This is a genomic window from Pseudomonas sp. B20 (genome assembly GCF_020515755.1).
Lineage (GTDB): Bacteria > Pseudomonadota > Gammaproteobacteria > Pseudomonadales > Pseudomonadaceae > Aquipseudomonas > Aquipseudomonas syringae.
On sequence record NZ_JAHPJG010000001.1, the window covers coordinates 513,176 to 622,712 of the forward strand.

Sequence of the window (109,537 nt, forward strand, 5' to 3'; positions counted from 1 at the left end):
CGTCAGGATTGCGCTTCGGTGCTGCAACTGGGCGGTCGCGAGCCCGAGCGGATCATTCAGGTCAGCTGGGGACCGGTGCCGGTGCTCACTTATCCGGTGGACATCATCATCCGTGCCTACGACCGTTCCGGCTTGCTGCGGGATGTCACGCAGGTGCTGCTCAACGAGCGGATCAACGTGCTGGCGGTCAATACCCGTTCGAACAAGGAAGACAACACAGCGCTTATGTCCCTGACCATCGAGATTCCGGGTCTGGACGCGCTGGGGCGGTTGCTGGGGCGTATTTCCCAGTTGCCGAATATCATTGAAACGCGCAGGAACAGGACGCCCTAGGGGCAGCTATAAGCTGCAAGTTCCAAGCTGCAAGCTAAAGCGGATTGCGGTGGCTTGCAGCTTGCAGCTTGAAGCTTGAAGCTAAACCGCTGCGACCGAAGGAGGCCCATGTATACAGTTCAAGACCTGCTCAACCTCATGGCCCGGCTGCGTGATCCGCAGTTCGGCTGCCCGTGGGACCTGAAGCAGACCTACGCCAGCATCGTGCCGCACACGCTGGAAGAAGCCTATGAAGTGGCCGATGCCATCGAGCAGGGTGACCTTGACCATCTGAAAGGCGAGCTGGGAGACCTGCTGTTTCAGGTGGTCTTCTATGCGCAGTTGGCCAAAGAGGAAGGCCGGTTTGAGTTCGACGATGTGATCGACGGTATTACCCGAAAGTTGCTGCGTCGCCATCCGCACGTGTTTCCGACCGGCGAGCTGTACGCGCCGGCAGAAACGCCGCGCCTGACCGACGAGCAGGTCAACCTTCGCTGGGACGAAATCAAGGCCGAGGAGCGTGCCGAAAAGGCCGGCGTTCCCGAGCAGTTGTCGCTGCTCGACGACGTGCCCCGGGCCTTGCCGGCGTTGAGTCGTGCGGCCAAACTGCAGAAGCGTGCGGCGCAGGTGGGTTTCGACTGGCCTGCGGCCTTGCCGGTGGTCGACAAGGTGCGTGAAGAACTCGATGAAATTCTCGAGGCCATGGTCGACAATGACGCCGAGGGCATTGCCGAGGAAGTCGGCGACCTGCTGTTCAGCGTCGTCAACCTGGCCCGACACCTCAAGGTCGACCCGGAAACTGCGCTACGCTCGGCCAATAGCAAGTTCGACAGACGCTTCCGATTCATTGAACAGGCTTTGCGCCACCTGCAGCGTCCTATCGAAGCGTGCTCGCTCGAAGAAATGGACGCTTTGTGGGGCGAAGCCAAACGTCAGGAAAAGAGCACACCCGGCTGCGGCTGAGTGTGCGGTAACGGTATAAGTGAGTAGACAATGAGCCTTTCCCTTCGCGATCAGTTGCTCAAGGCAGGTCTGGTCAACCAAAAGCAGGCCAAGCAGGTCGGCAAAGAAAAGCAGAAAGAGCAGCGTCTGGTGCACAAGGGTCAGGCGCAGGCCGATGACTCGCAAAAGCGTGCGGCCCAGGAGGCCATGGCCGAGAAGGCCAGGCGTGATCAGGAGCTGAACCGTCAGCAGCAGGAGAAGGTCGAGCAGAAGGCCCGCACCGCTCAGGTCAAGCAACTGATCGAAGTGTCGCGCCTGCCCAAGCTGATCACCGAGGATTACTACAACTTCGTTGACGACAAGAAGGTCAAGCGCATTCCGGTCAACGCCATGGTGCGCAACAAGCTCAGCAGCGGTTCACTGGCCATCGTTCACCATGGTGGCGGTTACGAGATCATTCCGCGCGAGGCTGCGCTGAAGATTCAGGAGCGTGACCCGCGTCGTATCGTATTGCTCAACACCCCGACCGAAGCGCCGGATGCAGACGACCCGTACGCGGCGTATCAGGTGCCTGACGATCTGATGTGGTAAGCCCACGGCGCTGTCATTGAGGTGTCAAAACAAAACCCGCATTCAGCGGGTTTTGTCTTTTCCTGTTCTTGGAATTGTTCAGTGGTTGCCCTGGCTTTCCAGCGCTTCCAGCTCTTCCTTATAGCGAAGGGCATCGGACTCAACGTGGAACATGCCGACAAGTTGGTCCTGTTGGTGTACATCCCAGATCTGGATGCCGTCGGCAACGGCTTCGTGAGAGAGGTGGGCGTCGTCGCGTTCAGTAACTCTGACAGTCATAGTAGTAAGCTCCTGACTTTGATGGCCTTGATGGTTAGGCCTCTGGATACTGCGGCGATGTGTCGCAGGACTCTTTTATAGGATTTGTTAGCTGCCTAAGTAAATAGCCTGTTCAGGTTCCCCGGTGGTCAGAAACTGATCGATCCTCTGCAGCCCTTGCATGACGAGGCTTACAGCGCAGTGGTGGCAAAATGAAGGATGTTTCATGTGCTTCAAGCCTGTCCGAACGCACGTAAAAACGCCGTTCCAGACGCTCCGCGTCCTCTTGACGACGCAGAGCGTCGCGAACTGCGTTCCCACGCTGGAGCGTGAGGAACGATAACCTCAACTATCGTGCCCGATGCTCTGCGCTTCTGCCCGAAGGGCGTGGGAGTGAGCTTGCTCACGAAGGTGCCGGTGCAGGCGCAACTATCGTGCGGCGCTCTGCGTCGCATGCCTTCAGCCAATAAAAAGCCCCGCTAAAAAGCGGGGCTCTGTGGTGCGGGCGGTCAGGGCTATCAGCTGCCTTTGACGGCCTTGCCGTTGACGGTGCCGTCCAGCAATACGATGTTGTATTCCTTGCCGTCGGTTTCGACCTGTTGCAGGCGGACCAGCAGGTAATCCCAATCCTTGGCGAACCACAGCACGGTGGTGCGCTTGCTTTGCGTCGGGTCGCGCACGCGCTCGACCTTGATCGCATCGACCTGGCCTGTCTTGGTGGTGACTTTTTCCGAACCCAGCACGCGGAAGTCGTAGGTGTCCACTTCATCACCGTCGACAACCTGATAGCTCATGCTCTTCTTGCCCTCAGCGATGTCATGTTGCAACGCCAACTGATAGGTGGACTTGTCGAGGATGCCACGGTTGAGCGGCAGCTTGATCGCATCGCCACGGTCGGTGCCGGTGACGAACTTGGTGTTCCAGTCGAACGCCAGATCGACCTTCTTGGATTTGCCCAGACCACTGCGCTCGAAGCTGTAGGTCTGCGGCAGCAGGGTGTCCTTGTCGACCTTCAGTGTGCTGACTTCAGTCAGGCTGGCGATCATCATCGAGGCCTTGAAGCTCAGGGTCCAGGTGCCGTTTGCGCCGGCTTCCAGGCTGCGTTCAGCCGTGCCGCTCATGGGCAGCTGTTTCCAGTCGGCGGTGTAGCTGGCGGAGAAAGGTTGAAGGTCTGCGGCCTGTACAGCAGGCAATGCGAGCAGGGCGAAAGCGAAGAGCAGAGCGCGACGCATAGTATCTCCTAATGTCGAATCAGATGGCCGCTGGCCGGGAGTAACTGGCTATCGAGTAACGCACCTTGTTCACCAAGGCTCAGTCGGCCTTCGGCAAACCAGCGAATGGCCAGTGGGTAAATACGGTGCTCTTGAACATGGACCCGTTGCGCGAGCGTTGCGGGCGTGTCGTGCAACTGTACCGAAATAACTGCCTGTACGACCAGTGGGCCGCCATCGAGTTCCTCGGTAACGAAATGCACGCTGCAGCCATGCTCGGCGTCGCCGGCCTCCAACGCACGCTTGTGCGTGTGCAAGCCTTTATAACGTGGCAGCAGGGAAGGGTGAATATTCAGCAGACGGCCGTGATAGTGGCGAACGAATCCTGCGCTGAGAATGCGCATGAACCCGGCCAGTACGACCAACTGTGGCTGGAAGGCGTCGATCCGTTCGATCAGCGCTGCATCGAAAGCCTCACGGCCTTCGTACGCGGTGTGATCCAGTACGCAGGTTTCGATGCCTGCGTCCCGGGCGCGTTGCAGGCCAAACGCATCTGCACGGTTGGAAATCACCGCGCGGATGCGGACGGGGCTGGCCTCGTCCTTGAAGCTGTCGATCATCGCTTGCAGGTTGCCGCCGGTGCCGGACAGCAGCACCACGACGTCGCAGATGGCTGGCATCAATGCGCCTTGAGGTTTTTCAGCTCGACCTGTGCTGCGCCTTCGGCAGCGGTGGCGATCTGGCCGATCACCCAAGGCTGCTCGCCGGCTTCACGCAGCACCTTGAGTGCCGCTTCAACGTGCTCCTGAGCGACGCAGATCACCATGCCCACGCCGCAGTTCAGCACGCGGTGCATCTCGTTTTCCGCAACGTTGCCTTGCTGCTGCAGCCAGTCGAACACGGCCGGACGCTGCCAGCTGGCGACGTCGACGACGGCCTGAGCGCCTTCAGGCAGTACGCGTGGAATGTTGTCGAGCAGGCCGCCACCGGTGATGTGGGCCATGGCCTTGACTGCGCCGGTTTCCTTGATCAGCTTGAGCAACGGCTTCACGTAGATGCGGGTCGGCGCCATCAGCAGTTCGGTCAGCGGTTTGCCGTCCAGCTGGATGTTCTCGATGTCCGCGCCTGCCACTTCGATGATCTTGCGGATCAGCGAGTAACCGTTGGAGTGCGGGCCGGACGATGGCAGGGCGAGCAGGGCGTCACCGGCAGCAACTTTCGAGCCGTCGATGATCTCGGCCTTTTCCACCACGCCGACGCAGAAGCCTGCGAGGTCGTAGTCTTCGCCTTCGTACATGCCCGGCATTTCAGCGGTTTCGCCACCCACCAGCGAGCAACCGGCCAGTTCGCAGCCGGCGCCGATGCCGGTGACGACCTGAGCGGCGGTGTCGACGTTCAGTTTGCCGGTGGCGTAGTAATCGAGGAAGAACAGCGGCTCTGCACCGCAGACCACCAGGTCATTGACGCACATGGCGACCAGGTCGATGCCGATGGTGTCGTGCTTGTTCAGGTTCAGCGCCAGACGCAGTTTGGTGCCCACGCCGTCGGTGCCGGAAACCAGAACCGGTTGCTTGTAGCCGGCCGGGATTTCGCAGAGGGCGCCGAAGCCTCCCAGGCCGCCCATGACTTCCGGACGCTTGGTGCGCTTGGCGACGCTCTTGATGCGTTCGACCAATGCTTCACCGGCGTCGATGTCTACACCGGCGTCTTTATAGCTCAGGGAGGGTTGCTTGCTCATAGAAAATCCAGGCCTTTAGGGGGGATTCGGAGGTATCGACCGCTGCGTTAGGGCCCGTTCAGCACCGCGCTGTCATGCGGTGGTAATGTTGGGGCCATGGCGATTGCCGGTCTGCGAAGGCGCGCGATTTTATCAGGCTTGCTCATCAGGGGCCATCCTTGCGCCGACAACAGGGCGGTGTTGCACCAAATAAACCTCAACCAGGTGGCCTGTCAGTGCGAGCCTGGACGTTTAGGGTGTACTTTATGCGCGAACTGAATGATAGGTGGCTCACGTCTGTCCCAGACCTGTACACCTGCTGAAACAGCTTCTTTTTACTTTTTTCCGTTCGGGAACTGTCCATGCGTTTTTCCAGAATTCTTCTAATCGGCTGTCTGTCCCTGATCAGCCTTCCCAGCCTTGCCGAAACGGTCAGCAACCTTTATCAGGTTCGCGAGCCGGTCAATGGCCAGTCGCCCGATGAACGCACGCGGGCCACGCAGGCCGCCGTCGAAACCCTGGTGCTGCGCCTGACCGGCGACGCCAAGGCCGTGCAGGGTTCGGCCATCGCCGCGCTGCGCAAAGACCCGCAGCAGATCATTAGCCAGTTCGGCTACGAGGCCGGACCGCCGGAAACCCTGCTGGTCGACTTCGATCCGGCAACCACCGACCGTGCGCTGCACGATGCGGGTCTGTCGATCTGGGGCAGTAATCGCCCATCGATTCTCGGCTGGTGGCTGAATGACTCGGTGGAAGGCTCGAATCTGGTCGGCGACGGTCAGGCCGCCGCCGAACCCTTGCGCCAGGCCGCTCAGCACCGCGGACTGCCACTGCGCCTGCCGCTGGCTGATTTGAGCGAGCAGGGTATCGGTAACGCGAAAACCCTGGAGGGCGCTGACCCTGCGCCGCTCAAGGAAGCCTCGGAGCGCTATGGCGCTGACGCGATACTGGCCGTGCACGCCAGGGAAGATGGCGGTCAGTGGCAGGGCAAATGGCGCTTGTGGCTGGGTGATCAGCGCGAACAGGGCAACGCAACCGGTGCCACCTCCGAGGCGTTGGCTGATGCGGTGCTGCTCTCGGTCAGCGAGCGTCTGGCGCCGCGCTTCGTTGCCAAGCCAGGTGCGTCGACCGGCATGCTGATCCAGGTTCAGGGCATGACGCTGGAGCGCTATGCGCAACTGCTTCAGTTACTCGAACCGTTCGGCGTGCGTCTGAGTTCTGTCGAAGGCGATAAAGTGGTGTTTGAGGTCAGTGGCAGCACCGATCAGCTACGCTCGCAGTTGTCGCTGGCCAAATTGCAGGAAGTGCCTGCAGCCGAGGCAGCCGCTACCGCAACGGCGCCTGCTGCGCCTGTCGATGCAACTGCGCCGATGGCGCCAGCCAATGGAGCTGCTCCTGTTGCGGCACCTGCGCCCGCACCGATGATTGTTCCGGCGTCCGCGCCACAGCTTTATTTCCGCTGGTAACCCGGCAAGAACGCTTTTCTATTGGCTTGAGGGATATTGATGACTGATATGCGGCGTTGGTTCTGGATCGGCGGCCTGGCCTTGCTGGTCGCATTCGTGGTGCTGTTGCACCCAATCCTCACTCCCTTTCTGGTGGCATTGCTACTGGCCTATATGGGCGATCCGCTGGTGGATCGACTGGAGCGCGCCGGACTGTCCAGAACCCTGAGCGTGGTGGTCGTTTTCGGGCTGTTCACGCTGGTGCTGATGGCGTTGCTGCTGATTCTGGTACCGATGCTGGCCAAGCAGTTGTTCCGCCTCTACGAACTGGCGCCGCAGATTCTCGACTGGCTGCAACACGCTGCGTTGCCGTGGGTTCAGGCCAAGTTCGGGCTGGCAGACGGGTTCTGGAAGTTCGACAAGATCAAGGCAGCCATCTCCGAGCATATGGGCCAGGCCGGGGACATCGTCTCTATCGTGCTGTCCCAGGCTACTGCGTCCAGCCTTGCGCTGATCGGCTGGCTGACCAACCTGGTGCTGATTCCCGTGGTGTGTTTCTACCTGCTGCGCGACTGGGACATCATGACCGGCAAGATTCGTGGCCTGCTGCCTCGTCAGCGTGAAGCGCAAATCGTCAAGCTGGCGGGCGAGTGCCATGAAGTCTTGGGCGCGTTCATACGCGGTCAGTTGCTGGTGATGGTCGGCCTTGGCGTGATCTACGCGGCCGGTCTGATGCTGGTCGGGCTGGAACTGGGCCTGCTGATCGGCGTCATTGCCGGTCTGGCGGCCATCGTGCCTTACATGGGTTTCGTGATCGGTATCGGTTCGGCGCTGGTGGCCGGGCTGTTCCAGTTTGGCGGTGACCTGTACCCGATGATGGGGATTGTGGCGGTGTTCATGATCGGTCAGGCCCTGGAGGGGATGGTGCTGACGCCATTGCTGGTCGGTGATCGCATAGGCCTGCACCCGGTCGCGGTCATCTTCGCGATTCTCGCAGGTGGCGAGCTGTTCGGCTTTACCGGCATTCTGCTCGCCCTGCCGGTGGCGGCGGTGATCATGGTGCTGGTGCGCCACATGCATGATCTGTACAAGGACTCGGAAATCTACGCAGGCGCGGAAGATCCGGAGCTGTAAGGTCGACGCAAGCCTCTTCGCCGACCGGTGAAGAGGCTGATGCCTTGAGGGCATGCCCCCCTTCAAACGCCCCGTACTGGGCGGCGCTTTACTCACCCTGACGCAAACCTTTGATTTTGCTTGAGGTCTGTCGCATTGTGCGACCAGCGTCACGGGTATAAACTTTGCGCTCTTTACACAGAGGCCCTTGACGGTTTGCATGAGCCGTTAGTCAGCATGAAACCGATTCAGCTGCCCCTGAGTGTGCGTCTGCGTGATGACGCCACTTTCGTCAATTACTATCCAGGCGCCAACGCCGCTGCACTCGGCTATGTCGAGCGGCTGTGCGAAGCCGACGCTGGCTGGACCGAAAGCCTCATCTATCTGTGGGGCAAGGACGGGGTAGGGCGCACGCACCTGCTGCAGGCTGCCTGCCTGCGTTTTGAACAGCTTGGCGAGCCTGCGGTGTATCTGCCGCTGGCCGAAGTGATAGATGAAGGCATCGAGCTGTTCGATCATCTGGAGCAATATGAGCTGGTGTGTCTGGACGACCTGCAGGCGATCGTCGGTAAGCCGGACTGGGAAGAAGCGCTGTTTCATCTGTTCAATCGTCTGCGTGACAGCGGGCGTCGCCTGCTGATTGCCGCGTCCAAGTCGCCCCGCGAACTGCCGGTAAAGCTTCCCGACCTGAAATCGCGCCTGACCATGGCATTGGTGTTCCAGATGCGCGGGCTGTCCGACGAGGACAAGCTGCGTGCCCTGCAACTGCGTGCTTCACGGCGCGGCCTGCACCTGACCGACGATGTCGGGCATTTCATCCTGACGCGCGGTACACGCAGCATGAGCGCGTTGTTCGAATTGCTCGAGCGCCTCGATCAGGCGTCACTCCAGGAAAAGCGCAAGCTGACCATTCCCTTCCTTAAAGAGACCCTCGGGTGGTAGATCAGGCGCTGTTGATGCAGACGGCTGCTGCCTTGCGCCATGCAAAACGGATTCTGGTGATCACCGGGGCGGGGCTGTCTGCCGATTCGGGGCTGCCGACCTACCGTGGCGTGGGCGGGCTCTACAATGGCAAGACCGACGATGGCCTGCCTATCGAAATGGCCCTGTCCGGGCCCATGCTGCGCCGTGACCCTGAGCTGTGCTGGAAATACATCGCCGAACTGGGCAAGGCGTGCCTGGGTGGCGAGCCGAATGTCGCGCATTACGCCATCGCCCAGTTGCAGCGCATCAAACCCGAGTGTTGGGTGCTGACCCAGAATGTCGACGGTTACCATCGCGCGGCGGGCAGTCCGCCGGAGCGCCTGATCGAAATTCACGGGCAACTCTCGCCACTGTTTTGCCAGTCCTGCGGTGCTGAGGATTCTCAATTGAGCGAGCACTTGCAGCGCCCTTTGCCCCCCTTATGCCCGGCATGTAGTGGCATTTTGCGACCGTCCGTCGTTCTTTTTCAGGAAATGCTCCCCGAAAAAGCGCTGGAAACACTGCATGAAGAGCTGGCTAAAGGCTATGACGCGGTCCTGAGTATCGGCACCACCGCAAGCTTCCCCTACATTCACGAACCTGTCATTCGCACCAGGGTTTCCGGGGGTTTTACCGCAGAAATCAATCCGCAGCCGACGGATCACAGCGCGCAGATGGACGTCTTTTTACCGTACCGCGCGGCACATGTCATGGCCGAACTCATAAGTCACATCTAGTTCGATTGAATTTGCAAATCACCTTCATAAAAGGCATAGTCTCGCCATCTTAACTAGTCAGCCACGGTTGTGCCCATGCAAGTTGTTCGCTTCGCACCCCTCGTGCCTCTCGCACTCGTTACATTTCTCTTCGGTTGCTCGGCCAATATGCCGGTCGCACAGCAGGAACAGGCCCAGCCAGTTCCACGCTATCAGAGCGCAATCAATGCCAACGCCCAGTCCGCAGCCCGTCGCGCCGACGCGGCAGTCCTGCAGGACGAGCTCGCTACCGAAGACGAACTGTCCCAGTTCGCTGATAACAAGTCTTACCAACTGCCGGCCCTGGCCGACAGCATCCTGGAGCGTGGCAAGTCGCTGATCGGCACACGCTACAAGTTCGGCGGCACGTCGACTTCTTCGGGTTTCGATTGCAGCGGCTTCATCGGTTATCTGTTTCGCGAAGAGGCCGGCATGAGCCTGCCACGTTCCACGCGTGAAATGATCAACGTCAACGCACCTCTGGTGGCGCGCAACAAGCTTCAGCCGGGCGATGTGCTGTTCTTCAGTACTCGCGGTCGCGGTCAGGTCAGCCACGCAGCGATCTACGCCGGTAATCGGCAGTTCATCCACTCCAGCAGTCGCCGTAGCGGCGGTGTGCGCATCGACAGTCTCGATGACGCCTACTGGAGCAAGACCTTCATCGAGGCCAAGCGGCCTCTGGCGATGGCCCCGGGTACTGTTGCAGTAAAATCGACACCTGAAGTCACGCAGACAACAGCGATGACTTCGACTACAGTCAAGACCGCGCCCAAGCGGCGTAAATAAATAGAACGCGCAGTACAAGACCTTCGGGTCTTTCTGCGTTTTTGAGCTTCTCGGCAGCGTAAGCCGCATCCGGATGGGTTGTTGTGGTTATGTCGATTGCGTTGCGGCTGTTAGTCATCTCTGTTGCTGCGTTGCTCGGTGCCTGCGCAAGTGCGCCGCCTCCGCCCAAAGCGCCCCGGATCGTTCAGCGTCCGGTGGTCACTGCACCTCCCCAGATTCTCTCTCCGGCTGCCGAAGACGTGCTGTTTCGTGCGTTGGGGCTGGTTGGCACGCCTTATCGCTGGGGCGGCAATACGCCTGACTCCGGTTTCGATTGCAGCGGTCTTATAGGTTATGTCTATCGTGATGCGGCGGGTATTTCCCTGCCGCGTTCCACACGCGAGATGATCGTGATGGGCGCACCGAATATTCGTCGCGAGCAATTGCAGTCAGGTGATCTGGTGTTTTTCGCCACATCGGGCGGATCTCAGGTGTCCCACGCCGGGATCTATGTTGGCGAAGGCCGCTTCGTGCATGCACCTGCCACCGGTGGCACGGTCAAGCTCGACAGCCTCGACAAGCCTTACTGGCAAAGAGCCTACCTCAACGCCAAGCGCGTAATTCAGCCCGCCAGCCTGGCGCAGAATCGGCCTTAAGCGCTTCGCGCCGATTGCTCTGCGCGCGCTCAAGAGCGTCCAGAACTGCATGCCCACGCCCACGCGGAGCGCTCAACGTTACACCTAAGTCTGCTTTTGATTCTGGCCGTAGGCCGTAGGAACTTGTTCGCGAAAGGGCCGGTGTGATCGCCGAAAATGCATCTTCTGAAACACCGCCTGCGCGAACAAGTTCGCTCCTGCGCCCTTCGGGCAGAACCCTGAAAGGCACGTATTCCGGGCTCTCCAGGACTTGTGTGTAACGCCGAGTGCTGTAGCGTAGGGAACGATGATCTCAACTATCGTGCAACGCTCTGTGTCAAACCTCTACGCTCGGCGTTACTGAGCAGCCTTGGCGGATGTCACGCGCCAGATCTTGTTGCCGACATCGTCGGCCACCAGCAATCCGCCACGCTGGTCATTGACCACGCCAACCGGGCGACCCATGGCTTTTTCATCCTTGTTGAGGAAGCCGGTCAACACATCGACCGGTGTGCCGTTGGGTTTGCCGCCACTGAATGGGATGAACACCACCTTGTAGCCGCTGTGCGGTTTGCGGTTCCACGAGCCGTGCTGGCCAATGAACAGACCTTCGTTGAACGGTGCCGCCAGTGTCTTGCCGTCGGCGAACACCAGGCCCAGCGAGGCGGTGTGCGGACCGACTGCGTAATCCGGGGCAATCGCCTTGGCGACCAGTGCCGGGTTCTGCGGCTTGACGCGCTCGTCGACGTGCTGGCCGTAGTAGCTGTAAGGCCAGCCGTAGAATGCGCCGTCCTGCACCGAGGTCACGTAGTCAGGTACCAGGTCGCTGCCGATCTCGTCGCGCTCGTTGACCGCCGTCCACAGTTTGCCGGTCTTCGGTTCCCAATCCATGCCGTTGGGGTTGCGCAGGCCGGACGCGAAGATCCGGTGGTTACCGGTAGCCGCGTCCACTTCCCAGATCGCCGCACGACCTTCTTCCTTGTCCATGCCGTTCTCGGCCACGTTGCTGTTGGAGCCCACGGTCACGTACAGCTTGCTGCCATCCTTGCTGGCGATGACGTTCTTGGTCCAGTGGTGATTGAGCGTACCGCCCGGCAGGTCGACGACCTTGGTCGCTTGCGCGCTGATCGAGGTCTGCCCGGATTCATACGGGAAGCTGATCAGGCGGTCGGTGTCGGCGACATACAGCTTGTTGCCCACCAAGGTCATGCCGAACGGCGAATTGAGGTTTTGCAGGAAAACCGTGCGGGTCTCTGCCACACCGTCCTTGTCCACGTCACGCAGCAAGGTAATGCGGTTGGCGCTGGGCACACCGGCGCCGGCGCGGCCCATGACTTTTTCCATCACCCAGCCGCGAATGCCTTTGGAGTCATCCGGTTTGGCGGGCGAATTGGTTTCTGCCACCAGCACGTCACCGTTGGGCAATACATACAGCCAGCGCGGGTGATCAAGGTTTTCCGCGAACGCAGCCACTTGTGTGCCCGGCGCGGCGACCGGCTTGGCGCCTTTTTCCCAGCCTACGGCGGGTGCGATGTTGACGGTCGGAATCAGCGTCTTGTTGGGCTCCGGCAGCTTGGGCGAGGGGCCTGTTCCATCCGAGACTTGCAGGCTCGACGACTCGCCGCAGGCAGCGAGGCCGCCGGCGACCAGCAGCAACACTGCGTGGTGGGGTCTGAGTTTGAACATGATCGATCTCCATTAACAAAGGCGTGGTCCAGTAACTGATAGAGGCACCGCCAACCCGCTAGGTTCAATCACGTTCCGCGGCGACGGTGTCGATTGACGCTCCCGGTCCAACCCTCTACCCTTCGCGGTTTGTTTCAGGTGCTCTGCAATCCTCGATTGGCAGAGTGAAACAGGGAAGCCGGTGTGGGTCGACAGATCCGATCCCGGCGCTGCCCCCGCAACGGTAAATGAGTCAAGGCTGTGCCTGACGCCACTGTGTTTCGACATGGGAAGGCGCGCAGCCGGGGTGACCCGCTCATGAGCCCGGAGACCGGCCTGAATCACTCAATGACATCACGGAGGGTGATGTTCTGTGCAGGGCGTTGCCGTGCTGTCCAGTGCTGTCCTTCCGTCTGTTGTCGCCTGCCCCGAGCGGAGAACCCAGATGAACGAATCCCCCGAACGCGACGAACGCCATCTGGCGCGCATGCAGCGCAAGAAAGCCTTCATGGACCAGCGTATTGCCAGCTCGCCCAATGAGTGCGGCCTGCTGCTGGTATTGACCGGCAATGGCAAGGGCAAGAGCAGCTCGGCGTTCGGCATGCTCGCCCGGGCCATGGGCCACGACATGCAGTGTGGCGTGGTGCAGTTCATCAAGGGCCGCAACAGCACGGGCGAAGAAATGTTTTTCCGTCGTTTCCCCGAGCAGGTGCGCTATCACGTGATGGGTGAGGGCTTCACCTGGGAAACCCAGGATCGCCAGCGCGACATCGCCGCCGCCGAAGCCGCCTGGGCCGTGTCTCAGGAAATGCTTCGCGATCCGGCCATTGGCCTGGTGGTGCTCGACGAACTGAACATCGCCCTCAAACATGGCTACCTCGACCTTGAACAGGTACTGAGCGATCTGCAGGCACGTCCGCCGATGCAGCACGTATTGGTGACTGGCCGCGGTGCCAAAGCCGAATTGATCGACCTGGCCGATACCGTTTCCGAGATCGGCGTGGTCAAGCACGCGTTTCAGGCCGGTATTCGTGCGCAGAAAGGTATCGAGCTGTGAACCCTCCATCATTGAGCGCATTGCAATGAGAGCCCCGCGTGATTGCCCGGCGGTACTGATCGCTGCGCCTGCCTCCGGGCAAGGCAAAACCACGGTGACCGCTGCACTGGCACGCCTGCACCGCAATCAGGGGCGCAAGGTCCGGGTGTTCAAGTGCGGCCCGGACTTTCTCGACCCGATGATTCTCGAGCGGGCCAGTGGCGCGCCGGTCTATCAACTGGACATGTGGATGGTAGGTGCCGATGAAAGCCGTCGCCTGTTGTGGGAAGCGGCTGATGAGGCGGACCTGATTCTGATCGAGGGGGTCATGGGCCTGTTCGATGGCACGCCGTCGAGCGCCGACCTGGCCCGGCATTTTGGCGTGCCGGTACTCGGTGTGATCGACGGCACGGCCATGGCGCAGACGTTTGGCGCACTGGCGCTGGGCCTGGCGCGATATCAGCCTGATCTGCCGTTCGCCGGCGTGCTGGCCAATCGCGTCGGCACGGTACGCCACGCGCAGTTGCTGGAGAACAGCCTGACCGAAGGCCTGCGCTGGTACGGCGCACTGTCCCGGGAAGTTGGCTTCGAACTGCCCAGCCGCCATCTGGGGCTGGTCCAGGCCAGTGAGCTCAACGATCTGGACGTGCGTCTGGACATGGCGGCTGCGGCGCTTGCCAGCACCTGTGAAGTGGCCTTGCCGCCGGCCGTGACCTTCACTGCGCCTGACCCGGTTCAGGTCGAGCCGCTGCTGCGCGGCGTACGCATCGCTATCGCGCGCGACGAGGCCTTTGCCTTTCTGTATGGCGCGAGTCTGGACCTGCTGAGGAACATGGGTGCCGAGCTGAGTTTCTTCTCGCCGATCCATGATCGCGAGTTGCCCGACGCCGACAGCCTGTACCTGCCAGGTGGTTACCCGGAGCTGCACCACGTCGCGCTGGCCGCCAATGGCGCGATGCAGGCTTCGATCAGGGCTCACCATATTGCCGGCAAGCCGATTCTGGCCGAGTGCGGCGGCATGCTCTATTTGCTCGAAGCCTTGACCGATGTCGAGGGCGTGCGTGCCGAACTGGTCGGTTTGCTGTCCGGTGAAGCCGTCATGCAGAAGCGTCTGGCTGCGCTGGCCTTGCAAGCCGTCGAGTTACCCGAGGGCACGCTGCACGGTCACACTTATCATCATTCGCTGACCAGCACCGAGCTGCAGCCGATCGCCCGTGGCGTCAGCCCCAATGGCGGACGCGGCGCAGAAGCGGTTTATCGCCTGGGTCGCCTGACCGCGTCCTACGTGCATTTCTATTTTCCTTCCTGCCCTCAGGCGATTGCAGCGCTGTTCAAACCATGACCGAGCAAGCGTTCAGCCCCGAAGAGCGAGCTGCGGTGTACCGCGCCATCGCCGAACGTCGCGACATGCGCCACTTCATCGGCGGCACGGTCGCGCCCGAGCTGCTGGCACGCGTGCTGGAGGCCGCGCATCAGGCTCCCAGCGTCGGGCTGATGCAGCCGTGGCGCTTCATCCGCATCAGCGACCCGTTATTGCGTGGCAGGATGCAGGCGCAGGTAGAGGAAGAGCGTATTCGTACCGCCGAGGCGCTGGGTGAGCGAACCGACGAGTTCATGAAGCTCAAGGTCGAAGGCATCAACGACTGCGCAGAAGTACTGGTCGCCGCGCTGATGGAAGGGCGAGAGCAGCACATTTTCGGCCGTCGCACCTTGCCGGAAATGGACATGGCCTCGCTGTCCTGCGCGATCCAGAACCTGTGGCTGGCCTCGCGTGCAGAAGGCCTGGGCATGGGCTGGGTGTCGCTGTTCGACCCCGAGGCGCTGGCCGAACTGCTGGGCATGCCTGACGGCGCCAAGCCGCTGGCGATCATATGTCTGGGCCCGGTCAAGGAATTTTATCCTGCGCCAATGCTGGTGATGGAAGGCTGGGCGCAGGCGCGTCCGCTGCATGAGCTGCTGTACGAGAATCAATGGGGAGTGAGTCAATGAGTGTGGCGCTGTTGAGCGTCGCCGGGGTCGCGCTTGATGCGCTGCTCGGTGAGCCAAAACGATGGCATCCGCTGGTGGCGTTCGGCAACTTCGCCAGTCGGGTCGAGCAGCGCTTCAACAGTGGCGGCCGTGGCTGGCGCAGTCATGGCGTTACTGCCTGGGTCATCACCGTTGTACCGCTGACGCTGCTGGCCACGCTGCTGAGCTGGTTGCCTGGCGTGGGCTGGCTGTTCGATATTCTGGCGCTGTATTGCGCGCTGGGCATGCGCAGCCTGGGTGAGCACGTTCAGCCGGTGGCGCAAGCGCTGCGCAGTGATGATCTGGTTGAAGCACGTCAGCGGGTCGGTTATCTGGTCAGTCGCCAGACCACTGAGCTGGACGCTACCGAAGTCGCCCGCGCAGCCACCGAGTCGGTGCTGGAGAACGGCAGCGATGCGGTGTTCGCGGCGCTGTTCTGGTTTGTCGTGGCCGGTGCGCCCGGCGTGGTGCTGTATCGGCTGAGCAATACGCTGGACGCCATGTGGGGTTACCGCAACGAGCGCTTTGAGCGTTTTGGCTGGGCTGCGGCGAAGATCGACGATCTGCTCAACTATATTCCCGCACGTCTTGTGGCATTGACCTACGCCTTGCTGGGCAAGACCCGACTGGCGCTGCGTTGCTGGCGTACGCAAGCCCCGGCCTGGGACAGTCCGAATGCCGGCCCGGTGATGGCCGCTGGCGCAGGCGCGCTGGGTGTCGAGCTGGGCGGCGCGGCGATCTACCACGGCGAGTTGCATCAGCGTCCGCAACTGGGTGAGGGGGCGCCTGCCGATGCGGACTCGATCGATCGCGGCTGGCAACTGGTGCAGCGCGGCGTCTGGTTATGGCTGCTGGTCATCTGCGTGGCGGCTGAATTTTATGCTTGAGCACGGCGGGCGGTTGCGCGCGGCGGCGCAGCATTACGGTATCCCTCTGGCCGACTGGCTGGACCTGTCCACCGGGATCGCGCCCTGGTCGTGGCCCATCCCGGAGATTCCGACGCGTGCCTGGGCGCGGTTGCCCGAGACTGACGATGGTCTGGAAGCGGCGGCCTGCACTTATTACGGCGTGTCCCGGTTATTGCCGGTGTCCGGTTCGCAGGCCGCGATTCAGGCATTGCCGCGGGTGCGCAGCGGAGGGCGGGTCGGCGTTCTGTCGCCCTGCTACGCAGAGCACGCACATGCCTGGCGCAAGAACGGTTTCGTGGTTCGTGAGGTGGGGGAGCAGGAGGTCGACTACTTTCTCGACAGCCTGGACGTGCTGGTGGTGGTCAACCCCAACAACCCGACCGGTCTGCACCTGAGCGCCGAGCGCCTGCTGGAGTGGCATGCGCGACTGGCCGAGCGCGGTGGCTGGCTGGTCGTCGATGAAGCCTTCATGGATAACACGCCGGGCATGAGCCTGGCGGCCGAGACGTGGCGCAACGGGCTGATCGTCCTGCGTTCGTTTGGCAAGTTTTTCGGCCTGGCCGGTGTCCGGCTTGGTTTTGTCATGGCCGAGCCGGTGCTGTTGAGGATGCTGGCGCAGGAAATCGGCCCCTGGTCGGTCAGTGGGCCAACCCGGATCATCGGTCAGGTGTGCCTCAGCGATCAGCCGGGGCAAGCGCGTCAGCGTGAGCGCTGTGAGCTGGCCCGCGACCGGCTGGTGGCGTTGCTCGACCGCTACGCCCTGAGCCCGCAAGGCGGCTGTGCGCTGTTCCAATGGCTGGTGACCCCTGAAGCGCAGACGCTCTATGAGTTTTGTGCGCAGCGCGGCGTGCTGCTGCGCCTGTTCAAGGGTGACAGCTCCGAGTCGTCCAGCCTGCGTTTCGGTCTGCCCTGCGACGAGGCCGACTGGCTGCGGCTGCACGATGTTCTGCTTGAATACCGCAAGGAATACCCATGAGCACGCTGATGGTACAAGGCACCACTTCCGATGCCGGCAAGAGCACCCTGGTGACGGCCCTGTGCCGCTGGCTGACTCGTCAGGGCGTCAAGGTTGTGCCGTTCAAGCCGCAGAACATGGCGCTCAACAGCGCGGTGACGGCAGACGGCGGCGAGATCGGTCGCGCACAGGCCGTGCAGGCCCAGGCGTGCTACCTCGAACCGCACACCGACATGAACCCGGTGCTGCTCAAGCCCAACAGTGACACCGGCGCGCAGGTGATCATTCACGGCCGCGCCGTGACCACCATGAACGCGGTGGCGTATCACGGCTACAAAGAGATCGCCATGCAGGCAGTGCTGGAATCGCATCGGCGCCTGGGTGAGAGCTATCCGGTGATTGTGGTCGAGGGCGCGGGTTCTCCGGCCGAGATCAACCTGCGCGCCAACGATATCGCCAACATGGGCTTTGCCGAGGCGGTCGACTGCCCGGTGCTGCTGATTGCCGACATCAATCGTGGCGGGGTGTTTGCCCATCTGGTCGGCACGCTCGAGTTGCTGTCGCCCAGCGAGCAGGCGCGGGTCAAGGGTTTCATCATCAACCGTTTTCGCGGCGACATCGCCTTGTTGCAGCCGGGCCTGGACTGGCTGGAAGCGCGCACCGGCAAGCCGGTGGTTGGCGTGCTGCCCTACGTGATGGATCTGCACCTGGAGGCCGAAGACGGCCTGGACCAGCGTCAGACCGACAAGGTCGAGCATGTGCTGAACGTGGTGGTCCCGGTGCTGCCTCGCATCAGTAATCACACCGATTTCGATCCGTTGCGCCTGCACCCTCAGGTCAATCTGCAGTTCATCGGTCCCGGCCAGGCGATTCCTCCTGCGGACCTGATCATTCTGCCCGGCTCGAAAAGCGTGCGCAGCGATCTGAACTACCTGCGCAACAATGGCTGGGACACCGCCATCGAGCGGCATTTGCGTTACGGCGGCAAGCTGATGGGGATCTGCGGCGGCCTGCAAATGCTTGGTGAGCAGGTGCACGATCCACTCGGGCTGGAAGGCGCCGCCGGGTCCAGCGCCGGGTTCGGCTTGCTGGCCATGAGCACGGTGCTGGAAGCGGAAAAGCAACTGCGCAATGTGCGCGGTCGTCTGACCCTGGAAGACGCCGAGGTCAGCGGTTACGAAATTCATGCCGGCGTAACGACAGGGCCGGCGCTGGAGCAGGCTGCCGTGCAACTGGACGACGGGCGTTGCGATGGCGCGCAGAGTGCCGACGGCCAGGTGCTGGGGACTTACCTGCACGGCCTGTTCGAATCACCTGCGGCCTGTAGCGCGTTGCTGCGCTGGGCGGGGTTGACGAACGTGCAGTCCGTCGATTATCACGCCTTGCGCGAGCGCGACATCGAACGTCTGGCGGACCTGGTGGAAAAGCACCTGGACGGCCCATTGCTTCGCGAACTGTGTGGCCTGGAGGCGAACTGAATGCTGCAATTGATCCTCGGCGGCGCGCGTTCCGGCAAGAGTCGCCTGGCAGAAAAACTGGCCGCCGACAGCGCGCTGAGGGTGACGTACATCGCCACCAGTCAGCCTCTGGACGGCGAAATGAATCAGCGTGTTGCCAGTCATCGCGCGCGCCGTCCCGAGCACTGGGGGTTGGTCGAAGAGCCGATCGAACTGGTGCGGGTACTGCGCGAAAATGCGGCGCCCGATTGCTGCCTGCTGGTCGATTGCCTGACCCTTTGGTTGACCAATCTACTGATGCTCGACAACCCCGAGCGCCTGCTTCAAGAGCGTGAATCCCTGCTCGATAGCCTTGCCGGGCTGCCGGGTGAAATCATTTTTGTCAGCAACGAAACCGGGCTTGGCGTCGTGCCGCTCGGCGAACTGACCCGTCGCTATGTCGATGAAGCCGGCCTGTTGCATCAGGCGCTGGCCGAGCGTTGCCAGCGTGTCGTGTTGACCGTTGCCGGCTTGCCCCTGACGTTGAAAGGAACCGCGCTATGAGTAATTCCTGGTGGCTCAAGCCCGCACAGGCCATTGATGTGCCCATGCGCGAGGCGGCACTGGGCCGTCAGCAGCAACTGACCAAGCCCGCCGGTTCGCTGGCGCAACTGGAGCGCCTGGCGGTACAGCTGGCTGGTCTGCAGGGGCGTGAGCGTCCGGCCGCGGATCAACTGTGGATCGCGATTTTCGCCGCTGATCATGGCGTCGTCGCCGAAGGTGTGTCGGCGTACCCACAGGAAGTCACCGGCCAGATGCTGCACAACTTCGTCAACGGCGGCGCCGCGATCAGCGTGCTGGCGCGTCAGCTCTCCGCGCAACTGGACGTGGTCGACTTGGGCACCGTGTCGCCAATGGATTTGCCTGGCGTGCGCCATCTGCGCATTGGCGCGGGCACCGCCAATTTTGTACAGGGGCCGGCCATGAGTGTCGAGCAGGGACTCGCCGCCCTGCAGGCCGGGCGTGACAGCGTATTGCGCGCCAAGGCTGTCGGCACCGAACTGTTCATCGGTGGCGAGATGGGCATCGGTAACACCACAGCCGCCAGCGCAGTCGCCTGCTCACTGTTGGAGTGCGCCGCGCCATTGCTGGTCGGACCGGGTACCGGGCTGAACGCCGAGGGTATTCAGCACAAGACCCTCGTCATCGAGCGCGCGCTGGCATTGCACGCCGAGCAGGCCGGTGACCCGTTGAGCAGCCTGTTCTGTCTGGGCGGCTTCGAAATCGCCGCACTGACTGGTGCGTACCTGGCCTGCGCGCAGGAAGGAATCGCGGTACTGGTCGACGGTTTCATTTGCAGCGTGGCCGCGCTGGTGGCGGTACGCCTGAACCCTTCCTGCCGTAACTGGCTGCTGTTCGGTCATCGGGGCGCCGAACCGGGCCATCGGTATCTGCTGGAAACGCTGCAGGCCGAACCGTTGCTGGACCTCGGTTTGCGTCTGGGCGAGGGCAGCGGTGCCGCACTGGCGGTGCCGCTGGTGCGCCTGGCGTGCGAGCTGCACAACGGCATGGCCACGTTTGCCGAAGCGGCTGTGGCGGATCGTCCCGCATGACCTTGCACCTGGACTTGTTGCGTCACGGCGAAACCGAACTGGGCGGCGGCCTGCGCGGCAGCATCGACGACGCGCTGACCGAGCCTGGCTGGCAGCAGATGCGTGCGGCAGTGGTCGGTGGCGGCCCCTGGACGCGGATCGTCAGCTCGCCGCTGCAACGTTGCGCACATTTCTCCGAAGAGCTGGCGCAGCGCTTGTCGTTGCCTCTGCACCTGGAGCCAGGTCTGCAGGAGCTGCATTTCGGCGACTGGGAAGGGCACAGCCCTGCGCAACTCATGGAGACCGATCCCGAGGGCCTGGGGCTGTTCTGGGCGGATCCCTACGCCTTCACACCTCCCAACGGCGAGCCGGTGCTGGATTTCTCGAGCCGCGTATTGAGTGCCGTTGAGCGTCTGCATCGGGCTTATGCCGGTGAGCGCGTGTTGCTGGTCAGTCATGGTGGTGTCATGCGCCTGCTGGTGGCGCAGGCGCGTGGTTTGCCGCGTGAGCAACTGTTGCAGGTGGTGGTCGGGCATGGCGCGCTGTTGTCGATTCAGGTCGCTGCTGATCGCGTAATTACGGAGATCTGAGATGCTGCCGTTCTGGATCGCCCTGCAATTTCTCGGCAGCCTGCCGATCAGACTGCCCGGTATGCCGCGTCCCGAAGAGCTGGGGCGCTCCTTGCTGTACTACCCGTTGGTGGGGGCGGTATTCGGCACGCTGCTGCTGGGCTTCAACACCTTGCTCAGTGGTACGCCGCTCATGCTGCACGCCGCGCTGGTACTCACTGCCTGGGTATTGCTCAGCGGCGGCTTGCATCTGGACGGTCTGGCCGACAGTGCTGACGCCTGGCTGGGCGGCTTCGGTGACCGTGAACGCACCTTGACGATCATGAAAGACCCACGCAGCGGGCCTATCGCCGTGGTCACGCTGGTCCTGGTGCTGCTGCTCAAGTTTGCCGCGATTCTGGCGCTGATTGAGAGCCATGCCAGTGTCTGGCTGCTGTTGGCGCCGGTGATCGGACGCGCGGCCATGCTTGGGCTGTTTCTGGGGACGCCGTATGTGCGTTCCGGCGGGCTGGGGCAGGCGCTGGCCGATCACCTGCCGCGCGGCCCTGGACGCAAGGTTTTGCTCGCCACCGCCATTGCGTGCGTGCTGCTCGCCGGCTGGTCAGGGGGAATGGTATTGCTGGTCTGCGCCGCATGCTTCTTCTGGTTGCGGCAGCTGATGATGCGCCGTCTGGGCGGATGCACCGGCGATACAGCCGGGGCATTGCTTGAGCTGCTGGAGTTGGCGGTGCTGCTGACGCTGGCGCTGCTTTGAGACCCTGCGCATCGCTTTGTTGACAGCTTTTACCGGCAGCGCGTAGCTTCGCAAATCGCGGGTAAAACCATGTAACACAAAGCGCAGGGAGCTCAACCATGACATCGATCTGGCGTACCAGTGGCTGGGTTCTGCTGGGGAGCGCGCTGATTCTTGCGCTTTCGCTGGGGACGCGGCACGGCTTCGGTCTGTTTCTGGCGCCCATGAGCGCCGAGTTTGGCTGGGGGCGTGAAGTCTTTGCCTTTGCCATCGCCCTGCAGAATCTGATGTGGGGCCTGGCACAGCCCTTCGCCGGGGCGCTGGCAGATCGATTCGGGGCGGCGAAAGTCGTCTTCGTCGGCGGTGTGCTGTATGCCGCAGGTCTGTTGTGCATGAGCACCGCCGATTCTTCACTCAGCCTTTCATTGAGCGCCGGTCTGCTGATCGGTATCGGCCTGTCCGGCACATCGTTTTCGGTCATCCTGGGTGTCGTGGGGCGTGCGCTGCCTGCGGAAAAACGCAGTATGGGCATGGGGATCGCCAGCGCAGCCGGCTCATTCGGTCAGTTCGCCATGCTGCCCGGCACATTGGGCTTGATCAGCTGGCTGGGCTGGTCCGGCGCCTTGCTGGTGCTGGGCGTAATGGTGGCGTTGATCCTGCCTCTGGTGGGCATGCTCAAGGATACGCCGAGCGTATCCGCCGGCGTCGAACTGACCCTCGGCGAGGCGCTGCGTGAGGCGTGCTCGCATTCGGGGTTCTGGCTGCTGGCGCTGGGGTTCTTTGTCTGCGGCTTTCAAGTGGTATTCATTGGCGTGCACTTACCGGCCTATCTGGTGGATCAGCACTTGCCCGCCAAGGTCGGCACTACAGTGCTGGCCCTGATCGGCCTGTTCAATATCTTCGGCACCTACACAGCAGGCTGGCTGGGCGGGCGCATGTCCAAGCCCCGACTGTTGACCGTGCTTTACCTGTTGCGCGCGGTGGTGATCGTGCTGTTTCTCTGGATACCCTTGAGCCAGACCACAGCGTATCTGTTCGGCGTGGCGATGGGCTTGCTGTGGTTGTCGACCGTGCCGCTGACCAACGGTACGGTCGCGACACTGTTCGGTGTGCGCAACCTGTCGATGCTGGGCGGCATCGTCTTCCTGTTTCACCAACTGGGCGCCTTTCTCGGTGGCTGGCTGGGCGGGCTGGTGTATGACCGCACCGGCAGCTACGACCTGATCTGGCAAGTCTCGATACTGCTGAGTCTGCTCGCCGCAGCGCTCAACTGGCCGGTGCGCGAGCGCCCGGTGGCGCGGTTGCAGGCGCAGGGCGGTCTGGCATGAGTCGGCGCTGGCCTCTGCTGGCGGCGCTGCTGGTGGGCGCGGTGGTGCTGGGATTGCTCTGGTGGGCCTGGCAGCATGTCGGGCTGGGCGCATTGCAACTGGGAATGGGCGCTTGCTAGGCAGACGCTCCGGCATGGGGTAGCGTGTCGGCAGACGACAACAATATTCAGGGCCGCCATGATGAACATTCGCTTTTTTTCGATCCCTCTTTTGCTGCTGGCCATGAGCGGTGCTGCAATGGCCGCCGACTGTCCGCCGTTGCTGCAAGGCGAGCTGCCCAAGCTGCGCGCCAAGGAAAACATCGACCTGTGCAAGCGCTTCGCCGGCAAGCCGCTGGTGGTGGTCAATACTGCCAGTTTCTGCGGCTTCGCCCCGCAGTTCAAAGGCCTTGAAGCGCTGAGTCAGCGCTACAAGGGGCAGGGGCTCGAAGTGTTGGGTGTACCGTCCAATGACTTCAAACAGGAAGCCAAGGATGGTGAGGAGACCGCCAAGGTCTGCTACGTCAATTATGGCGTGACCTTCACCATGACCGAGCCGCAAGCCGTGCGCGGTGATGATGCGACCCATCTGTTCAAGGTACTGGCCGAGCAAAGCAGTGCGCCGCGCTGGAACTTTTACAAGTACGTGGTCGATCGCCAGGGCAAGGTCATCGCCAACTTCTCCAGCATGACCAAGCCGGATGATCCTGAGCTGATCGCAGCCATTGAGAAGGCGATTGCGTCTAAGCCTTAGGGGGCAAAAAAAGGGGTGGCTTGAGTCTTGTCTGAATCGACCTGGCATCGCAGAACCCTTGTGTGACGCGGAGCGCCACATAGAGGACGCAGAGCGTCCAGAACTGCATGCCGACGCGGAGCATCGGCACGATAGTCAGTCAATGACGTGGAGTATCTGTACGGTAGTCAGTCAATGACATGGAGCGTCGGCACGATAGTCAGTCAATGACGCGGAGTATCTGTGCGGTAGTCAGTCAATGACGTGGAGCATCGGCACGATAGTTAGTCAATGACGCGGAGTATCTGTACGGTATTCAGTCAATAACGTGGAGTATCTGTACGATAGTCAGTCAATGGCGCGGAGTATCTGCACGCTGGTCAATCAATGCAGATCTGAGCGCACCAGGCGCGCACTAAAAAGCCCGCAACCATTACGGGTTGCGGGCTTTTTTCAGCCTGGCAGTTGCTTATCAGAAGCGATAGGTAACCGAAGTGCCCAGGCCGTGAGCGGTGTTGCGGTAGTCGGCGCTGTACGAACCTTTGGTCGCGCTGGAATCGCGGATCTTGGTTTCGTCTTCACGCAGGTACGAGTACGCCACGTCGATGGTCAGGTCGTCGGTCGGGCTCCAGCCGGCACCGAAGCTGATGATCTTGCGATCGCCCGTCGGGATGCGTGGGGAGCGGTTGACGTTGTTGGTCGGCGACTGATCAACGGAGAAACCGGTACGCAGCGTCCACTCTTTATTGACCTTGTACGAAGCACCGATGGCGTGCGCCCAGGTGTCGTGCCAGTTCTGTTCTTCGGTGATGGTGCCGATCGGGCCGGCAGAGCCGCCCAGCAGGGCAGGGACGCCATCGTTGTTGACGGTGATGTCTTGCAGGCGGCTCCAGCGAGTCCAGGTACTGCCGGCATAGACCGTCCAGTTTTCGTCGATCTGCTGGGTGATGGAGAAGTCCACGGACTCAGGCGTGGAGATGTCCAGAGAAGCGTCATACTTCTGACCGCCGAAAGGACCGAAACCCGAACCTTCGATCTTGGTCTTGCCCTTGAGCTTGTAATCGACCTTGGAGTGGTAAGTCAGGCCCAGGCGAGTGGTGTCGGTAGCCTGCACCAGGATACCGGCATTGAAGCCGATTGCGGTGTCATCGCCTTCGATCTTCACCTTGCCGTCGTTACGGCCCGGTGTTGCAGAGTTCAATGTTGCCGAGGTCAGTTCACCGTCGATGCGGTTGAGCGTCGGGCCGAAACCGATGGAGACCTTGTCGTTGAATGCATAGCTGACGGTCGGCTGAAAGGTCACGACCTGGACGTGACTCTTGTCACCCCAGTAGCGGCCGGCGAAGCCTTTTTCGTAATCGGTGACCAGGCCGAACGGTACGTACACGCCCAGACCAAATGCCCAGTGATCATCGATTGGTTTGACGTAGTAGCCCATGGGTACGCCGACCACCGGAACCATGTCGCCGTCGTTGCTGCCGCCAAATGTGCCGCGACCATTCTTGATATCGGTCTTGGCGATCACGGCAGCTGCACCGACGCTGATTTCTTCACGTTTAAGGCGGGACATACCGGCAGGGTTGCCGAATACGGTACTTGCGTCATCGGCTGACGAGGAGCGACCTGCAAAGCCGGTGCCCATGCCGCTGATGCTTTGTTCGTTGAGGGCAAAGCCGGCAGCGAGCAGTTGAGAAGAGGCCAGACCCAGTGCGAGTCCAAGCGTTGTCCGGTTCAGTGCTTTTGTCATTATTTTCATTATTAGAACTCCTTGTTGTTCACCGGTCGAAAATTACCAACATTTTCGATGGCGCGCTATAGGCTGAGGAGCCCGATTTAGAGCTATTCTTGTAGGACAATCCCCTCAAGGGAGTAGGAATTGCAATTTAGAGCAAGTTCCAGTGCTGCAGGCATTGTGTAATGCAGAGGATACAAAGCGCGCATAAAAAAAGCCCCGCCTTTGCAGTGCGGGGCTTTTGGCTTGCGGTGCAGCGTTTTCGTCAGGCGATGAGGGCCTGACGGGTACGCTCGATCACGGCCTGCAGCGGTTCGGCGCTGGCGTACTGATCGGGGTACAGGCGTTCGCTGTGGCGGGCGATGCCGTGTTCATTGACGATGGTGAAGCTGAAGCAGCCTTTGCGAGCGGCCATGATCAGGCAGTTCATCGGGGCAAAAGCGTTGGTCAATGTGTGAATTGCATGTTGAGTCTGAGTATTCATATTCAAGGTGTTTCCTGAAGCAACACGGAACAATACCGTGCAAAAATAAAGATTCCAGTAAACGCGGGCCGACATTTGATACAAAAGCCTGGCTGGGCGGAGAACCTGACTGGAACAAAGACAGGCAGTTGAAGCGCGCTTTATCGTATGGCGCTCTGGCTGACCGGTAGGTACTTAGGAGGGCAGGCAACACAACAGGAGCAAAGGTTCTACGCTCCGGGTGAAGATCCTGATCAATTGCAGGCTGGTTGAAGCAGACCATGAGAGCCGTGTCGGCACTGTCACCCACAAATGGTGCATCAGCGCGAAAGGTTCATGTCTGGAAACCATCGAGGTGGTCGATCCCTTGTTGCCAACATTCTCGTCGCATGGAGGAGTGTCTGTCGGGGGACTTGTCGACCGGAATTGATTTTCAGCTTGGTACTAACGGCGGCGATGATACCCGCCTGATCGGGGCATTGCAAGTGGCAGTGTATAAATCTTCACCAGTGCCCGGCCAATCGATAGATCAGTACGGTGATTGACGCAACCATCGAGCAGCCCAGCAAGTAGGCGGTGATGGTAAGCCGCAGCGACCTGCGGCTTTCGATGGCGCGCATGATGTCGCCTGTCGCGTTGATACGCCCGCTGCTCAGGTCACTGCAGATGATCAGCATCAGGGCGATCGCTGACAGCAGCACGCTGTAGGCAAACACGCCGCCGTCCGGGGCTGGCAGTACGATACTGACTGCCAGGGCGACGAGGCAGACAGCCAACAACAGCAGGAAGAACTTGGCTATCTCCTTCATGGATCCCTTCACTGAATCGTTCGTAAATTAGGGTGAGCTGCATTTTTGCCAGTGCTTGGACCGCAATATGTGCAATTTGTCGCCCGAATCGCTTTGATTGCCCAGAGTAATGCGCGAAATGCGCCGTCGCCCGTGTCGAGCCAGAAACCGAAAAACTGCTGAAAGCCTTGTATTCATTGAGAATGCGATGCGTTCGGGCACGCAAAATATGATGCATGAAATGACCAAAAACGGCCTTGATGAGGAGTTGTGCACATTAGCGGCACAAGCTGCTACATCACTGTCACAAGCGAAGCTAAGGGTTTGATTTATGATGGTGAATTATTAAGTCAATGAAAAACATCGTTTTTTTTTAGCTGGTGAAAAAATCGTCAGTTTGAGCGCAGGCCCCATGCTGCTTGCGTTTGCGGAAGTTAAAGGGGGGTTGTCCACTGAGTTATCCACAGCTTCTGTGGATTGTCCCGCGCAAAATGTCCCCCTAATAGGGGCTGTGTGCCGTGTTGAAAACGCGTACAATCCGTTCCCCCGATTTGCCCCCGCCTGTTGATCCCGTCTCACCCGAGATGATGTTTCTGCTGCACTATCACGCTCTACCCAATCTGCCGCTGGCCTTTATTATTCAGCCCGCATGGAGTCTTTATGGCACTGGACCTGAACAGCCTGTTACTGGGGCTTGGCGCAGCAGCGTTGCCCTTGCTGGGCCTGCTCTGGCATCTACAGCGCCGGCTGGCCGCTCGTCAGGCCGAGAGCGCGTTGCTCGATGAGCGTCTGAGCATGGCGCAAATGGCGCAGGAAGGTCTCAATGCCCAGTTGGATGCGTGCCGTGACGAGGTTAGCGACCTCAGTCAGGCCAATGCCGCCAAGCAGGCTGATCTTGCGGCGTTGCGCCGCGAGGTCGAGTTGCTGCGCCAGGAAAGCGATAACGCGCGCGAAACGGCGCAGGACTGGAATCATGAGCGTGCCGCCAGAGAGGCTGAGTTGCGTCGCCTTGATGCGCAGTGTGCAGCGCTTAACGCTGAGCTGCGCGAACAGCAGGATGGCCATCAGCAGCGCCTGAACGATCTGCAGGGTTCCCGGGATGAGCTGCGCGCGCAGTTCGCTGAACTGGCGGGCAAGATTTTCGATGAGCGCGAGCAGCGTTTCGCCGAGACCAGCCAGCAGCAGCTGGGCCAATTGCTCACGCCGCTCAAGGAACGTATCCAGTCGTTCGAAAAGCGTGTCGAGGAAAGTTACCAGAACGAAGCGCGTGAACGCTTTTCCCTTGCCAAGGAGCTGGAACGTCTGCAGCAGTTGAATCAGCGTTTGAGTGATGAGGCGACCAACCTGACACGCGCCTTGAAGGGGCAGAAGACCCAGGGCAACTGGGGCGAGCTGATCCTGGAGCGCGTGCTGGAGCATGCCGGGCTTGAAAAGGGCCGTGAGTACCAGACGCAAATCAGCCTCAAGGGGCCGGACGGCGAACGCTTTCAGCCTGATGTGTTGATCATGTTGCCGGGCGACAAGCAGGTGGTGGTCGACGCCAAGGTCAGCCTGACGGCCTACCAGCAATATGTGTCTGCCGATGACGAGGTCATTGGTCAGGCTGCGCTGAAGCAGCACGTACTGTCGTTGCGTAACCATGTCAAAGGCTTGTCAGGCAAGGATTACAAGCGTCTCGAAGGGCTGCACAGTCTGGATTTCGTTCTGCTCTTCGTGCCTATCGAGGCCGCCTTTTCTGCCGCCTTGCAGGCCGAGCCGAACCTCTTCCAGGAAGCCTTCGACCGCAACATCGTGATTGTCAGCCCTACGACCCTGCTGGCCACCTTGCGAGTGATTGACAGCCTGTGGAAGCAGGAGCGTCAGAGCCAGAACGCCCGTGAGATCGCCGAGCGGGCAGGTTGGCTGTACGACAAGTTCGTGTTGTTCATCCAGGATCTGGATGAGGTAGGCAACCGCTTGCAACAACTGGACAAGGCTTATTCGGCAGCACGCAACAAGCTGACCGAAGGGCGCGGCAACCTGATCAGCCGCAGCGAGCAACTCAAACTGCTGGGGGCGCGCGCCAGCAAGAGTCTGCCCGCCGATTTGCTGGAGCGGGCGATGACCGACGGCGATGGCCTGATCAGTCCGCCAGACTGAGCCGGTCGACTCGTCGACGTAATGTTCAGTAACAGGCCGTCCGTCGCAAAGACTAGAAGCGATCCTGCACAAATGTCACATTGGCTCCATCGGGAAAATTGTTTCTCGTCGCACTCGGCTAACAGTTCATTTGCTTCTATGATCTCTAGTGAGTGATGAGTACGCATCGACTGCCGAGTATTTCCCTCAAGGGGGCTCTATGAATAGCAAACTGCAAGAATGGCTCCACGATGTAGGCGTTGCATTGGGTCTGATAGAACGCCCAAAACTGCAACCCATTCCGGTTCGTGCCGACGATGATCGTCGCCGCCAACGCCGGTAAGCCTCTCGCCTGACCCTGGCCACAGGGTAATGCGCATGTTGAGTTTCATCGGGGCGCACAGGGCGTCCCGATACAAGGGCCGGCTTTCAATGCTGATGCCCGGGCTTTTCCTCAGACTTTCCCGGTTCCTTTTTCACCTCATGCAAAATCAGCTTGATGATCTTGTTCAGCGCAAACTGATCTGGTCTGGCGATTGCTTTTTCCCTGATGGCTTCAGGGTGGGTGAAATCGAAGGCTTCCTCCAGCGCGCGGAAAAAGCGCTCGATATCATCTTCATCAAGGGCCAGATCGGCGAGCGTTGCGTTATCCTGAATGGCGCTCTTGTCCACTAGGATGATGCCCAGGGCGTCGAATACCTTTTGCCCGATCTCTTTGCGATTCATGAAAGCCCCTGATGTGGATCTTGTCAGATACAGCAGGCGTACTTCATTTCTCCAGCCCAGACCCATGAGGCTAGCTCAAATCGCCGTTGCGGCTGTGGATTGACCCGCGTTTGCGACGCTGATTTGTTTAAAATGCCTGGCTGTTCGACAGGCGGTTTGCAGCAACGCTGATTCGTCGCGCAGCGCAGCCTTTTTAACCTTGTGAGATTGACCGAGTGCCCATCGATGTCCCGCGCCCGTTGTGAACGCTGTCTGCGTCCTGCCACGCATTGTCTGTGCGCCCTGATTCCACAGCTGGACAGCCGCACGCGGGTGTTGATCCTGCAGCATCCCGATGAAGTCGGCCATGCCTTGAACACCGCCCGACTGGCCGCGCTCGGTCTGCTCAATGCGCAGTTGCTGGTGGGCGAGGTATTCGACGATCTGCAAGCGCTTCTGAATCCGCCAGGCTATCAACCGCGATTGCTGTTTCCGGGTTACGCTGCGCAGACGCTGACGCCTTATGCGCAGGATTCGCTGCCCATGCTGCTGGTCGTGCCGGATGGCACCTGGCGCAAGGCGCGCAAATTGCTGCACCTCAACCCCTTGCTCGCCGAGCTGCCAAGGGTGACGCCGGGCGCCGCACCTGCTTCGCGTTATCGCTTGCGCAAGGCGCCGGGCCCTGAGGCCTTGTCGACGCTCGAGGCCATCGTGCATACCTTGCAGACGCTGGAAGCACCTGACTCGTTCGAGGCCTTGCTGAAGCCGTTCGATGCGTTGATCGAAGGTCAGATTCAGGCCATGGGCAGTGAGACCTACCAGCGCAATCACGGCGGCCAGGGATAAGGAACACAATTCGCGCCGTTAACTGCACCCAGCTGTAACTGTTGCTTTGCCGATCAGCGCCTAGAATGGATGTTCTGTTCTATCTCTTGCGGAAGTTGCAATGCACATCTCGTCTGGTCGCTGGGTCTATGGCCTCTGTCTGTCACTGTTGACCGCGCTGCTGTGGGGCATTTTGCCGATCAAGCTCAAGCAGGTGCTGCAGGTGATGGATCCGGTGACCGTGACCTGGTTCCGCCTGGCTGTGTCCGGGGCGCTGTTGTTCATCTGGCTGGCCTCGGTCAAGCGCCTGCCCAGCTTCAAGGTGCTGGGGCGCAAGGGCAGGGTGCTGGTCGGGCTGGCCGTGTTCGGTCTGGTCGGCAACTATGTGCTGTACCTTATCGGCTTGCGCCTGCTGAGCCCGGGCACCACGCAATTGCTGGTTCAGGTCGGTCCGATTTTTCTGCTGATCAGCAGCATCTTTCTGTTCAAGGAGCGTTTCAGTCTGGGGCAGGGCATCGGCCTGATGGTACTGCTGGTGGGCTTCGGGTTCTTTTTCAATCAGCGTCTGGTGGAGCTTTTCACCTCGTTGGGCGACTACACCCTGGGCGTGCTGGTGGTGCTCCTGGCCTCGACCATATGGACGTTCTACGGGCTGAGTCAGAAGCAGCTTCTGACGGTATGGAATTCGCTGCAGGTGATGATGGTGATCTACCTGTTTTGCGCCCTGTTGCTCACGCCATGGGCGCACCCTGCCGAGGCATTGCTGTTGAGCCCGTTGCAGGGCTGGCTGCTGTTGGCCTGCTGTCTTAACACGCTGGTGGCCTACGGCGCCTTTGCCGAAGCGCTGGCGCATTGGGAGGCCTCGCGGGTCAGTGCGACGCTTGCGCTGACGCCATTGGTGACGCTGACCGCCGTGGCGGTTGCCGCCTGGCTGTGGCCGGATTACGTGCAGGCTGAAGAGTTGAACATGCTGGGTTACGGCGGTGCGTTGCTGGTGGTGGCCGGGTCGGCGCTGACTGCGCTGGGCCCTTCACTGGTCGCCGGCCTCAGGGCACGCAAGGCCCGGCTGGCGCAGGCCTGAGGTGCGGGTGGCGGGGCAGATCAGCGTCTGCCCAGCCCCTGAGCCTGAATAATCCACTCCTGACGCTGCTGTTCGCTGGCGCTGTGTACCGGGGCGAACTCAGTCAGGCGTTTGGTCTTTATCCCGCAAAAGCCGAGGATGGTCCGCACCATCTGCCGGTGCGCCGGCGCGCCGTAAATCCACTGAAAGTAACGCGGCGGCGTGTCCATGGCGACCAGCAGTTCCGCCGTCCGGCCGCGAAGCAGTTCATTGGATGAGTGCTTGCGGCCGTGGACCTTGAACGCAAAACCGGGTGTCAGCACCCGGTCGAAAAAGCCGGTCAGCAACGCAGGCAAGCCGCCCCACCAGACCGGATAGACGAAGACCAGATGCTCGGCCCAGTGGATCTGACGCTGGGCTTCAAGCAGGTCGGGCTCAAGGGTTTGAGTTTGATCGTAGCCGTTGTGCAGAATCGGATCGAAGTCCAGTTCGCCCAGCTTGATGACCCGCACCACATGCCCTTCGCTACGCGCCGTTTGCGCATAGGCGTCGCCCAGGGCGTGGCAGAAACTGATGGCCTTCGGCGTGCCGTAGACCATCAGGATTCGTTTGCCATTGCCTTCCAGTGGCGTTGCGCCGCTTCTGGCATCAGCCATTACTGCCTGCCTCGAGCATTTTGTCCGGCCGCACCCAGGCATCGAACTCTTCATCGGTCAGGTAACCCAGCGCCAATGCCGCTTCGCGCAACGTCAGACCTTCGGTGTAGGCTTTCTTGGCAATCTGCGCCGACTTGTCGTAGCCGATATGCGGATTGAGGGCGGTGACCAGCATCAGGCCGCGCTCCAGGTGCTCGGCCATTTTTTCGCCATCCGGCTCCATGCCCGCGATGCAGTGCTCGTTGAAATTGCTGCAGCCATCGGCCAGCAGGCGAATCGACTGCAGAACGTTATGAATGATCACTGGCTTGTAGACGTTGAGTTGCAGGTGACCCTGACTGGCGGCAAAACCGATGGTCACGTCGTTGCCCATGACCTGGCAGGCCAGCATCGACAGGGCCTCGCACTGGGTCGGGTTGACCTTGCCGGGCATGATCGAGCTGCCGGGCTCATTGGCGGGCAGTCTGACTTCTGCCAGCCCGGCACGCGGGCCTGAGCCTAGCAGGCGCAGGTCGTTGGCAATTTTCATCAGCGTGCCGGCCAGCGTCTTCAATGCGCCGGACAGCGCTGCAAGTGGCTCGTGACCGGCCAGCGCGGCGAACTTGTTGGGCGCCGTAACGAATGGCAGGCCTGAGAGAGCGGCCAGTTCTGCGGCAATGGCTTCGGCAAAGCCTTTGGGCGCATTGAGCCCGGTGCCGACTGCCGTACCGCCCTGAGCCAGCTCGTAGACGGCGGGGAGGGCTGCGCGAATGGCTTTTTCCGCGTAATCGAGTTGCGCGACAAACCCCGACAGCTCCTGGCCGAAGGTGATCGGCGTCGCATCCATCATGTGCGTGCGCCCGGTCTTGACCAGCTTCATGTGCCGCGCGGCCTGTTCGGCCAGACCGCTGGACAATTCGGCGATGGCGGGCAGCAACTGCTCCTTGACCGCCTGGGCGGTGGCGATGTGCATGGCCGTCGGGAAGCAGTCGTTGGAGCTTTGCGAGCGATTGACATGATCGTTGGGATGGACTGGCGACTTGCCGCCACGGCCCTGGCCAGCCAGTTCGTTGGCGCGGCCTGCAATCACCTCGTTGACGTTCATGTTGCTCTGCGTGCCACTGCCGGTCTGCCAGACCACCAGCGGAAATTGCGCGTCATGCTGACCGTCGAGCACTTCGTCGGCAGCCTGCTCGATCAGGCGGGCGATGTCGGCAGGCAAGTCGCCATTTCGATCGTTGACTCGTGCGGCGGCTTTCTTGATCAGAGTCAGCGCGTGCAGGACGGGCAGCGGCATTCGCTGGTCGCCAATCGCAAAATTGATCAGTGAGCGTTGGGTCTGCGCGCCCCAGTAGGCATCTTCGGGGACTTCGATCGGGCCAATGCTGTCGGTTTCGGTGCGGCTCACTGGTCTTACTCCTTTAAGTACGTTGCAGGGTTAGGTGTCCATATGCCCACAGGGTTCCCGCGCAGTGCTTTTTAACCGCTGGGTGAACCGGGGGTTGAGCCAAAAGCCCAGATAAGCGCAGAATGGTCGGCCCTGGGGTAATGCCTCGTTTGCTAGATAAGGAAACTCGATGACCCGTCTTCGTGCCATTTGTACCGCGGTAGCCCTGGTCTGTGCCAGCGGCCAGGTCTTCGCCGACACCGCCAGTCACAACGCGAGCGCCGAAACGTTCCTGAAGCTTGCCAACGCCGATCGCCTGGGCGCTCCGGTCTACGCTCAGGTTCAGCAGATGTTCGCTCAGCGTTTTGCTGAAACCAAGGCACCTGCGTCGAAAAAAGCCCTGCTTGAAACCTATCAGGCCAAGGCCAACACCGCTCTGGACCAAGCCATTGGCTGGAACAAGCTCAAGCCTGAGATGGTCAAGCTGTACACCGCCAACTTCACCGAAAGCGAGCTGAAGGATCTGGTTGCGTTCTACCAGTCGCCACTGGGCAAGAAAGTGATGACCAAGATGCCTGAGCTGGCTCAGCAGTCGGCCCAGCTGACCCAGAGCAAGCTGGAAAGCGCTGTTCCGGTCGTCAACAAGCTGCTGGCTGACATGACTGCCGAACTGGAACCTGCCAAGGCAGCTGCTCCGGCTCCGGCTAAAAAGCCCTGACAGGCGATTTCCATCATGACCATGCAACAACGAATCGAGTCGGCGCTTGCGCTGCTGCAACCGCATCACCTGCAAGTGCTCGACGAGAGTCATATGCACAGTCGTGGTCAGCAGACCCATTACAAGGCTGTTCTGGTCAGTGATCAGTTTCAGGGCCTGAACTCGGTCAAGCGGCACCAGAAGGTTTACGCCACGCTGGGCCCGCTCATGGGCGAGTTTCATGCGCTGGCGCTGCACACTTACACGCCTGAAGAATGGTCGAAGATCGGTGCAGCGCCTGCTTCGCCGACCTGTGCCGGCGGGCATTGATCAGGGTTTTTTACTGATCCGCTCCGCTTGCCGGGTCGATTGACCCGCCGAGCTGTCTGCTGTACTCCGGTTTTTGCTAGAATCCGCACCGCGCCGCCTGGCCGGTGCGTTTTTTTGGTCCGCAATTTTTTACCCGGTAGGCCCTTTGCGAGGGTCGCCACTGGAGAGATACATGACTCAAGAGCCGATGACTCAGCCGATCGTCGTGGCTGCGCTGTACAAGTTCGTTACCCTCAGCGATTACGTGGAACTGCGCGAGCCGCTGTTGCAGGCGATGATCGACAACGGCATCAAGGGCACGCTGTTGATCGCCGACGAGGGCATCAACGGCACGGTGTCCGGCAGTCGCGAAGGCATCAATGGCCTGATGGCGTGGTTGAAGAACGACCCGCGCCTGATCGACATCGACCACAAGGAGTCCTACTGCGACGAGCAGCCGTTCTATCGCACCAAGGTCAAGCTCAAGAAAGAGATCGTGACCCTGGGCGTCGAAGGCGTCGACCCGAACAAGAGCGTCGGTACGTACGTTGAGCCTAAGGACTGGAACGACCTGATCAGCGATCCGGAAGTGCTGCTGATCGATACCCGCAACGATTATGAAGTGTCGATCGGCACCTTCGAGGGCGCCATCGACCCGAAGACCACGTCGTTTCGAGAGTTTCCGGAATACATCAAGGCGCATTTCGACCCGGCAGTGCACAAGAAGGTCGCCATGTTCTGCACCGGTGGCATCCGCTGCGAAAAAGCGTCGAGTTACATGCTCGGCGAGGGCTTCGAAGAGGTCTATCACCTCAAGGGCGGCATTCTCAAGTACCTGGAAGAGGTCCCCGAGCAGGAAAGCCACTGGCGCGGCGAGTGTTTCGTGTTCGACAATCGGGTCACGGTGCGACACGACCTGACCGAAGGCGATTATGATCAGTGCCACGCCTGCCGTACGCCTATCAGTGCCGAAGACCGCGCCAGCGAGCATTACTCGCCGGGCGTCAGCTGCCCGCATTGCTGGGATTCGCTGAGCGAGAAGACGCGTCGCAGCGCCATCGACCGGCAAAAGCAGATCGAACTGGCCAAGGCACGTAACCAGCCTCATCCGATCGGTCGCAACTATCGTTTACCTTCCGAGGCCTGAGCCATGTCTGCCCGCCTGATCTATGTCATGGACCCGATGTGCTCCTGGTGCTGGGGCTTCGCTCCGGTTGCCGACGCGTTGGTGCAACAGGCTCGGGCGGCGGGCGTGCCGCTGCATCTGGTCATGGGCGGTCTGCGCTCCGAAGGTGCGGCGCTGGAGCCGGCCAAGCGTCGTTACATTCTTGAGCACTGGCAGGCGGTCGAAGAGGCCACCGGCCAGCCGTTTCGTCGCGAAGGTGCGCTGCCGGAAGGGTTTGTCTACGACACCACGCCTGCCTGCCTGGCCGTGACTGCGGCACGGCAGCTGGACCCGGATCGCGCCTGGCAACTGGTCGGACTCATCCAGCGGGCGTTCTACAGCGAAGCCCGGGACGTAACGCGTCCGTCATTGCTGGCTGAGCTCGCGGAGCAGACGGGGCTGTCGCGTCAGGCATTTGCCGATGAGTTCGAAAGTCCGCAACGGCAGGCGGCCACCGCCGCCGATTTCGCCTGGGCACAGGATCTGGGCATTGCCGGCTTCCCGACCCTGCTGGCCGAGCGTAACGGTCAGCTGGCGTTGCTGACCAACGGTTATCAGCCGCTGAGCAGCCTTGCGCCCTTGCTGGGTCGATGGCTGGAGCGTGCAGCCAGTGCATGATGAAGTGCCTGAGGCTGCCCGACAGCCGCACGCCACGCGCAGCGATGCATTGAGCTGGGCCGAGATCCGTCGTCTCGCCTTACGGCATAAAAAGTCCCTGTGGCTGGCCAACGGTGTCGCGGTGCTGGCCACACTGTGCAGTGTGCCTATCCCGTTGCTGCTGCCGTTGCTGGTCGACGAGGTGTTGCTGGGCCGTGGCGATGCTGCGCTCAAGGTCATGGATCACCTGCTGCCTGGCAACTGGCAAAAGGCGGCGGGCTACATTGGCCTGATGCTGTCGTTAACGCTGGTGCTGCGGGTCGGAGCGCTGGTGTTCAATGTGTTGCAGGCGCGGCTGTTCGCCGGGCTGGCCAAGGACATCGTCTATCGTATCCGGCTGCGGCTGATCGAGCGGCTAAAGCGCATTTCCCTGCGTGAATACGAAAGCCTGGGCAGCGGCACGGTGACCACGCACCTGGTCACCGATCTGGATACGCTGGACAAGTTCGTCGGTGAAACCCTCAGTCGCCTGTTGGTGGCCACGCTGACCCTGGCAGGCACTGCGGGCATTCTGATGTGGATGCACTGGAAGCTGGCGCTGCTGATCATGCTGTTCAACCCGCTGGTCATTCTGCTCACGGTGAAACTGGGCAAGCGCGTCAAGCACCTCAAGAAGCTGGAGAACGACAGCACGTCGCGGTTTACCCAGGCGCTGAGCGAGACGCTGGATGCGATTCAGGAAGTCAGGGCAGGGAACCGGCAAGGCTTCTTTCTGGGGCGCCTGGGCTTACGCGCGCAGGAAGTGCGTGACTACGCGATCAATTCACAGTGGAAAAGCGACGCCTCGGGCCGTGCCAGCGGGCTGCTGTTCCAGTTCGGTATCGATATCTTTCGCGCCGCGGCAATGCTTACGGTGTTGTTCTCGGACCTGTCCATCGGGCAGATGCTCGCGGTGTTCAGCTACCTGTGGTTCATGATGACGCCGGTCGAGCAACTGCTGAACCTGCAATACGCCTACTACGCGGCGGGCGGGGCGCTGACGCGCATCAACGAGTTGCTGGCGCGTGCCGACGAGCCGCAATATGCCGGTGGCACCGACCCGTTCGGAGGCAAGGAAACCGTAGGGGTCGAGGTGCGTGGCCTGACCTTCGGCTATGGCGAAGACCTGGTGCTGGACCAGTTGAACCTGAACATCGCGCCGGGAGAAAAGGTCGCCATTGTCGGTGCCAGCGGCGGCGGCAAGAGCACCTTGGTGCAGTTGCTGCTGGGTCTCTATACGGCGCGTACCGGGGTGATCCGTTTTGGCGGCGTCAGCCAGCAGGATATCGGCCTGGAGACTGTGCGCGAGAACGTCGCCGTGGTGCTGCAGCATCCGGCCCTGTTCAATGACACCGTGCGCGCCAACCTGACCATGGGCCGTGACTGCAGCGATGAAGACTGCTGGCGCGCGCTGGAGGTTGCGCAACTCGACCCTGCTATACGCGATCTGCCACAGGGCCTGGACAGCGTGGTCGGACGCTCCGGAGTCAGAATGTCGGGCGGCCAGCGCCAGCGCATGGCCATCGCCCGCATGGTGCTGTCCGACCCCAAGGTGGTGATCCTCGATGAGGCCACCTCGGCGCTGGACGCGGCCACCGAGTACAACCTGCATCAGGCGCTCGCACGTTTTCTGCGCAGCCGTACGACGCTGATCATTGCCCATCGCCTGTCGGCCGTGAAGCAGGCCGACCGTGTACTGGTGTTCGACGGCGGGCGTATCGTGGAAGACGGTGACCATCAGCAACTGATTGCCGATGGAGGTCTGTACGCCAAACTGTACGGACATTTGCAACAAATCTGATGCGCGAAGCCTCGATCAGCGCACAGGTTGGCCCGATTGCGGGAGAATCACCTGCCCTCAAGGGCGAATTTAGCCTAGTCTCTGCGCTAGACGTTTATTCAGGCATGTGGTGACGTGAAACCCATGAAGCAACCATGGATCTTCTCCAAGCCCCGTCTGTTGGGCATTGTGTGGCCTTTCATTGCTGTCGCGCTGTTTCAGGCGTTGCTGGGATGCGTCAGTCTCTACACCATGTCTGCCGTGCGCAGCTATGTGGCGGGGGAAAGTCTCTGGTCCAAGGGGCAGAAGGACGCTATCCACTACCTGAGCCTGTACGCCAACCGGCATGATGAGCGTGACTACCTCAAGTATCAAAAAGCCTTTTCCGTACCTCAGGGCGGCCACGCGCTACGCAAGGCCCTCGATCAGCCCAATCCGTCCCTGGCCGATGCCAGAAGTGGAATCATTCAGGGCGGCAATCACCCCGATGACGTAAACGGCATCATCTGGATGTACCTGAATTTCCACAGCTTCAGCTTCATGAAGCAGGTTATTCACTTCTGGGAAGTGGGTGACGGCTATCTCATGCAGCTCGATGAGCTTGCGCGGCATATTCATGAGCGGGTCGGGCAGGGCGCTGTGAGCGCCGCCGAGGTCGATCAATGGCGCGAGCAGATCAATGTGATCGATGAAGGCGTCACGCCTGCTGCGCGCGCGTTCAGTGATGCGCTGGGCGAAGGCTCCAGGCTGATCCTCAACCTGTTGATAGCGGTCAATCTGGTCACCGCCGTGATATTGATTCTTCTGGCGCTGCTGCGGGTGCGTCGTCTGATCGTCCAGCGCCGCGTGTTTGCCGACGCCCTGCAACTGGAGAAGGAGCGGGCGCAGATCACCCTGGAGTCCATCGGCGACGGGGTGATCACCATCGATGTGGCCGGTGCCATCGTCTACATGAACCCGGCCGCCGAGGGCCTCACCCACTGGAAAGCCAATCAGGCCAGCGGGCTTCCGCTGGCTGCGCTGTTCAATCTGCTGGATGAAAACGATCAGAAGGACCAGTCAACGCTGGTCGAGCAGATCATCGCCGGCAAGCTCAAGGGTGGCAGCGCCAACAGCAAGCTGATCCAGCGCCTTGATGGCAGCACGGTGTCCGTTGCGCTGGTCGGCACGCCGATCTACACCGAAGGCGTGATCAGTGGCGCGGTGCTGGTGCTGCATGACATGACCCAGGAGCAGCAGTACATCGCCGATCTGTCCTGGCAGGCTGCCCACGATCCGCTGACCGGCCTGGTCAACCGCAGCGAATTCGAGCGCCGTTTGCAGCGCGTGCTCGACGAAGACTGCGGTCAGGGCCGGAGCCATTGCCTGATGTTTCTCGATCTGGACCAGTTCAAGCTGGTCAATGATACCGGTGGTCATGCGGCGGGCGATGAACTGCTGCGCCAGCTGTGTCGGGCCTTGCCGGAGGGCTTGCGCGAGGGGGATACGCTGGCCCGGTTGGGAGGTGACGAGTTCGGCGTGCTGCTGGTCGATTGTCCTGACGAAACGGCGCTCGATATTGCCGAGGCGTTGCGCGAGGCGGTGCAGCGTTTGCATTTCATGTGGAAAGGTCGGCCATTCATGACTACCGTCAGTATTGGCCTGGTGCACCTCGGCGACACACCTGCGTCTCTGGAAGGGTCATTGTCTGCCGCCGACATGGCCTGTTATATGGCCAAGGAAAGAGGTCGCAACCGGGTCCAGGCCTACAGTGTGGATGACCTGACGCTGTCGATGCGTTTTGGTGAGATGGCCTGGATACAGCGGCTGCACATGGCCATGGACGAAAATCGCTTTTGCCTTTATGCGCAGGAAATCGCCTCGATAAAGGGTGAAGCGGGCGAAGTACGACACATTGAAATCCTCCTGCGCCTGCGCGACGAGTCTGGACGAATGGTCGTGCCGGACAATTTCATTCCGGCCGCCGAGCGCTATGGGCTCATGACTACGCTGGATAGGTGGGTGGTGCACAATGTGTTCAAAGTCATAGCCCAGTGCCAGAGTGATGATCGGCATCAGGTGCCTCAGGCGCTATGTGCTATAAATTTGTCTGGATCGAGTATCGGCGATGATACGTTTCTCGAATACCTGAAACAGCAATTCAAGACGTTTGCCGTATCGCCCGGGATGATCTGCTTCGAGATCACCGAGACCAGTGCGATTGCCGACCTGCAAAGTGCGATCAGATTCATCAATGAGTTGAAGGGCCTGGGTTGTCAGTTTTCCCTTGATGATTTCTGCTCGGGCATGTCGTCTTTTGCCTATCTCAAGCATTTGCCGGTGGATTTCCTCAAGATCGATGGCAGTTTTGTAAAGGACATGCTCGACAATCCGATCAATAAGGCTATGGTCGAGGTGATCAATAATATCGGTCATGTCATGGGCAAACGCACCATTGCAGAGTACGTTGAAACGCCGCAGATCGAATCTGCGTTGCAGGAAATGGGCGTGGATTTTGCACAGGGCTATCTGATTTCCCGCCCTGAATTGTTCACTTGCGAGAGTCTTTATATTCAGCCCGTACGGCCTGACCCCCTGATGTTCGGCGCGCCAGGAACGCTACGTTAATCAGTTGAAACCCTCATAAGGAGATACCCCAGTGATCGACGCTTTCGAAAGAACCGGTCCGCTCATGGAAGCCAGCAGTTATCCGGCCTGGGCGCAGCAGTTGATCAAGGATTGCAGCGCTGCAAAAGCACGGGTGGTCGAGCACGAGCTGTACCAGCAGATGCGTGACGCAAAGTTGAGTCCGCAGATCATGCGCCACTACCTGATCGGCGGGTGGCCAGTCGTCGAGCAATTTGCCGTGTACATGGCCAAGAACCTCACCAAGACCCGTTTCGGTCGTCACCCGGGTGAAGACATGGCGCGCCGCTGGCTGATGCGCAATATCCGCGTCGAACTCAATCATGCCGACTACTGGGTGAACTGGTGTGCGGCCCATGGGGTGACGCTTGAAGACTTGCACGATCAGCGGGTAGCGCCCGAGTTGCACGCGCTGAGCCACTGGTGCTGGCAGACCAGCTCATCGGATTCGCTGGCCGTGGCGATGGCGGCTACCAACTACGCCATTGAGGGGGCGACCGGCGAATGGTCGGCCGTGGTCTGCTCCAGCGGTGTGTACGCCGAAGCGTTTCCTGAAGAGACTCGCAAGAAAGCCATGAAGTGGCTCAAGATGCATGCACAGTACGACGACGCGCACCCTTGGGAGGCGCTCGAGATCATTTGTACGCTGGTGGGTAACAAGCCGAGTGTGCAATTGCAGGCCGAGCTGCGTCAGGCCGTTACTAAAAGCTACGACTACATGCACCTGTTTCTTGAGCGTTGCATGCAGCTGGACAGGGTCAAGCCGCGAGGACGTGTTGCCGCGCTGGAGGCGTAGGGGCGGGCGAGAAGGCGGGAGAGAGAGCTAGCTGGCCATGGCGATACGATTGCGGCCTTCGCGCTTGGCGACGTACAGCGCATTATCGGCACGGCGCAGCAGGCTGTCGGCTGTTTCAGTCGGCAGCAGTGTCGAGCAACCCAGGCTGACAGTCATGGTCAATGCCGGGCTAAGCTCGCGAAACTCGAGATTACGCACGGCCTGGCACAGCCGCTTGCCAATCAGTTCGGCAGAATCGGCGCCGGTGTTGGACAGAATCACCACGAACTCTTCACCGCCATAGCGGAACACCCGATCGATATTGCGCAGTTGCGCTTTCAGGCTCTGCGCGACGGTTTTCAGCACATCGTCACCGGTGTGATGACCGTATTCATCATTCACTTTCTTGAAGTGGTCGATATCCAGCATCAGCAGGGACAGGGGTTGCTTGTGGCGACGTGAAATTTCGATTTCACGGGCCAGGCCCTGATCCATGGCGATGCGGTTGCCGGTGCTGGTCAGCGGGTCACGCAGGGCAGTTTGTGTGGCAATGCGGTACAGCAGCGCATTCAGCAGCGGATACACCAGGCAGACCAGCAGGGATTCGAGGTCGCTCAGTTGCCGCGTGTCGAATGGCCTGGCGCCCTGGAACTCCAGTTCGCCGATACATTTGCCTTCGTGACGCAGGTGAAAACTGGCGCTGTCGGATGACATCTCGCCCAGACGCAGCTGCAAGTCGCTTTCGATATGTCGATACATCAGACCGCTCAATGGCAGGAACCGTTGTACGCCTTGAAAGAACAGGGTCAGTATCCGCTCGGCTTCAAGACTGGTCTGCAATTGTCGTCCAAGCTGGTAGATCAGCTCGGGCAGTGACGGGGGTGGAAGCGCGGCGTCAGGTCGATTTCTAAAACCCAGGCGCTGCAGTTCAGCCGTATCGAAGTCGATTGCATGGGTCTGGGTAGGAAAATTCATCTCTTCGCTCCTCAGCACATATTGCTGGCTTGGCTGGGTTAGAGGGGACGTGGTGCCATTCGGTTCATTTTTGGCCAGACTTATTAAAATCAGTGGTTTAGCTGACGCCATCTCTCTGACAGTGGCCCCGGATCGGCAATTCCTTGACTTGAAAAGCCGCTCGAAACAGCCTTTTTGACGGTTTTCCGTCACGACGGCCTTCCCCCTTCACTGGGCATTCAATGCCTGCCCATTGATGCCTTTGCTGTCCGGCCCCATCAGGTACAGATAGACCGGCATGATCTCGTCAGGTGCCGGATTGTTCTGCGGGTTTTCGTCCGGGTAGGCCTGCGCGCGCATGCCGGTACGGGTCGCGCCTGGGTTGATGCTGTTGGCGCGGACCGTGCTGACGCCTTCCAGCTCGTCAGCGAGGGTTTGCATCAGGCCTTCGGTGGCAAACTTCGATACGCCGTAAGCGCCCCATTGCGCGCGCCCCTTGCGGCCCACGCTGCTGGAGGTGAAGGCGATCGACGCATCCTCCGAACGCTGAAGCAGCGACAGCAGTGCCTGGGTGAGCATGAAGGTGGCATTGACGTTGACGTGCATGACCTGCATGAAGTCTTCGCCGGGCAGGTGTTCCACCGAGGTGCGCGGGCCGATGATCGAGGCGTTGTGCAGCAGCCCGTCAAGACGGCCGACTGTGCGCTCGATCATGGTCGCCAGCGCGTGGTACTGCGCAGGGTCGGCGCTTTGCAGATCGAAGGGTATGACCAGCGGCTGCGGCTGGCCTGCTGCATTTATCTCGTCATGGACCTGCGCCAGGCTGGCTTCGGTCCTGCCCAGCAGCAGGACGGTGGCGCCATGTGCTGCGTAGGCTTTGGCGGCTGCGGCACCGATGCCGCGAGCGGCGCCGGTAACCAGAATGATCCGGCCCTTGAGCAGTTCCGGGTGCGCGGAGTAATCAAACATGTAGAGCCTCGTTCAGCAACTGCACAGTGCGTTATCCAGCACCTTGCGCAATTCCAGCGGATGATCGACCACCACGTCGGCGCCCCAGTGGTCGGGGTTGTCGTCGGGGTGGATGTAGCCGTAGCGCACGGCGGCGGTCTTTGTGCCAGCGTCGCGCCCGGACTCGATGTCGCGCAGATCGTCGCCTACGAACAGAACGCTGGCCGGGTCCAGGTCAAGCATCCGGCAGGCCAGAATCATCGGTTCCGGGTGTGGCTTGCTGTGTGTGACATGGTCCGGGCAGATCAGCAGCGCCGAGCGTTCCGCCAGGCCGAGGCGCTCCATGATGGGCTGGGCGAAGCGCACCGGTTTGTTGGTTACCACGCCCCAGATCAGACCCGCCTTCTCGATGTCGGCCAGCAGTTCGTCCATGCCGTCGAACAGTTTGCTGTGGACGGCGCAGTCACGCTGATAGCGTTCCAGAAACTCCAGACGCAATGCCTCGAATTGTGGGTCTTCGGGGGGCATCGCAAAGCTGGCCGCGACCATGGCTCTGGCGCCGCCGGAAACTTCATCGCGGATCAGTTTGTCCGGTACCGCAGGCAGGTTGCGATCGGCGAGCATCGCCTGGGCAATGGCGATGAAGTCCGGTGCGGTGTCGAGCAAGGTGCCGTCCATGTCGAATAAAACCGCTCTCAGGCGCATCTGTCATGCCTCCCGCAGGGTCTGGATCATGTAGTTGACGCCGACGTCGGAGGTCAGCTTGTAATGCTTGGTCAGCGGGTTGTAGGTCAGGCCGATGACGTCCTTGACCTGCAGGCCGGCGTCACGGCTCCAGGCGCCCAGTTCGGAAGGGCGGATGAATTTCTTGAAGTCGTGGGTGCCGCGTGGCAGCAGGTTGAGGATGTATTCGGCGCCGACCACCGCGAACAGATAGGCTTTCGGGTTGCGGTTGATGGTCGAGAAGAACACCTGGCCGCCAGGCTTGACCATGCGATAGCAGGCGCGGATCACCGAGGAGGGGTCCGGCACGTGCTCGAGCATTTCCAGGCAGGTCACCACATCGTATTGCTCGGGCATTTCTTCGGCCATGTCCTCGGCGGTGATCTGTCGATACTCGACGCTGACACCCGATTCGAGCTGATGCAGCTGCGCGACGGCCAGCGGCGCTTCGCCCATGTCGATGCCGGTCACCGTGGCGCCGCGCAGGGCCATCGCCTCGCTGAGGATGCCGCCGCCGCAGCCGACGTCCAGCACCTTCTTGCCCGCCAGGCCGACACGCTCGTCGATCCAGTTGACGCGCAGCGGGTTGATGTCATGCAGCGGCTTGAATTCGCTTTCGCGGTCCCACCAGCGATGGGCCAGGGCCTCGAATTTGGCGATTTCTGCGCGGTCGACGTTGCTCATGGGTGTCCCTCTTGAACTCAAAATTCTTTTCATCAGTCAGGCTTATAGATAAGCCTGACAGGCATGTGTTCGGTCCGAATCGAATTATTCGGCTTTACCGGAAATACGCTGGCCCCACGCAATCGCGGTGTCGCGCAGAGCGTGTTCATCCATACGAGTCAGCTGGCGAGCGTCGAGCAATTGCTTGCCGGCCACCCAGACATGGCTGACGCAATCGCGGCCAGTGGCATATATAAGCTGCGATACCGGGTCGTAGATCGGTTGCTGGGCCAGACCCGACAGGTCGAAAGCGACCATGTCCGCCGCCTTGCCGATCTCCAGCGAGCCGGTCTCGGCCTGAATACCCAGGGCGCGAGCGCCGTTCAGCGTCGCCATGCGCAACGCGCGGTGTGCATCCAGCGCCGTGGCCGAACCGGCAACAGCCTTGGCCAGCAAGGCGGCGGTGCGGGTTTCGCCGAGCAGGTCCAGGTCATTGTTGCTGGCGGCGCCGTCGGTGCCCACTGCAACGTTCACACCGGCCTGCCACAGTCGTTCGACCGGGCAGAAACCGCTGGCCAGCTTGAGATTGGATTCGGGGCAATGAATGACGTTGGTATTGCTTTCCACCAGCAGGGCCAGATCGTCGTCGCTGATCTGCGTCATGTGCACGGCCTGAAAGCGCGGCCCGAGCATGCCCAGCCGGTTGAGGCGGGCGAGGGGTCGTTCCTGGCGCTGTTCGACAGCCTGTTCGACTTCAAATGCGGTCTCGTGGACGTGCATCTGGATAGTGGCGTCCAGCTCGTCGGCGATCACCCGGACCTTCTCCAGGTTCTCATCGCTAACGGTATAGGGCGCATGCGGGCCGAAGGCGATCTTGATGCGTGGATGGTGAGCGAGGTCGTTGAACAGTTCGATGCCGTTGTGCAGGGCTTCAGCCGTGGTGTGGGCACCTGGAATCGGAAAGTCCAGCACCGGGACGGTGATCTGCGCACGCATGCCGCTGGCGTGCACGCGTTCGGCGGCCACCTTGGGGTAGAAATACATATCGGAGAAACAGGTGATGCCGCCTTTGAGCTGCTCGGCGATGGCCAGGTCTGTGCCGTCACGCACGAAGTCTTCATCCACCCACTTGCCTTCGGCAGGCCAGATGTGGTCTTGCAGCCAGGTCATCAGTGGCAGGTCATCGGCCAGCCCGCGAAACAGGGTCATCGCCGCATGGCCGTGGGCGTTGATCAGACCGGGGCTGAGCAGCATGCCGGGCAGTTCCTGCACCTGCATGGCGTTTTGCCGCAGCGCTTCGGCACGTGGACCGATATAGACGATACAGCCATCGCGGATGCCGATGCCGTGGTCCTTGAGCACGACGCCTGCGGGCTCGACCGGCACCAGCCAGGCGGGCAGGAGCAAAAGGTCGAGCGGTGCTGTAGCGTTCGGCATGAGAAGGTTTCCATCGTTTATTACGTTGATGACGAAGTATACCCGAGCGTCTTCGCAGGCGGCTCGCTATAATCAGCTGCTTTTGATGCTGGGTTTCGGATGTTCAAGATGGAGTTGGCGATGCGCGATCGAATGTTGGCTGCAGAGAAAGTTAAGGCCATCGATTGGCGAGACGACGCTCTGTACCTGCTGGACCAGCGGGTACTGCCGTTCGAGGAAGTCTGGCACCGCTATACCACCGCCGAGGGAGTCGCCGAAGCGATTCGCACGATGGTCGTGCGCGGCGCGCCCGCTATCGGCATCAGCGCTGCCTATGGTGCGGTGCTGGCCGCACGTGCGCGTATCGCGCAAGGTGCAGACTGGTATCCGGCGCTGGAAGAGGACATGCAGTTGCTGGCCGATTCGCGCCCGACGGCAGTGAACCTGTTCTGGGCGCTGAACCGGATGCGTGATCGTCTGATGCGCGTCAAGGACGGCGATGACCCGCTGGCGGCCCTTGAGGCCGAAGCCGTGGCGATTCACCTGAGCGACCGCGAGGCCAATCTGACTATGGCGCAGCTGGGCGCCGACCTGATCCGCAAGCATCAGGGCAATCTGCAGACGGTGCTCACCCACTGCAATACCGGGGCGCTGGCCACTGGGGGCTTTGGCACGGCGCTGGGCGTGATCCGTGCGGCGCATCTGGAAGGCATGATCGAGCGGGTCTACGCCGACGAAACCCGGCCTTGGCTGCAGGGCTCGCGTCTGACCGCATGGGAGCTGGCCAATGAAGGCATCCCGGTGACCCTGAACGCAGATTCCGCCGCCGCGCACCTGATGCGCACCAAGGGCATCACCTGGGTCATCGTTGGCGCCGACCGCATCACCGCCAACGGCGACGTGGCGAACAAGATCGGTACCTATCAGCTCGCTGTTGCCGCCATGCACCACGGGGTGCGCTTCATGGTGGTCGCACCGAGCTCGACCATCGACATGGAAATGGCCAGTGGCGACGACATCATCATCGAAGAGCGCGACGGCCGCGAACTGCTTGAAGTGGGCGGTCAGCGGGTAGGCGCCGAAGTCGAGGCTTTCAACCCGGTGTTCGATGTGACGCCGGCAGACCTGATCGACGCCATCGTGACCGAAAAGGGCATTGTCGAACGTCCCGATACCGCGCGCATGGCTCAATTGATGAGCCGTAAACACCTCCACTGAGGTCTACAGGCCCGACCCGTCGCCGCTGTGCAATGCGGCTGGACGGGCCTGTAAGCGTTTCTCAGGCGTGTTATGTGTCTGTGGCTTGCTTTCAGCGCCTGCAAAGGATGTGAGCGCCTCGGCGATTGTGGTAATATCCGGCGGTTATCGGGGACACTGATTGTGGTCGCCCACGCTGCGTAGATTCATGGCATAACTCGTTGATTTGTCGTAAGTCGCTGCCCTGCAAATGCTGGCAGCGGCGAGCTTCGTATACCCCGAATGGGTTTGCGAGGTTTCACCAGAAAAAGGAATCAGGCTTCTCATGGGCGAACTGGCCAAAGAAATCCTCCCGGTCAATATCGAAGACGAGCTGAAGCAGTCCTACCTCGACTACGCAATGAGCGTAATCGTCGGTCGCGCACTGCCCGATGCACGCGATGGCTTGAAGCCCGTGCACCGGCGCGTGTTGTTCGCAATGAGCGAGCTGGGTAACGACTGGAACAAGCCGTACAAGAAATCCGCCCGTGTGGTTGGTGACGTGATCGGTAAGTATCACCCGCACGGCGACACCGCCGTGTACGACACCATCGTTCGTATGGCTCAGCCATTCTCGCTGCGCTACCTGCTGGTAGACGGTCAGGGCAACTTCGGTTCGGTTGACGGCGACAACGCTGCCGCCATGCGATACACCGAAGTGCGCATGACCAAGCTGGCGCACGAGCTGCTGGCCGACCTGCACAAGGAAACCGTGGACTGGGTGCCGAACTACGACGGCACCGAGATGATCCCGGCGGTCATGCCGACCCGTATTCCCAACCTGCTGGTCAACGGTTCCAGCGGTATCGCTGTGGGCATGGCGACCAACATTCCGCCGCACAACCTCGGTGAAGTCATCGACGGTTGCCTGGCACTGATCGACAACCCCGAGTTGACGATCGACGAGTTGATGCAATACATCCCCGGTCCGGATTTCCCGACTGCGGCGATCATCAACGGTCGCGCCGGCATCATCGAAGCCTATCGCACGGGCCGTGGACGCATTTACATGCGTGCCCGCTCCATCGTCGAAGACATCGACAAGGTGGGCGGTCGCCAGCAGATCGTCATCACCGAGCTGCCTTACCAGCTGAACAAGGCACGTCTGATCGAGAAGATCGCCGAGCTGGTCAAGGAAAAGAAACTCGAAGGCATCACCGAACTGCGCGACGAGTCCGACAAGGACGGTATGCGCGTGGTCATCGAGCTGCGTCGCGGCGAAGTGCCTGAGGTTATCCTCAACAACCTCTACGCCCAGACCCAGCTGCAAAGCGTTTTCGGTATCAACATCGTTGCCCTGATCGACGGTCGTCCGCGCATCCTGAACCTCAAGGATCTGCTGGAAGCCTTCGTTCGTCACCGCCGCGAAGTGGTGACCCGCCGTACCGTGTTCGAACTGCGCAAGGCGCGCGAGCGTGGCCACATCCTTGAAGGTCAGGCCGTTGCGCTGTCCAACATCGATCCGGTCATCGCCCTCATCAAGGCCTCTCCGACACCTGCCGAAGCTAAAGAAGCGTTGATCAAGACGCCTTGGGAATCGAGCGCAGTGGTCGAGATGGTCGAGCGTGCCGGTGCCGATTCGTGCCGCCCCGAGAACCTCGATCCGCAATACGGTCTGCGTGAAGGCAAGTATTTCCTGTCGCCGGAACAGGCTCAGGCCATTCTGGAACTGCGTCTGCACCGCCTGACCGGTCTCGAGCACGAGAAGCTGCTGGGCGAGTACCAGGAAATTCTCAACCAGATCGGCGAGCTGATCCGCATCCTGAACAGCGCAACGCGCCTGATGGAAGTGATCCGCGAAGAGCTGGAACTGATCCGCTCCGAATACGGCGATGCCCGTCGCACCGAAATCCTCGATGCGCGTCTGGACCTGACGCTGGGTGACCTGATCACCGAAGAAGAGCGTGTCGTCACCATTTCCCACGGCGGCTATGCCAAGACTCAGCCATTGGCGGTCTATCAGGCTCAGCGTCGCGGCGGCAAGGGCAAGTCGGCCACCGGCATCAAGGATGAGGACTACATCGCTCACCTGCTGGTCGCCAACAGCCACACCACGCTGCTGATGTTCTCCAGCAAGGGCAAGGTCTACTGGCTCAAGACCTACGAGATTCCGGAAGCGTCCCGCGCTGCCCGTGGTCGTCCGCTGGTCAACCTGTTGCCGTTGAGCGACGGCGAATACATCACCACCATGCTGCCGGTCGACCTCGAAGCCATGCGCAAGCGTGCCGATGAAGAAGGCGAGGCGCTGGAAGGCGAGCTGGACGACGCGGAAAACAGCAGCGAGACCGAAGAAGAGCGCAAGGCCCGTATCAAGGCTGCCGACAAGAAGAAGGCGCCATTCATCTTCATGTCCACCGCCAACGGTACCGTCAAGAAGACCCAGCTGGTTGCATTCAGCCGTCAGCGCAGCTCGGGCCTCATCGCCCTTGAGCTGGACGAGGGCGACATCCTGATCTCTGCGGCCATTACCGATGGCGAGCAGGAAATCATGCTGTTCTCCGACGGTGGCAAGGTGACCCGCTTCAAGGAATCCGACGTGCGCGCCATGGGCCGTACCGCCCGCGGTGTTCGTGGTATGCGTCTGCCAGAAGGGCAAAAGCTGATTTCGATGCTGATCCCGGAAGAAGGCAGCCAGATTCTGACCGCTTCCGAGCGCGGCTACGGCAAGCGTACGGCCATTTCCGAGTTCCCTGAGTACAAGCGCGGCGGTCAGGGCGTCATCGCCATGGTCAGCAACGAGCGTAACGGCCGTCTGGTCGGCGCGGTTCAGGTGCTCGATGGCGAAGAAATCATGCTGATTTCCGACCAGGGCACGCTGGTTCGTACCCGCGTCGGCGAAGTCTCCAGTCTGGGTCGTAACACCCAGGGCGTTACCCTGATCAAGCTGGCCAGCGACGAGAAGCTGGTTGGTCTGGAGCGTGTTCAGGAGCCGTCGGAAGTCGAAGGCGAAGAGCTTGAAGGTGAGCTTGTCGACGGCGTGATCGTCGATGCCGCTGAAGTGGACGATGCCGGTGAAGACCTGCAGGCGGATGCTGCGTCAGATGAAGACGAACCACAGAACTAAGCGGTAACGTAAATCAGGTAAGGGCTGGCTCGTCTGTGCATGCATCTGCATTCCAGGCAAGTCCAGCCCTTGCAGCATTCGGCCAGCCCGGCGGCCGGATCAAGATTCCCGCAAGGAGCTGCCAGTCGCTGCGGCGTCTGTCTGCTCGTGGCAAGCAACCAGAAACAAGCGCGTACAGACCCAACGTATTTGACGAGAGTGGATATGAGCAAGCGAGCCTTTAACTTCTGCGCAGGTCCTGCTGCGCTTCCTGAAGCTGTTCTGCTGCGTGCCCAGGCGGAACTCCTCGACTGGCATGGCAAAGGCCTTTCCGTCATGGAAATGAGCCACCGCAGTGATGAGTTCGTCTCCATTGCCACCAAGGCCGAGCAGGATCTGCGTGACCTGCTGTCCATTCCTTCGAATTACAAAGTGTTGTTCCTGCAAGGCGGTGCCAGCCAGCAGTTCGCCCAGATCGCGCTGAACCTGCTGCCTGAAAACGGCAAGGCCGATTACATCGACACCGGCATCTGGTCGCAGAAGGCTATCGACGAGGCGTCGCGTTACGGCGCAATCAACGTCGCGGCCAGCGCCAAGGCCTACGATTACTTTGCGATTCCCGGCCAGAACGAGTGGAAGCTGTCCAAGGACGCGGCTTACGTCCACTACGCGCCAAACGAAACCATTGGCGGCCTGGAATTCAACTGGATTCCGGAAACCGGCGACGTGCCGCTGGTGGCCGACATGTCTTCGGACATCCTCTCGCGTCCGCTGGACATTTCGCGTTTCGGCATGATCTACGCCGGTGCCCAGAAGAACATCGGCCCTAGCGGTATCGTGGTGGTGATCATTCGCGAAGACCTGCTGGGCCGCGCGCGCTCGCTGTGCCCGACCATGCTCGACTACAAGGTCGCGGCCGACAATGGCTCGATGTACAACACGCCGCCGACCCTGGCCTGGTACCTGTCCGGGCTGGTCTTCGAATGGCTGAAAGAGCAGGGCGGTGTCGAAGCGATCGGCAAGCGCAACGAAATCAAGCAGCGCACGCTGTATGACTTCATCGACGCCAGCGAGCTGTACAGCAACCCGATCAACAAGCCTGATCGTTCGTGGATGAACGTCCCGTTCCGTCTGGCTGACGATCGTCTCGACAAGCCGTTCCTGGCCGGTGCCGATGCAAACGGCCTGCTCAACCTCAAGGGCCATCGCTCGGTGGGTGGCATGCGTGCATCCATCTACAACGCGATCGATATCAACGCCATCAACGCGCTGGTGGCCTACATGAAAGACTTCGAGAAGGAGCACGGCTGATGTCCGAGCAAGAACTCAAGGCGCTTCGCGTCCGTATCGACAGCCTCGATGAGAAGGTTCTGGAACTGATCAGCGAGCGTGCCCGCTGTGCCCAGGAAGTGGCCAGGGTCAAGATGTCCTCGCTGGCTGAAGGCGAGGTGCCTGTGTTCTATCGTCCGGAGCGCGAAGCTGCGGTGCTCAGGCGAGTCATGGAGCGCAATCGCGGACCGTTGAGCAACGAGGAAATGGCGCGTCTGTTCCGCGAAATCATGTCTTCCTGCCTGGCGCTGGAGCAGCCGCTCAAGGTTGCCTATCTTGGCCCTGAGGGGACGTTCACCCAGGCCGCTGCGATGAAGCATTTCGGCCACGCCGTCATCAGTCTGCCGATGGCCGCAATTGACGAAGTGTTTCGTGAAGTGGTCGCCGGTGCTGTGAATTTCGGCGTGGTTCCGGTGGAAAACTCCACCGAAGGCGCGGTCAATCACACCCTCGACAGCTTTCTTGAACACGACATGGTGATCTGCGGCGAAGTCGAATTGCGCATTCACCACCATCTGCTGGTGGGCGAAAGCACCAAGACGGAAAGCATCACGCGCATCTATTCTCATGCCCAGTCACTGGCTCAGTGCCGTAAATGGCTGGATGCCCATTACCCGAATGTCGAGCGCGTCGCCGTTGCCAGCAACGCCGAAGCCGCCAAGCGGGTCAAGGGCGAGTGGAATTCGGCGGCCATTGCCGGCGATATGGCGGCAGGTCTGTATGGCCTGACCCGTCTGGCGGAAAAGATCGAAGATCGTCCGGACAACTCCACGCGCTTTCTCATTATCGGCAATCAGGAAGTCCCGCCGACCGGCGATGACAAGACGTCCATTATTGTGTCGATGAGCAACAAGCCCGGCGCGCTGCACGAGCTGCTGGTGCCGTTTCACGAGAATGGCCTGGATCTGACGCGTATCGAGACCCGTCCTTCGCGCAGCGGCAAGTGGACCTACGTGTTCTTCATCGACTTCGTCGGGCATCACAAGGATCCGCTGGTCAAGGCCGTGCTGGAGCAAATCAGCAGCGAAGCCGTCGCCTTGAAGGTGTTGGGTTCCTACCCGAAAGCGGTGCTCTGAGGGTGTGGTCCATGATTCGTTTGTTTTTTACCTTGCCGGGTTGTCAGGTGTGTTCGCGTGGTTGATGTGATTGCGGAGCCGTCGGTACGGCCGGTGATCGGTCGTCTGGTGGTCGTCGGACTCGGGTTGATCGGTGGTTCCTTTGCCAAGGGTGTGCGCGAAAGCGGCCTGTGTCGCGAAGTGGTCGGCGTCGACCTCGATCCGCAGTCGCGACAGCTGGCGGTCGAGCTGGGGGTCGTGGACCGTTGTGAGGCTGACCTTGCCACCGCTTGCCGTGGCGCGGACGTGATTCAACTGGCGGTGCCGATACTGGCCATGGAAAAGCTGCTTGGGCTGCTGGCGCCGATCGATCTGGGTCATGCAATCCTGACCGACGTCGGCAGCGCCAAAGGCAATGTGGTGAGGGCTGCACGTCAGGCGTTCGGGCACATGCCGTCGCGCTTCGTGCCCGGCCATCCGATTGCCGGTTCCGAGCAGAGCGGCGTCGAGGCCTCCAATGCGGCGCTTTTTCGTCGCCATAAGGTCATTCTCACGCCACTGGCTGAAACCGATCCCCACGCGGTGGCGATTGTCGACCAGTTGTGGTCAGCCCTTGGGGCCGACGTTGAGCACATGCAGGTCGAGCGCCACGACGAGGTGCTGGCTGCCACCAGTCATTTGCCGCATCTGTTGGCATTCGGCCTGGTCGATTCGCTGGCCAAGCGCAACGAAAACCTGGACATATTCAGGTATGCCGCAGGCGGGTTTCGTGACTTCACGCGCATCGCAGGCAGCGATCCGACCATGTGGCACGACATTTTCATGGCCAACCGTGATGCTGTACTGCGCACTCTGGACAGCTTTCGCACCGATCTCGACGCCTTGCGCGACGCAGTGGATGCCGGTGATGGCGCGCAGTTGATGGATGTATTTACCCGTGCACGCGCCGCGAGGGAGCACTTCGGCAGAATTCTCGCCAGCCGTGCCCGTGTCGATACCGCACCTGAGGAGCCTCGTGCACTTCGCGGCGGCTCTGCGGAGGGTGTCAGTCATCGAATCAAGGGGCCGGTGGAGGTGACGTCGGCGGTGCTGTTCATGGTCGCGACGTCGATCAGTGAAGGCTGCGATCTGCTGCTGGAGGACGTTCCCGTCAGTTCATCGTGCGAGGGTGCGATCGATATTTTGCGCCTGATGGGCGGCGATATCGTGCTGCAGAACGTCCGCAAGCTGGCGGATGAAACGGTCGCTGACCTGCATGTTCGCTCGGCCCGGCTCAAAGGCGCTGACATCCCGGAAGCACTGGTGCCGCTGGCGCTGAATGCATTTCCGGTGCTTCTTGTTGCCGCAGCCTGTGCAGAAGGGCGTACCATTCTGCGCGGCGCGCAGGCTCTGCAAGCCGACGAGTCGGAGTGCGTCAGGCTGATGGCTGACGGTTTGCTGGCGCTCGGCATCGAGGCCGAGCCCGTGCTGGATGGCATCATTATCGAAGGCGGTGTGCCGGGTGGCAGCGAGGTGGATGCTCGCGGTGATCAGCGTATCGTCATGGCGTTTCGCGTTGCATCGTTGAGGGCTTCGGCGCCCATCCGTATTCAGGCGTGCGCGGATGCCGCTGCATTGTTTCCCCATTTTCTGGCGCTGTGCGCTCAAGTTGGCATGCGTGTAGCGCAAGAGGACAAAAAGTGAAAATCAAAGCTCCTGTTATTACCATCGACGGACCCAGCGGTTCCGGAAAGGGCACGGTCGCCGGATTGCTGGCCAGGAAACTCGGCTGGTGCCTGCTCGACTCCGGTGCGCTTTATCGCCTGCTGGCTTTCGCGGCGCGCAATCACGGTGTCGACCTGACCAATGAAGAAGCGCTCAAGCTTCTGGCCGCTCATCTGGATGTTCAGTTCGAAGCGACTGCGGCAGGGCAGGGACAGCGCATCATTCTGGAAGGCGAGGACGTCACCCACGCCATTCGCAACGAACAGGTCGGCAGCGGCGCATCGCAGGTGGCCTCGCTGCCGGCGGTGCGCGATGCGTTGCTGTTGCGCCAGCGCGCGTTTCAGGAAGAGCCGGGCCTGGTCGCGGATGGTCGCGACATGGGCACCGTGGTCTTCCCGGATGCCCCGCTGAAGATATTCCTCACCGCCAGTGCCGAGGAACGTGCGCGTCGACGTTACTTGCAGTTGAAGGCCAAGGGCGATGATGTTAGTCTGTCGAGTCTGCTAGATGAGATATGTGCACGCGACGAGCGTGACACCCAGCGAGCGGTAGCACCGTTGAAGCCGGCGCACGACGCCATACAGCTGGATTCCACTGAATTGTCCATCGAACAGGTGCTGGAACGCATTCTGAGTGAAATCGCGCTTCGCGGTATTGCCGGATGACGAAGAGGCGTGTGGGAGACCAGTCATAGTCCCGCAGGCTTTCTTTTATTTGAACGAAACCCACGTTGTCTGGAGCGTGGCAGATGGGCGTATTCTTCGCCCTTGATCAACAGGAATTAAAATGAGCGAAAGCTTTGCAGAACTTTTTGAAGAAAGCCTAAAGACCCTCAACCTTCAGGCCGGTTCGATCATCACCGCGATCATCGTTGATATCGACTACCAGGCAGGTTGGGTTACGGTTCACGCCGGTCTGAAATCTGAAGGCCTCATCCCGCTGGAGCAGTTCCACAACGACGCTGGCGAGCTGACCATCAAGATCGGTGATGAAGTTCACGTTGCGCTGGACGCGGTCGAAGATGGCTTTGGCGAAACCAAGCTGTCCCGCGAAAAAGCCAAGCGTGCCGAGTGCTGGATCGTTCTGGAAGCGGCTTTCGCAGCTGAAGAAGTGGTCAAGGGCGTTATCAACGGTAAGGTTAAAGGCGGCTTCACTGTCGACGTTAACGGCATCCGTGCGTTCCTGCCTGGTTCTCTGGTTGACGTCCGCCCTGTGCGTGACACGACTCACCTGGAAGGCAAAGAGCTCGAGTTCAAGGTCATCAAGCTGGACCAGAAGCGCAACAACGTTGTCGTTTCCCGTCGCAGTGTCCTGGAAGCCGAGAACAGTGCCGAGCGCGAAGCTCTGCTCGAGTCCCTGCAGGAAGGTCAGCAAGTCAAGGGTATCGTCAAGAACCTCACCGATTACGGCGCATTCGTCGATCTGGGTGGCGTCGATGGCCTGCTGCACATCACCGACATGGCCTGGAAGCGCATCAAGCATCCATCGGAAATCGTCAACGTTGGCGACGAGATCGATGTCAAGGTTCTGAAATACGATCGCGAGCGCAATCGTGTTTCCCTGGGTCTGAAGCAACTGGGTGAAGACCCATGGGTTGCTATCAAGGCTCGCTACCCGGAAAGCACCCGCGTTACCGCGCGTGTTACCAACCTGACCGACTACGGCTGCTTCGCAGAGCTGGAAGAAGGCGTGGAAGGCCTGGTACACGTTTCCGAAATGGACTGGACCAACAAGAACATCCACCCTTCGAAAGTCGTTCAGGTTGGCGACGAAGTGGAAGTCATGGTTCTGGACATCGACGAAGAGCGTCGTCGTATCTCCCTCGGCATCAAGCAGTGCAAATCTAACCCGTGGGAAGATTTCTCTGGCCAGTTCAACAAGGGCGATAAAATCTCCGGCACCATCAAGTCGATCACCGATTTCGGTATCTTCATTGGTCTGGACGGCGGCATCGACGGTCTGGTTCACCTGTCCGACATCTCCTGGAACGAAGTGGGCGAAGAAGCCGTACGTCGCTTCAAGAAGGGCGACGAGCTCGATACTGTGATCCTGTCGGTTGATCCTGAGCGTGAGCGTATCTCGCTGGGTATCAAGCAGCTGGAAAGCGATCCGTTCTCCGAGTACGTCACTGTCAATGACAAGGGCGCCATCGTTCGCGGTATCGTTAAAGAAGTTGACGCCAAAGGCGCCATCATCACTCTGGCCGACGACATCGAAGCGACCCTCAAGGCTTCCGAAATCAGCCGTGACCGCGTAGAAGACGCGCGTAACGTTCTGAAGGAAGGCGAAGAGATCGAAGCCAAGATCATCAGCGTTGACCGCAAGAGCCGCGTAATCAGCTTGTCCATCAAGTCGAAAGACGTTGAAGACGAGAAAGAAGCGATCCAGAGCCTGCGTAGCAAGCCTGAAGTCGCTGAAAGCACTGGTCCTACCACTATTGGTGACCTGCTGCGCGCGCAAATGGAAAAACAGAACTAAGTTCTGCTTGACCAAAAAAAGGACGACTTCGGTCGTCCTTTTTTGTTTCTATCGTTCAGGCCCTGCAGGTTCGGATCTTCCTGGCTTGCTCTCACGTACAGCATGAGTCGCAAAACGCCTCCAGTGGCCTCTCAGGCTGTCTCGTTTCGTCTATTGCTCCAGCTCTCTTCCTCTACCTCCCTCCTGTCATGTCGCTGTAATCTCTTCATGCCTGGTTAGACGGTGTTGAACATAAGTCAATAGATGGGCTGTTCAAATTCATCCGGTCATGCTAAAACCTTCCAAGCGCTGATCTAGCTGCTTGAAAAAGAAGGGAAAAATATGACGAAGTCGGAGTTGATCGAACGAATTGTCACCCATCAAGGGCTGCTCTCATCCAAGGATGTCGAGCTGGCCATCAAGACCATGCTTGAACAAATGTCCCAGTGCCTGGCAACCGGAGACCGAATCGAGATTCGGGGCTTTGGCAGCTTTTCGCTGCATTACCGCGCACCGCGGGTTGGGCGCAACCCTAAGACCGGTCAGTCGGTCAGTCTCGATGGCAAGTTTGTCCCGCATTTCAAGCCGGGCAAGGAACTGCGGGATCGGGTCAATGAGGATGAAGAAGAGGGCTTTTAAAGCCATTCACCACAGGATCACCAGATGCGTATCTTCAAACGAGTCATTTTGATCGTCACCGTGTTGCTCGTTGTTTTGGCAACAACCGTGTTTGTGCTTGAGAACCGGCAGTCTGTTGCCGTGACGTTTTTCGGTTGGTCGGCGCCTCAGCTTCCGCTGGCATTGCCTGTTGTCCTTGCGTTGCTCGTGGGCATGATCATCGGCCCGATACTGGCATGGATAGCCAGCCTTCGTAAAAAGCGCGTACCTTCCCCTCGCTCTGTCTGAGCAGCGCTGATCAAGCGTCGTCGGAGATCGATCTGGCGACACGATGTCGCGCGTCTTTTACTCCCTTCTGTTCACGAAGCAGCATGCGCTGCTGCTGACCTGGCGCGCTTCATTGTGTCTTCAAACGGTTTTGTCGAAAAAAGAGCCTTATAATTCTGTCGGTTTATTCTTGGCTTACATGACGACTAGTTACTTCATCGTGTAGGAATATTCGCTTTTTTAATTCGTATACCCATTTTAAAGGGGGTGCGGGTTATATTCATTTTCAGCGTCGATTACTGCTGCTCTGACAGCCTTGTGTCAAGGCTTGAAAATGAATCGTTCAAGTGCAGAATGCGCCGAAACTTAATGTCCAGACCTGATGCCGGATGTCCCGCATATTCAGAGCAGGCTGGCGAGAAAAGGTGACTGCATGTCTTATCCGCAAATCATTCATCACGGCGCTGTCGATACAGTGACGGGCTCGTGTCACCAACTGCACATGGACGCATCGAGCAGCCTGTTGATTGACTGTGGGTCGGTACAGGAGCGCGGCAGGCAATCCGGGACCGCGTCATTCGGATTCGATCCGCAGGCGATAAGGGCGCTGTTGATCAGCCACGTACACAATGACCATGTCGGGCGTATTCCCGAGTTGCTGGCATCCGGTTACAAGGGGCCGATACTGTGCAGTGAGCCCAGTGCTCATCTGTTGCCACTGGTCATGGAAGATCTCCTGAAAATTGAATTTGCACACGACCCCGGGCAAGTCGCGCGCTACCTGGACGTCATCAACAAGAGAATCATCGCTCTGCCATTCAATGACTGGTTCAGCCTGATCGACAACGCATCCGTGCATTGCCGGGTCCGTTTGCAGCGCGCCGGACACATACTGGGGTCAGCCTATATAGAATGCGATCTTCAATATCCTGACCGGGAGCGTTCTGTGCGGGTGGTGTTTTCCGGTGATCTGGGGGCGAGTCATACACCGTTTCTACCTGCGCCGAAGCCGCCCGAGCGCGCGGATGTGCTGGTGCTGGAAAGCACCTATGGCAATCGTGTTCACGAAGATCGCAACGTTCGTCAGCAAGGGCTTGAGCGCATCATAGACAAGGCGCTGGAGGATAACGGCACCGTGCTGATACCGGCGTTCAGCATCGGCCGAACCCAGGAATTGCTCTACGAACTGGAAGACATACTGCGACGCAAGGTACCGTCGACTCACTGTGCGGGAAACAGCGGGCATCCGGGTGAGGGTGACCCGGACTGGTCGAGGTTGCCGATCATCCTTGATTCGCCTCTGGCGAGTCGTTTTACCAAGGTCTATCAGTCGTTCGAAGATTATTGGGATGAGGACGCCCGGCTGAGGCTCGACGTCGGCAGAAAGCCGTTGGGCTTCGAACAGCTGGTTACCGTCGACACTCATGAGGAGCACCTGCGCACGGTCAATTATCTGGCCAGCACGGCGCGTCCGGCCATCGTGATTGCCGGTAACGGCATGTGTGCCGGAGGCAGAATCGTCAATTACCTGAAAGCCATGCTCGGCGACACACGACATAACGTGGTATTTGTCGGCTATCAGGGCAAGGGAACACCGGGCGAGGCCATTCAGTTGCATGGCCCATCGGGTGGCTATGTTGAGCTGGACCGCGAGCGCTTTGATATAAAAGCCGGTGTCCACACCGCAAAAGGCTATTCTGCTCACGCCGATCAGGTCGAATTGGTCGAGTTCGTCACGGAGATGAAAGATTGGCCGACGCAGATTCGGCTGGTGCATGGCGAAACGGCTGCGAAAAAAGTGCTGGGTAATATTCTGAGTCGTAAGTACTCGCTCGAAAAGCGCCCATTGGAACTGCTCATCCCTTGAAGGCAGGATGAACACGTTAGTTGTCAGCTAGCGTGGTAATCGAATTCTTGCAAGTGAGTGCCAGGACATGATGATTGTGCATTGACCTTGGTACACGTTGAGCGTCATCTTGAAAGTTATAAAATGGATTGAACATATTTCAGTTGTCAAAAGGCGTTACTTGAGCAATATTTGGCCGATTTGGAAGGGCGTGTTTGCATGAGCGGTGATGTTGCATTGGTTGCAATAACAGGTGCGACAGGTTTCGTGGGCAGTGCCGTGGTTCGTCGGCTGATCGAGCGCACAGGCTGTTCTGTTAGGGTTGCAGTCCGGGGCGCTTATGTCGCTTCCAGTCCGCGCGTCGATGTTGTCAGTGCGCAATCATTGGCGCCAGACAATCAATGGGCAAGTTTTGTAGCCGGCGCGGACGTGGTGATTCATTGTGCTGCCCGGGTTCATGTACTGAACGAGACCGCTGAAGCGCCGGATCAGGAATACTTCCGCGCCAACGTCACCGCAACGCTTAATCTGGCCGAGCAGGCCGCAGCAGCAGGCGTCAGACGCTTCATTTTTATCAGTTCCATCAAGGCCAATGGCGAGTCTACGCTTGCGGGTGCGCCATTCACGGCCAGCGACCCGTGCAATCCGCTGGATGCCTATGGTGTGTCAAAGCACAGGGCTGAAGAGGGCTTGCGCGAGTTGTCTGCCCGCACCGGTATGCAGGTGGTGATCATTCGACCGGTATTGGTCTATGGTCCGGGGGTCAAGGCCAACTTCAGAAGCATGATGCGCTGGCTGGACAAAGGGCTGCCGTTGCCGCTCGGGGCCATCGATAATCGTAGAAGCCTGGTGGCGGTGGATAACCTGGCAGACCTGGTGACGGTCTGTGTCGATCATCCCGCTGCGGCTGACCAGACGTTTCTGGTCAGTGACGGGGATGATCTGTCGACGTCCAGGCTGCTGCGCGAAATGGGCAAGGCCCTGGGCAAACCTGCCCGGCTGCTGCCGGTGCCGGCCGCACTGCTGAAAGCGGCTGCAGCACTGTTGGGCAAGAAAGCTTTTTCACAACGGCTGTGCAACTCGCTGCAGGTCGATATCAGTAAAACCTGTACGATGCTGGATTGGCATCCACCTGTGAGTATTGAACACGCCATGCAGGACACTGCTCGATACTATCTGGAACACGGCAAGCATGATTGAGTGGCTGTCGGTAATCGCTATTGCCTTTCTGTCTCTGATTCTAACGGCGTTGCTGCGCAAGTATGCGCTCGCCAAAAGTCTGATCGACATTCCAAACGCCCGAAGTTCGCATTCCATACCCACGCCCAGAGGCGGCGGCGTTGCCATCGTCATTACTTTCATCATGGCGATGGCTGTGCTGGGGTGGGCCGGTTATCTGTCTTCCTCCGCGCTTGTCGCAATCGTAGGTTCGGGAGGCTTGGTGGCGGTGATCGGTTTCATGGACGATCACGGGCATATCGCCGCACGATGGCGTCTGCTGGGGCATTTTGCTGCGGCTGCCTGGGCCTTGTTCTGGCTGGACGGGCTTGCCCCGCTCGACGTCATGGGCTGGAGTGTCGACCTGGGGCTGCTCTGGCAGGTGCTCGCGGCGTTCTATCTGGTGTGGATGCTGAACCTCTACAACTTCATGGACGGAATAGACGGCATTGCCGGTATCGAGGCGGTCACGGTATGCCTGGGCATGAGCATTATCTATGCGCTGGGCGGCCACGCCGGGCTGTCCTGGGAGGTACTCATGCTGGGCGCTGCCGCAGCGGGTTTCCTCTACTGGAACTTCCCTCCGGCGAAGATATTCATGGGCGATGCGGGCAGTGGTTTCCTCGGCATAGTGCTCGGTGTGCTATCCATTCAGGGTTCCTGGGCCTCGCCTCAGTTATTCTGGTCCTGGTTGATTCTGCTGGGAGTGTTTATCGTCGATGCGACCGTTACCCTCGTGCGACGCCTGTTACGCAAGGAAAGGCTCTACGAGGCACATCGCAGCCATGCGTATCAGTTTGCGTCGCGTCATTACGGCAGGCATGTGCCGGTTACGCTTGCGGTGGGGTTGATCAATCTTGTCTGGTTGCTGCCCATTGCACTATGGGTTGCGCTGGGCGATGGAGAGGGGCTTATATGGGCGGTGATTGCTTACTGCCCGCTGATTCTGCTGGCGTTGAGGTTCCGCGCCGGCAAGGCAGAATAAGGTAACGAAGTGTTTTTCTGGTTGTCTCAGACACGTAGCTGTTTCACAGGTACCGATTTCAGGTCATGTTGCAACCGGTAGCATAACGGAGCATAAAAAAATTGATGAGCAGGTTGCGGACCAGATTACTGGCTCTACCACGCCGCAAAAAACGAATAATTCAGGTTGCTACCGACGTCTTCCTGGTCTGGCTGGCTCTGTGGATGGCGTTTGTCGTACGACTGGGTATCGATGAGCTGATCAATCCTCTCGAGAAGCACACGTGGCTGTTCATCAGTGCGCCCGTTGCGGCTATCCCGCTGTTCATCCGCTTCGGCATGTATCGCGCAGTGATGCGCTACTTCGGCAATGATGCGCTGATTGCCATCATCAAGGCCGTGACGATGTCGTCATTGATCCTTGGGTGCATGGTCTACGTTTACAGTAACCACCAGCAATTGGTACCGCGTTCGGTGATCTTCAACTACTGGTGGTTGAGCATGGTCATGATCGGCGGTCTGCGACTGGCCATGCGGCAGTATTTTCTCGGCGACTGGTTCGCTGCGGCGCAGCACGTGCCTTTCGCCAAGAGCGACAACGGTTTGCAGAAGGTTGCCATTTATGGCGCCGGTGCAGCGGGCAACCAGTTGGTCGCCGCATTGCGCATGGGCCGTCTGATGCATCCGGTGGCATTCATCGATGATGATGAGTCGATTTCCAACCGGGTCATTTCCGGTCTTCAGGTCTACAAGCCGCGAAACATCCAGCGAATGATCGATTCCACGGGGGCTCAGGAAATCCTCCTGGCAATCCCGTCATCGTCGCGTGGGCGTCGTCGGGAAATCCTCGGTTTTCTGGAAGGCTTTCCGCTGCACGTACGAAGCGTTCCGGGCTTCATGGATCTGGCCGCTGGCAGGGTCAAGGTCGATGACCTTCAGGAAGTCGACATCGCAGACCTTCTGGGACGCGATGCAGTCCCGGCTCGCGATAACCTGCTCGAGCACTGCATCAAGGGCAAGACGGTGCTGGTCACCGGCGCAGGCGGCTCGATCGGTTCCGAGCTGTGCCGACAGATACTGCTGCTGCAACCTACCCAATTACTGTTGCTGGACCATAGCGAGTTCAATCTCTACAGCATCCTCTCGGAGCTTGAACAGCGCTCGGCTCGCGAGTCACTCTCGGTGAAATTGCTGCCCATACTCGGTTCGGTACGCAATCACCCCAAGCTGCTGTCGATCATGAAAACCTGGAAGGTCGACACGGTCTATCACGCTGCGGCCTACAAGCATGTGCCAATGGTCGAGCACAATATTGCCGAAGGCGTGATCAACAATGTCGTGGGTACGCTCAATACCGCGCAGGCGGCGTTGCAGGCAGGGGTGTCCAACTTTGTCCTGATCTCTACCGACAAGGCGGTCCGCCCGACCAACGTGATGGGCAGCACCAAGCGCCTTGCCGAACTGATATTGCAGGCACTGAGCCGCGAAACCGCGCCAGTGATCTTCGGTGACAAGGCCAACGTCTATCAGGTCAACAAGACCCGCTTTACCATGGTTCGCTTTGGCAACGTGCTTGGCTCTTCCGGTTCGGTGATCCCGCTGTTCCACAAGCAGATCCAGTCAGGCGGGCCGCTGACGGTGACGCATCCGAAGATCACCCGCTATTTCATGACCATCCCCGAAGCCGCTCAGTTGGTCATTCAGGCGGGCTCCATGGGGCATGGCGGCGATGTCTTCGTTCTCGATATGGGTGAGCCGGTCAAGATTGTCGAACTGGCCGAGAAGATGATCCATCTGTCCGGACTGGCCATTCGCTCGGAGAAGAACCCACACGGTGATATCTCCATCGAGTTCACCGGGCTGCGTCCTGGGGAAAAACTCTATGAAGAGCTGTTGATCGGCGACAACGTGGTTGCCACCGAGCACCCGATGATCATGAGTGCAAACGAAGATTGCCTGCCGTGGGATGTATTGAAAGGCCGCCTGACAAAACTGCTGGATGCGGTCGACCGCGACGATTACACCAGCGTGCGTCAGTTGCTGCGCGAAACGGTAAATGGCTATACGCCAGAGGGTGAAATCGTTGACTGGATGTATCAGGAGCGCAGCGGCGAAACGTGATTTCATCAGTACTGCCGGGGCATCGGGCAGAGGCGGAAATACGTTGAACAATCTGGCAACAGGCAGCAACGCTCGACTTCTTTTCCAGAAGGGGACGCTGATCTAAGTTTCAGGCACAGCATGTGAATGCTGCCTTGAACTGCTATGGAGCTTTATTTATGCGAACCCCTATCTTCAGTGCCTTGATCTTTGCCTTGCTCACCAGTGCCTCGGTTGCGGTCAACGCCGCGCCTGCGTCTCAGCCCGCCATGGCAGAGCCCGCGATGTCCCATTCGCCGATGATGGAAGACACAGCGCCCGCTATGGCGCATGAGCAACGCAAGGACAGGGTCAATCTCAATACTGCCGATGCGCAGACACTTCAGAAAGAACTGGCGGGGATCGGCAAGAACAAGGCCGATGCCATTGTTGCTTACCGGGAAGCCAACGGCGAGTTCACATCGATTGATGAACTGATCGAAGTAAAGGGGATCGGCAAGGCCATCCTGGAGAGGAATCGCGAAAAGCTTGCAATCGACTGATCAGCGTTTCATCCGGTAAACACACAGGCCGATCAATGATCGGCCTGTGTGTTTATAAACTCTCACCAGGAAAGCTCACTGAGAAAGTATCTGTTCCAGAGGGTCAGTTTGTGCTCTTTTTTATCTCCTTTTTGAGATATTCGCGGGTCGTGTCCAGAATGCGCTGCGACAGCTCCTCGTCAAAAGCGCTGCGGGCGAGTGCCAGACCACCTACCAGTGCGGACAGCACCGGCAGGCTCTTGGACTCCAGTCCATTCTCCGCCAGGGGCTTGTCGAACTGCTCCAGCAGGTGAAGGATGATTTTATCCGTCGTTATGCTGGGCTGATCTCGCTGGCCCAGTTCCAGGCACATGGTCGGTAACGGGCACCCGCCGTCTTCCGCATCGCGACTGGCTATTGATAGATAGAGATCAATGAATTCACTAAGCGAGTCCTGCCTGGCGAAAACGTCGCTGGTGATTCCCTTTACATTGTCGAGGGCGTGACTCAATGCCTGTTCAACAAGATCATCCTTGGATTTGAAATGCGCGTAGAACCCGCCATGGGTCAAGCCAAGTGCCTTCATCAAAGGTTGCAAGCCCGTAGCACCAATGCCGTCACGACGGAAGCGCATGGACGCTTCCTTGACAATGCGTTGGTGCGTTTGGGCCTTATGATCAAGCGCGTAACGCATGCGCTGAGTCTCCGAGAGGGCCAATGTGTACGCGCATTTATACATGGATAGGTGAAACGATGCAGCAGGCTTTCGCTCGCAATGACAACTTCATCTCAATCAGGCAGGTGAATACCTGACTATTTATCCAGATAATGAGTGAGGCTGGCGCTGGACAATTCGCCCAAATGACTGCCGATCAGGCGTCCATCCGGCGAATAGAAGAGAGTGGTTGGCAGCGCCGCCGAACCCACCTGGCGGGCGAACTCGCCGTCCGGATCCAGAAAGCTGTTGCTCAGCACCAGTTGCTGTTTCGACAGGTAGTCGCTGACTTCCCCGGCGCTTTCGGCCTGATTGACGAATAAAAATGTAATGTCCTTGCGTTCCCGTTGCATATCGCGCAGCACTGGCATTTCGCGGCGACACGGAGGGCACCAGGTGGCCCACAGGTTGATGACCACTGGTTTGCCCCGGTAGTCGGAGACCCTGACCGGCTCGCCAGTCAGCGTCCGAAGGGTTGTATCAGGCAGTGAATTGCCCTTTTGATAATGGTCCAGAATAAAACCGCCTGATACCCAGATCGCCAGTCCGATGCTGATTCCGAATGTCAGGGCGCGACGCTGTTCGGGGCGGCCCCAGCCGATGATCAGGCCGCCCAGCAGGGCGCAGATAACCCCGGGCCAGACCAGAAAGCCGCCGTCACGGATGTCCAGTGCCTTCCAGGGGGCGTCGCTGTACTGCGGGAAATAGGTCAGGACGAATGCGATACGTGCAGTAGCGATACCCAGAATGAAGAGTCCGAATACCGCAGTCTTTCTGGACAGGGTATGCCGGACAAGCCGTGCTTCTACCCAGGTGGCCGTTATCAAGGCGCCCAACAACAACAGGTGGGATATCGCGAGGGCGAACGGTCCGGCGTTGATGCTCAACATCGTTTTGGTCCTTGAAGGGTTTTTGCCGGGCGTACTGCACAGGCCCGGCATGGTATCGCTGCTGCCCCTCCAGGAAAAATGCAGAACTGTTCCCGGATGTTAGGCCGTGTGGGCGGCTGGATTGAGCCCGTAAGCTGTTGAAACACTAATTCCTCGACAAGAGGTCGACCGTCCTCCAGGCCTTTGTACAAAGGGCGTGCGCTCGAATGCCAGCATGCGCTGCAGAAACTATTGTCCTACAAGCCTTTGACTTCTGCCGTCAATCCCGGAGAATCTCGCCCGCTGTTTTCGAGGGGGGCGCTGAACTGCCGATTTTTTCGATGCGTTTCCCTTTTTGATAAACCGGCCACGGAGAGTCGACCGGATGAATGATCAGGCTAATGGCGTCGTAGAACGTCTGGATGTAGCTCCCGAGAGCATCGCGTCGTGGAATCGTAATGACACCACCTGGATGCTTGGATTGTTCGGTACCGCCATCGGTGCGGGTACCCTGTTTTTGCCAATCAACGCGGGTATTGGTGGTTTCTGGCCATTGATGGCGCTGGCACTGCTGGCGTTTCCCATGACGTTCTACGCTCACCGCGGTTTGACGCGCTTCGTGCTCTCAGGGCGTGAAGGTGCCGACATCACCGATGTGGTCGAGGAGCATTTCGGCAAGAGTGCCGGCGCGATGATTACCTTGCTGTATTTCTTCGCCATCTTCCCGATCCTGCTGATCTACAGCGTGGCCCTGACCAATACCGTGGGCAGTTTTCTCGAGCACCAGCTGCACATCACGCCACCGCCGCGCGCCGCACTGGCGTTTGTGCTGATCATGGGGCTGCTGGCCGTGGTGCGTTGTGGCGAGCGGTTCATCGTCAAGGCCATGAGCCTGATGGTTTATCCGTTCATCGTCGCACTGTTGTTCCTGGCGATATTCCTCATCCCGCACTGGACCGGCGGCATTCTGAGCACCGCTACTACGTTCCCTGAGCTATCGGCGTTCATACCCACGCTGTGGCTGGCCATTCCGGTGATGGTGTTCTCTTTCAACCACACGCCGATCATTTCCGCGTTTGCCGTCGATCAGAAGCGCCAGTATGGCGAAAACGCCGAAGTGCGCAGTTCGCAGATTCTGGCCCGCGCCCACGGTCTGATGGTCGTGATGGTGCTGTTCTTCGTGTTCAGTTGCGTGTTGACCCTGTCGCCTGTCCAGCTGGCCGAGGCCAAGGCGCAGAACATCTCGATCCTGTCCTACCTGGCCAACCACTTCAACAATCCGACCATCGCCTTTGTCGCACCGCTGATTGCGTTCGTGGCCATTTCCAAGTCGTTTCTCGGCCACTACATCGGTGCCAGCGAGGGCTTGAAAGGCCTGGTTCTGAAGGCGGGTCGTCGTCCTGCACCCAAGGCGCTGGATCGCATGACGGCGGCGTTCATGCTGGTGGTGTGCTGGCTGGTGGCAACGCTCAACCCAAGCATCCTGGGCATGATCGAAACCCTGGGCGGGCCGGTGATTTCGGCTTTGCTGTTCCTGATGCCGATGTACGCCATCCACAAGGTACCGGCCATGCGTAAATACGCTGGCGCGTGGTCCAACTACTTTGTGGTGGCCGCCGGTGTGGTGGCGATTTCAGCACTGGTCTTTTCGCTGATCCGCTGAAGCCAGCAAGCGAAACCTCGCAGTCTGCGCCGATTTAACGGCGCAGACTGCGATGAGGTCATGCGATCGTGATCAGTCCACTGGCTCGGGATACAACGGCCTGGACAAGTGCATGATGCTCGCATAGTCGTAAACGTACTGCCGTCCCGCATGGCTGGTCGAACGCAGTTGGTCGATCAGTTGTCGTTCTTTCTTGTTCAAGTATCTCAACGCCGGATCTTGGCTGGACTTCAGGCGATCACGTTCATGGGCGTCAGGGAATGCGATGACGTTCGTCATGAAAAATCTCCTTGGGTTTTAGTCCTTGTTTGCTTTGATGTTGCCCCGGTTGCGGTGGTGATGGCGACGGTTCACCTTACCCACAAAAACTTGATGCGATCAACCCTGCAGATGCCAGGTATGTCACAACGTTTGTGTGATCTCGTAGGATTGTCGACTGCCGTTGATGACAATCTGTACAGCATCGTCTTCGAATTTGCCCAGCAGGCTCTGCCCGAGCGGGGCTCTGGCAGTAATGACGGTGACCAGCTGATCGCCTGCACTGACCTTCAGGCCGGCAGCATCCGGGCCGAGAAACAGATAATGCGTCTGCCCGCCAACATCCTCGACGACCACCAGATCACCGGTCTGAATGCCACGCGATTCATCGAATGGCTTGAGCGACCATTTCCGATAAAGCGTCAGCGACTGACGAATCTCCTCGACGCGGCGTGCCTGGCCAGCGGCCAGATAGGACGCCTCCAGCCCTAGCGTGTCGTACTTGTTCTCGGCGATGTTCTCTTCATGCGTAGCCGTTTCGTAGGCGGTCTGCGCCGCTCGTTCGGCGATGTCCAGATCGATGTTCAGTTTGTCGATGATACGTTGCAGTACATCCTGTTTGTTCATGGTTTATCCGCAGTACTGATCGATGCTGGCACGGCTTTTTTCGCTCGGTGCAGTGCGATCCTGCTGTATCCAGAAATCACACTTCGAGCGGTTGAAGGTGCGCTGTTGTTGCTCCTGCGCCTGTTCGCGCGCCTGACGGGCCTCGCTTTCACGCAGGCTTTGCTCATATTTGCGAAACATCTCGGTCTCCGGCGCAGACGGGGAGGCGGGTTTTTGCGCGGGCGGGGTGGTCAACTGTGCGGCGGCATTGTCCAGCGCCTGGGTCTGAGCCGGTGGCAGGCTTTTGTAATAGAGCAGGGCGGTCAGAAACACCGCCAGGGCGCCCAGCCAGATGCCCAGCGCAATGCACACGATCAATTTCAACGACACGTACAGGTCGCGACGGCGGGTAGGGAATGACATGGCTGAACTCCTTGCAGGCCAACAGATGTGATTGTGCCATGCCTGATGGTCGGGCATGAAAACTGTGCCGCCTGTTTGTCCGACAGCATCAGGCTGGTGACAACGTGCCGTTCTGAACGACAATCAGCGTTTTTTGCCATCCAGCCTCAGGGAGCCAGGATGAAAGCCTCGTGGGACATTTTTTGCAGCGTAGTCGACAACTACGGTGATGCGGGCGTGACCTGGCGCCTGGCGCGCCAGCTGGTTGCCGAGCATGGCCTGCAGGTGCGTTTATGGATCGATGATCTGTCGGCCTTCGTTCGCTTGTGCCCCGCAGCCGATCCCCAGGCCCGGCAACAATGGCAAGAGGGCGTGAGCGTCTGCCAGTGGCCGACCGAATGGCTGAACACCGATATTCCTGATGGGGTCATCGAAGCGTTCGCCTGCCGCCTGCCGACGCGCTACACCGAAGCGATGCTGCAGCGTTCGCCAAGGCCGCTATGGCTGAATCTCGATTACCTCAGCGCCGAGGACTGGGTGTCTGGCTGCCACGGCCTGCCATCGCCACAGTCGAACGGTTTGAAGAAGTTCTTTTTCTTCCCGGGTTTTTCCGAAGCTACGGGTGGCCTGTTGCGCGAAAAAAACCTCATCGAGCAGCGCCAGGCGTTTCAGCAAAACAGCGCGGCAAGGCAAGCGTTCCTGAGCGGGTTGGGTATCGAAGCGTTGGCCGGTGCGCGCCTGATCTCGGTATTTGCCTATGAAAATGCCGCGCTCGGCAGTTGGCTTGATGCCCTGGCCAGCGACAGCCGGCCGACGCATCTTCTGGTGCCAGAGGGACGCATCCTCGGCGACCTGCAGCGTTGGCTGGGCACCGAAGATCCGCTGCGCGCCGGGTTCATTCAGGCCAACGGCGGGCTGACGGTTCAGGTCCTGCCGTTCATCCGTCAGGAGCTTTACGACCAACTGCTCTGGAGCTGCGATTTCAACATCGTGCGCGGCGAGGACTCGTTCGTGCGTGCGCAGTGGGCGGGGCGGCCGATGCTCTGGCACATCTACCAGCAGGAAGACGACGCGCATCTGCCCAAGCTCGATGCGTTTTTAACGCTCTATCTCGCGGGTCTTTCGCCCGCGGCCGCGCAGGCGTTGAATCAGTTCTGGCAGCGCTGGAATGTCGGCGACGACCTTGGCGAGTGCTGGGCTGCGCTGGCAGAACACTGGCCGCAGATCGAGCGACATGCCGAACACTGGTGCCAGCAACAAGCCGCACAGACTGATCTTGCCACGGCGCTGGTGCAGTTTTATGTAAATTCGCTATGATACGCGGCCTTGATACAAGGCTCTGTACGAAAAAGGCCTGCGCAGGTTGTTTCTCGTACAGAGCCTTTGGTTAATTCCATCCAAATTCGGATATATGCAATGAAAACTGGTAAAGAGCTGAAACCCGGTACTGTGATCCGTCTCGAAAACGATCCTTGGCTGGTTCAGAAAGCTGAATTCACCAAATCCGGTCGTAACAGCGCGATCATGAAGACCAAGCTGAAAAACCTGCTGACCGGTTACAAGACCGAGATCGTTTACAGCGCCGACGACAAGCTGGACGACGTGATCCTGGATCGCAAGGAAGCCACCCTGTCTTTCATCAGCGGTGACACCTACACGTTCATGGACACCACTGACTACACCATGTACGAACTGAACGCCGAAGACATCGAAAGCGTTCTGCCTTTCGTCGAAGAAGGCATGACCGACGTCTGCGAAGCCGTGTTCTTCGAAGACCGTCTGGTTTCCGTAGAGCTGCCGACCACTATCGTGCGTCAGGTCGACTACACCGAAGGCTCCGCTCGTGGCGACACGTCGGGCAAGGTCATGAAGCCTGCCAAACTGAAAAACGGTACCGAGCTGAGTGTTGCTGACTTCATCGAAATCGGCGACATGATCGAGATCGATACCCGTGAAGGCGGTTCCTACAAAGGCCGTGCGAAGTAAGCATGGTTTTGTAACCCCGTTACGCAAAAAACCCGCATCGCTGCGGGTTTTTTTGTGCCTGAGATTCTTGCCGGGCAGCCGTCACTCAGACGCCAGACGGGTTCAGACCGTTACATGCAGGCGCACATCGACGTTACCGCGAGTGGCGTTGGAGTAAGGGCAGACCACGTGAGCGGCATCGACCAGTTGCTGAGCGTCGGCTTGCTCAAGACCTGGCAGGCTGACATGCAGGTCGATGTCCAGACCGAAACCGCCCGGAATCTGGCCAATGCCTACATGGGCGGTAATCGAGGTGTCTGCCGGAATGCTGCGTTTGCTCTGACCGGCCACGAACTTCAATGCACCGATGAAGCAGGCCGAATAACCGGCAGCGAACAGCTGCTCAGGGTTAGTGGCTGCGCCGCCAGCACCGCCGAGTTCTTTCGGGGTCGCCAGCTTGACGTCGAGAATCTTGTCGTCGGAAACAGCACGACCATCACGGCCGCCGGTGGCGGTTGCAACTGCGGTGTAAAGAGTGTCCATGATCTTGCCTCGTTCAATGAAGGTTTTATTGCGCTAAATACTTGCGCGCTAACTAATCGCAAAGCAAAGGTAGTCCAAGGATAGTTTGCGCGCAAGCTAATTTTGCAAAAAAGGTCGAAGGTGGTCGTTGGAGAGCGGGGTAACAGGCCTGGAGGGCCTGTCAGACCTCACACGGGGTGGCCGGGCATGACAAGAGTGGGGGCACGCCTTTTGCTAAAGGCTCTGGTGCAGGTGCCCGCGTAGTTCCAGCAACTGGGCTTGCAGGTCGTGAAGCTTTTCCATGGTCAGCCCGCTCGACGAAAGAACGCAGCCAGGTACGGTCAAGGCCTTCTGCTGCAATTCGCGGCCCTGCGCGGTGAGGTGGAGCAGCACCACCCGCTCGTCTTCCTTGCTGCGCGTACGGCTGATGAAGCCCTCACCTTCGAGGCGCTTGAGCAAGGGCGTCAATGAACCCGGATCGGTGAGCAGGCGAGTGCTGACGTCCCCCACAGTGAGCCCGTCCCTTTCCCACAGCACCATCATCGCCAGATACTGCGGATAGGTCAGCCCGAGAGCCTGCAATAGCGGCTTGTAAACCTTGGTCATCATCAACGAGGTGGAATACAGGGCGAAACACAATTGGTTATCCAGCAGCAGCGAATCGCAATCGGCAGGTGCGGAGCGGGTCGGGCTTTCGTCGGCACTCATATCAGGTCCTCAAACTCAGTCGGATGAGTTTAACTTAGTGTTGCACTCTTTAATGCGCCAGATAATTTCGCTCGTGCAGCGTTCAAGGCGCTGCCATCGTGCGTGATGCGCGAAAAAAACGCCGTCATCGGGTGTCGGTCCAGAGCAGGACTGCGTAGCATTTGCTCATTGACCGGGTGGGGACGCAGTGTGATTGAAATTGTGATGTTTGTGTTGCTGGGTGCAGCGATGGGCACCCTGGGAGGGTTGTTCGGTATCGGTGGTGGTCTTGTGGCAATTCCCGCACTCGGGGTGCTGTTCGGTCTGGATCAGCAACTCGCTCAAGGGACCGCCTTGTTGATGGTCCTGCCCAATGTGTTGCTCGCCTTGTGGCGTTACAACCAGCGCAACCGGATTCTGCTGCGTAATGCGCTGATGTTGATCATCCCCAGTTTCATTTTTGCCTGGTTGACCTCACTGCTGGCGGTCCGCGTCGACCCGCAGGGCATGCGCCTGGGCTTCGTCGGTTTTCTGGTAGTGCTGACCGTATTCAATGTTGCGCAGATGTATTGGCGCAGCAAGCAGGCCGCTGGCGGATTGCGTCATGAAAAGTGGCTATGGCTGCTCGGCGTCGGGTCCGGCGTGACCGGTGGTCTGTTTGGTGTTGGCGGCGGAGTAGTGGCGACGCCGATCCTTACCAGTGTCTTCGGCACGACTCAGGTTGTGGCCCAAGGGTTGGCGCTTTCCCTGGCGGCACCGAGCACCGGCATCACGCTGGTCACCTATGCACTGCACGATCACGTCAATTGGTCGATGGGCATTCCGCTGGCCATCGGCGGCCTGGCCAGCATCAGCTGGGGCGTGAAGCTGGCGCATTCGTTGCCGGAGCGAACCCTGCGCCTGATGTTCTGCGTATTTCTGGTGCTTTGTGCGGTCATTCTCGCGCTCAAGGTTTGAAGCCGGCGATGATGTAATCGGCCATGCATTCGGTGATGGGCGAGGGATTTCCAGACTTGCGTAGCAGGACGATGCTGGCGGTTGGCAGCTGTGGCAATTGTTCCGCCTCGCCAAGGATACGCAAATCCGCTGTGGCCAGGCTCTGGAACTGCGCGGTGACTGCCAGGCCCGCGCTGACCACTGCAGTGATCGCCGCCATGCTCGAGCTGCTGTAGGCGATGCGGTAATCACGCCCGACGCCGTCCAGCGCGTTGCACGCCCAGTCACGACAGAAGCAGTGGGTGTTGAACATCGCCAGGGGAATGGGCGTTTGCTCATGCGGGGCAAAGCCGATGGCCTCCATCCACATCAGACGTTCCTGACGCAGCAGTGTGCCGATCTCGGTGCCAGGCTTGCGCGTGACAATGGTCAGATCCAGGTCGTGACGTTGCAGCAAAAGGTCCGATGGCTCGCAATGCACTTCCACCTGAACCAGCGGATACGCCTGGGCGAACTGCGCCAGAATGCCAGGCAGGAAGCGCATCACGTAATCGTCCGGCGAGCCGATTTTCACCACGCCGATCATGTGCGGCTCGCGCAAGGTGTTGAACACCTCGCTGTGCAGCTTGAGGATTCGTCGCGCGTAACAGAGCAGCACCTGGCCCTCGGCAGTCAGGTTCAGCACCCGACCTTCACGCTGAAACAGCGGGCGCTGCACAACGTCTTCTTCCAGGCGCTTCATCTGCATGCTGACCGCCGACTGAGTGCGGTTGACGGCTTCGCCTGCACGGGTGAAACCACCGTGATCGGCAATCGCCACGAAGGTGCGCAACAGTTCGGTATCAATACTCGGGTAAGTGGCCAATACATCAATCTCCCAGATGGAAGGCATAACGAACATTCGTTGGATTGATCCTACGCCCGAAGCGACACTTCAGTCATCCCGCATGGAGGGCAAGATGATGAAAGGTCACAAACAATGCGTAGGGGTGGAAACGGCTGGTGGGAGTTTGCAGGCGAGCACGGTGCTCACAGTGCTGAAGCGTCATCTGCAGCGTTGGCTGGAGCTGCACCGCCAGCGCCACTTGCTGGCGCAAATGAGTGACGGAACACTGAAGGATCTGGGCTTGAGCCGCGCGGATATTCAGCAGGAAGCCGAGCGTCCGTTCTGGGACGACCCGCTCAAGCATTGAGCGGGCAGTTGCCCCGGTTTTTCCTGTTTAGCGCCTGACCTGCTTGAGGGTCTCGGCAATCAGGAAGGCCAGTTCCAGTGACTGATCGGCGTTCATGCGCGGGTCGCAGTGCGTGTGATAGCGATCCGAAAGGCCGTCTTCAGTGATCGGGCGGGCACCACCGATGCATTCGGTGACGTTCTGTCCGGTCATTTCGATGTGGATGCCGCCCGCGTAAGTGCCCTCGGCCTGATGCACCTGAAAGAACTGCTTCACTTCGCCAAGAATCTGCGCGAAATCGCGGGTCTTGTAGCCACTGCTGGCCTTGATCGTGTTGCCGTGCATCGGGTCCGAGCTCCACAGCACCTTGCGGCCTTCGCGCTCGACGGCGCGGATCAGCTGCGGCAAGTGATCACCCACCTTGTTGGCGCCCATGCGCGCGATCAGGTTAAGGCGGCCCGGGTCGTTGTCCGGGTTGAGGATGTCGATCAGGCGAATCAGATCGTCGGTATTCATGCTCGGGCCGACCTTGACACCGATCGGGTTGTTGACCCCGCGCAGGAACTCGACATGCGCGCCGTCCAGCTGACGGGTGCGGTCGCCGATCCACAGCATGTGCGCCGAGCAATCGTAGTAATCGTTGGTCAGGCTGTCGCGTCGCACGAAGGCTTCTTCGTAATTGAGCAGCAGCGCTTCGTGGGCGGTGAAAAAGCTGGTTTCGCGCAATTGCGGCGAGCTGTCCATGCCGCAGGCGCGCATGAACGCCAGGGTTTCATCGATACGCCCGGCCAGCTGGCTGTATTTTTCGGCGAGCGCCGAGTTGGCGATGAAGTCCAGGTTCCATTTGTGGACCTGATGCAGGTCGGCAAATCCGCCCTGAGCGAAGGCGCGCAGCAGGTTCAGGGTGGCGGTGGACTGGTTATAGGCCTGCAGCAGGCGCTCCGGGTCCGGTACACGGCTCTTCTCGTCGAACCCGATACCGTTGACGATATCGCCGCGGTACGCCGGGAGCGTCACGCCGTCGATGATTTCGTCGTTGGCCGAGCGTGGCTTGGCAAATTGCCCGGCCATGCGTCCGACTTTCACCACCGGGCAGCCGGCGGCAAACGTCATCACGATTGCCATCTGCAGCAGGACCTTGAACGTATCGCGAATCTTGGCGGCGGAAAACTCCATGAAGCTTTCCGCGCAGTCGCCGCCCTGCAGCAGGAACGCACGCCCCTGGGTCACTTCGGCAAACTGACGGCGCAACTCCCGGGCCTCCCCGGCGAACACCAGCGGCGGGTAGCTGGCCAGCGTTTGTTCAACCCTGTGCAGGTGCTCGGCATCAGGGTAGTGAGGTTGCTGCTGAATCGGCAGTGCCCGCCAGCTGTCGGGGCTCCAGGGTTGGCTCATTATTGGCTCTAGAGTTGTGCAATCGGATCGGCATGTTAGCAGTTCGCCGTTGCTCTGCCAGTCTGGTGCGGACCGTTGGAGCAGCGCCGCACGCCACAACGTGTGACAAAGCCGTGCGCTTGCCCGACAATTCGTATTTTGCGCTCGGCGCAGACAACCAGGAACGGTGATGACGGAAGAGCGTGAGCGCGTAGAGCGAATCCTGGCCGAGGTCCACGACGACTTCGGCATGATTCGCGTGCTGGAAGTGGAGGATTACCGCTTTCTGGAGTTTGGCGATGCCATCGAGCAAAGCTGCACCTTTACAGCCGATCCGAGCTGGCTGGAGTACGACTACACCCGCGCGATGCTGATCGGCGCGCTGTGCCATGACGCGCCGGAAAGCGCACTGTTTCTAGGGCTGGGGGCCGGCACGCTGACCCAGGCCTGCATGAAGTTCCTGCCCCTCGAGGACGTGGAAGTCATCGAGCTGCGCCCGGATGTGCCGCGTCTGGCCATGGAGTTCATGGGGCTCGACGACGATCCGCGTCTGTATATCCGTATCGGCGATGCGCTGGACCTGCTGGACAGCGCCGAGCCTGCCGATCTGATCTTTGTCGACCTGTACACCGATGTCGGGCCGGGCGTCGGGCACCTGGCCTGGAATTTCCTGCAGAGCTGTCAGCAGCGGCTGAATCCGGGCGGCTGGCTGATCATCAATCAATGGGCCACCGACGACGGCAAGCCGCTGGGGGCCGCCTTGCTGCGTGGCTTGTACCATCGCCATTACTGGGAGCTGCCGGTGAAGGAGGGCAACGTCATCCTGCTCGTGCCGGCCGACCTGGATCAGACGCTGGATATCGACGCGTTGAGCGGACGAGCCGAGGCACTTGCGCCGCATCTGGGTTACTCGCTGGCGTCGCTGATCAAGGCTATTCGTTCTGCCACCTGAGCAGGTGACAGCTGAGTCGATTGTGCTGAAAACGAGGTGGGACAATTCGCCACACCTCGAAGGCCGGAATGCCGGTCATGTGCAAGAATAGATTAAACGTTTAAGCGGTAATGCCCGCAATCTCGGGCCCGCGCCCTGATCGGGCGGCCTTCTACCCGGACTCAGGGCCTGCCGCCGCTCAAAAATGGCGCAATGTTTCGTAAAAAAAGACTCACCAAGGTGCGTATTTCCGGTATAGTGCGCGCCGGCCTTAACACGGCCCTCGTCAAGGTATTGCAGTTCCCCGAAGCCAGCTTCGGTTGCTTGTTCGCACAACGGACTAGCCTGGACGATCCATTCATCAAACGTTTTCGCAAATCCCCGCCGACAAAGCAGCCAGGGTGACCTCAAGGTCGTACACGGCACGCGCAGCTTTGAAGCATGGGTCTTTGCGGATGCACTAGAGGCAGACCCATGACCCAGGAAATCGGCGGCTTCGCCGCTCTCGAACTTCATCCAAATATCGTTGCAGCAGTCGTCGCCACTGGCTACGAAGAGCCTTCGGCCATTCAGCAGCAATCGATCCCGATTATTCTCGCCGGTCACGACATGATTGGTCAGGCGCAAACCGGTACGGGTAAAACCGCCGCGTTCGCACTGCCTATCCTGCATCGTATCGACCCGAGCAAGCGCGAGCCGCAAGCACTGATCCTGGCCCCGACCCGCGAACTGGCACTTCAGGTTGCCACCGCGTTCGAGACCTACGCAAAACAAATGCCGGGCGTGACCGTTGTAGCGGTCTACGGCGGCGCGCCGATGGGCCCTCAGCTCAAGGCTATCCGTAACGGCGCACAGATCGTTGTCGCTACCCCGGGCCGTCTCTGTGACCACCTGCGTCGTGACGAGAAAGTCCTGGCGACCGTGAACCACCTGGTTCTCGACGAAGCGGACGAAATGCTCAAGCTGGGCTTCATGGACGACCTCGAAGTCATCTTCAAGGCCATGCCTGAAACCCGCCAGACCGTACTGTTCTCGGCCACGCTGCCACAGTCGATCCGTGCCATCGCCGAACGCCATCTGCGCGATCCGAAGCACGTCAAGATCCAGACCAAGACCCAGACCGTTACCGCGATCGAGCAGGCTCACCTGCTGGTTCACGCTGACCAGAAGACCTCGGCCGTACTGAGCCTGCTGGAAGTCGAAGACTTCGACGCCCTGATCATGTTCGTCCGCACCAAGCAGGCCACCCTGGATCTGGCCAGCGCTCTTGAAGCCAAAGGCTACAAGGCTGCCGCACTGAACGGCGACATCGCCCAGAACCAGCGCGAGCGCGTTATCGAATCCCTAAAGGATGGCCGTCTGGACATCGTTGTGGCGACCGACGTTGCTGCCCGTGGTCTTGACGTTCCGCGTATCACCCACGTATTCAACGTGGACATGCCTTACGATCCAGAGTCCTACGTTCACCGTATCGGCCGTACCGGTCGTGCCGGTCGCGAAGGTCGCGCCCTGCTGCTGGTGACGCCTCGTGAGCGCCGCATGCTGCAAGTGATCGAGCGTGTTACCGGTCAGAAGGTTGCGGAAGTCCGCCTGCCGGATGCCCAGGCCGTTCTGGATGCGCGCATCAAGAAACTGACCAACAGCCTGTCGCCTCTGGTCGCTGATGCCGAGTCGACTCACGGTGATCTGCTCGATCGTCTGACTGCCGACATCGGCTGCAGCCCTCGCGCTCTTGCCGCTGCACTGCTGCGCAAGGCTACCAACGGTCAGGCACTGACCCTGGCAGCTATCGAGCGCGAGCGTCCACTGGTTCCGAACAACGCCCCGCGCGGTGATCGTCCAGAGCGCAGCAGCGACCGTGGTGACCGTCCTGAGCGTGAGCGTCGTGCGCCGGTTCCATTGGCCGAAGGTCGTGCTCGTTGCCGTACCGCGCTGGGTGCGCGTGATGGTATCGCTGCCAAGAACCTGCTGGGTGCCATTCTCAACGAAGGCGGCCTGGCCCGCGAAGCGATCGGCCGTATCCAGGTTCGTGACAGCTTCAGCCTGGTCGAACTGCCGGAAGATGGTCTTGAGCGTCTGCTGACCAAGCTCAAGGACACCCGTGTTGCTGGCAAGCAGCTCAAGCTGCGTCGCTATCGCGAAGACTGATCGGCTCTTGAGCTGATCGGCCAATAAAAAATCCCCGACTGGTTCGGGGATTTTTTTGCCTTGAATTCGGGCAGGTTGGCGCTATTGGCTTCACCCGAACCGATAGATATCCATCCCGAGCGCGCCCATGGTGAAGCCCTGATGGGCAATGCCGAAGACACCGCCAGCGCCGCGTGCGAAATACAGCGGCAGCAGGTGCTCGTCACTGGGATGCGCTCGAATCGCGTGAGGAGCGAGGCTGCGGTAATCGTGCAGTGCGGCTTCGTCGTCGTTTTGCAGCTTGTCGATCATCCAGTCGCGAAACGCGGCAGCCCAAGGCTCGATACTGTCGGGGCCGGCGTTCCAGTCAAGGTCACGCAGGTTATGCGTGATGCTGCCTGAACCGATGATCAGCACACCCTGTTCACGCAAGCTGGCCAGTGCCCGGCCCACGCGGGTCTGCAATTGCGGCCCCTGGCGGCTGGGCAGCGAAACCTGCACCACCGGAATATCGGCGTCCGGGTACATCAGCGACAACGGCACCCAGACGCCGTGGTCGAACGGGCGTCTGCTGTCGATGCGTGCAGGCAGGTCGCTGGCGGCAAGCAGATCAACCACCGTGCGCGTCAATTCCGGCAGCCCTTGCGCCGGGTACTGCACTGCAAACAATTCGGCTGGAAAGCCACCGAAGTCATGCCATGTCTCGGGTTGTGGATTGCCGTTGACGATCAGTTCATGGCTTTCCCAGTGGGCAGACACCATCACGATGGCGCGAGGCCGGGGCAGGCTGGCAGCCAGTCGCTTCAGAGCCGGGCCGCTTTCGCCGGGTTCCAGCGCCAGCATGGGGGAGCCATGGGAAATAAACAGGCTGGGGAACATTTAAAGCTCCAGAATAGTGGGATGACTCATAGTCGGTCATTTTTATGATCTAAATCTAATATAAGTTCTGGCGCTTTTTTATCGAATTTTCAGGAGGTTTCATGCAGGCGGATTTTTGGCTGCAGCGCTGGAGTGCCGGGCAGATCGGCTTTCACCAGTCAGAGGTCAATAAGGACCTGCAGCAATATTGGTCCTCGTTGAGGGTTGCGCCAGGGGCGCGGGTTCTGGTGCCGTTATGTGGCAAGAGCCAGGACATGAGCTGGCTGAGCGGGCAGGGGTATCACGTGGTGGGCGCCGAGCTTTCCGAGGCGGCGGTAGAGCGTTATTTCACCGAGCGTGGTGAGCAGCCGCACATCACGTCGCAGGGCGACTTCAAGGTCTACGCAGTGCCGGGTATCGAAATCTGGTGCGGTGATTTCTTCGCGCTGACTGTGCGCGATATCGGTCATTGCACGGCGTTTTACGACCGCGCCGCGCTGATCGCCTTGCCAGCGGACATGCGTGAACGCTATGTGCAGCACCTTGAAGCGCTGATGCCGCAGACGTGCAGCGGTTTACTGATCACCCTGGAATACGACCAGGCCCTGCTTGAAGGCCCGCCATTCTCCGTCCCGCACACATGGCTGCAGAGGGTCATGTCAGGGAACTGGGAGGTCACCAAGGTTGGTGGGCAGGATACGCTGCACAGCAGTGCCAAGGGGTTGAGGGCCGGATTGGAGCGTATGGATGAGCATGTTTATGTGTTGGAGCGTCTGTAACTCTGAGAGCGCAGGCCTCCCGACTCTCACTTCCGTTGCTGTGCGTTGAGTCAATTCTTGGAGGCAGCACAACGTCATGCCTTGTCTATAGTCACTGCACACAAGAGCGCTTTTTTATCGCGATCGCACTGACGACGCAAATTGCGACGTTAGTGACGGCTGAGTCTTGGCGCTGATCCGGGGGTAACTCGGCAGGACGCCGAGTTAGCCGCACCGGGCCCAGAGTGTGTAAAAACCAGCCCAAGTATCGGCTGCGCGTAGCGCAGACGATACTTGGCTAGCCGAAACGCCTTGAAAGTCCTGCCATCGCTCTAATCCGCCCTCAAGGCCGTTAATAGCGCTTTACAGCCCCGTTTATCGGGCGCAATGGAGGCTTTTCAAGCCGCCAGCGCTTTTACAAGATTCTGCGTGCCGAGGATGTTCATTACCCGCTTCAAGTTATAAGCAAGCACGTTCAAACTCATTTCGGTGCTCACTCCGCCAAGCCGTCGCGTCAGAAAATGCGTTGCACCCATCCACTGCTTGAGAGTCCCGAAGGGGTGCTCGACGGTCTGCTTGCGGATGGTCATTACCTGCGGCGCGTTAGCCAGGCGGGCCTGCATTTCTTCCAGTACTGCCTCATGTTCCCAGCGCCGAATTTTTCGCTCTCTGGCCGGTGTGCATTGCGCCTTTATCGAGCAGGCCTGGCAGTTGGAGCGCCAGTAAACGTCCAGCTTCCTGCCCTTGTCGATGTAAGAGTTGCGCCAGATCAGCACTTGATTGGCGGGGCAGACGTACACATCGTTGTCCGCGTCGTAAACAAACTCGTCATTGCCGAAGCGACCATCAAATTTGGCCCGCGAGCTCAGCGTTTTTGGTACATAAGCTGTGATCCCTGCCTCGTGACAGGCCAGGATTTCTCCGCTTTTGTAATACCCGCGGTCCGCCACCACCGACAACGATTCGACTTGCATCACCTCACGGGCCTGCTGGGCCATCGAACTAAGTTGATCAAGGTCGTGACCCACATTGATCACCTCGTGCGCGACGATCAAATGGTGCTTGGTATCCACCGCGGTCTGTACGTTGTAACCCACGATACCTTTTCCTCCACTGCTCATCATTGAGCGCGCGTCCGGATCGGTCAGAGAAATTTGTTTGTCCGGGGATTCTTCAAGCTGTACCTCGATGGTCTGCAACGCCTTCATTTGCTCCTTCAATTTGGCGATCTTCTCCTCTAGGCCGCTCTTGGGGCCTGCGGTCTTGGGCTCTTCCCGATCAGCCGCATCCAACCCCTTTAGATAAAGGGCAATGCTTGATTCAATCTCTTCCATCCCACGCTTCAGTTTGGCACTGGTGAAATTGCGGTCGCGGTGATTGACCGCCTTGAATTTACTGCCATCGATGGCAACGAAATGTTCCGAGAAAAGCCCCAATTGTTGACACAGCACGACAAACTGCCGACAGACTCCTCGAATGCCCTTTGCGTTGTCTTTGCGAAAATTGGCGATGGTCTTGAAATCCGGCATCAGGCGACCGGTCAACCACATCAGCTCGACGTTGCGCTGCGCCTCGCGCTCAAGGCGTCGGCTTGACTGGATACGGTTGAGATAGCCGTAGATGTAGATCTTCAGCATGACTGCAGGATGGTAGGCAGGTCGGCCCGTTTCAGCGGGGACAGCGCTTTCAAAACCCAAGGTGATCAGGTCGAGCTCATCCACAAAGACATCGACAACGCGCACCGGATTGGTGTCGCTGACGTAATCGTCGAGACTCTCGGGAAGCAAGGTACTTTGACCTCGGTGTTCACCTTGAATGAAGCGTTTCATGGGCAACCCTTGCAATGAAATCCTGGGGAATCATAGCAAAGGTTTACCTTGGTTTTTTACACAGTCTGGGCCATGGATGGCCCGTTGCGGCGACCCCCGGATCAGTGACAGGGCGAAGGAACCCGACGAAGTCGGGCCGGAAACAGGAGCGAGGGGATTTGCCTACTTTGGCCCCATCAAAGTAGGTCGCCGAGGGGCGAAAAGGTGACCTGAGTCGAACCTCATTTCCCCTGACAAAGAAAAACCAGCGTCTCACGCGGAGCGTGGGTGCGACCATCTGATTCAACCGCGGCGGCGCAGGGCCTCGATGCGTTGCTCCAGCGGCGGGTGGCTCATGAACAGGCCGGCGAGGCCCTTCTTGAGACCGGCGTTGATACCGAAAGCGGTCAGGCTGTCGGGCATGTTCACCGGGACGCCCTGTTCGGAACGCAAGCGTTGCAGCGCGCCTATCATCGCGTCCGTGCCCGCCAGTCGTGCACCGGCATCGTCAGCGCGGAATTCGCGTTTGCGCGAGAACCACATGACGATTGCGCTGGCCAGAAAGCCCAGTACCAGCTCGGCGAAAATCGTCGTGATGTAGTAAGCGATGCCCTGACCGTTTTCAGTCTTGAAGATCACCTTGTCGACGAAATTACCGATGATGCGGGCGAAGAACATCACGAAGGTGTTCACCACACCCTGCACCAGCGCCAGCGTCACCATGTCGCCGTTGGCAACGTGGCCGATCTCGTGCGCCAGTACAGCTTTCACCTCATCCGGCGAAAAGCGCTCGAGCAGGCCCTGGCTGACCGCAACCAGTGCGTCGTTCTTGTTCCAGCCCGTGGCGAATGCGTTGGCTTCGTACGCCGGGAAAATACCGACTTCCGGCATCTTGATGCCCGCGTCACGGGACAGTTGTTCAACGGTCTGCAGCAACCATTGCTCATGGCGAGTGCGAGGCTGGCTGATGATCTGAGTACCGGTGCTCATCTTCGCCATCCACTTGGAGATGAACAGCGAGAACAGCGAGCCCGCGAAACCGAACACAGCGCAGAAGACCAGCAGCTGATTGAGGTTCAGATCAACCCCGTTGGCCGCCATGAACCCATTGAAGCCAAAAAGGCTCAGGGTGATGCTGGCAATCAGCACGACCGCAAGGTTAGTGGCCAAAAACAGCAAAATGCGCATCATGGTCGAAACGTTCTCCTCAGGTAAATATGTAACTCGATGCCGGGTATATAAGGTGATGCTTGCTGCTATTCAACAGAGGGACTATTTCAAACTGTGTCCTCTTGTCGCAATCAATGGTAATCCCGCAAGGCTGAACGGCGCCTGAGCCAGAGCGGTCGATGCCTGAAGCGTTTGTAGCAGGGCGTTCATGATGTTTCAGGCACGCAGAAATAAACTGCCCCGAGCGGGTCGGGGCAGAGAGGTCAGGCGAGAGGGGGGCTGGCTGTTTACTGCCGATAACCCTTGAGGAAGTTACCGATGCGGCCAATGGCCTGCTCCAGCTCATCGACGCGGGGCAGGGTCACGACGCGGAAGTGGTCAGGGTACGGCCAGTTGAACGCTGTGCCCTGGACCACCAGCAGCTTCTCGGAAAGCAGCAGGTCGAGGACGAACTTCTCGTCGTTGAGGATCGGGCAGACCTTCGGGTCAATGCGCGGGAACGCATACAGCGCGCCCATCGGCTTCACACAGCTGACACCGGGAATGTCGTTGAGCAGTTCCCAGGTACGGTTGCGCTGTTCCAGCAGGCGGCCAGGGGGAAGAATCAGGTCGTTGATGCTCTGATAGCCGCCCAGCGCGGTCTGGATGGCGTGCTGGCTCGGCACGTTGGCACACAGGCGCATGTTGGCCAGAATGTCGATGCCTTCGATGTAGCTCTGCGCGTTGTGTTTCGGCCCGGAAATGGCGATCCAGCCGGAACGGAAGCCCGCAACCCGATACGACTTGGACAGGCCGTTGAAGGTCAGGCACAGCAGGTCCGGCGCCAGCGAGGCGGTGCAGATGTGCACTGCGTCGTCATAGAGGATCTTGTCGTAGATTTCGTCGGAGAACACCACCAGATTATGCTGGCGGGCCAGCTCCAGCATGCCCAGCAGTACTTCGCGCGAATACACCGCACCTGTCGGGTTGTTCGGGTTGATGATAACCATGGCCTTGGTGTTCGGGGTGATCTTGGCCTTGATGTCTTCAAGATCCGGCCACCAGTTGGCCTGCTCGTCGCACAGGTAATGCACCGGGCTGCCACCGGACAGCGCGACAGCAGCGGTCCACAGCGGGTAGTCGGGGGCCGGAACCAGCACTTCGTCGCCATTGTTGAGCAACGCCTGCATCGACATCACGATCAGCTCGGACACACCGTTGCCCAGGTAGATGTCTTCGATGCCGACGCCTTCGACCTGCTTCTGCTGGTAATACTGCATCACCGCCTTGCGGGCGCTGAACAGACCCTTGGAGTCGCTGTAGCCCTGCGCAGTCGGCAAGTTGCGGATCACGTCCTGCAGGATTTCGTCCGGCGCCTCGAAACCAAACGGTGCCGGGTTGCCGATGTTCAGCTTGAGGATGCGATGGCCTTCCTCTTCCAGGCGTTTGGCGTGCTTGAGCACCGGCCCGCGAATGTCATAGCAGACGTTTGCGAGCTTGTTCGATTTGTTGAACTGCATGGTGATGATCCCGAAAATGGACGAGCTGTCGCCGGCTTGCAATGAAGGTCGCTACATTCGCCATGAAAATGGGTTTGTGTACGACAAACGCGGGTGCCAGACTGACGTCTGACCTGGCGCAATGATACGTGCCACCTGATCTGCGGAAAAGGTACAGATCAGGGTTTTTCGAATTCGGAGGTGTACCTGTGGAAAAGTTGGAAAAAACGCTGGAAGAGTGGAAGCAGATGCTCGACCCGGAGCAGTACAACGTCTGCCGTCTTAAAGGCACCGAGCGGCCGTTCTCCGGCAAGTACGACAAGGTTAAGACAGACGGCATTTATCACTGCATCTGCTGCGAGGAGCCACTGTTCGATTCCACCACCAAGTTCGATTCAGGCTGCGGCTGGCCCAGCTTCTATGCGCCGCTGGAGGGCAGTGCGGTGGTCGAGGTTCGCGATATCAGCCACGGCATGATTCGTACAGAAGTGGTCTGCGCCAAATGTGATGCGCACCTGGGCCACGTGTTCCCGGATGGGCCGCCACCGACCGGACTGCGTTATTGCATCAATTCGGTCTGCCTGGATCTGGTGCCGCGTTAACAGGCTCTGTGCAGATTCAGCCAACGCCCTGTCCCAATTCCAGTATCGAGGCCTCCTTTGATGAGTGAAAACCTGCTGAGCATCCCGGTCACGACGATCAAGGGCGAACAGAAAACCCTCGCTGATTTTTCCGGCAAGGCGTTGCTGGTGGTCAACACGGCCAGCAAATGTGGCTTTACCCCTCAATACAAAGGGCTGGAGAAGCTCTGGCAGGACTACCGGGATCAGGGGTTGGTGGTGCTGGGCTTTCCCTGCAACCAGTTCGGCAAGCAGGAACCAGGCGACGAGGGGGCGATTTCCGGCTTTTGCGAGCTGAACTATGGCGTCAGCTTCCCGCTGTTCAAGAAGATCGATGTGAACGGCGAGCAGGCCCATCCGCTGTTCGTGCAGCTCAAGCAGCAGGCTCCGGGGTTGTTGGGTACGGAGCGCATCAAGTGGAATTTCACCAAGTTCCTGATTGGCCAGGATGGTCGGCTGGTCAAGCGTTTTGCGCCATTGACCAAGCCTGAGGAATTGACGGGCGAGATCGAGGCGCTGTTGCGCTGAGCCTTCAGTCGATACCAGTAATGGGTATCCACTGATCCAGAATGCTGACCAGTTCGGCGCGCCGGAACGGCTTGGCCAGATAGTCATTCATGCCTGCCGCCTTGCAGCGCTCGCGTTCATCGGGCATGGCATTGGCGGTAAGGGCAACGATCGGCAGGTTCGGCCAGCGGCCACTGCTGCGGATCTGGCGGCTGGCTTCATAGCCGTCCATGACCGGCATGTTGCAGTCCATCAATACCAGGTCGAAATGGCCTTGTTCCAGCTGTTCCAGGGCCTCGCCGCCATGGCTGCTGATGATCACTTCGCAACCCAGCTTGCCGAGGATGCCCTTGGCGACCAGCTGATTGACCGGGTTGTCCTCTACCAGTAACACCCGCGCCAGACGTGGCGCAGTGTGTTCGGGAGCCTGTGTGTCCTTGAGCCCCGTTTCTTCCTGACCCAGTATGCGCCGCAGCGTGTGGTAAAGCGCATTGCGCGCCAGTGGTCGGGCCTGCTGTTGCAGCGGGGCCAGGGCGGCAACCTGTTCGCCAGGCATGAAGTTGCCATAGGCGGTCACCAGCAGGATCGGCACGGGCGTCGTGGGTCGAATCGTAAACAGGCATTCGGGACAGTCGGTGATGACCAGATCGGAACTGCCGTCGAGGTCCACTGCTTGTGCGCGATCGTCGATGCTGCGTCGCTTGAGGTCGACCCCCCAGAACGGCAGCAGACTGCCCAGCAGCTCCACCAGTCCGCTGCCTGCCGAGCTGACCACCGTCACCCGGCCCTTGAGCGGGGTCTGAGTGACCGCAGGCACGTGGACCGGCAGCGGCAGCTCGGCGCAGAACTGGCTGCCGAAACCGGACTGCGACTGGATGCTCAACGTGCCATTCATGGCCTCGCAGAGGTTGTTGGTCAGCGCCAGGCCCAGTCCGGTGCCGCCGTACTGGCGGGTGATGGCCGTCTCAGCCTGGGTGAACGGCTGGAAGATTCGGGTCTGGGCGTCCTGCGCAATGCCGATGCCGGTGTCGCGGACTTCGATGCGCACCCGGTTTTCACCGGAGCTGGCGTCCCGATGGTGAGTCAGACGCACATCCACACGCCCGAAACGGGTGAACTTGAGGGCGTTGGACAGCAGGTTACTGACGATCTGACGCACCCTGGTCGGATCGCCGGTGACCATGGCCGGGAAGTCCGGCGCGATCAGGCAGGTCAGCTCCACACTGGGGGCTGCGTTCTGCGACAGCAGATTGGCGGTGTCCTCAATCAACATCCCCAGGTCGAAAGGAATGCGCTCGATCTCCAGGTGACCGGCATCGAACTTGGACATGTCGAGAATATCGTTGAGCAGCTCGACCAGCACCTTGCCGGAGTCGTGGGCGATCATCAGCTGCTGGCGCTGTTCGGCACCCAGCGGACTGTCCAGCGACAGTGCCAGCATGCCCAGCAGACCGTTGAGCGGTGTACGAATCTCGTGGCTCATGTGCGCCAGAAACGCCGAGCGAGCATGGGCCATGTCCAGCGCCGTGCTGCGTGCTATCTGCAGTTCCTCGTTGGACTCGCGCAGGCGCAGGTTGCTGGCCTTGAGCTCGTTGGTGCGCGCCGAGACAATGTTTTCCAGTTCGTTAAGGTGGTCGGTCAGCCGGTCCTCGGCCGCGCGTCGCCTGGAAAACTCGCTGCTCATGGTTTCAAACTGACGGTTGAACGTCTCGACCAGCACGCCGATTTCATCCTGGGCATGGTAGGGCGGGCAGGTTATTTTGCCCTGGTCAGGGTTACGCGGATCGCGACTGCTCAATTCGCGGATCACCCTCACCAGCGGCTTGGTTAGGGTCGCGTAAAACAGAATGGTCAGAATCCCGGCCAGCGCCAGGCTGCGCACAAAGCCGTTGAGCAGGGTGATTTCAGCGCGTTGCAGAAAATGGCTGCCGAACGCGAAGGTGTCCACGGTCAGGTACAGTGTGCCGATGGTTTCATTGGGCAGGTGATTGAGGTGCAGCTTTTCCTGGAACTGCCGGCTTTCGCCGAACAGCCAGTCGCTGAACACCCGATAACGCCCGGTGGCCATCGGGCGCTCGACGCTGGAGAGCACAGCGTCGTTGTTGTCGGTAAGCCTGGCGCTGACCACGGCAGGGGAGCGCAGCAGGCCGAGTGTGAGTTCCTGGGCCAGCTCGGAGTCGATGTTGTAGGCGATGCGCGACGCCGGGTTCTGGATGATTTCCAGCAGTGACTTGATTTCACGATTGATGGAAGCGTCTTCGCTGGCATAATCGATTGCTATCTGGAACAGGCTCAGCAAGGTCCCCAGCACGAAGCCGATCGATACAGCCAGGCGCGCCTGCTTGAACGACAGCCTGTTTTTGAGCGATATATCCATGAGTACTGCCACTTCTGGTGCCCGGTGCCGGCCAAGCATAGCCGATCGGCACCGCTGACTAATCAGTTAAATATAAGGAGATCCCGTGGATTCTCGGTTGGATGCTTTTCTGCAGCGCGCCGACGCCGTGCTGGCCCGACTGGAGCCGTTGCTGCCAGCGCTGCGCGAGCCGGTTGACTGGTCGCAGGCATTGGCCGCGCGCTGGGTGCGAGAAGGCCGCAGCGGTTACCTGATGCCGTTGCAAGTGAGCCTGGATACACGCCTGACCGATCTGATCGGCGTCGACCTGCAGCGCGATCAGTTGGGGCGCAACACCCGCCAGTTCATCGACGGGCTGCCTGCCAACCACGCCTTGCTCTGGGGTTCGCGCGGCACCGGCAAGTCATCCTTGATCCGCGCGCTGCTGGCCGAGTACGCCCCGGCCGGGCTGCGTCTGATCGAGATCGAACGCGACCATCTGGGTGATTTGCCGCGTGTGGTCGAGCAACTGCACAAGCTGCCGCAGCGTTTCGTGCTGTTCTGCGATGACCTGTCGTTCGAGTCGGGCGAGGGTGATTATCGCGTCCTGAAGAGTGTGCTCGACGGCTCGCTGGAGCAGGCGCCAGACAACGTGCTGCTGTACGCGACCTCCAATCGTCGTCACCTGGTGCCCGAGAAGGAAAGTGACAACGTTGACTGGAAGCACGTTGACGGTGAACTGCACCCCAGTGAGGCCGTCGAAGACAAAATCGCCTTGTCTGACCGGTTCGGGCTATGGCTGTCGTTCTATCCGTTCACTCAGGAACATTATCTGAACGTGGTCGAGCACTGGATCACGCAATTGGCGCAAAAAGCCGGATTGCAGTGGCAGCGCGACGAAAACCTGGAAAAAGCCGCGATTCGCTGGGCAACCGCGCGCGGCAATCGCAATGGCCGCTGCGCCTATCAATTTGCACGTTACTGGGTAGGACTTGAATTGTTGGAGCAACACACATGATTGATTTGCAAAACACCGGCGCTGGCCTGGACGGCTATGGTTTGCTGGCCGCACAACTGGAAGCACTGCTGGCCGACGAGCGCGATTTCATCGCCAATGCGGCGCAGTTCTCGGCGTTTCTCTACACCCAGCTCGATGATCTGAACTGGGCGGGCTTTTACCTCAATCGCAACGAAGAACTGGTGCTGGGGCCGTTTCAGGGTCAGATCGCCTGTGTACGCATTCCTTTCGGCCGGGGCGTTTGCGGGGCGGCCGCGCAAAGTCGGCAAACCCAGCGCGTTCAGGACGTTCACGAGTTTCCCGGACACATCGCCTGCGACAGCGCATCGAACAGCGAGTTGGTGGTGCCACTGATCAAGGAGGGACGTCTGATCGGTGTGCTGGACCTGGACAGTCCGAGCGTGGGGCGTTTCAACGAAGGGGATCAGGCGGGTATCGAGCGTCTTGCGGCGATCTTTCTGGCATCGACCGACTGCTGAGCCGGCCGGCCGCTGCCCGGAGCACAATTCCGGCAGCGGCGGGGCAGTCATCAATCGTAGATGACTTTCTTCTTCCATTCCGACTCGGTGTCGTCCTGCTTCAGGCCTTCAGTCAGTGCGTTGTCGTCGTCTTCGGTCGGTGCGGTGTTGGTCAACACTACCGAGTTGGCACGGGCCAGTTGTTTTTCCATCGCCAGCAGTTGCTGTTGATAAGTAACCGGGTCCGGCTGGTTGCGCAAATACTGTACGCCGCGCTCGAATGCCAGACGTGCCTGACCTGGCTGATCCTGAGAAAGTGCGGTCTGGCCAAGGTTGTTGAAGAATTCGATGTGCAGGTTGACCAGAATCGTGCGGATTTCACGGATCCAGTGTTTCGCTTCGCTGGTCTGCAGAAAACCGTCATGTGCAGCGCGCGTTACCTGACCATGCAGGGCTTCCAGCAGAAACCGCACATCCTTGGCCTTGGCTTCGGTCTGGATCGGTGTGACCGGGTTGGGTATCTCGATGCCCTCGCCCTTGGCAATCTGCTGTTCCAGTTCGCCGATGCGGTGCTTGAGCTGAGCGTTGCCTTTCTCCATGTTCAGCATGCGCTGCACGACGTTCAGCTCCAGCCGCGCCAGCAACAGCTTCAAGGCAGGTGACATCAGCTGACCCGGGAACACTTCAGTGATCTCGCTGCAGCGACGCAGGCGATCGCCGAGTTCGACCTTGGTGCGAGCCTTCTCCAGTTTGCCGTTTTCAGCGACGTGATTCAGGTAGCCGATCGCGATGAGCAGTGCGATACCTGCTACTACCATCAGCGTGATCATGAGTGGAGTCACTGTGCAAACCTCATTCGTTCAATTAGTTTTAGTGCGAGTGTAGTGGCTAAGCACTACTGCGCATAGATGTCCCTCTCGGAGTTTGTCGGCATCTGTTCTATATAGATGAGGGGAGATTGATCGGCCGCGCGCCTGGCGACAGTCGGTCAGCGTCCGAACGGCATCGAAGTTATTGATTTCAATAAATTTTCACATGGGGGTTGACGACCCCTCAATCCATCCATAGAATGCGCGCCACTTACAGCGTAAAGCACACAGCGTAGCGCAAATAAGTAGTGAATGTTGTACGTGTGTCCCCTTCGTCTAGTGGCCTAGGACACCGCCCTTTCACGGCGGTAACAGGGGTTCGAGTCCCCTAGGGGACGCCATTGCGGGAATAGCTCAGTTGGTAGAGCACGACCTTGCCAAGGTCGGGGTCGCGAGTTCGAGTCTCGTTTCCCGCTCCAATTTTAAGCAGCTTTGCCTTAGGGCAGGGTTGAGTGAAACCAGAACACGTCTTCGGATGATGTCTGGAACTGAAACACACACCATGGTGTTTCAGGCAGTGTCCCCTTCGTCTAGTGGCCTAGGACACCGCCCTTTCACGGCGGTAACAGGGGTTCGAGTCCCCTAGGGGACGCCATATTGCGGGAATAGCTCAGTTGGTAGAGCACGACCTTGCCAAGGTCGGGGTCGCGAGTTCGAGTCTCGTTTCCCGCTCCAAATTCACAAAAACGCCGCTCAACAGAGCGGCGTTTTTGTTTGTGCGTTTTAAGCCAGATATTTTAACGTCACGGGTTTTTAACGTTATATAAAGGAACGCCGCTCTATTAAGAGCGGCGTTTTTTCGTTTCAGGCTCAAGGCATCTGCGGCAATTCATTTGGCCGCATGTCGAACACCAACACCTCTGCGTCAACCCCTGCGCTCAGGCTCAGCGTCTGTTCGTCGCGTACACGCACGCCATCCCCTTCGCCCAGTTGCTCGCCATTGAGCACCACGCTGCCACGGGCAACGTGCACATAGGCATAGCGGTTGGCTGCCAGCTCCAGGGTGGCGGTTTCATCGCCATCGAACAGGCCGGCATACACGCGAGCGTCCTGGCGCACGTTGAGCGCACCGTTCTCGCCTTCCGGCGAAATGATCAACTGCAAGCGACCGCGTTTCTGCTCGGGGCTGAAATGCTTTTCCTGGTAGTTGGGCGTCGCGCCTGCAACATTCGGCACGATCCAGATCTGCAGAAAATGCACGCCCTCGGTGTGCGAGTGGTTGAACTCGCTATGCGCTACACCGGTGCCGGCGCTCATCAACTGCACGTCGCCAGAGCGAATCACCGAGCCGGTGCCCAGCGTATCCTTGTGTTCCAGCGCGCCTTCCAGCACGTAGGAAAAGATCTCCATGTCCCGGTGAGGATGCTGGCCGAAGCCTTTGCCTGAACTGACACGGTCATCGTTGATCACCAGCAGGTCGGAAAAGCCCTGTTCCTGCGGGTTGCGATAGCCGGCAAAGGAAAAGGTGTGAAAGGATTTCAACCAGCCATGATCGGCTGCACCACGATCGGAGGCTTTGCGAAGAGTCAGCATGATTCTTTCTCCATCTATCGACGCTGCACATTCAGCAATCGATCACGTAGGACGAAGAGTACGGCTTATCGACTGTCGCAATAAGTAGCTGAAATATGAATGACTGTCTCTCTGAGGTTGACAGTGTTCAACGCTGCGTTACGCTCTGTCGAACGCCATTAGCGCTTGATCAGGTCGCAACACATGAACCCTTTTGAAGACATGCGCATGTTCTGCCAGGTAATGGAGTCCGGCAGCCTGACCGCTGCGTCCGACAAACTGGGCCTGTCCAAGCAGTTTGTCAGTCGTCGCCTGATGCAACTGGAGGAGCGTCTGGGCGTACGCCTGCTCAACCGCTCGACGCGACGTCTGGATGTCACGCCGTTGGGGCAGAGTTACTACGAATCGGCCCTGCGTCTGCTCGCCGAGCTTGAGCAGGTGGAGCAGGGCATCACCGGACAGAACAACGAACCGCGCGGCACCCTGCGCGTGAGTGCGCCGCTGTCGTTTGCCGTTACGCACCTGGCGTGCCTGCTGCCGCTGTTTTTGCAGCGCTATCGCGAGGTGGCGGTGGAGGTGGACCTGAGTGATCGTCCGGTGGATGTGATCAGCGAAGGCTACGACGTGGTGCTGCGTATCGGGATGCTGGAAGATTCCAGTCTGATCGCCCGGCGCATTGCCTCGATCGACCGGGTGTATTGCGCCAGCCCGGCGTACCTGGCCGAGCGCGGCACACCACAAAAGCCCGAAGACCTGCACACCCATGATTGCCTGCCCTATGGCCACAGCCGTCAGGCGCAATGGCGTTTTCAAGGGCAGGACAAGCCGTTGACCCTCAATGTCAGCGGGCGTATGCGCGCCAATAATGGCGAGCTGCTGAGGGAATCAGCCATTGCCGGGCTGGGCATCACCTATTTGCCGACTTTCATTGTCGGCGCGGCGCTGCGCGAGGGCAGCCTGGTCCGGGTGCTGGATGACCTGCGTCCCGAGCCGTTGACGCTGTCCGCGGTTTATCCGCAACACCGACAGGCGTCGCGACCGGTGCAGGCATTCATCGAGTTCCTGCGCGAGCGTCTGGAATCAGGTATCGAGCTGAATGATCGTCAAGCTTGAAGCAGGCTGGCAGTCGATGTCTTGATGATTTATAACCAACACGCTCGTGCCGATTGTTGCCTCGGGCGATCGCTTACCGGGTCATTATGCTGCCGATACCACACCGCAAGCGCCGGAACAGGACGTGACCCTCAGCGCACTGCGCCGCTTCGCCAACGCTCGTTGATTCGGCGCACGCTGCGTATCATGGTCGTCTGAATTTCCGAAGGGGACGCCCATGTCTGCCGAAAAGCCTGAAGTCATCATCACCTATTGCATTCAATGCCAGTGGCTACTGCGCGCCGCCTGGCTGGCCCAGGAACTGCTGAGCACGTTCAGCGATGATCTGGGTAAAGTCTCGCTGCAGCCAGGCAGCGGCGGCGTGTTCCGTATTACCTGCGACGGCGTACAACTCTGGGAACGCAAGGCCGATGGCGGCTTTCCCGAAGCCAAGGTGCTCAAGCAGCGGCTGCGTGACCAGATCGATCCGGCCCGCGATCTGGGCCACAACGACCGCCATACTCCGGCAGACCCTCAGTAATACAGGGCAACTGTCACGACATCGCCACGCACGTGTCACATTCGGTTAACCGGCATGCTCCACTCTTCTGGAAACCCTGCCGGAGGTCTTCACATGACCAGTGCTCAGCTCGCCACACCCAGCCGCAAACAGCGCGTGCGCACCTTGTGGATTTCCGACGTTCATCTGGGCACACGTGATTGCCAGGCCGAGCACCTCTCCGCGTTTCTCAAGCGCTATCAGGCTGACAAGGTGTACCTGGTCGGCGACATCATCGATGGCTGGAAACTGCGCGGCGGCATGTACTGGCCACAAGCACACACCAACGTGATTCGCCGCTTGCTGACCATGAGCAAGCGCGGCACCGAAGTCATTTACGTCACCGGCAATCACGATGAATTCCTGCGCCGTTACTCCAAGCTGGTGCTGGGCAACATCCAGTTGGTAGACGAAGTCGAACACGTGACGGCCGATGGACGTCGCTTTCTGGTCATTCACGGCGACCAGTTCGACGTGATCACCCGCTACCATCGCTGGCTGGCCTTTCTGGGCGACTCGGCCTATGAATTCACCCTGACCCTCAACCGCTGGCTCAACCATTGGCGCGCCAAATACGGCTATGGCTACTGGTCGCTGTCGGCGTACCTCAAGCACAAGGTCAAAAGTGCGGTGAATTTCATCAGCGATTTCGAAGAAGCCATCGCTCATGAATGCGTGAAGCGCGGGCTGGACGGCGTGGTCTGCGGGCACATCCACCATGCGGAAATTCGCCAGGTGGGCGGCGTGGAATATCTCAACTGCGGCGACTGGGTCGAATCCTGTACCGCCCTGATCGAACACCTGGACGGCAACATCGAACTGTTCCGTCTGGCAGATGCGCATTTGCAGGCGCAACAGGTTGCGGTCGAAGAACCCGCCAGCGAAACGCTTGCCTGAAGCAGTCTGCCTAGAAAGGCACCTTACCCAGGAGCATGTCGCGGTACATCACAAAGTCGCCGAGCAGGCTGTAAAACGGATGCTTGAACGTGGCCGGACGGTTCTTCTCAAAAAAGAAATGCCCGGCCCAGGCGAAGCCGTAACCCGCAACCGGCAACAACCACAGCAACCCCCAGCGGCCGCTGCCCACACCAAATGCCAACAGGAAAATCACCAGAGACGTACCGACAAAATGCAGACGCCGGCTGGTAGCGCTGCTGTGCTCGGCAAGATAAAAAGGATAGAACTCGGCAAAGCTCGAAAAACGCCTGATGGTATCCACGGTGCTTGTCCTCGTGTGGGTTCTTGTTGTTATACACAAATTTAGCCGACTGTCGTGCCGATGTGGAGTATTCGAGTCGTGCTCATGTTTACGACTATCGTGCCAGTTCTTCGCGCTCATGTTTACGACTATCGTGCCAATGCTCCGCGTTGGCATGCAGTTCCTGACGCTCCGCGTCACAAATCTACGATGCGAAACACCGTCCTGCCTTGCCCGCAGCCACTGCCGCAAAAGCGCTTTTCAACCGCGATGGCACTGACGACGCAGAGTGCGACGTTAGTGACGGCTGAGTCCTGGCGCTGATCCGGTGGATGCTCGGCAGGACGCCGAGCAAGCCGCACCGGGCCATGGATGGCCCGTTGCGGCGACCCCCGGAGCAGTGACAGGGCGAAGGAACCCGACGAAGTCGGGCCGGAAACAGGAGCGAAAGGTTTTGGTTACTTTGGCCTCATCAAAGTAACTCGCCGAGGGGCGAAAAGGTGACCTGAGCCGAACGCCAATCCACCTGACATCCCAGAACCGCCGTGTGACGCAGAGCGTCACGAACTGCATTCCCACGCGGAGCATGGGAACGATAGTCAAAACCGCAGCCACTGCCGCAAAAGCGCTTTTCAACCGCGATGGCACTGACGACGCAGAGTGCGACGTTAGTGACGGCTGAGTCCTGGCGCTGATCCGGTGGATGCTCGGCAGGACGCCGAGCAAGCCGCACCGGGCCATGGATGGCCCGTTGCGGCGACCCCCGGAGCAGTGACAGGGCGAAGGAACGCGACGAAGTCGGGCCGGAAACCGGAGCGAAAGGTTTTGGTTACTTTGGCCTCATCAAAGTAACTCGCCGAGGGGCGAAAAGGTGACCTGAGCCGAACGCCAATCCACCTGACATTCCAGAACCGCTGTGTGACGCGGAGCGTCACGAACTGCATTCCCACGCGGAGCATGGAAACGATAATGCCGCGGCCTCTGCCAGGCCTCAATGCCGCCAGAATGCCGGTACACAGAGCACCAGCACAGTAATGATTTCCAGACGGCCAAGCAGCATGCCGCCGGACAGAATCCATTTGGCCGCATCCGGCAGGGTAGAGAAATTGCCCGCCGGCCCGATGACCTCACCCAGCCCTGGCCCTACACCCGATACCGTACTGGCAGCGCCGGTCAGCGCCGTCATCCAGTCCAGCCCGAGCAGCGACAGCATCAGCGCGATCAGACAGATAGTGATCGTGAAGAAAAACGAAAAGGTCAGGATCGAGCGCACGATCTCATCGTCCAGCCGATGGCCGTTATATTTCTGCTTCATCACCGCGCGCGGATGGATCAGTTGATTGAGGTTGGTCTTGAGCAGAATGTAGGCCACCTGAAAACGGAAGATCTTCACTCCGCCGGCTGTCGAGCCGGAACAGCCGCCAATAAAGCCCAGGTAAAAGAACAGCATTAGCGAGAAATTGCCCCACAGGCTGTAGTCACCCAGTGCAAAACCCGTCGTCGTCACCACCGAAGTCACGTTCAGCGCTACATGGCGCAATGCCTCGGTCCACGGCAGGTCCGTGGTATTGGCGTACCAGACCGTCATGACCAGCCAGGTGATCAACAGCAGCCCGATCAGCCCCTGAACCTGCTCATCCTTGATCAACGCCTTGCGGTTGCCACGCAATGTCGCGACATACAGCGTAAAGGGCAGGCTGCCGAGGATCATCACCACGATCGCCACCCAGTGCACCGCCGGTTGCGGCCATTTGGCCAGCGACTGGTCGGAAGTGGAGAAGCCGCCGGTGGAAATCGCCGACATTGCATGGTTAATCGCGTCGAACAGACTCATGCCCGCCGCCCAGAAAGCCAGACTGCCCAGCGCGGTAAAGCCGACATAGGCGAGCACGATGAACTTGGCCACCATGTGCGAGCGGGGCATGACCTTTTCCGAGCGGTCCGAGGACTCGGTCTGAAACAGACGCATGCCGCCGATGCGCAGCAGGGGCAGAATCGCCACGGCCATACCGATGAAGCCGATACCGCCCAGCCAGTGCAGCATTGAGCGCCAGATCAGAATGCCCGGCGACATGCTGTCCAGGTTGCTGAGTACTGTCGAACCGGTGGCCGTGATGCCGGACATGCTCTCGAAGAACGAATCGGTGTAACTGATGTGCTGGGTCAGCAGAAAGGGCAGGGCGGCAAAAATGCACACCACAATCCAGCTGGAGACGGTCAGCATGTACATGTCCCGCGGACGCAACTGAACGTTGTCGGGGCGTCCGGGCACCACCAACGCCAGGCCGGCGATAAAGGTGATGGCGCTGGCCCAGAGAAACTCGCGCAGGTCCTCGAAACGGTCGTAGATGACCAGCGTGGCCATGGGCACGATCATGGCGACAGCCAGGGTGATCAGGAAGATGCCGATAATGAAACCGATGATACGCAGGGTCGGCAACGACATGACAGGCTCTGGCTGGTGTGAGGAAAGGCGCCATTCTACCTGCGCTTGAGGTCATGTAAACCGGCGCGGCCGAGGACCGGCTGCAAGCGCACAGGTAACGAATTGTCCGTCGCACTCGTTATTGACGCTAAACAGGCTCTAGAATGCTCGATCACTTTTCAAGGAGACAGTCCATGCAGGCGCTCGACGTTTTGCTCAATCGTGTATCGGTTCCACGACTGGTCGACCCGGCCCCGGACGCTGCGCAGCGGGAAATCCTGTTCGGTGCCGCATTGCGCGCGCCGGATCATGGACAGCTCAAGCCGTATCGTTTTCTGACGGTTGAAGGCGCGGCCCGTGAGCGCATGGGCGAGATGCTGGCGCAGGCGCTGCAGGAGAGTGGCGCTGAAGTGACCCCGCAGGCGCTGGAAAAGGCCCGTCTTGGACCATTGCGTGCACCCTTGGTGGTGGTCGTGATCGCGCGCTTGCAGAACCACTTCAAAGTCCCGCACTCGGAACAACGGATCACCGCCGGATGCGCCGCTCATGGGGTGTTGCTGGCAGCGTATGCACTGGGTATCGGTGCGGTCTGGAGGACTGGCGAGCTGTCCTATGCGCCACAGGTAGCCAAGGGCTTCGACCTTGAAGCCGGCGAAGAAGTGCTCGGCTTTCTGTACCTGGGCACCCCGCTGAACCCGCCGCGCGAAGCGCCAAAAGTCGATGTGGGCGGGTTTGTCAGCGAGTGGCAGGGCTGATCAGACAGACGATGAACTGAGCGGCTCTCTGGGCAGATCCAGCGTGGCGATAAACCCGCCTTCCGGGTGATTGCCCAGCATCAGAGTGCCGCCATGTCGTTCCGCTGCGCGTTTGGCGATCGCCAGCCCCAGGCCGTGACCCTGCGTGGTCTGGCCGGGGGCGCGGTAAAACGGCTCGCCCAGTTGCGTCAGGTGTTCGTCGGCAACGCCTGGGCCATGATCGCGGACGCTCAGACGGATGTGATCGTCGGCCTGAGTTGCCTGCAGATCGATGCGCTGGCCGCTCGGGTTGAAGCGCAGCGCGTTGCGCAGCAGGTTGTCCAGCGCCCGTTCGATCATGTCCGGCCAGCCTTTGAACTGCAGGTTGTCCTGCACATCAATGTGAATATTCTGATCGATACCGTCCAGTTGTGTGTCGTTCTTCAGGCGCTGCAGCAGCGCTTCGAGGTCGACGGGCTCCGCGCCGCGAAGCTCTGCGTCGAGGCGTGCCAGGGCCAGAATCTCGCTGATCAGCGCCTCCAGCCGGTCACATTCACGGCCCAGCCGTGGCCAGAGCTTTTCACGCTCGGCAGGCTCCGCACGTTCAGCCAGCGCCAGGGCAATGCGCAACCGGGCCAGCGGTGAGCGCAGTTCATGAGACACATCGCGCAGCAACTGGCGCTGACTGCCAATCAGGCTTTGCAGGCGCGCACCCATGCGGTTGAAGTCCTTGGCCAGCACGCCGAACTCGTCACGGCGGTTGGCCAGCTGTCCGAGGCTGTGCTGTTGATAGCTGGTTTGCCCCAGATCGTGCACTGCGCCGCGCAGGCGACTCAACGGTCGGGTAATCGACAGCGTCACGAACAGGCTGAACAGGGTCAGCACCACCAGGGCGATGCCCAGCGCGCTCAATGGCCACATCAGACTCTGACGATGCCACTCGTCGAGCTCCGGGTGCGGAACGCGGTAGATGAACAGGTAGGTTTCGCCGGTCTTCGGGCTGCTGTACTCGGTGGCCAGGCGGCGCCAAGGCAGTTTGCGCCCCTGATCGTCGTCTTCCCGCTGCCGTGCTTCCAGGGCTGCGGCGCGCGGCGGGAACGTACCGCGTACCATCGGCTCGCCGCTGTCGCTGAGCACTTGCGTGTCGATACGATTGCGTCGTTTGATGTCCTGGAGAAATTCCTGAGCGTTATCCGCGCCCTTGTCCTCGAAGCGCTGCGTCCACTGTTCGGGCAACGAGTTGAGCACCGGGTGGCGACTGAGGATCCACGCATCCTGATTGAGCATATGCCCCATGAGTACCGACAGGCCGCCTACCAGAGCGATGGCCAGCCAGAAGCTGGCCAGGATTCGCCAGAACAATGAACGCACGGGATTTCCTCGGTCTCAGTAAAAAAGCCCGGCATGCGCGTGCATGCCGGGTTGTGTTCAGCGCACCGGGCCGCGAGGCCTGATGGTTACAGCGTTTTTGCTGCTTTTGCCGCTTTCCAGGCCTTGAACTCGGCCCATTCGGCGCGACGCTCATCTTCTTTCTTCTTGATTTCGTCAAACAGCTTCTGCTGGTCAGGCCTCAGCAGTGCACGAACTTCGCTGTCGGTCTTGGAGCGTTTGGCTTCGATTTCGTCGTGCATTGCTTTCTGGTCGGCAGCAGGCATTTTTTCCAGGTAGCTTTGAGTGATTTCGCGGCGCTCGTGCTTTTGCTCGCGCATCAAGCGTTCGATCTGCTGACGCTGTTCACGTGTCAGGTCCAGCTCAGCCATCGGTCCCATCGGGCCAGGGCCGCGATCCATACGTGGGCCTGGGCCGCGGTCATCGCGGTCCATGTGCATGGCAGGTCCGTCAGCATCCGGGCCACCGGCAGGTGGCGCTGGTGGTGCGGCCATGGCAATGGTCGGCAGGGCAGTGGCAAACATCAAAGCGATCAGGGTCTTGCGCATTGTGTATCTCCTTGTCTCTAGTGCGGCTCGATGCCGATGAGCCCAGTTTAGGGAGATCAAGGTCAAGCGCAGTCAGCGCTTGGTAAAGCTTGTGTAAGGGTAAGGGGCAGCTGCAAGTTGTCAGCTTCAAGCTTCAAGCCAGAAGCGCTCTGCTTGAAGCTTGAAGCTTGCAGCTGCTCAAAGAGCATAATAATAGCCGCGGCTGCGCAGCGCGACGATGCGCGGGCGGCCGTCGGAGTGCGGGCCGATTTTCTTGCGCAGGTTGCTGACGTGCATGTCCAGACTGCGGTCGTACAGGGTCAGTTTGCGGCCCAGGGCCAGTTGTGCCAGTTCCTGCTTGTCCAGCGGTTCGCCGGGCTGGCGCATCAGCGCCTCCAGCAAGCGGCTTTCGGAAACTGTGAGGGTCAGCTCCTTTTCGTCGACACTGACCACGCCGCGCATCGGGCTGAAGGTCAGGTCGCCCAGTTCGAGCTGGCTGGACGATGCTACCGGATGACTGCGGCGCAGCACGGCGCGCAGGCGCGCAGTGAGTTCGCGAGGGTCGCAGGGTTTTGCCAGGTAATCGTCAGCGCCCAGCTCAAGACCCAAAATGCGGTCCAGTGGCTCGCCGCGTGCGGAGAGCATGACCACTGGCAGGTCGGGGTGGTCGGCACGTAATTGCTTGAGCAACTCCAGACCGCTGCCATCGGGCAGCATCACGTCCAGCACCACGGCAGCGGGTGCGGCGTCGGCCAATGCCTGACGCGCGCTGGTCCCGTCGTGACAGGCGCGCACCTGAAAGCCTTCCTGGCTCAGCCAACTGCTCAGCAGTTCGCACAGCTCCTGATCATCATCAATTAGTAACAGCTCGCTCATGACTCACTCAATTTAGCCACTGCCGACGTTGCCTACGCCAACCGCTGACCAATATACCGCACAGAAGGGCGAACATCGCAACGCCACCGCCTGCGATGAACCATTGTTGCTGCTCGGTCAGCAGGCGCGGGGGCGCTGCGGACAGTGCTTCTTTGAGCTGCAACTTGAGCTTTTGGTTCTCCTGACGCAAACGTGTCAGCAAGGCGTTGTTGCGTTCCGGATCGGCGTTCTGCAACTGCCGGGTCAATTCTTCGCGCTGCCGCTCGCTGTCCTTGAGGCGCAACTGGAGTTCGGCCATCTGGCTGGCGGCGCCGGGCTGATGCAAAGGCTGGACTGCGCCACCTTCACTGACCGCCTCGGCGTTTACCTGCACACTCGCCGCCATCAATATCGCCAACAGACACCACGTCGCTGAACGCATCTGAACTCCCTTTTACCAAGCCGTGTAAATTCGCACATTGAGCGGGTTATCGGCAGGCAAGCGGGAATGATGAATGAAGGGCGGGGCGGCGGCACGGCCCTGCTTCGCTGGAAGCAGGGCGTGCAGGTGCTACCGGGGAGCGGGAATCAGGGCAGGACTTGCTTGAACGGCTTGACCACGACGTTGGCGTAGACGCCTGCGGCCACGAACGGATCGGCTTCGGCCCACGCTTTGGCTGCGTTTTGCGATTCGAATTCGGCAACGATCAGGCTGCCGCTGAAACCGGCAGCGCCCGGGTCGTTGCTGTCGACTGCCGGATGTGGACCGGCCAGCACCAGACGGCCTTCATCCTTGAGTGCGTTGAGGCGCTCCAGGTGTGCCGGGCGAACGCTGAGGCGTTTTTCCAGCGAGTTTTCGACGTCGGTGGCGATGATTGCGTAGAGCATGTCAGTCCTCGGATTTGGTCGTATTGGGAGCGGCGTCGTGCAGGTGGCGTGACAGGTAGATCCCCTGGCCGACCAGGAAGATCAGGGTCATGCCCAGGCTGCCGAATACTTTGAAGTCGACCCAGAATTCCTGATAAGTGAAGGCCACATACAGGTTGGCGGCGCCACAGAACAGGAAGAATATGATCCAGGCGATGTTGAGCCGGGTCCAGATCGCCGCCGGCAGGGTCAGTGCATGACCCATGATGCGCTGGATAAGCGGGCGGTCGCCGATGAAATGACTGCCGGCGAAGGCGACGGCAAACAGCCAGTTGACCACCGGGGCTTTCCATTTCAGGAAGGTTTCGCTGTGGAAGGCCAGGGTCAGGCTGCCGAACACCAGGCACGCCACCAGGGTGAGCCACTGGCTTTTTTCCAGCTTGCGTTGTTTGACGTAGAGAATGCCGTAGACCACCACCGAACTGATGATCAGCATCGCCGTTGCACTGAAAATGCCGCCTACCATATAGGTATTGCCGAGGATATCCACGGCACGCGGCTCGGTTTTGTAAACGATGAAGAACAGCAGCAGCGGGATGAAGTCGATGAATTGTTTCACAATGGCAGCCAGAAGCAGGATGTGGCGGCATAATAACAAACATCAATGAACACGAAAGCATCACTATGAATGTAGACCTGCACTGCCACAGCACCGCTTCCGACGGGGCGCTCTCGCCCACGGCACTGGTTGCGCGTGCTCATGAAAACGGCGTGCGCGTCCTTTCGCTGACCGACCACGACACCCTTGAAGGGCTTGAAGAGGCCCGTGCGGCGGCGCATTCATTGGGTATGCAACTGGTCAACGGGGTGGAGCTGTCGTGCACCTGGGGCGGCGCGACCATCCATATTCTGGGTTACGGATTCGATACCCAGGCCCCGGCGCTGACCGAAGCCATCAGCCGTTTGCATGAGGGGCGCTGGCTGCGTGCGGAAGAAATCAGCCGTAAATTGGCGATCAAAGGTATGCCTGGGGCGCTGGAAGGCGCTCGCGCGATTCAGCAGGAACTGGGTGACAGCGGTAATGCGCCTGCGCGTCCGCACTTTGCCGACTTCATGGTGCGCTCGGGTTTCGTCAAAGATCGCGCCGAGGCATTTCGCAAATGGCTGGGGGCGGGCAAACTGGGCGATGTGAAGCAGCACTGGCCAACGCTGGAGGACACGGTCGCCACCTTGCGGGCGTCGGGTGCATGGGTCAGCCTCGCGCATCCTTCACATTATGACTTTACCCGCAGTAAACGGCGTAAACTGGTCGGCGATTTCGTCCAGGCTGGTGGGCACGCCATAGAAGTGGTCAATGGCATGCAGCCTGCCGATCAGGTCGGCACCCTGGCCATCCTTGCACGCGAGTTCGGTCTGCTGGTTTCTGCCGGCAGCGACTTCCACGGTCCTGGCACCTGGGGCGAGATCGGCACTTATCGCCCCGTGCCTGAAGATCTACCGCCTTTGTGGTGCAGATTCAAACATGAACAGCCTACTGCCTCCGTCTGAACAGGAAGTAATCGTGAGTCAATTTTTCCAGGTCCATCCGGAAAACCCGCAGCCGCGCCTGATCAAACAGGCTGCTGAAATCATCAAGGCCGGCGGGCTGGTGGTGTACCCGACAGATTCATCCTATGCACTGGGTTGCCAGATCGGTGACAAGAGCGCCATCGAGCGTATCCGCCGCCTGCGCCAGCTGGACGACAAGCACAACTTCACCCTGATGTGCTGCGATCTGTCGCAACTGGGGCTGTTTGCCAAGGTCGACACCGGCGCGTTCCGTGCGCTGAAGGCGCACACGCCAGGGCCGTACACCTTCATTCTCAACGCCACCCGCGAGGTGCCGCGTCTGGTGCTGCACCCCAAGCGCCGCACCATCGGCCTGCGCGTGCCAAGTCATCCCATCGCCCAGGCCCTGCTGGAGCAATTGGGCGAGCCGCTGATGAGCGTCAGCCTGATCATGCCGGGCGACAGCGTGCCGCTCAGCGATCCCTATGAGATGCGTCAGGTTCTCGAGCATCAGGTCGACCTGATCATCGATGGCGGGATCGGCGGTATTTCGGCGTCCACGGTCATTAACCTGGCTGAGGGTGAACCCCAGATCGTTCGGGTCGGCTGTGGTGATCCGACGCCTTTCGGTGAACGCGCCTGATGACAGCCGTCGAGGCAGTCGACAGCCAGGCAGACGCCCAGCAGGAGCTGCCGTTTGCGCTGGTCTACGGGCGTGCTGTCACGCAGATGCCGCTGGACCTGTACATCCCGCCCGATGCGCTGGAGGTTTTTCTCGAAGCGTTCGAAGGGCCGCTCGACCTGCTGCTGTACCTGATCCGCAAACAGAACATCGACATCCTCGATATTCCCGTGGCCGAGATCACCAAGCAGTACATGGGTTACGTCGAGCTGATGAAAACCGTGCGCCTGGAGCTGGCTGCCGAGTATCTGGTCATGGCCGCCATGCTGGCCGAGATCAAATCGCGCATGCTGTTGCCGCGCTCGGCGGAAGTCGAAGAGGAAGAGGGTGATCCGCGCGCCGAGCTGATTCGCCGCTTGCAGGAATACGAGCGCTTCAAGGCCGCCGCCGAGGGCATCGATGGCCTGAGCCGGGTGGGCCGCGATGTGATCGTGCCGAAACTGGACGCTCCCGAAGCCCGTGCACGCAAGTTGTTGCCGGATGTCAGCCTTGAAGAAGTGCTGATGTCGATGGCCGAGGTGCTGCACCGCGGCGACATGTTCGAAAGCCACCAGGTCAGCCGCGAGGCACTGTCCACCCGTGAGCGCATGAGCGATGTGCTGGAACGTCTCAAGGGCGGCGGTTTTGTGCCGTTCGCCGAGCTGTTTACCGCCGAAGAAGGGCGTCTGGGTGTGGTCGTGACGTTTATGGCGGTGCTTGAGCTGGTCAAGGAGTCACTTGTCGAGCTGGTCCAAAACGAGCCCTTTGCGGCGATCCATGTCCGGGCGCGAGCCGAGTAGAGCTAAAACACATTCATGAACCTCAACGAACCTCGTGAACTGGCCCCGCTGCTTGAAGCATTTCTGCTGGCCTCCGGAAAACCGCAGACGCTGGAACGCCTGTATGAGCTATTCGAGGAAGGCGAGCGCCCTGAACCCCCGGTGTTCAAAAAGGCACTCGAGGTATTGCGCAAGTCATGTGAGGGGCGCGCTTTCGAGCTCAAGGAAGTGGCGTCGGGTTATCGCCTGCAGATTCGTGACCGCTTTTCGCCGTGGGTCGGGCGGTTGTGGGAAGAACGGCCGCAGCGTTACTCCCGGGCCATGCTGGAAACCCTCGCGCTGATCGCCTACCGCCAGCCGATCACGCGGGGCGAGATCGAGGATGTGCGTGGTGTCGCGGTCAATAGCCACATCGTCAAGACCCTGCTCGAGCGCGAGTGGATTCGCGTGGTGGGCTACCGTGATGTGCCCGGCAAACCGGCCATGTTCGCGACCACCAAAGGCTTTCTCGACCACTTCAACCTGAAAAGCCTCGACGAACTGCCGCCGCTGGCCGACCTGCGCGAGATGGAAACCGAGCCGGTGCTGGATTTCGAAGAAGCGCCGGTGCCTGCGCATCTGCAAGCCCTGGCCGACGCCAGCCTCGACCCGGACGCAGAGCCCGAAGCGCCGCGTGACGAAACCAGCTTCCGCAGTCTGCTGGTGGAACTGGACTCGATGGAGCAGGGCCTCAAGACCGACTTTGACGACCTGCTGCGTACGGAGCCTGAGCCTGAAGACGGCAAAGGCGACGATGAGGTCTGATTGACTAGCGCTCCCACGCTGAAGCGTTCAGCGTGATACACAAGTCTCGTGGGAGCGAGCTTGCTCGCGAAGGCGATGGTGCAGGCTCGCTATTTTCGGATTCTGTACGGGCCCTTTCGCGAGCAAGCTCGCTCCCACAAGACCTGTATATAGCCATGAGCGCTCTGCGTCCTCTTGATACCTCGTCCTGGAGCGTTCAGAACGATAATCAGAACTGTCGTGCCAACGCTCCGCGCACTTAGGTCGAATTCATACGCCGGCCCAGGGTCACATTTGATACCACTCGCCATGAGATTCGCTGCCCATGAGTTCGACCAAGAACCCCTGCATCAGCCTGTGCAAGTTCGATGATGACATTTGCCTGGGATGCGGCCGCAGCAAGCGCGAAATCAAGTCCTGGAAGAAGCTCGACAAGGACGACAAGCGCACGGTGCTCGATGAGTCTGCCAAGCGGTTGGCGAAGCTCAAGACCGCCGGTCGTAAAAAGAAGAAGTGATTCGGGCATTTGCCGCTGACGCCGGATGCGTAAACCGGCGCAGGGGCGTATGATGGCCGACCCTCGGCGATCAAGTGTCGCCCGGGCTTTCAAGTATTTCGCCTTGCCGCTATCCACAGCGCGCCGGGTACAGGTCTTGCCGGTTCTCGGCCAGCCCTGATTCGACACACCGGGAGGTGCCCAGATGAGTGAAAAAGACAAGCAGGACAGCCAGGAAATCGGACCCGCAGGCGAAAAGCTGCAGAAGGTTCTGGCGCGCATTGGCGTGGGTTCACGCCGTGACGTGGAAGCCTGGATTACCCAAGGCCGTATCAAGGTCAACGGCAAGGACGCGACCCTCGGTCAACGCGTCGACCTGCATGACGCCATCAGTGTCGATGGTCGCGTCATCAAGCGCGAAGAAGCGGCCGAAACGGTCCGTCGCGTCATCATGTACAACAAGCCCGATGGTGAAATCTGCACCCGTGACGACCCTGAAGGCCGTCCGACCGTGTTCGATCGTCTGCCGCGCCCGAAAGAAGGCCGCTGGATCAACATCGGTCGTCTCGACATCAACACCACCGGCCTGCTGATGTTCACCACCGACGGTGAACTCGCCAACCGCCTGATGCACCCGTCGTTTGAAATGGACCGTGAATACGCGGTTCGTGTGCGTGGCGAAGTCGATGACGACATGTTGCTGCGCCTCAAGAACGGTGTGATTCTCGAAGACGGTCCTGCACGCTTCACCGATATCCAGCAGGCACCGGGCGGCGAAGGCTTCAACCACTGGTATCACTGCGTGGTGATGGAAGGCCGTAACCGCGAAGTGCGTCGTCTCTGGGAATCCCAGGGGCTGGTGGTCAGCCGCCTGAAGCGCGTGCGTTACGGGCCGGTGTTCCTCAACTCCGACCTGCCGATGGGCCGCTGGCGCGAAATGAGCCAGTACGAAGTCGACATTCTGGCAGCCGAAGTCGGTCTGCAACCTGTGGCCCAGCCGCAGATGAATGCCAAGACCAAAGACAAGATGGAGCGTCTGCAGCGTCAATCGTCGCGCCCTCTGGGCAAAGGCGAGCGCGTTCGCACCTTGCGTCCTGCGGCTGGTGCTCCGGCAACCGGCGGCGAGCGCGCACCGCGTCAGCCGCAGATCACCGGCAGCGAGCGTGATCGTCCGCGCGGTGGCGATTGGACTCAGCGTCCTTCGCCGCGCAAGGATTCGGGCAAGCCCGGTTCACGCGCGCCGCGTCCGGCCGACAACAGCCGTGGCACACCGGTTGCCGAGCGTCCGAGCGACATGAACAAGCGTCCGGCCAAGCCGGGCCCGAAGCGTGTCGGCATCAAGCTGGTCAACGATGATGCGCCGTCAGGCAAGCGTCGTGGCCCACCGGCAGGTTCAGGTCAGCGTCCGGGCTTCGGTCGTCGCAAGCCTGAGTGATCGCACGGTGTGAATGAATGGCAGCGCCAGTCCACAGGGCTGGCGTTGTCGTTTTCGGCGCTCTGAAAAGCGCTGTCACACAGCCGGCGCACCTCGACCTCCCTGTGCACGTGTACAATGCTGCGCTTTTTTCTGTGAAACAGTGCTGTTCAACGCTCCGGGCCATCCGCCTCGAACGCTGCAATTCTGTTGCGCCACGAGCGCAGCAGGTTCTATTCCGTCACAGAACAAGATCGATCAGGTGGCTATTGAATGAGTGAAACAACCTCACCCTCGGGCGAACTGAAACGTGGCCTGAAGAATCGACACATCCAGTTGATCGCCTTGGGCGGTGCCATCGGGACGGGCCTGTTTCTCGGTTCGGCGGGCGTGCTGAAATCCGCCGGGCCGTCGATGATTCTCGGTTATGCCATCTGTGGCTTCATCGCTTTCATGATCATGCGCCAACTAGGCGAGATGATTGTCGAAGAGCCGGTCGCCGGTTCATTCAGCCACTTCGCCCACAACTACTGGGGCGGTTTCGCCGGGTTCCTGTCGGGCTGGAATTGCTGGCTGCTGTACATCCTGGTCGGCATGTCCGAACTGACCGCCGTCGGCAAATACATTCATTACTGGTTGCCGGACATCCCGGGCTGGGTGTCTGCGGCAGCCTTCTTCGTGCTGATCAATGCCATCAACCTGACCAACGTCAAGGTGTTCGGCGAGACCGAGTTCTGGTTCGCGATCATCAAGGTGGTGGCGATCATCGGCATGATTGCCCTGGGCAGTTACATGCTGGTCAGTGGCAGCGGTGGCCCGCAGGCCTCGGTCAGCAACCTCTGGGAGCATGGCGGATTCTTTCCCAACGGTGTCAGCGGTTTGGTGATGGCGCTGGCAATCATCATGTTCTCGTTCGGCGGCCTGGAGATGCTCGGTTTCACCGCTGCCGAAGCCGAACAACCGAAGACCGTGATCCCTAAGGCAATCAACCAGGTCATCTACCGTATCCTGATTTTCTACATCGGCGCGCTGGTGGTGCTGTTGTCGTTGACGCCCTGGGACAGCCTGCTGGCCAGCCTCAATGCGTCTGGCGATTCCTACAGCGGCAGCCCGTTCGTGCAGGTGTTCTCGATGCTCGGCAGCGACACGGCTGCGCACATCCTCAACTTTGTGGTTCTGACGGCAGCGCTGTCGGTGTACAACAGCGGCACTTACTGCAACAGCCGCATGCTGGTGGGCATGGCCGAGCAGGGTGATGCGCCCAAGGCGCTGGCCCAGGTCGACAAACGCGGGGTGCCGGTCAAGGCGATCTTCGCCTCTGCCGCCGTGACACTGGTCGCGGTACTGCTCAACTACTTCGTGCCGCAGCAGGCGCTGGAACTGTTGATGTCGCTGGTGGTGGCCACGCTGGTGATCAACTGGGCGATGATCAGCTACTCGCACCTGAAATTCCGTCAGTACATGAACCGCACCGCCCAGGTGCCGCTGTTCAAGGCGCTGTGGTATCCGTATGGCAACTATGTCTGCCTGGCCTTTGTGGTGTTTATCCTCGGCATCATGCTGATGATCCCCGGCATCCGCATATCGGTCTATGCGATACCCGTGTGGCTGGCGGTGATGTGGGTCTGTTACCGGGCCAAGAACAGGCGTAGCGTTGTCGTGTCTGCCCAGTCTGGCAAGTAGCCTTGCCCGTTTCCGAGAAGAAGAGACCCCGATGCTGGTGATTTCCAACAACGTTCATCTGCCGGATGCCGAGATCGAGTTGACCGCTATCCGTGCCCAGGGCGCGGGTGGGCAGAACGTCAACAAGGTCTCCAGCGCCGTGCATTTGCGTTTCGACATCAACGCCTCGTCGCTGCCGCCGTTCTACAAGGAACGGCTGCTGGCGTTGAGTGACAGCCGGATTACCAGCGACGGCGTGATCGTGCTCAAGGCTCAGCAGTATCGGACCCAAGAGCAGAACCGTGCCGATGCCTTGCTGCGTTTGAGTGAGCTGATCGTCAACGCGGCCAAGGTCGAAAAGAAACGCCGCCCGACCCGCCCGACCCTCGGCTCCAAGACCCGACGCCTGGAGTCCAAGAGCAAACGCGGCTCGATCAAGGCCGGACGCGGGAAAGTGGATTTCTGAGGTGTTTTTCAGTCTCGTGCCACGCAGTGCTCAGCGCTATACAAAAGTCTACGCTTGATTCTGGCCGCAGGCCGTGG

At 59.8% G+C, this 109,537-nt stretch carries 111 protein-coding genes, 4 tRNA genes, 1 pseudogene and 1 riboswitch (1 of these 117 only partly in view); of the genes and pseudogenes, 76 read left to right on the forward strand and 40 right to left on the reverse strand.

Features of this window, described 5'->3' with window-relative positions; all coding sequences use genetic code 11:
- From relA to LIX91_RS02230, 3 genes are all read left to right on the forward strand, one after another.
- On the forward strand, positions 1-333 hold the 3' portion of the coding sequence (gene relA / locus LIX91_RS02220) for a GTP diphosphokinase (protein ID WP_011268592.1). The gene continues 1,911 nt to the left of window position 1, outside the view; 333 of the gene's 2,244 nt are visible here — the last part of the coding sequence; its start codon lies off the left edge, out of view; its stop codon occupies positions 331-333.
- A 108-nt stretch (positions 334-441) separates the two neighbouring features.
- Entirely contained in the window at positions 442-1,275 is an 834-nt protein-coding gene (gene mazG / locus LIX91_RS02225; protein WP_003314605.1) for a nucleoside triphosphate pyrophosphohydrolase, read from the forward strand.
- A gap of 30 nt (positions 1,276-1,305) precedes the next feature.
- Positions 1,306-1,845 (forward strand): DUF2058 domain-containing protein, encoded by a 540-nt coding sequence (locus LIX91_RS02230; protein ID WP_003407712.1) that lies wholly within the window; start codon positions 1,306-1,308, stop codon positions 1,843-1,845.
- 78 nt (positions 1,846-1,923) lie between these two features.
- Here LIX91_RS02230 and LIX91_RS02235 read toward each other — a convergent pair whose 3' ends face one another.
- The 4 genes from LIX91_RS02235 to purM all read right to left on the reverse strand — a co-directional run bounded on the left by LIX91_RS02235 (position 1,924) and on the right by purM (position 5,031).
- Positions 1,924-2,103, reverse strand: coding sequence for a hypothetical protein (locus LIX91_RS02235; protein WP_002554613.1), 180 nt, complete (start codon positions 2,101-2,103; stop codon positions 1,924-1,926).
- A 497-nt stretch (positions 2,104-2,600) separates the two neighbouring features.
- The gene (locus LIX91_RS02240; RefSeq protein ID WP_003305121.1) at positions 2,601-3,314 is read right to left on the reverse strand and encodes a DUF3108 domain-containing protein; all 714 of its coding nucleotides are present in this window, start codon (positions 3,312-3,314) and stop codon (positions 2,601-2,603) included.
- An 8-nt stretch (positions 3,315-3,322) separates the two neighbouring features.
- Complete coding sequence (gene purN / locus LIX91_RS02245; RefSeq protein ID WP_096114229.1) at positions 3,323-3,973, reverse strand: phosphoribosylglycinamide formyltransferase; 651 nt, start codon at positions 3,971-3,973, stop codon at positions 3,323-3,325.
- Complete coding sequence (purM, locus tag LIX91_RS02250) at positions 3,973-5,031, reverse strand: phosphoribosylformylglycinamidine cyclo-ligase (protein ID WP_003344863.1); 1,059 nt, start codon at positions 5,029-5,031, stop codon at positions 3,973-3,975. Before purM ends, purN begins: the two co-directional genes overlap by 1 nt.
- A 341-nt stretch (positions 5,032-5,372) precedes the next feature.
- Here purM and LIX91_RS02255 point away from each other — a divergent pair, with 341 nt between their 5' ends.
- The 6 genes from LIX91_RS02255 (at position 5,373) to LIX91_RS02280 (ending at position 10,707) form a co-directional block, all read left to right on the forward strand.
- The gene (locus LIX91_RS02255; RefSeq protein WP_226487916.1) at positions 5,373-6,476 is read left to right on the forward strand and encodes a DUF2066 domain-containing protein; all 1,104 of its coding nucleotides are present in this window, start codon (positions 5,373-5,375) and stop codon (positions 6,474-6,476) included.
- Positions 6,477-6,515: 39 nt separating this feature from the next.
- Positions 6,516-7,589: an AI-2E family transporter gene (locus LIX91_RS02260; protein ID WP_003404282.1), complete on the forward strand. Its 1,074-nt coding sequence runs from the start codon at positions 6,516-6,518 to the stop codon at positions 7,587-7,589.
- A gap of 216 nt (positions 7,590-7,805) precedes the next feature.
- Positions 7,806-8,510, forward strand: coding sequence for a DnaA regulatory inactivator Hda (hda, locus tag LIX91_RS02265; RefSeq protein WP_003369632.1), 705 nt, complete (start codon positions 7,806-7,808; stop codon positions 8,508-8,510).
- Positions 8,504-9,268 carry an NAD-dependent deacylase gene (locus tag LIX91_RS02270; RefSeq protein ID WP_226487917.1) on the forward strand — a complete coding sequence of 255 codons (765 nt, stop codon included), beginning with the start codon at positions 8,504-8,506 and terminating at the stop codon, positions 9,266-9,268. The genes hda and LIX91_RS02270 overlap by 7 nt, the downstream gene beginning before the upstream one ends.
- 75 nt (positions 9,269-9,343) lie before the next feature.
- Positions 9,344-10,072 carry a C40 family peptidase gene (locus tag LIX91_RS02275; protein ID WP_011268584.1) on the forward strand — a complete coding sequence of 243 codons (729 nt, stop codon included), beginning with the start codon at positions 9,344-9,346 and terminating at the stop codon, positions 10,070-10,072.
- A gap of 89 nt (positions 10,073-10,161) precedes the next feature.
- Positions 10,162-10,707, forward strand: a complete 546-nt coding sequence (locus LIX91_RS02280; RefSeq protein WP_003404277.1) for a C40 family peptidase — start codon at positions 10,162-10,164, stop codon at positions 10,705-10,707.
- Between the two features lie 336 nt (positions 10,708-11,043).
- Here LIX91_RS02280 and LIX91_RS02285 read toward each other — a convergent pair whose 3' ends face one another.
- Positions 11,044-12,372 (reverse strand): PQQ-dependent sugar dehydrogenase, encoded by a 1,329-nt coding sequence (locus LIX91_RS02285; RefSeq protein ID WP_100073083.1) that lies wholly within the window; start codon positions 12,370-12,372, stop codon positions 11,044-11,046.
- A 119-nt stretch (positions 12,373-12,491) separates the two neighbouring features.
- A riboswitch (cobalamin riboswitch) is annotated at positions 12,492-12,706 on the forward strand.
- A gap of 90 nt (positions 12,707-12,796) precedes the next feature.
- Between LIX91_RS02285 and cobO the strand changes: the two genes are divergently transcribed.
- The 13 genes from cobO to LIX91_RS02345 all read left to right on the forward strand — a co-directional run bounded on the left by cobO (position 12,797) and on the right by LIX91_RS02345 (position 23,647).
- Entirely contained in the window at positions 12,797-13,408 is a 612-nt protein-coding gene (gene cobO, locus LIX91_RS02290) for a cob(I)yrinic acid a,c-diamide adenosyltransferase (RefSeq protein ID WP_003393737.1), read from the forward strand.
- Positions 13,409-13,433: 25 nt separating this feature from the next.
- Positions 13,434-14,729 carry a cobyrinate a,c-diamide synthase gene (locus tag LIX91_RS02295; RefSeq protein ID WP_057406742.1) on the forward strand — a complete coding sequence of 432 codons (1,296 nt, stop codon included), beginning with the start codon at positions 13,434-13,436 and terminating at the stop codon, positions 14,727-14,729.
- A complete protein-coding gene (bluB, locus tag LIX91_RS02300) occupies positions 14,726-15,376 on the forward strand; it encodes a 5,6-dimethylbenzimidazole synthase (protein WP_003393740.1) in 651 nt (216 codons plus the stop codon). The genes LIX91_RS02295 and bluB overlap by 4 nt, the downstream gene beginning before the upstream one ends.
- Positions 15,373-16,281 (forward strand): adenosylcobinamide-phosphate synthase CbiB, encoded by a 909-nt coding sequence (cbiB, locus tag LIX91_RS02305; RefSeq protein ID WP_003418176.1) that lies wholly within the window; start codon positions 15,373-15,375, stop codon positions 16,279-16,281. Before bluB ends, cbiB begins: the two co-directional genes overlap by 4 nt.
- Positions 16,274-17,278 (forward strand): threonine-phosphate decarboxylase CobD, encoded by a 1,005-nt coding sequence (gene cobD / locus LIX91_RS02310; protein WP_103689724.1) that lies wholly within the window; start codon positions 16,274-16,276, stop codon positions 17,276-17,278. The genes cbiB and cobD overlap by 8 nt, the downstream gene beginning before the upstream one ends.
- The gene (locus tag LIX91_RS02315) at positions 17,275-18,735 is read left to right on the forward strand and encodes a cobyric acid synthase (protein ID WP_226487918.1); all 1,461 of its coding nucleotides are present in this window, start codon (positions 17,275-17,277) and stop codon (positions 18,733-18,735) included. Before cobD ends, LIX91_RS02315 begins: the two co-directional genes overlap by 4 nt.
- Positions 18,736-19,257: a bifunctional adenosylcobinamide kinase/adenosylcobinamide-phosphate guanylyltransferase gene (gene cobU / locus LIX91_RS02320; protein ID WP_122694946.1), complete on the forward strand. Its 522-nt coding sequence runs from the start codon at positions 18,736-18,738 to the stop codon at positions 19,255-19,257.
- Positions 19,254-20,306, forward strand: coding sequence for a nicotinate-nucleotide--dimethylbenzimidazole phosphoribosyltransferase (gene cobT / locus LIX91_RS02325; RefSeq protein ID WP_003418169.1), 1,053 nt, complete (start codon positions 19,254-19,256; stop codon positions 20,304-20,306). Before cobU ends, cobT begins: the two co-directional genes overlap by 4 nt.
- The gene (cobC, locus tag LIX91_RS02330; RefSeq protein ID WP_226487919.1) at positions 20,303-20,875 is read left to right on the forward strand and encodes an alpha-ribazole phosphatase family protein; all 573 of its coding nucleotides are present in this window, start codon (positions 20,303-20,305) and stop codon (positions 20,873-20,875) included. Before cobT ends, cobC begins: the two co-directional genes overlap by 4 nt.
- A gap of 1 nt (position 20,876) precedes the next feature.
- On the forward strand, positions 20,877-21,608 hold the full coding sequence (locus LIX91_RS02335; protein WP_226487920.1) for an adenosylcobinamide-GDP ribazoletransferase: 732 nt from the start codon (positions 20,877-20,879) through the stop codon (positions 21,606-21,608).
- Positions 21,609-21,706: 98 nt separating this feature from the next.
- On the forward strand, positions 21,707-22,915 hold the full coding sequence (locus LIX91_RS02340) for an MFS transporter (protein WP_230412448.1): 1,209 nt from the start codon (positions 21,707-21,709) through the stop codon (positions 22,913-22,915).
- Complete coding sequence (locus tag LIX91_RS25570) at positions 22,912-23,034, forward strand: hypothetical protein (protein ID WP_003314627.1); 123 nt, start codon at positions 22,912-22,914, stop codon at positions 23,032-23,034. The genes LIX91_RS02340 and LIX91_RS25570 overlap by 4 nt, the downstream gene beginning before the upstream one ends.
- 61 nt (positions 23,035-23,095) lie before the next feature.
- Positions 23,096-23,647: a glutathione peroxidase gene (locus LIX91_RS02345; RefSeq protein ID WP_003314628.1), complete on the forward strand. Its 552-nt coding sequence runs from the start codon at positions 23,096-23,098 to the stop codon at positions 23,645-23,647.
- A gap of 451 nt (positions 23,648-24,098) precedes the next feature.
- On the opposite strand, the gene LIX91_RS02350 is transcribed toward LIX91_RS02345, so the two are convergent.
- The 3 genes from LIX91_RS02350 to LIX91_RS02360 all read right to left on the reverse strand — a co-directional run bounded on the left by LIX91_RS02350 (position 24,099) and on the right by LIX91_RS02360 (position 26,630).
- Positions 24,099-25,382 (reverse strand): OmpP1/FadL family transporter, encoded by a 1,284-nt coding sequence (locus LIX91_RS02350; protein WP_004411199.1) that lies wholly within the window; start codon positions 25,380-25,382, stop codon positions 24,099-24,101.
- A gap of 241 nt (positions 25,383-25,623) precedes the next feature.
- Positions 25,624-25,842, reverse strand: coding sequence for a hypothetical protein (locus LIX91_RS02355; RefSeq protein ID WP_002554588.1), 219 nt, complete (start codon positions 25,840-25,842; stop codon positions 25,624-25,626).
- Between the two features lie 482 nt (positions 25,843-26,324).
- A complete protein-coding gene (locus tag LIX91_RS02360) occupies positions 26,325-26,630 on the reverse strand; it encodes a hypothetical protein (protein ID WP_226487921.1) in 306 nt (101 codons plus the stop codon).
- A 753-nt stretch (positions 26,631-27,383) separates the two neighbouring features.
- Between LIX91_RS02360 and rmuC the strand changes: the two genes are divergently transcribed.
- Together rmuC and LIX91_RS25595 are read left to right on the forward strand one after the other, a co-directional pair.
- Positions 27,384-28,748: a DNA recombination protein RmuC gene (gene rmuC / locus LIX91_RS02365; protein ID WP_161420716.1), complete on the forward strand. Its 1,365-nt coding sequence runs from the start codon at positions 27,384-27,386 to the stop codon at positions 28,746-28,748.
- Positions 28,749-28,947: 199 nt separating this feature from the next.
- A complete protein-coding gene (locus LIX91_RS25595) occupies positions 28,948-29,070 on the forward strand; it encodes a PA1414 family protein (protein WP_003418154.1) in 123 nt (40 codons plus the stop codon).
- Between the two features lie 86 nt (positions 29,071-29,156).
- On the opposite strand, the gene LIX91_RS02370 is transcribed toward LIX91_RS25595, so the two are convergent.
- A complete protein-coding gene (locus LIX91_RS02370; RefSeq protein WP_103696738.1) occupies positions 29,157-29,453 on the reverse strand; it encodes a hypothetical protein in 297 nt (98 codons plus the stop codon).
- Between the two features lie 225 nt (positions 29,454-29,678).
- Here LIX91_RS02370 and LIX91_RS02375 point away from each other — a divergent pair, with 225 nt between their 5' ends.
- Both LIX91_RS02375 and LIX91_RS02380 read left to right on the forward strand, forming a co-directional pair.
- Complete coding sequence (locus LIX91_RS02375; RefSeq protein WP_226487922.1) at positions 29,679-30,278, forward strand: tRNA-uridine aminocarboxypropyltransferase; 600 nt, start codon at positions 29,679-29,681, stop codon at positions 30,276-30,278.
- Between the two features lie 100 nt (positions 30,279-30,378).
- Complete coding sequence (locus tag LIX91_RS02380) at positions 30,379-31,338, forward strand: DMT family transporter (protein WP_003418147.1); 960 nt, start codon at positions 30,379-30,381, stop codon at positions 31,336-31,338.
- A 20-nt stretch (positions 31,339-31,358) separates the two neighbouring features.
- Here the strand turns inward: LIX91_RS02380 and LIX91_RS02385 are convergent, their stop codons facing one another.
- Positions 31,359-31,973 carry an NAD(P)H-dependent oxidoreductase gene (locus LIX91_RS02385; protein ID WP_103696736.1) on the reverse strand — a complete coding sequence of 205 codons (615 nt, stop codon included), beginning with the start codon at positions 31,971-31,973 and terminating at the stop codon, positions 31,359-31,361.
- Positions 31,966-33,360, reverse strand: coding sequence for a class II fumarate hydratase (locus LIX91_RS02390; RefSeq protein WP_003342769.1), 1,395 nt, complete (start codon positions 33,358-33,360; stop codon positions 31,966-31,968). The genes LIX91_RS02385 and LIX91_RS02390 overlap by 8 nt, the downstream gene beginning before the upstream one ends.
- A gap of 169 nt (positions 33,361-33,529) precedes the next feature.
- Between LIX91_RS02390 and LIX91_RS02395 the strand changes: the two genes are divergently transcribed.
- The 7 genes from LIX91_RS02395 to LIX91_RS02425 all read left to right on the forward strand — a co-directional run bounded on the left by LIX91_RS02395 (position 33,530) and on the right by LIX91_RS02425 (position 41,347).
- Positions 33,530-34,057 (forward strand): DUF2059 domain-containing protein, encoded by a 528-nt coding sequence (locus tag LIX91_RS02395; protein ID WP_003314637.1) that lies wholly within the window; start codon positions 33,530-33,532, stop codon positions 34,055-34,057.
- A 15-nt stretch (positions 34,058-34,072) separates the two neighbouring features.
- Positions 34,073-34,366 carry a BolA family protein gene (locus LIX91_RS02400; RefSeq protein WP_003314638.1) on the forward strand — a complete coding sequence of 98 codons (294 nt, stop codon included), beginning with the start codon at positions 34,073-34,075 and terminating at the stop codon, positions 34,364-34,366.
- A 172-nt stretch (positions 34,367-34,538) separates the two neighbouring features.
- Positions 34,539-35,492, forward strand: a complete 954-nt coding sequence (locus LIX91_RS02405; protein WP_410524737.1) for a rhodanese-related sulfurtransferase — start codon at positions 34,539-34,541, stop codon at positions 35,490-35,492.
- Positions 35,493-35,495: 3 nt separating this feature from the next.
- Positions 35,496-36,128 carry a DsbA family protein gene (locus LIX91_RS02410; protein ID WP_003418139.1) on the forward strand — a complete coding sequence of 211 codons (633 nt, stop codon included), beginning with the start codon at positions 35,496-35,498 and terminating at the stop codon, positions 36,126-36,128.
- Positions 36,121-37,947, forward strand: coding sequence for an ABC transporter ATP-binding protein (locus tag LIX91_RS02415; RefSeq protein WP_226487947.1), 1,827 nt, complete (start codon positions 36,121-36,123; stop codon positions 37,945-37,947). The genes LIX91_RS02410 and LIX91_RS02415 overlap by 8 nt, the downstream gene beginning before the upstream one ends.
- A gap of 123 nt (positions 37,948-38,070) precedes the next feature.
- A complete protein-coding gene (locus LIX91_RS02420) occupies positions 38,071-40,533 on the forward strand; it encodes an EAL domain-containing protein (RefSeq protein WP_032703083.1) in 2,463 nt (820 codons plus the stop codon).
- 31 nt (positions 40,534-40,564) lie between these two features.
- Positions 40,565-41,347 (forward strand): TenA family transcriptional regulator, encoded by a 783-nt coding sequence (locus tag LIX91_RS02425; RefSeq protein ID WP_003418131.1) that lies wholly within the window; start codon positions 40,565-40,567, stop codon positions 41,345-41,347.
- A gap of 27 nt (positions 41,348-41,374) precedes the next feature.
- Here LIX91_RS02425 and LIX91_RS02430 read toward each other — a convergent pair whose 3' ends face one another.
- The 5 genes from LIX91_RS02430 to LIX91_RS02450 all read right to left on the reverse strand — a co-directional run bounded on the left by LIX91_RS02430 (position 41,375) and on the right by LIX91_RS02450 (position 46,051).
- Positions 41,375-42,301: a GGDEF domain-containing protein gene (locus tag LIX91_RS02430; RefSeq protein ID WP_226487923.1), complete on the reverse strand. Its 927-nt coding sequence runs from the start codon at positions 42,299-42,301 to the stop codon at positions 41,375-41,377.
- A gap of 207 nt (positions 42,302-42,508) precedes the next feature.
- Complete coding sequence (locus LIX91_RS02435) at positions 42,509-43,249, reverse strand: YciK family oxidoreductase (RefSeq protein ID WP_003418126.1); 741 nt, start codon at positions 43,247-43,249, stop codon at positions 42,509-42,511.
- 12 nt (positions 43,250-43,261) lie between these two features.
- A complete protein-coding gene (gene mupP, locus LIX91_RS02440; RefSeq protein ID WP_103696734.1) occupies positions 43,262-43,933 on the reverse strand; it encodes an N-acetylmuramic acid 6-phosphate phosphatase MupP in 672 nt (223 codons plus the stop codon).
- A gap of 3 nt (positions 43,934-43,936) precedes the next feature.
- Positions 43,937-44,635: a bifunctional 2-polyprenyl-6-hydroxyphenol methylase/3-demethylubiquinol 3-O-methyltransferase UbiG gene (gene ubiG / locus LIX91_RS02445; RefSeq protein ID WP_003369710.1), complete on the reverse strand. Its 699-nt coding sequence runs from the start codon at positions 44,633-44,635 to the stop codon at positions 43,937-43,939.
- Positions 44,636-44,719: 84 nt separating this feature from the next.
- Positions 44,720-46,051, reverse strand: a complete 1,332-nt coding sequence (locus tag LIX91_RS02450) for a TRZ/ATZ family hydrolase (protein WP_100073069.1) — start codon at positions 46,049-46,051, stop codon at positions 44,720-44,722.
- Positions 46,052-46,171: 120 nt separating this feature from the next.
- Here LIX91_RS02450 and mtnA point away from each other — a divergent pair, with 120 nt between their 5' ends.
- The 14 genes from mtnA to LIX91_RS02520 all read left to right on the forward strand — a co-directional run bounded on the left by mtnA (position 46,172) and on the right by LIX91_RS02520 (position 64,408).
- On the forward strand, positions 46,172-47,248 hold the full coding sequence (gene mtnA, locus LIX91_RS02455; RefSeq protein ID WP_003418118.1) for an S-methyl-5-thioribose-1-phosphate isomerase: 1,077 nt from the start codon (positions 46,172-46,174) through the stop codon (positions 47,246-47,248).
- Between the two features lie 304 nt (positions 47,249-47,552).
- The gene (gene gyrA / locus LIX91_RS02460) at positions 47,553-50,330 is read left to right on the forward strand and encodes a DNA gyrase subunit A (RefSeq protein ID WP_226487924.1); all 2,778 of its coding nucleotides are present in this window, start codon (positions 47,553-47,555) and stop codon (positions 50,328-50,330) included.
- Between the two features lie 204 nt (positions 50,331-50,534).
- On the forward strand, positions 50,535-51,620 hold the full coding sequence (gene serC, locus LIX91_RS02465) for a 3-phosphoserine/phosphohydroxythreonine transaminase (RefSeq protein ID WP_003393775.1): 1,086 nt from the start codon (positions 50,535-50,537) through the stop codon (positions 51,618-51,620).
- Positions 51,620-52,714 carry a prephenate dehydratase gene (gene pheA / locus LIX91_RS02470; protein ID WP_003404232.1) on the forward strand — a complete coding sequence of 365 codons (1,095 nt, stop codon included), beginning with the start codon at positions 51,620-51,622 and terminating at the stop codon, positions 52,712-52,714. Before serC ends, pheA begins: the two co-directional genes overlap by 1 nt.
- A 57-nt stretch (positions 52,715-52,771) precedes the next feature.
- Positions 52,772-54,376: a prephenate dehydrogenase/arogenate dehydrogenase family protein gene (locus LIX91_RS02475; RefSeq protein ID WP_226487925.1), complete on the forward strand. Its 1,605-nt coding sequence runs from the start codon at positions 52,772-52,774 to the stop codon at positions 54,374-54,376.
- Positions 54,373-55,062, forward strand: a complete 690-nt coding sequence (cmk, locus tag LIX91_RS02480; protein WP_002554563.1) for a (d)CMP kinase — start codon at positions 54,373-54,375, stop codon at positions 55,060-55,062. The genes LIX91_RS02475 and cmk overlap by 4 nt, the downstream gene beginning before the upstream one ends.
- A 121-nt stretch (positions 55,063-55,183) precedes the next feature.
- Positions 55,184-56,875 (forward strand): 30S ribosomal protein S1, encoded by a 1,692-nt coding sequence (gene rpsA / locus LIX91_RS02485; RefSeq protein ID WP_002554562.1) that lies wholly within the window; start codon positions 55,184-55,186, stop codon positions 56,873-56,875.
- A 321-nt stretch (positions 56,876-57,196) separates the two neighbouring features.
- Positions 57,197-57,493 (forward strand): integration host factor subunit beta, encoded by a 297-nt coding sequence (ihfB, locus tag LIX91_RS02490; RefSeq protein ID WP_002554561.1) that lies wholly within the window; start codon positions 57,197-57,199, stop codon positions 57,491-57,493.
- A gap of 24 nt (positions 57,494-57,517) precedes the next feature.
- The gene (locus tag LIX91_RS02495; protein ID WP_046236216.1) at positions 57,518-57,760 is read left to right on the forward strand and encodes a lipopolysaccharide assembly protein LapA domain-containing protein; all 243 of its coding nucleotides are present in this window, start codon (positions 57,518-57,520) and stop codon (positions 57,758-57,760) included.
- Positions 57,761-58,172: 412 nt separating this feature from the next.
- The gene (locus LIX91_RS02500; protein ID WP_226487926.1) at positions 58,173-59,606 is read left to right on the forward strand and encodes an MBL fold metallo-hydrolase RNA specificity domain-containing protein; all 1,434 of its coding nucleotides are present in this window, start codon (positions 58,173-58,175) and stop codon (positions 59,604-59,606) included.
- Between the two features lie 198 nt (positions 59,607-59,804).
- On the forward strand, positions 59,805-60,785 hold the full coding sequence (locus tag LIX91_RS02505) for a UDP-glucose 4-epimerase family protein (protein ID WP_226487927.1): 981 nt from the start codon (positions 59,805-59,807) through the stop codon (positions 60,783-60,785).
- Complete coding sequence (locus tag LIX91_RS02510; RefSeq protein ID WP_103696731.1) at positions 60,778-61,788, forward strand: MraY family glycosyltransferase; 1,011 nt, start codon at positions 60,778-60,780, stop codon at positions 61,786-61,788. The genes LIX91_RS02505 and LIX91_RS02510 overlap by 8 nt, the downstream gene beginning before the upstream one ends.
- Positions 61,789-61,892: 104 nt before the next feature.
- A complete protein-coding gene (locus LIX91_RS02515) occupies positions 61,893-63,887 on the forward strand; it encodes a polysaccharide biosynthesis protein (protein WP_003393786.1) in 1,995 nt (664 codons plus the stop codon).
- Positions 63,888-64,045: 158 nt separating this feature from the next.
- Positions 64,046-64,408: a ComEA family DNA-binding protein gene (locus LIX91_RS02520; RefSeq protein WP_003418099.1), complete on the forward strand. Its 363-nt coding sequence runs from the start codon at positions 64,046-64,048 to the stop codon at positions 64,406-64,408.
- Positions 64,409-64,511: 103 nt separating this feature from the next.
- Here LIX91_RS02520 and LIX91_RS02525 read toward each other — a convergent pair whose 3' ends face one another.
- Together LIX91_RS02525 and LIX91_RS02530 are read right to left on the reverse strand one after the other, a co-directional pair.
- Entirely contained in the window at positions 64,512-65,081 is a 570-nt protein-coding gene (locus tag LIX91_RS02525) for a TetR/AcrR family transcriptional regulator (RefSeq protein ID WP_100073088.1), read from the reverse strand.
- Positions 65,082-65,200: 119 nt separating this feature from the next.
- Positions 65,201-65,992: a prolipoprotein diacylglyceryl transferase family protein gene (locus LIX91_RS02530; protein ID WP_226487928.1), complete on the reverse strand. Its 792-nt coding sequence runs from the start codon at positions 65,990-65,992 to the stop codon at positions 65,201-65,203.
- Positions 65,993-66,356: 364 nt separating this feature from the next.
- Between LIX91_RS02530 and LIX91_RS02535 the strand changes: the two genes are divergently transcribed.
- The gene (locus LIX91_RS02535) at positions 66,357-67,634 is read left to right on the forward strand and encodes an aromatic amino acid transport family protein (protein WP_003418093.1); all 1,278 of its coding nucleotides are present in this window, start codon (positions 66,357-66,359) and stop codon (positions 67,632-67,634) included.
- 72 nt (positions 67,635-67,706) lie between these two features.
- On the opposite strand, the gene LIX91_RS02540 is transcribed toward LIX91_RS02535, so the two are convergent.
- The 3 genes from LIX91_RS02540 to LIX91_RS02550 all read right to left on the reverse strand — a co-directional run bounded on the left by LIX91_RS02540 (position 67,707) and on the right by LIX91_RS02550 (position 68,921).
- The gene (locus tag LIX91_RS02540; RefSeq protein WP_002554553.1) at positions 67,707-67,913 is read right to left on the reverse strand and encodes a hypothetical protein; all 207 of its coding nucleotides are present in this window, start codon (positions 67,911-67,913) and stop codon (positions 67,707-67,709) included.
- A gap of 123 nt (positions 67,914-68,036) precedes the next feature.
- Positions 68,037-68,519: a hypothetical protein gene (locus tag LIX91_RS02545; RefSeq protein WP_003418091.1), complete on the reverse strand. Its 483-nt coding sequence runs from the start codon at positions 68,517-68,519 to the stop codon at positions 68,037-68,039.
- 3 nt (positions 68,520-68,522) lie between these two features.
- Positions 68,523-68,921 carry a hypothetical protein gene (locus LIX91_RS02550; protein ID WP_003418090.1) on the reverse strand — a complete coding sequence of 133 codons (399 nt, stop codon included), beginning with the start codon at positions 68,919-68,921 and terminating at the stop codon, positions 68,523-68,525.
- Positions 68,922-69,080: 159 nt separating this feature from the next.
- Here LIX91_RS02550 and earP point away from each other — a divergent pair, with 159 nt between their 5' ends.
- The gene (gene earP, locus LIX91_RS02555; RefSeq protein WP_003418083.1) at positions 69,081-70,217 is read left to right on the forward strand and encodes an elongation factor P maturation arginine rhamnosyltransferase EarP; all 1,137 of its coding nucleotides are present in this window, start codon (positions 69,081-69,083) and stop codon (positions 70,215-70,217) included.
- Positions 70,218-70,316: 99 nt separating this feature from the next.
- Positions 70,317-70,886 (forward strand): elongation factor P, encoded by a 570-nt coding sequence (locus tag LIX91_RS02560; protein ID WP_002554550.1) that lies wholly within the window; start codon positions 70,317-70,319, stop codon positions 70,884-70,886.
- A 102-nt stretch (positions 70,887-70,988) separates the two neighbouring features.
- Here LIX91_RS02560 and LIX91_RS02565 read toward each other — a convergent pair whose 3' ends face one another.
- Together LIX91_RS02565 and LIX91_RS02570 are read right to left on the reverse strand one after the other, a co-directional pair.
- Positions 70,989-71,408: an organic hydroperoxide resistance protein gene (locus LIX91_RS02565; protein WP_003342698.1), complete on the reverse strand. Its 420-nt coding sequence runs from the start codon at positions 71,406-71,408 to the stop codon at positions 70,989-70,991.
- A gap of 213 nt (positions 71,409-71,621) precedes the next feature.
- Complete coding sequence (locus tag LIX91_RS02570) at positions 71,622-72,095, reverse strand: MarR family winged helix-turn-helix transcriptional regulator (RefSeq protein WP_226487929.1); 474 nt, start codon at positions 72,093-72,095, stop codon at positions 71,622-71,624.
- A 189-nt stretch (positions 72,096-72,284) separates the two neighbouring features.
- Here LIX91_RS02570 and LIX91_RS02575 point away from each other — a divergent pair, with 189 nt between their 5' ends.
- Positions 72,285-73,031: a sulfite exporter TauE/SafE family protein gene (locus tag LIX91_RS02575; protein ID WP_032703082.1), complete on the forward strand. Its 747-nt coding sequence runs from the start codon at positions 72,285-72,287 to the stop codon at positions 73,029-73,031.
- On the opposite strand, the gene LIX91_RS02580 is transcribed toward LIX91_RS02575, so the two are convergent.
- On the reverse strand, positions 73,021-73,875 hold the full coding sequence (locus tag LIX91_RS02580) for a LysR substrate-binding domain-containing protein (RefSeq protein WP_226487948.1): 855 nt from the start codon (positions 73,873-73,875) through the stop codon (positions 73,021-73,023). The genes LIX91_RS02575 and LIX91_RS02580 overlap by 11 nt on opposite strands.
- Before the next feature lie 94 nt (positions 73,876-73,969).
- Between LIX91_RS02580 and LIX91_RS02585 the strand changes: the two genes are divergently transcribed.
- A complete protein-coding gene (locus LIX91_RS02585; RefSeq protein ID WP_317135424.1) occupies positions 73,970-74,203 on the forward strand; it encodes a DUF1127 domain-containing protein in 234 nt (77 codons plus the stop codon).
- Positions 74,204-74,230: 27 nt separating this feature from the next.
- Here the strand turns inward: LIX91_RS02585 and LIX91_RS02590 are convergent, their stop codons facing one another.
- Complete coding sequence (locus LIX91_RS02590) at positions 74,231-75,577, reverse strand: class II 3-deoxy-7-phosphoheptulonate synthase (protein WP_003418074.1); 1,347 nt, start codon at positions 75,575-75,577, stop codon at positions 74,231-74,233.
- A gap of 169 nt (positions 75,578-75,746) precedes the next feature.
- Here LIX91_RS02590 and LIX91_RS02595 point away from each other — a divergent pair, with 169 nt between their 5' ends.
- Together LIX91_RS02595 and LIX91_RS02600 are read left to right on the forward strand one after the other, a co-directional pair.
- Positions 75,747-76,508: a spermidine synthase gene (locus LIX91_RS02595; RefSeq protein WP_003418072.1), complete on the forward strand. Its 762-nt coding sequence runs from the start codon at positions 75,747-75,749 to the stop codon at positions 76,506-76,508.
- Positions 76,509-76,928: 420 nt separating this feature from the next.
- On the forward strand, positions 76,929-78,635 hold the full coding sequence (locus tag LIX91_RS02600; RefSeq protein ID WP_172452258.1) for a DEAD/DEAH box helicase: 1,707 nt from the start codon (positions 76,929-76,931) through the stop codon (positions 78,633-78,635).
- Between the two features lie 90 nt (positions 78,636-78,725).
- Here LIX91_RS02600 and LIX91_RS02605 read toward each other — a convergent pair whose 3' ends face one another.
- On the reverse strand, positions 78,726-79,493 hold the full coding sequence (locus LIX91_RS02605) for a DODA-type extradiol aromatic ring-opening family dioxygenase (RefSeq protein ID WP_100073059.1): 768 nt from the start codon (positions 79,491-79,493) through the stop codon (positions 78,726-78,728).
- 101 nt (positions 79,494-79,594) lie between these two features.
- On the opposite strand from LIX91_RS02605, the gene LIX91_RS02610 reads away from it, so the two are divergent.
- Positions 79,595-80,251: a thiopurine S-methyltransferase gene (locus LIX91_RS02610; RefSeq protein ID WP_226487930.1), complete on the forward strand. Its 657-nt coding sequence runs from the start codon at positions 79,595-79,597 to the stop codon at positions 80,249-80,251.
- Positions 80,252-80,628: 377 nt separating this feature from the next.
- Here the strand turns inward: LIX91_RS02610 and LIX91_RS02615 are convergent, their stop codons facing one another.
- From LIX91_RS02615 to LIX91_RS02625, 3 genes are all read right to left on the reverse strand, one after another.
- Complete coding sequence (locus tag LIX91_RS02615) at positions 80,629-82,059, reverse strand: IS1182 family transposase (protein WP_226487931.1); 1,431 nt, start codon at positions 82,057-82,059, stop codon at positions 80,629-80,631.
- A gap of 282 nt (positions 82,060-82,341) precedes the next feature.
- The gene (gene htpX / locus LIX91_RS02620) at positions 82,342-83,229 is read right to left on the reverse strand and encodes a protease HtpX (RefSeq protein ID WP_003418061.1); all 888 of its coding nucleotides are present in this window, start codon (positions 83,227-83,229) and stop codon (positions 82,342-82,344) included.
- A 266-nt stretch (positions 83,230-83,495) separates the two neighbouring features.
- Positions 83,496-84,707 (reverse strand): pyridoxal phosphate-dependent aminotransferase, encoded by a 1,212-nt coding sequence (locus LIX91_RS02625; protein ID WP_003314686.1) that lies wholly within the window; start codon positions 84,705-84,707, stop codon positions 83,496-83,498.
- Positions 84,708-84,895: 188 nt separating this feature from the next.
- Between LIX91_RS02625 and msrB the strand changes: the two genes are divergently transcribed.
- Positions 84,896-85,288, forward strand: a complete 393-nt coding sequence (gene msrB / locus LIX91_RS02630) for a peptide-methionine (R)-S-oxide reductase MsrB (protein WP_003418060.1) — start codon at positions 84,896-84,898, stop codon at positions 85,286-85,288.
- Between the two features lie 60 nt (positions 85,289-85,348).
- The gene (locus LIX91_RS02635; protein ID WP_003418059.1) at positions 85,349-85,834 is read left to right on the forward strand and encodes a glutathione peroxidase; all 486 of its coding nucleotides are present in this window, start codon (positions 85,349-85,351) and stop codon (positions 85,832-85,834) included.
- A gap of 4 nt (positions 85,835-85,838) precedes the next feature.
- Here the strand turns inward: LIX91_RS02635 and LIX91_RS02640 are convergent, their stop codons facing one another.
- A complete protein-coding gene (locus LIX91_RS02640) occupies positions 85,839-88,190 on the reverse strand; it encodes an ATP-binding protein (protein WP_100073057.1) in 2,352 nt (783 codons plus the stop codon).
- An 85-nt stretch (positions 88,191-88,275) separates the two neighbouring features.
- Here LIX91_RS02640 and LIX91_RS02645 point away from each other — a divergent pair, with 85 nt between their 5' ends.
- Entirely contained in the window at positions 88,276-89,166 is an 891-nt protein-coding gene (locus LIX91_RS02645) for an ATP-binding protein (protein WP_003418057.1), read from the forward strand.
- Positions 89,163-89,645 (forward strand): GAF domain-containing protein, encoded by a 483-nt coding sequence (locus LIX91_RS02650; protein WP_003418055.1) that lies wholly within the window; start codon positions 89,163-89,165, stop codon positions 89,643-89,645. Before LIX91_RS02645 ends, LIX91_RS02650 begins: the two co-directional genes overlap by 4 nt.
- Before the next feature lie 50 nt (positions 89,646-89,695).
- Here the strand turns inward: LIX91_RS02650 and LIX91_RS02655 are convergent, their stop codons facing one another.
- The gene (locus LIX91_RS02655) at positions 89,696-90,454 is read right to left on the reverse strand and encodes a hypothetical protein (protein WP_080344029.1); all 759 of its coding nucleotides are present in this window, start codon (positions 90,452-90,454) and stop codon (positions 89,696-89,698) included.
- A gap of 304 nt (positions 90,455-90,758) precedes the next feature.
- On the opposite strand from LIX91_RS02655, the gene LIX91_RS02660 reads away from it, so the two are divergent.
- From LIX91_RS02660 to LIX91_RS02675, 4 genes are all read left to right on the forward strand, one after another.
- A tRNA-Glu gene (locus tag LIX91_RS02660) sits at positions 90,759-90,834 on the forward strand.
- Between the two features lie 2 nt (positions 90,835-90,836).
- A tRNA-Gly gene (locus tag LIX91_RS02665) sits at positions 90,837-90,912 on the forward strand.
- A gap of 100 nt (positions 90,913-91,012) precedes the next feature.
- Positions 91,013-91,088: transfer RNA gene (locus tag LIX91_RS02670), tRNA-Glu, on the forward strand.
- Between the two features lie 4 nt (positions 91,089-91,092).
- Positions 91,093-91,168, forward strand: a tRNA-Gly gene (locus tag LIX91_RS02675).
- A gap of 135 nt (positions 91,169-91,303) precedes the next feature.
- Here LIX91_RS02675 and LIX91_RS02680 read toward each other — a convergent pair.
- Positions 91,304-92,026 (reverse strand): pirin family protein, encoded by a 723-nt coding sequence (locus LIX91_RS02680; RefSeq protein ID WP_226487932.1) that lies wholly within the window; start codon positions 92,024-92,026, stop codon positions 91,304-91,306.
- 183 nt (positions 92,027-92,209) lie between these two features.
- Between LIX91_RS02680 and LIX91_RS02685 the strand changes: the two genes are divergently transcribed.
- The 4 genes and pseudogenes from LIX91_RS02685 (at position 92,210) to LIX91_RS02695 (ending at position 94,553) form a co-directional block, all read left to right on the forward strand.
- Positions 92,210-93,118 carry a LysR family transcriptional regulator gene (locus LIX91_RS02685; RefSeq protein WP_226487933.1) on the forward strand — a complete coding sequence of 303 codons (909 nt, stop codon included), beginning with the start codon at positions 92,210-92,212 and terminating at the stop codon, positions 93,116-93,118.
- A gap of 88 nt (positions 93,119-93,206) precedes the next feature.
- A pseudogene (locus tag LIX91_RS25600) lies at positions 93,207-93,284 on the forward strand (sulfonate ABC transporter ATP-binding protein); the annotation flags it as partial.
- A 51-nt stretch (positions 93,285-93,335) separates the two neighbouring features.
- The gene (locus LIX91_RS02690; RefSeq protein ID WP_226487934.1) at positions 93,336-93,638 is read left to right on the forward strand and encodes a SelT/SelW/SelH family protein; all 303 of its coding nucleotides are present in this window, start codon (positions 93,336-93,338) and stop codon (positions 93,636-93,638) included.
- A gap of 93 nt (positions 93,639-93,731) precedes the next feature.
- Positions 93,732-94,553 carry a UDP-2,3-diacylglucosamine diphosphatase gene (locus LIX91_RS02695; protein WP_003418019.1) on the forward strand — a complete coding sequence of 274 codons (822 nt, stop codon included), beginning with the start codon at positions 93,732-93,734 and terminating at the stop codon, positions 94,551-94,553.
- 10 nt (positions 94,554-94,563) lie between these two features.
- Here the strand turns inward: LIX91_RS02695 and LIX91_RS02700 are convergent, their stop codons facing one another.
- Positions 94,564-94,875 (reverse strand): DUF962 domain-containing protein, encoded by a 312-nt coding sequence (locus tag LIX91_RS02700; protein ID WP_003393857.1) that lies wholly within the window; start codon positions 94,873-94,875, stop codon positions 94,564-94,566.
- Between the two features lie 970 nt (positions 94,876-95,845).
- Positions 95,846-97,300, reverse strand: coding sequence for a TrkH family potassium uptake protein (locus tag LIX91_RS02705; RefSeq protein ID WP_003369828.1), 1,455 nt, complete (start codon positions 97,298-97,300; stop codon positions 95,846-95,848).
- 173 nt (positions 97,301-97,473) lie between these two features.
- Between LIX91_RS02705 and LIX91_RS02710 the strand changes: the two genes are divergently transcribed.
- Positions 97,474-98,034 carry a nitroreductase family protein gene (locus LIX91_RS02710; RefSeq protein ID WP_100073047.1) on the forward strand — a complete coding sequence of 187 codons (561 nt, stop codon included), beginning with the start codon at positions 97,474-97,476 and terminating at the stop codon, positions 98,032-98,034.
- Here the strand turns inward: LIX91_RS02710 and LIX91_RS02715 are convergent, their stop codons facing one another.
- The 6 genes from LIX91_RS02715 to LIX91_RS02740 all read right to left on the reverse strand — a co-directional run bounded on the left by LIX91_RS02715 (position 98,035) and on the right by LIX91_RS02740 (position 102,270).
- Complete coding sequence (locus LIX91_RS02715; RefSeq protein ID WP_004412839.1) at positions 98,035-99,384, reverse strand: sensor histidine kinase; 1,350 nt, start codon at positions 99,382-99,384, stop codon at positions 98,035-98,037.
- 86 nt (positions 99,385-99,470) lie between these two features.
- Positions 99,471-99,950: a hypothetical protein gene (locus LIX91_RS02720; RefSeq protein ID WP_004411108.1), complete on the reverse strand. Its 480-nt coding sequence runs from the start codon at positions 99,948-99,950 to the stop codon at positions 99,471-99,473.
- Positions 99,951-100,127: 177 nt separating this feature from the next.
- On the reverse strand, positions 100,128-100,805 hold the full coding sequence (locus tag LIX91_RS02725) for a response regulator transcription factor (RefSeq protein ID WP_003424789.1): 678 nt from the start codon (positions 100,803-100,805) through the stop codon (positions 100,128-100,130).
- Between the two features lie 7 nt (positions 100,806-100,812).
- Positions 100,813-101,226 carry a translation initiation factor 2 gene (locus LIX91_RS02730; RefSeq protein ID WP_226487935.1) on the reverse strand — a complete coding sequence of 138 codons (414 nt, stop codon included), beginning with the start codon at positions 101,224-101,226 and terminating at the stop codon, positions 100,813-100,815.
- Between the two features lie 146 nt (positions 101,227-101,372).
- Positions 101,373-101,672 carry a YciI family protein gene (locus tag LIX91_RS02735; protein WP_004411106.1) on the reverse strand — a complete coding sequence of 100 codons (300 nt, stop codon included), beginning with the start codon at positions 101,670-101,672 and terminating at the stop codon, positions 101,373-101,375.
- Between the two features lies 1 nt (position 101,673).
- On the reverse strand, positions 101,674-102,270 hold the full coding sequence (locus LIX91_RS02740) for a septation protein A (protein ID WP_004411104.1): 597 nt from the start codon (positions 102,268-102,270) through the stop codon (positions 101,674-101,676).
- Positions 102,271-102,335: 65 nt separating this feature from the next.
- On the opposite strand from LIX91_RS02740, the gene LIX91_RS02745 reads away from it, so the two are divergent.
- The 8 genes from LIX91_RS02745 to arfB all read left to right on the forward strand — a co-directional run bounded on the left by LIX91_RS02745 (position 102,336) and on the right by arfB (position 109,460).
- Positions 102,336-103,199 carry a PHP domain-containing protein gene (locus tag LIX91_RS02745; protein ID WP_004411103.1) on the forward strand — a complete coding sequence of 288 codons (864 nt, stop codon included), beginning with the start codon at positions 102,336-102,338 and terminating at the stop codon, positions 103,197-103,199.
- A 13-nt stretch (positions 103,200-103,212) separates the two neighbouring features.
- Positions 103,213-103,842 carry an L-threonylcarbamoyladenylate synthase gene (locus tag LIX91_RS02750; RefSeq protein ID WP_003404133.1) on the forward strand — a complete coding sequence of 210 codons (630 nt, stop codon included), beginning with the start codon at positions 103,213-103,215 and terminating at the stop codon, positions 103,840-103,842.
- Positions 103,843-103,961: 119 nt separating this feature from the next.
- The gene (locus LIX91_RS02755) at positions 103,962-104,660 is read left to right on the forward strand and encodes a segregation and condensation protein A (protein ID WP_170855934.1); all 699 of its coding nucleotides are present in this window, start codon (positions 103,962-103,964) and stop codon (positions 104,658-104,660) included.
- 15 nt (positions 104,661-104,675) lie between these two features.
- Positions 104,676-105,443 carry an SMC-Scp complex subunit ScpB gene (gene scpB / locus LIX91_RS02760; protein ID WP_004412831.1) on the forward strand — a complete coding sequence of 256 codons (768 nt, stop codon included), beginning with the start codon at positions 104,676-104,678 and terminating at the stop codon, positions 105,441-105,443.
- Positions 105,444-105,747: 304 nt separating this feature from the next.
- Positions 105,748-105,939, forward strand: a complete 192-nt coding sequence (locus LIX91_RS02765; RefSeq protein WP_003314720.1) for a DUF1289 domain-containing protein — start codon at positions 105,748-105,750, stop codon at positions 105,937-105,939.
- Positions 105,940-106,123: 184 nt separating this feature from the next.
- The gene (gene rluB, locus LIX91_RS02770) at positions 106,124-107,353 is read left to right on the forward strand and encodes a 23S rRNA pseudouridine(2605) synthase RluB (protein WP_226487936.1); all 1,230 of its coding nucleotides are present in this window, start codon (positions 106,124-106,126) and stop codon (positions 107,351-107,353) included.
- Positions 107,354-107,605: 252 nt separating this feature from the next.
- Complete coding sequence (locus LIX91_RS02775; protein ID WP_226487937.1) at positions 107,606-109,015, forward strand: amino acid permease; 1,410 nt, start codon at positions 107,606-107,608, stop codon at positions 109,013-109,015.
- Between the two features lie 31 nt (positions 109,016-109,046).
- A complete protein-coding gene (arfB, locus tag LIX91_RS02780; protein WP_003314723.1) occupies positions 109,047-109,460 on the forward strand; it encodes an alternative ribosome rescue aminoacyl-tRNA hydrolase ArfB in 414 nt (137 codons plus the stop codon).
- Positions 109,461-109,537 lie beyond the last annotated feature (77 nt).

What these genes read in the sequence shown, in the direction of transcription:
- LIX91_RS02395 (WP_003314637.1), top strand. Translation starts at nt 33,530, where the DNA reads ATGACCCGTCTTCGTGCCATTTGTACCGCGGTAGCCCTGGTCTGTGCC.
- ubiG (WP_003369710.1), bottom strand. Translation starts at nt 44,635, where the DNA reads ATGAGCAACGTCGACCGCGCAGAAATCGCCAAATTCGAGGCCCTGGCC.
- LIX91_RS02680 (WP_226487932.1), bottom strand. Translation starts at nt 92,026, where the DNA reads ATGCTGACTCTTCGCAAAGCCTCCGATCGTGGTGCAGCCGATCATGGC.
- pheA (WP_003404232.1), top strand. Translation starts at nt 51,620, where the DNA reads ATGTCCGAGCAAGAACTCAAGGCGCTTCGCGTCCGTATCGACAGCCTC.
- LIX91_RS02230 (WP_003407712.1), top strand. Translation starts at nt 1,306, where the DNA reads ATGAGCCTTTCCCTTCGCGATCAGTTGCTCAAGGCAGGTCTGGTCAAC.
- LIX91_RS02655 (WP_080344029.1), bottom strand. Translation starts at nt 90,454, where the DNA reads ATGATCACGCTGATGGTAGTAGCAGGTATCGCACTGCTCATCGCGATC.
- gyrA (WP_226487924.1), top strand. Translation starts at nt 47,553, where the DNA reads ATGGGCGAACTGGCCAAAGAAATCCTCCCGGTCAATATCGAAGACGAG.
- purM (WP_003344863.1), bottom strand. Translation starts at nt 5,031, where the DNA reads ATGAGCAAGCAACCCTCCCTGAGCTATAAAGACGCCGGTGTAGACATC.
- LIX91_RS02235 (WP_002554613.1), bottom strand. Translation starts at nt 2,103, where the DNA reads ATGACTGTCAGAGTTACTGAACGCGACGACGCCCACCTCTCTCACGAA.
- purN (WP_096114229.1), bottom strand. Translation starts at nt 3,973, where the DNA reads ATGCCAGCCATCTGCGACGTCGTGGTGCTGCTGTCCGGCACCGGCGGC.
- LIX91_RS02450 (WP_100073069.1), bottom strand. Translation starts at nt 46,051, where the DNA reads ATGCCGAACGCTACAGCACCGCTCGACCTTTTGCTCCTGCCCGCCTGG.
- LIX91_RS02725 (WP_003424789.1), bottom strand. Translation starts at nt 100,805, where the DNA reads ATGAGCGAGCTGTTACTAATTGATGATGATCAGGAGCTGTGCGAACTG.
- scpB (WP_004412831.1), top strand. Translation starts at nt 104,676, where the DNA reads ATGAACCTCAACGAACCTCGTGAACTGGCCCCGCTGCTTGAAGCATTT.
- mupP (WP_103696734.1), bottom strand. Translation starts at nt 43,933, where the DNA reads ATGCGCCTGAGAGCGGTTTTATTCGACATGGACGGCACCTTGCTCGAC.
- htpX (WP_003418061.1), bottom strand. Translation starts at nt 83,229, where the DNA reads ATGATGCGCATTTTGCTGTTTTTGGCCACTAACCTTGCGGTCGTGCTG.
- LIX91_RS02405 (WP_410524737.1), top strand. Translation starts at nt 34,539, where the DNA reads ATGACTCAAGAGCCGATGACTCAGCCGATCGTCGTGGCTGCGCTGTAC.
- LIX91_RS02710 (WP_100073047.1), top strand. Translation starts at nt 97,474, where the DNA reads ATGCAGGCGCTCGACGTTTTGCTCAATCGTGTATCGGTTCCACGACTG.
- LIX91_RS02565 (WP_003342698.1), bottom strand. Translation starts at nt 71,408, where the DNA reads ATGGACACTCTTTACACCGCAGTTGCAACCGCCACCGGCGGCCGTGAT.
- LIX91_RS02240 (WP_003305121.1), bottom strand. Translation starts at nt 3,314, where the DNA reads ATGCGTCGCGCTCTGCTCTTCGCTTTCGCCCTGCTCGCATTGCCTGCT.
- arfB (WP_003314723.1), top strand. Translation starts at nt 109,047, where the DNA reads ATGCTGGTGATTTCCAACAACGTTCATCTGCCGGATGCCGAGATCGAG.
- LIX91_RS02495 (WP_046236216.1), top strand. Translation starts at nt 57,518, where the DNA reads ATGCGTATCTTCAAACGAGTCATTTTGATCGTCACCGTGTTGCTCGTT.
- cobO (WP_003393737.1), top strand. Translation starts at nt 12,797, where the DNA reads ATGAACGAATCCCCCGAACGCGACGAACGCCATCTGGCGCGCATGCAG.
- LIX91_RS02585 (WP_317135424.1), top strand. Translation starts at nt 73,970, where the DNA reads ATGATGAAAGGTCACAAACAATGCGTAGGGGTGGAAACGGCTGGTGGG.
- LIX91_RS02255 (WP_226487916.1), top strand. Translation starts at nt 5,373, where the DNA reads ATGCGTTTTTCCAGAATTCTTCTAATCGGCTGTCTGTCCCTGATCAGC.
- LIX91_RS02720 (WP_004411108.1), bottom strand. Translation starts at nt 99,950, where the DNA reads ATGCGCAAGACCCTGATCGCTTTGATGTTTGCCACTGCCCTGCCGACC.
- LIX91_RS02610 (WP_226487930.1), top strand. Translation starts at nt 79,595, where the DNA reads ATGCAGGCGGATTTTTGGCTGCAGCGCTGGAGTGCCGGGCAGATCGGC.
- LIX91_RS02355 (WP_002554588.1), bottom strand. Translation starts at nt 25,842, where the DNA reads ATGAATACTCAGACTCAACATGCAATTCACACATTGACCAACGCTTTT.
- LIX91_RS02605 (WP_100073059.1), bottom strand. Translation starts at nt 79,493, where the DNA reads ATGTTCCCCAGCCTGTTTATTTCCCATGGCTCCCCCATGCTGGCGCTG.
- LIX91_RS02350 (WP_004411199.1), bottom strand. Translation starts at nt 25,382, where the DNA reads ATGAAAATAATGACAAAAGCACTGAACCGGACAACGCTTGGACTCGCA.
- LIX91_RS02595 (WP_003418072.1), top strand. Translation starts at nt 75,747, where the DNA reads ATGACGGAAGAGCGTGAGCGCGTAGAGCGAATCCTGGCCGAGGTCCAC.
- cobD (WP_103689724.1), top strand. Translation starts at nt 16,274, where the DNA reads ATGCTTGAGCACGGCGGGCGGTTGCGCGCGGCGGCGCAGCATTACGGT.
- bluB (WP_003393740.1), top strand. Translation starts at nt 14,726, where the DNA reads ATGACCGAGCAAGCGTTCAGCCCCGAAGAGCGAGCTGCGGTGTACCGC.
- hda (WP_003369632.1), top strand. Translation starts at nt 7,806, where the DNA reads ATGAAACCGATTCAGCTGCCCCTGAGTGTGCGTCTGCGTGATGACGCC.
- mtnA (WP_003418118.1), top strand. Translation starts at nt 46,172, where the DNA reads ATGCGCGATCGAATGTTGGCTGCAGAGAAAGTTAAGGCCATCGATTGG.
- LIX91_RS02705 (WP_003369828.1), bottom strand. Translation starts at nt 97,300, where the DNA reads ATGTCGTTGCCGACCCTGCGTATCATCGGTTTCATTATCGGCATCTTC.
- LIX91_RS02525 (WP_100073088.1), bottom strand. Translation starts at nt 65,081, where the DNA reads ATGCGTTACGCGCTTGATCATAAGGCCCAAACGCACCAACGCATTGTC.
- LIX91_RS02430 (WP_226487923.1), bottom strand. Translation starts at nt 42,301, where the DNA reads ATGAATTTTCCTACCCAGACCCATGCAATCGACTTCGATACGGCTGAA.
- LIX91_RS02650 (WP_003418055.1), top strand. Translation starts at nt 89,163, where the DNA reads ATGATTGATTTGCAAAACACCGGCGCTGGCCTGGACGGCTATGGTTTG.
- LIX91_RS02615 (WP_226487931.1), bottom strand. Translation starts at nt 82,059, where the DNA reads ATGAAACGCTTCATTCAAGGTGAACACCGAGGTCAAAGTACCTTGCTT.
- LIX91_RS02260 (WP_003404282.1), top strand. Translation starts at nt 6,516, where the DNA reads ATGACTGATATGCGGCGTTGGTTCTGGATCGGCGGCCTGGCCTTGCTG.
- ihfB (WP_002554561.1), top strand. Translation starts at nt 57,197, where the DNA reads ATGACGAAGTCGGAGTTGATCGAACGAATTGTCACCCATCAAGGGCTG.
- LIX91_RS02530 (WP_226487928.1), bottom strand. Translation starts at nt 65,992, where the DNA reads ATGTTGAGCATCAACGCCGGACCGTTCGCCCTCGCGATATCCCACCTG.
- LIX91_RS02505 (WP_226487927.1), top strand. Translation starts at nt 59,805, where the DNA reads ATGAGCGGTGATGTTGCATTGGTTGCAATAACAGGTGCGACAGGTTTC.
- LIX91_RS02375 (WP_226487922.1), top strand. Translation starts at nt 29,679, where the DNA reads ATGTCCCGCGCCCGTTGTGAACGCTGTCTGCGTCCTGCCACGCATTGT.
- LIX91_RS02345 (WP_003314628.1), top strand. Translation starts at nt 23,096, where the DNA reads ATGAACATTCGCTTTTTTTCGATCCCTCTTTTGCTGCTGGCCATGAGC.
- LIX91_RS02635 (WP_003418059.1), top strand. Translation starts at nt 85,349, where the DNA reads ATGAGTGAAAACCTGCTGAGCATCCCGGTCACGACGATCAAGGGCGAA.
- LIX91_RS02520 (WP_003418099.1), top strand. Translation starts at nt 64,046, where the DNA reads ATGCGAACCCCTATCTTCAGTGCCTTGATCTTTGCCTTGCTCACCAGT.
- LIX91_RS02590 (WP_003418074.1), bottom strand. Translation starts at nt 75,577, where the DNA reads ATGAGCCAACCCTGGAGCCCCGACAGCTGGCGGGCACTGCCGATTCAG.
- LIX91_RS02315 (WP_226487918.1), top strand. Translation starts at nt 17,275, where the DNA reads ATGAGCACGCTGATGGTACAAGGCACCACTTCCGATGCCGGCAAGAGC.
- LIX91_RS02510 (WP_103696731.1), top strand. Translation starts at nt 60,778, where the DNA reads ATGATTGAGTGGCTGTCGGTAATCGCTATTGCCTTTCTGTCTCTGATT.
- LIX91_RS02280 (WP_003404277.1), top strand. Translation starts at nt 10,162, where the DNA reads ATGTCGATTGCGTTGCGGCTGTTAGTCATCTCTGTTGCTGCGTTGCTC.
- LIX91_RS02550 (WP_003418090.1), bottom strand. Translation starts at nt 68,921, where the DNA reads ATGTCATTCCCTACCCGCCGTCGCGACCTGTACGTGTCGTTGAAATTG.
- LIX91_RS02275 (WP_011268584.1), top strand. Translation starts at nt 9,344, where the DNA reads ATGCAAGTTGTTCGCTTCGCACCCCTCGTGCCTCTCGCACTCGTTACA.
- LIX91_RS02600 (WP_172452258.1), top strand. Translation starts at nt 76,929, where the DNA reads ATGGGTCTTTGCGGATGCACTAGAGGCAGACCCATGACCCAGGAAATC.
- LIX91_RS02690 (WP_226487934.1), top strand. Translation starts at nt 93,336, where the DNA reads ATGTCTGCCGAAAAGCCTGAAGTCATCATCACCTATTGCATTCAATGC.
- LIX91_RS02515 (WP_003393786.1), top strand. Translation starts at nt 61,893, where the DNA reads ATGAGCAGGTTGCGGACCAGATTACTGGCTCTACCACGCCGCAAAAAA.
- LIX91_RS02535 (WP_003418093.1), top strand. Translation starts at nt 66,357, where the DNA reads ATGAATGATCAGGCTAATGGCGTCGTAGAACGTCTGGATGTAGCTCCC.
- LIX91_RS02295 (WP_057406742.1), top strand. Translation starts at nt 13,434, where the DNA reads ATGAGAGCCCCGCGTGATTGCCCGGCGGTACTGATCGCTGCGCCTGCC.
- LIX91_RS02775 (WP_226487937.1), top strand. Translation starts at nt 107,606, where the DNA reads ATGAGTGAAACAACCTCACCCTCGGGCGAACTGAAACGTGGCCTGAAG.
- mazG (WP_003314605.1), top strand. Translation starts at nt 442, where the DNA reads ATGTATACAGTTCAAGACCTGCTCAACCTCATGGCCCGGCTGCGTGAT.
- LIX91_RS02335 (WP_226487920.1), top strand. Translation starts at nt 20,877, where the DNA reads ATGCTGCCGTTCTGGATCGCCCTGCAATTTCTCGGCAGCCTGCCGATC.
- LIX91_RS02640 (WP_100073057.1), bottom strand. Translation starts at nt 88,190, where the DNA reads ATGGATATATCGCTCAAAAACAGGCTGTCGTTCAAGCAGGCGCGCCTG.
- LIX91_RS02695 (WP_003418019.1), top strand. Translation starts at nt 93,732, where the DNA reads ATGACCAGTGCTCAGCTCGCCACACCCAGCCGCAAACAGCGCGTGCGC.
- LIX91_RS02420 (WP_032703083.1), top strand. Translation starts at nt 38,071, where the DNA reads ATGAAGCAACCATGGATCTTCTCCAAGCCCCGTCTGTTGGGCATTGTG.
- LIX91_RS02540 (WP_002554553.1), bottom strand. Translation starts at nt 67,913, where the DNA reads ATGACGAACGTCATCGCATTCCCTGACGCCCATGAACGTGATCGCCTG.
- LIX91_RS02765 (WP_003314720.1), top strand. Translation starts at nt 105,748, where the DNA reads ATGAGTTCGACCAAGAACCCCTGCATCAGCCTGTGCAAGTTCGATGAT.
- LIX91_RS02410 (WP_003418139.1), top strand. Translation starts at nt 35,496, where the DNA reads ATGTCTGCCCGCCTGATCTATGTCATGGACCCGATGTGCTCCTGGTGC.
- cbiB (WP_003418176.1), top strand. Translation starts at nt 15,373, where the DNA reads ATGAGTGTGGCGCTGTTGAGCGTCGCCGGGGTCGCGCTTGATGCGCTG.
- cobC (WP_226487919.1), top strand. Translation starts at nt 20,303, where the DNA reads ATGACCTTGCACCTGGACTTGTTGCGTCACGGCGAAACCGAACTGGGC.
- LIX91_RS02745 (WP_004411103.1), top strand. Translation starts at nt 102,336, where the DNA reads ATGAATGTAGACCTGCACTGCCACAGCACCGCTTCCGACGGGGCGCTC.
- LIX91_RS02570 (WP_226487929.1), bottom strand. Translation starts at nt 72,095, where the DNA reads ATGAGTGCCGACGAAAGCCCGACCCGCTCCGCACCTGCCGATTGCGAT.
- LIX91_RS02435 (WP_003418126.1), bottom strand. Translation starts at nt 43,249, where the DNA reads ATGTTTGATTACTCCGCGCACCCGGAACTGCTCAAGGGCCGGATCATT.
- LIX91_RS02400 (WP_003314638.1), top strand. Translation starts at nt 34,073, where the DNA reads ATGACCATGCAACAACGAATCGAGTCGGCGCTTGCGCTGCTGCAACCG.
- cobU (WP_122694946.1), top strand. Translation starts at nt 18,736, where the DNA reads ATGCTGCAATTGATCCTCGGCGGCGCGCGTTCCGGCAAGAGTCGCCTG.
- LIX91_RS02380 (WP_003418147.1), top strand. Translation starts at nt 30,379, where the DNA reads ATGCACATCTCGTCTGGTCGCTGGGTCTATGGCCTCTGTCTGTCACTG.
- LIX91_RS02360 (WP_226487921.1), bottom strand. Translation starts at nt 26,630, where the DNA reads ATGAAGGAGATAGCCAAGTTCTTCCTGCTGTTGTTGGCTGTCTGCCTC.
- LIX91_RS02545 (WP_003418091.1), bottom strand. Translation starts at nt 68,519, where the DNA reads ATGAACAAACAGGATGTACTGCAACGTATCATCGACAAACTGAACATC.
- earP (WP_003418083.1), top strand. Translation starts at nt 69,081, where the DNA reads ATGAAAGCCTCGTGGGACATTTTTTGCAGCGTAGTCGACAACTACGGT.
- LIX91_RS02730 (WP_226487935.1), bottom strand. Translation starts at nt 101,226, where the DNA reads ATGCGTTCAGCGACGTGGTGTCTGTTGGCGATATTGATGGCGGCGAGT.
- LIX91_RS02625 (WP_003314686.1), bottom strand. Translation starts at nt 84,707, where the DNA reads ATGCAGTTCAACAAATCGAACAAGCTCGCAAACGTCTGCTATGACATT.
- rluB (WP_226487936.1), top strand. Translation starts at nt 106,124, where the DNA reads ATGAGTGAAAAAGACAAGCAGGACAGCCAGGAAATCGGACCCGCAGGC.
- LIX91_RS02735 (WP_004411106.1), bottom strand. Translation starts at nt 101,672, where the DNA reads ATGCTCTACGCAATCATCGCCACCGACGTCGAAAACTCGCTGGAAAAA.
- LIX91_RS02560 (WP_002554550.1), top strand. Translation starts at nt 70,317, where the DNA reads ATGAAAACTGGTAAAGAGCTGAAACCCGGTACTGTGATCCGTCTCGAA.
- LIX91_RS02370 (WP_103696738.1), bottom strand. Translation starts at nt 29,453, where the DNA reads ATGAATCGCAAAGAGATCGGGCAAAAGGTATTCGACGCCCTGGGCATC.
- LIX91_RS02685 (WP_226487933.1), top strand. Translation starts at nt 92,210, where the DNA reads ATGAACCCTTTTGAAGACATGCGCATGTTCTGCCAGGTAATGGAGTCC.
- LIX91_RS25570 (WP_003314627.1), top strand. Translation starts at nt 22,912, where the DNA reads ATGAGTCGGCGCTGGCCTCTGCTGGCGGCGCTGCTGGTGGGCGCGGTG.
- serC (WP_003393775.1), top strand. Translation starts at nt 50,535, where the DNA reads ATGAGCAAGCGAGCCTTTAACTTCTGCGCAGGTCCTGCTGCGCTTCCT.
- LIX91_RS02285 (WP_100073083.1), bottom strand. Translation starts at nt 12,372, where the DNA reads ATGTTCAAACTCAGACCCCACCACGCAGTGTTGCTGCTGGTCGCCGGC.
- rpsA (WP_002554562.1), top strand. Translation starts at nt 55,184, where the DNA reads ATGAGCGAAAGCTTTGCAGAACTTTTTGAAGAAAGCCTAAAGACCCTC.
- LIX91_RS02385 (WP_103696736.1), bottom strand. Translation starts at nt 31,973, where the DNA reads ATGGCTGATGCCAGAAGCGGCGCAACGCCACTGGAAGGCAATGGCAAA.
- LIX91_RS02500 (WP_226487926.1), top strand. Translation starts at nt 58,173, where the DNA reads ATGTCTTATCCGCAAATCATTCATCACGGCGCTGTCGATACAGTGACG.
- cobT (WP_003418169.1), top strand. Translation starts at nt 19,254, where the DNA reads ATGAGTAATTCCTGGTGGCTCAAGCCCGCACAGGCCATTGATGTGCCC.
- LIX91_RS25595 (WP_003418154.1), top strand. Translation starts at nt 28,948, where the DNA reads ATGAATAGCAAACTGCAAGAATGGCTCCACGATGTAGGCGTTGCATTG.
- LIX91_RS02340 (WP_230412448.1), top strand. Translation starts at nt 21,707, where the DNA reads ATGACATCGATCTGGCGTACCAGTGGCTGGGTTCTGCTGGGGAGCGCG.